Here is a 115343-nt window from a genome sequence, read left to right as displayed (position 1 = left end):
AGTCGCGGCACACGTCATCGGGGATTTAGCGATCGAGCGGTTCGTACAGGTGCTCGAGAAGTATCCTGCGCCAAAAGGGAAACGAGATCGCATCATTCATGCGACGGTCGTCCGACCAGAAACGCTTGCGCGAATTCGGAAGTTACCGGTCTTGATTGACGTCCAACCGGTCTTTTTACTGGATGACGCCGATTTCATCGTCGATCGACTCGGGTTGAACCGCTTAGACTGGAGTTATCGCTTACGTTCGTTAGCTGAGACCGGCGCATTATTGTGCGGCGGAGCAGATGCGCCGATCTCTGACCCCGATGTCCGACGGTCGCTTTATGCAGCAACTGAAGGAACGGCAGGGCGTGTCAATAAAACGAACGAGACGTTATCGATGTTTGAAGCCTTATTGCTCTTTACGAAAAATCCACATCTCGCGACGGAAACACATGGTCGAAAAGGATTGCTCTTACCTGGCTATGATGCCGACTTCGTCATCTTTGAAGAAGACTTCTATCGCCTGCGTGGGGAAGCGATCTTAAATAACCGTTTGGTCGAGACGGTCCAAGCTGGAAAAACCGTTTATCAGGCGGAAGCCGCGTTAGTGTGATGTTTGCGCATAGTGTGAAATAGCTTCCGAATAGAACGTGGATAGTCCAGGGGCATACGCATCGTAATAGGCACGGAATCGTTCGTCAGACACATACATCTGACCGAGTGAGGCAAAGAGAGATAATGCGCATGGGTAATAGTACGTATCGATGAAGTCATGTTGATCTTTGACGACTTGTTGAACGTCTGGATCCGTAGTCATGCGCCCGTCACGGTAAAGGACCGTCAAGCGCTGATCGAGCTGTTTGTGCATGGTGCTCAGTTGTTCTTTCTCATTCGGAGTACGTTGTTGTTGTCTTTTTGCACTGATTCGATAGGCGTCGGTGTCGCCGTAGTGTTTTTGGACTTCATCTGCATGTTGCTTTTCATGCGTAACGATCTCATCATGCCGTAAACCACGGAATAATTGTTCGTCTTTCATGGGGAGTCCTCCTTTTAACGTGAGTAATGTCTGTTCAGCGAGTTGAGCGAGCATTTGATAATGCGAAGCTTTTTCTTGAAGAAGCGCAATCTGCTTTTTCAGTGTCGTATGATGATTGGAATCAGGTTGCGTGAGTAATCTTCGGATTTCTGACAGTGGAAAATCAAGTGAACGATAGAGCAGGATTTGTTGTAAACGTAAAAGATCTTCCTTGCTGTAACTTCGGTGACCGGCATCGGTACGCTTTGGCACGAGGAGACCGATCGTCTCATAATGATAGAGTGTTCGTTTTGTGACGCCGGTCAGTTTGGCAATTTTCTGAGTGGAATACATCAGTTGTGTACCTCCTTTGATTGGAGTATAAGGGGTGACGTAACGGAAGACGCAATAAAAAAATCTGCCCCGAGGAGGCAGATTTTTTTATTGTCATAAGAACGAGCGTTGAATCTTATGCCAAAATGTATTATTCGTCAGTTTGACGGTTTTCAGTTCTTTTTCAGAAAGTTGGATATCGACTGAATCTGTTCGTGTGAGACTGAGTGCTTCGTTATCCATCCCGATGATCGGATAGTCGTTTCCGTCTTCGATGATGCGTAACGAGAGTTTCCGTCCACGGTTCAGTAGGAAAGCAGAACCGAGTGTCCGGTACCGGTTGTTGTTGACCGAAGCAATTTCGCTGACTTGAAGACAGTGGATCAATGGATCGACGATCGCACCAGAGAGTGACTTATTATAAGCCGTAGAGCCCGTCGGTGTTGAGATGACCATTCCATCCCCGCGGAATGTCTCAAACAGGAAGTCATCGATATAGACTTCGATCGCGAGTGATTTGATGATGCTCGACTTCACGGAACATTCGTTCAGACAGAGCATCGGTGGTCCACCGTTGATGGATGCTTCGAGCAGTGGATAACGACGTACTTCGATTTCACCATCCGAGACACGGTTGCCTGTCTCTTTAAAGATCGCTTCGACCGCCGAAAGATCATTGATATCAAAATCACAGTAGAACGAGTTTGGTCCTTCAGCGAATCCAACATAGATGGCATCATCACGGAAACCTGTGAAGCGTGCCGCTTGCAAGAAAGCCCCATCTCCACCAATCGAGACGATGATGTTTGCTTGTCGGTGATCTTGGACGACGTTCAGTCCATATCGTGTACCGACATCAATCAACTTTCGCACCTGCGTCTCGTGTCTTTGTGTATTTCGGTAGTACAGGTAGACATTATTTCGAGCCATGGTCAATTCCCCCTTGAAAGCGTTTCATGAACTCTTTCATTATACCTGTTTTTTGGAAAGACGGGTACTGAAGTCCATCAATTATGGCAGAATGCTTGCCATCTTCGCAGATCATTCCTATAGTTAAATAGAAAATACAGTATATCCAATCAGGGGAAATGGGGAATTCATATGGCAACTTTTAAAGGAAATCCAATCACACTTCAAGGTACAGCAGTTCAAGTCGGACAAACAGCACCTGACTTTCAAGTGTTAGCTAACGACTTATCACCGGTAACACGTGATACATATCAAGGTGTTCGAATCATCAGCGTTGTCCCATCAATCGATACAGGCGTTTGTGATGCGCAGACACGCAAATTCAATGAAGAAGCAGCAACAATCGAAGGTGTGACGGTCATGACGATTTCAAACGACCTTCCGTTCGCACAACGTCGCTGGTGCGCATCAAGCGGTCTCGATCAAGTCGTGACGTTGTCTGATCACCGCGATCTTTCATTCGGTACACAGTATGGCGTAGCCATCGAAGAATTACGCCTGCTTGCACGTTCTGTTTTCGTTCTTGATTCAAACAACGAGATCACGTACGTTGAATATCTTGAAGAATCAACAGACGAAGTTAATTTTGAAGCAGCACTCGCTGCAGCGCGTGAAGCGAAGTAAGAATGGTTTACAAACGCCGCTGAAGCGTTACAATGGAACTAATGATAGAAACGGCTCCCGCTCTACGGGGGGCCGTTTCGTTTTGGAGAGGATGACGTACATGGAGCCGTTAGAAAAGTTATATAAGGAATTAACACGTCAAACAAAACAAATCGAACGTGATCTTGATATGCCCTATTTAGAAGCGTTGACGACGGTGATTGATCGATTGAACGATCGTCATACTGAAAATGTAGATAAAGAGGTCATTCGGAAGGCAGTGTCGCTTGCTATTTTAGAAGGGATGAAACAAGCGCAACCGAACCATTTGCCGACGCCAGACAGTGTCGCTTTGTTTGCTGGTTATCTAATCGGGAAATTGGTAGGTAAGGAGGACATCCGATTACTTGAGTTGGGGAGTGGGACGGGTGGCATGTTACATGCTGTCTTAAGTCAGCTTTCGACAGGTACAGCCGCTGAGGCGGTCGAGGTAGATGAGACATTGATTCGTTTATCAGCAGCGGTAACGGAATTACTCGACTATCCAGTCACGTATACCCATCAAGATGCGTTACGACCATTATTGTTAGATCCAGTTGATCTTGCGATGGCCGATCTTCCTGTCGGTTATTATCCGGATGAAGAGGCTGCCGCGTCTTACATCTTGAAACGAGACGAAGGCATGAGCTATAGTCATTTCTTGTTGATTGAACAGGCGATGCAATACGTCAAACCAGGTGGATTCGGTGTCTTCGTTATCCCGAACGGTCTGTTCCAGCATGATACGGAAGGGAAGTTGAAACAGTACTTCGAATCAAAAGCGCATGTCATCGGTATTTTGCAGTTGCCGCTCACGATGTTCAAACAAGAACAGGCAGCAAAAAGTTATTTGATCGTCCGTAATCATTTAGCCGGTATGAAGATGCCGAAACAAGCATTGCTTGCTGAGTTGCCATCGTTCACAGATGCCCGCGCCTTTGGTGGTATGGTGAAACAGATTGATGAATGGATTAACACAGAATTAAAATGAATTACGCAAAGTGATTGAAATCTGTCGTTAATTTGACTATTCTAGTTGTAGAACAGAAATAGAAGAAAACCTAAACAGATGTGAATGTTCATTGGATTCAAATGGAAAAGGGGAAAAATCATGGCAAAAATTATGGCGGTAAACGCAGGTAGTTCGTCTTTGAAGTTCCAATTGCTCGAAATGCCGAACGAAACGATGATTGCAGTCGGACTCGTTGAACGCGTTGGTAAAGACGATGCAATCTTTACGATTAAATATGGTGAAGGACAAAAGTATACAGATGTCCTCCCACTTGCAACACATAAAGAAGCAGTCGAGTTGTCACTCGAAAAATTGATGGAGTTCGGAATCATCTCGTCTTACGATGAGATTAAAGGTGTTGGACACCGTGTGCTTCATGGTAAAGAAAAATATGCAGACTCTGTATTGATTACAGATGAAGTCATGCACGATATCGAGTCGTACACAGAACTCGGACCACTTCACATTCCACCAAACTTGATCGGAATCCGGGCATTCCAAGCATTGCTTCCGGAAGTACCACAAGTGGCAGTCTTCGATACGGCGTTCCACCAAACGATGCCAGAAGAAAACTTCCTTTACAGCTTGCCGTATGATTACTATACAGAATACGGCATCCGTAAATATGGTTTCCACGGTACGAGCCACAAATACGTTACGGAACGTGCATCTGAATTACTCGGTCGTCCGTTAAAAGACCTCCGTTTGATTTCATGTCACTTAGGTAGCGGAGCATCGATCGCAGCAGTTTCGGGTGGCGAATCAATCGATACGACAATGGGCTTCACACCGCTTGAAGGGATCACAATGGGAACACGTTCTGGTTCGCTTGACCCAGCGTTGATTCCATTCTTGATGGAGAAAACAGGGAAAACAGCAGAGGACGTCTTGAACGTCATGAACAAAGAGTCTGGAATCTACGGTCTTTCAGGTCTCTCAAGTGACTTGCGTGATGTCCAGACAGCTGCTAAAGAAGGAAATCATCGTTCAGAGATGGCACTCCGTATCTTTGCTAACCGTATCCACGGTTACATCGGGCAATACGCTGCTGAGATGAATGGTGTCGATGCGATCATCTTCACAGCGGGCGTCGGAGAAAACTCAGATTCAATCCGTGAGCGTGTCTTACGTGGTCTTGAATTCATGGGCGTGTACTGGGATCCATCACTCAACACTGGAGCTCGTGGAGAAGAACTCTTCATTAACTACCCACACTCACCAGTTAAAGTCATCATCATTCCAACGAATGAGGAATTGATGATTGCACGCGACACGGTTCGTGTTGGTGGATTAGTTGCTCAAAACGCATAATCGTTTCAATCAAAAAGACTGAGTCGTTATTCCAACGATTCAGTCTTTTTTTATAAAATCTAAGAAATAGAATATACGAACATACGATCTATTGTTACGGTGTTTGTCATATAACGAAAAATGAATCGTCATCTTTGTAAAAATAAACCCAAAAATGATCGATTTCTTAAAAAAATGAGTCTTTTGTAACATAAAAGTAATAGTACAGACATATTTTTGTGGTCTATATGTAACGGCACTACTTCGTTTTGTCATGTATATTAATCTCAGTTAACAAACACGAAACAATGATGGAGGAGAAAATACATGATGAAACGGATGCTCGCAAGTGTTTTAACGGTCGTGTTAGCACTCAGTTCGTTCGCAGGTCTTCAAGCAGAGGCTGCAACTAAGAAAAGCGTCAAGTCAACAGTCGATAGCCTAGTCATTCGTCAGAAAGCTACTACTTCTTCGAAAAAGCTCGGTCTTCTATATAAGAACCAAACGTTATCGTACAAAGCAAAAACAGGTAACTGGTATAAAGTAAGTTACAAAGGTAAAACAGCTTACCTTAGCGCAAGCTACTCGAAAGTCGTGACGTCAAGCAGTTCGAAAAAACAATCGACAGGTGGTTGGAAAACAATCACGAACGTAAGCGCAACAGCTTACACGCCGTATGATCCAGGTAGTGGTAATCTGACAGCAATCGGTTGGAACATCAAAAGCTCGAAAAAGAAAGTCGTAGCGGTTGATCCACGTGTCATTCCACTTCGTTCGACAGTGAAAGTGTATTACAAAGGGAAATTAAAAGGAACGTATACAGCCGCTGATACTGGCGGTGCCATCAAAGGCAAGAAGCTGGATATCCTTTACTACTCTCGTTCAGAAGCATTCAACTGGGGTCGTCGTACGGTCACAGTAAAATACAAATGATTTTAAACCATCGGACATTGGTTCGATGGTTTTTTTTGATTAAGTAGGTCGTCAAAAAAGCCTCGCTTCCTTTGAAATGAAGGAAGCGAGGCTTTTTGGTGAAGAGTGGTTCATAAACGGACGATCAAAACGTCACATTTTGCGTAACGCGTAATGCTTTCAGAGACACTACCGATGAAGAAACGCTCAACAGCGTTTAAACCAGTTGCGCCACAGATGATTAAATCGGCATCGTGATTAGGGGCAAGCTTTTTGGCGATCGTTACTTTCGGTGAGCCGTATTCAATCGCTACTTCGACTTCCTGTACACCGCGATCTTGAGCGGTCTTGACGTATTCGTCTAGCAATTCCTTCGCGTAAGATTCGGCACGCTCCGTGATGGTGCGGTCATATGCTTCTACCGTTGCGAATGTCCGTGTATCAATGACGTGTGCGATGATCAATTTTGCATCATTTCGCAATGAAACATCGATTGCCGTCTCGAAGGCACGTTCTGCCTCTTTTGAGCCATCTACTGCTACAAGTACATTATGATAGACGATTGCCATGATGAATCCATCCCTTCGTAATCGATATGATGAGTACACCCTAATTATACCATTCTCTTACTGGGAGCGGATGAAACATTCAGTGAGTTCTAAAAATTGTCCTTCCTTTCCGTTCCGTCGTAAGATGGAGTCAGTGAAAGGGGGCGATGCCAAGATGAGGCACGCGTTAATTACAGCAGGTACAAAAGGACTGGGAGAACGAGTAACGCGCCAGTTACTGGAAGAAGGTTGGAAAGTGACAGCGTTCCATCGTTCCGAACCCGAATTTACACATCCGAACCTCATGACGATTCAAGCGGATGTGACGAATCAAGAAGAATTGGAACGCGCAACCCAACAAGCAATCAACGAGCAAGGTCGGATTGATGCGTTGATACTTAATGCAGGACCTTATATATTTGAACGAAAAGCGTTAGTAGATTACACCGATCAGGAATGGAATGAAGTGATCACCGGGAATCTGACGGCTAGTTTTTGGCTGTTACGTCAAGTGTTACCCGTCATGCGTAAGCAATCTTATGGTCGAATCATTACGTATGGCTTTCCAGAGAGTGCAACAGCGCCGGGATGGGTATGCCGGGCGGCGTTCGCTGCTGCTAAAAGCGGGATGGTGAGTTTGACGAAGAGTGTAGCGCTTGAAGAAGCGGAACATGGCATCACGGTCAACATGGTCAACCCAGGAAACATCGTCGGAGACAATAAGACGAAACAGATTTCAGAAGCGGAGCATGATGAGGCGACGCCTGTCGGAAGAACGGGTGTCGGAGAAGACATCGCTCGCGCGATCTCCTTCTTGCTGGCAGAAGAATCGAGTATGATCACGGGAGCAATTCTCGATGTAACAGGTGGCGTCAATGTCATCCATCAATCCCGTAAGTAAGCAAAAACACCTAATCCAAGCGATGGATTAGGTGTTTTTCTTGAGTTAAGATGAAGGAATGGATTGAAGGTGTTTTGGTGTGCGAGTTAACGCAACTGGACCTTCCGCAGTGAGATGAATATCATCCTCGATGCGGACGCCACCGACACCTGGAACATAAATGCCTGGTTCGAGTGTGTAGACGATACCAGCTTCAGCCGTCAGTAGGTTGTTTGACGCGAGAGACGGGAATTCATGAACCTCGATTCCGAGTCCGTGACCGACACGGTGCGTGAAGTACTGCCCGTAACCAGCTTCTGTGATGACGTCACGAGCTGCCTTATCTAACGAACCGAGTGTCGTGCCGATCTGGCTTGCTTCTGTCGCGGCTTCAAGTGCTTGGCGAACCGTTTCATAGATTTTTTTCTGTTCTTCGTTCGCTTCGCCGTAAACGAAGGTCCGTGTAATATCGGAACAGTAGCCTTTCCAAACGACGCCGAGGTCAAATAAGACGAAGTCGCCTTCTTGGATGACACGGTCGCCGGGTACACCGTGCGGATCAGCACTGTTTGCACCAAATAAAACAAGCGTATCAAATGACATCTCGCGGACGCCTTTTTTCTTCATTTCATATTCGATTTCCGCAATGACTTCGATTTCCGTGATCCCCGGGCGAATCGCTTGTTTACCGATTTTGATTGCTTCGTCCGCAAGTTGTGCTGCTTCTTGAAGAATAGTGATTTCGTCCGGTGTTTTTTTCAAGCGCAGTCCTTGTAGCGACGCACCGATATCGAGAATCGCTGCGTTCTCAAGACGTGAACTTAACTCCTGATAGCGGCTGAACGTCATATGTTCCCCTTCGATACCAATCCGGTTATTCGAGTGTTCGAATGTCGCGAATAATTCTGCTAATCGATCAAACGGGTTTTCGTGATCCTCATACGTCACGACGTCTCCTTCCCAAGGGCTCGCTGCAACGATACTTGCTTCGAGTGCCGGACAGAATAATACATGTTTACCGGTTACATCGACGAGGACCGCCATGACACGTTCGTGTGGTTCAGCGTAGACTCCTGAGAAATAAAAGACGTTTGCCTTCGAAGTGACGACGGCTAAGTCGATTCCTTGTTCTTTCAAGAATTCACTGATTTGGTTCGTACGTTCGCGCATATATGATTCCACCTCTCTACTCATTTTCTACATAAGTATATCATCGTCCGGTTCGAAAAACATTTATCGTAAATCAGACTAGTACACGTTTTCATCTTTAGAGTAGTACAGTATAATGACAGGAGAGTAGAAAAAAGGAAAAGAAGGGATACAGTATGCCTACGAAACACGAACAGATCATTCGACACATCGAAGATCTTGATGTCGGAACAAAGATTTCCGTCCGACAAATCGCGAAGGATTTGACCGTATCCGAGGGGACGGCTTATCGCGCCATCAAGGAAGCAGAAAATTTAGGGTTCGTCTCGACGATCGAGCGAGTCGGAACGATTCGGATTAAAAAGAAACAAAAAGAAAATATCGAGAAGCTGACATTCGCGGAAGTCGTGAACATCGTCGATGGTCAGGTGCTCGGTGGTCGAAATGGATTACACAAGACGTTGACGAAATTCGTCATTGGCGCAATGAAGCTCGAAGCCATGATGCGCTACATCGATGTCGATAGTCTCGTCATCATCGGAAACCGCGAAAAAGCACATGAGCTCGTGCTTGAAGCAGGGGCTGCTGTATTGATTACCGGTGGCTTCGATACGACAGAAGATGCGAAGCGATTGGCGGATGAGATGGAGTTACCGATCATTTCGACGTCATATGATACGTTCACGGTTGCGACGATGATCAACCGTGCGATTTATGATCGATTGATCAAAAAGGAGATTTTACTCGTCTCGGATATTTTAATTCCGTTGCATGACACGTTCTATTTACAGACGACGGATCCCATTTCACGCTGGCATGAGTTAAATGAGCAGACGAAACACAATCGTTATCCCGTCATCGATGAACAAATGAAGGTCGTCGGTGTCGTGACAGCGAAGGACATCATTGACCGTCCACATGACTGGGCTGTTGAAAAAGTCATGACCCGTCACCCGATCACGGTCGGTATTCGAACGAGTGTCACGAATTCCGCGCATCAGATGGTCTGGGAAGGAATCGAGATGCTACCGGTCATCGACCAATACGGTCGATTGCTCGGGATCATTAGTCGGCAAGACGTCCTCAAGGCACTGCAACTCGCGAATCGTCAACCACAAGTCGGAGAGACGTTCGACGATCTAATCACGGGGCAAATCAAGGCGGCGGAGGACGAACGGGGACCGTACTTATCGCTTGAGGTCTCGCCGCAAATGACGAACTTCATGGGGACTGCTTCGAGTGGGGTGTTGACGACGCTTCTAGTCGAAGGAGCGACGCGAATGTTACGCCATATGAAAAAAGGTGACCTTGTCATTGAAAATGTCAGCATCTACTTCATTAAACCTGTTCAAATCGAGAGCACGGTAACGATCCGGGCGAATGTCTTTGACGTCGGTCGAAAATTCGGGAAAGTCGATGTCGAAATGTATCAAGGGACACAAATTGTTGCGAAGGCACTCGTGACATCCCAACTCATCGATCGTTAAATGAATCAAAAAGAACCGAAGTCAACTGACTTCGGTTCCTCTGAATCTAGCTCAGGATTGCTCCATCTCGCGGACGACATACGGATAAATCTTTTTGTAACGGATGAATCCGGCGATGAATGAAGCAACACCGACGATGATTAAAATGGAACAAACGATTTTCCCAACGAGTGTCGTTAATCCGTTCCCGGAAACGAACTGGTTGACGGCGAATAGGATGACGAACAAGCTCAACCAAATGCTCGCTTGCGTATTGAACAAGTATTTTCGGTTCGTGCTTTTCGTATGGAACGCGCGGCGTTTTGCTAACAAATACCCACCAAGCGAGAAAACGATGAGGGCGATGAGGATGAATTGCATGTTAAAAGGACCTCCTTTTTGTCTTCATCTAGTATCATATCAAGATTAGAGGAGCTGTGCACAGTGAAAGAGCAAATCAAACAAATGATTGAAGCGGCAGATACGATCATTATTCATCGTCATGAACGGCCAGATCCCGATGCACTCGGTAGTCAATTCGGTTTACAATTAACATTACAACATCAGTTTCCTGAAAAAACAGTTTTGTCAGCAGGTGAGATGGCGGCATCACTGTCATTCATGGGGGAGCTCGATCAAATCGATGACGTGTTGTATAAAAAGGCGTTAGTCGTGATTCTGGATACGGCGAACCAAGCGCGGATCGATGGAAAAGTTGCGATGACAGGAAAAGATGTCATTAAAATCGACCATCATCCGGATGAAGATCCATACGCGCCCGTGCAGCTCGTCGATACGACGATGAGTTCGACATCGGAACTGCTCGTTCATTTATTGAATGAATGGGGATATGAGATTCCAGCATCAGCTGCCATTCAATTCTACGCTGGGATCGTCGGTGACACGGGACGTTTTCAATTCCGTGGTACGACGAAACGAACATTTGAAGTCGCAGCGCAATTGATTGATGCAGGAATCGATACGGACTGGTTGTATCGCAATATGTACGAAACAGAACTTGCGGCGCTTCACTTACAAGGATACGTCCTACAACATATTCAATTGACGGATCAAGGTGCCGGTTATGTCGTTTTGACACAAGATACATTGAAGCAGTTTGGGGCGACGGTTGAGCAAGCATCGTTACTCGTCAATAGTTTTGCTGGTTTAAAAGGAATGAAGTGTTGGGCGTTATTCCTTGAAACGGACAAGGAAGTCCGTGTCCGGATTCGTTCGAAGGGTCCTGTCATCAATGAAGTAGCAAAAGAATTCAATGGTGGTGGACATCCGATGGCGTCTGGTGCAACGATTGGACAGTTGAGTGAAGTCGAACGTGTCATCCGTCGTCTGGATGAGGTCGCTGCTAACTTCCAGTTTTAAATGGAAAAAGGCTGCTCGGTCTCACTCCTCTCATTGAGGAAGCGAAGCGAACAGCCTTTTTACGCTTATTGCGTCTTTGTTTCGTCTTGCGGAATGAACCAAACGCCACGATCTGTGTGATCTTCAATGACATTCAGTTGAAGTTCAGCGACAGATTTGCGAATCTTCTCAGCGATTTCTTCCGTTTCAGTAAAAGCGGTAACACCGAGCTTTAGTTGTTCGACTTTTTCACGTGCGATTTGACTGCGATTCAAAATCATGAGAAACGCTCCTTCCGTACCCGTCATGATATTTCTATACTTATTGTAGCGAATAATAAATCAGATGGCGAGTACTTGAGTCAGTTAGATATGAATGTTCTGAAAACTTTTAAAAACATCCATCAGAAGAGAAAGGAGAATGGAAGATGCATATAAATGTTCGGACGAAGTTTAGTCCATTGCAGAGTTTAGTTCGAATCGAGCCGTATCTCGATGAACTAGTACGTCGACACATCGGACGAGCCGTCATCTGTGAGACGACATTAACAGGAGTTCCCGCATTCATCGATGCATGTCAGCGTCGAAATATGCAACCGATTGTCGGATGGGAGCAACGAATCGAAGAAGAAGAATTTTGTATCTTATGGTTTGCTTTTTCTTCTGATGGACTGCGTCAACTGTATCGACTAGCCAGTCAACAAGGGGAGACTGAAGTTTCATCACTGATCGCGGTGCTCGTGCCACTGCGTCAAGCCTCTGAAGATGCGACGCGTCTACGTCGTTCCTTCGTTCAATGGATGGGACATGTTCAAGGAGCGCGTACATATATGGGTGTGACCTCAAGTCGCTCAACGGTCGAACGAGAGAGTCGTGCGCGTTACCGCGAAGTCGCAGCAGCGCTTGGTGTTGAGACTGTTCCAGTCGATCCTGTTCGTTACATTCGTCGAGATGAAGCGCCAGCGTATCAAGCGATACGTGCGATTGGTGAAGCGACGACGTTCCAAGACCAAAAGACAGATCGGCTGATGCATTTAAAGACCCGGGAAGAGTTACTCGAAGACTTTACCGAGCGAGAAATTACGATGGTGGAGCAGTTTGCTGCGACATCTGAACGCTTGGAATTACCGTTTCAACAACGTCCACTGCCGCGTGTCGCGGAAGACTCGAATGCGTTATTACGGAAACGTGCTGAGGAAGGGTTACTGGCACATGGTCATGAAAGTAACGAAGCGCGTGAACGTCTCGCTTATGAACTATCAGTCATCCAAAAGACGGGATTTGCCGATTATTTTTTAATCGTTGAAGAACTCGTACGTAGTGCAAAAGCGAAAGGCATCTTCGTTGGACCCGGTCGAGGCTCAGCAGCCGGATCACTTGTCAGCTATGCGCTTGGGATCACGATGGTGGATCCATTGAAATATGGATTACTATTTGAACGATTCTTGAACCCCGAGCGGATTTCGATGCCGGATATCGATATCGATATCGAAGATGAACGACGCGAAGAAGTATTAGAGGATCTCGTGATGCGTTACGGAAAAGATCATGTTGCTCAAATCGGTACATTGTCGACGCTCGGTGCCAAAGCCGCTTTGCGAGACGTCGGACGGACGCTAGAGTTTTCGAAGGATGAGTTAGATGCTGCAGTCAAACAGCTTGGAAAATCAACGACGTTACAAGGGATTGAACAAAACAAACAGACATATCGCTGGTTCTCTGGAAGCGAAAAGCGCCGGCAACTGTTGCAACTAGCGCAAGCGGTCGAGGGTCTCCCGCGACAACGTTCGGTTCACGCGGCTGGCGTCGTCATTGGATCTGAACAGCTCGTCGAGACGACACCTGTTGAAACGGGACCAAATGAACGCTATGTGACGCAGTTTTTGATGCAGGCGTTGGAACGTCAAGGATTGTTGAAAATTGACTTGTTAGGATTACGAAATCTCAGTCGTTTGCGTCGGATGGAAGAATTGATTCGACGAGAACAGCCATCCTTTACGCTCACGCAAATTCCGGAAGAAGACCGCGCGACATTCCAAGTCTTTGCCCGCGCTGAGACGGATGATATCTTCCAATTCGAGTCGACAGGTATGAAACAGACGTTACGCGAAGTCAAACCAAATCGGTTCGAGGATTTGGTAGCAACGATGTCACTCTATCGTCCAGGACCAATGAAATTCATTGATCTGTACGCGAAACGAAAAGCCGGTCAACCTTATCAAATGTTGCATCCCGTTTTAGAAGACGTCCTTTCACCAACGTATGGCATCATCGTCTATCAAGAGCAAGTCATGGAAATCACCCGTCGAGTGGCTGGATTTACACTGGCACAAGCAGATTTATTACGGCGTGCAATTTCTAAGAAAAGTACGGATTCGCTCGAACGGGAACGGGTTCGTTTTCTCGAAGGAGCAAAGTCGAATGGATTCGATGATGCAATCGCACAATCACTCTATGAACAAATCGAGCGATTTGCTGGGTATGGATTCAACCGAAGCCACGCGGTCGCCTATTCAAAAATTAGTTATGCCCTTGGATATATCAAAGCGCATTTTCCGCACATTTTCTTGCTTGTCTCGGTCGAACAACCGGAGCGTCTCGTCCGATTGATGCGTGAACGACGTCTTCCTGTCCTATCGCCGGATGTCTGGATTTCGGATTACCGTTCTTCGTTAGAGGGCAAAGGAATTCGTCTCGGTATCCATGTGATTAAAGGTATTTCTGAGCGAGAATTCGAGCGTGTAAAGGACGCGTCGAAGCATACGGCGACGATTGCTGATCTATTGACCCACGTCGGATGGGGCAAGAAGGAGCGCGCAAAAATCGAATTGTTACTCTACAGTGGTGCGCTAGATCGAGCGACACACGGCGATCGCGGACTCGCTGAACAAGAAGTACTCGAATATTTCACTGAGTCGTCGAATACATTACTTCCAGACGAGTTGGCAATTCTCGGGAAACGCCGGACACAGAAGTCCTCGAAACGAAGTGATTCCGACTGGGCACGATTAGAACGGGAAGCGCTTGGGTTCTGGTTGACGTATTCGCCGTTGACGACAGCAATGAAAGCTCCGGTTGAATCTGCTTATTTCCATGATCTTGGCGTCGGCTCGGAAACACATTATTTAGTCTGTTATATTGATCAGATTCGAGAGTTCAAGACGAAACGTGGTCAAACGATGGCAGTTATTCAGGCAGTCGACGGGTATTCGAATGAAGAGGTCGTCGTCTTCCCGAATCAATATGAACGATTCCGTCGATCGCTTTATTTAGGGAACGTCTTACTGATTGAACTAAAGGTGCAAGATCGCGAAGGGGAGCGTCAGTTCATTTTGGAACGTCTCCGTCCACTTGGACAAGATGTGCTGTTCGTCAAGTTAACATCAAAAAATGAGTTGGCCGCACTCGAACAGTTGCTAGAAGCAGCACCAGGCGATATTCCAGTCGTCGTTCGCTACGCGGATTCACGCGAGACGAAATCGTTACCGCCGCTTTATGCAGTGCAGCATGATGAGGAATTACTAGCTCGGCTACGTATTCGGTTTGGCGAGGATCATGTCGTCCTGAAAAATGTCCCCCGCTCAAACTAGTACTAGGTAATAAGATTTGTTATAATAAGGGGTAATTGGTCTGACCAATGCCACCAATTAAAGCAACCGACTGAAGGGTCAGAAAGGTGGTGCCGTATCGATATGGAGAAGAAACGAAATGCGTTTGAAGCCAATATCGCGGCGATTAAATTGATGATCGAACAAGATGGATTAGTTCCAGGAGACCGTATTCCATCAGAACGGGAACTGGCAGAACGACTATCCATCAGTCGACCGTCCGTACGAGAAGCATTACGGACGCTCGCTTATTTAGGGATCGTCGAGACACGACATGGAGGCGGAAGCTTTCTATTGAATCGTGACGATCATACCTATATTCAAATCATCGCTCAATTCTTAGTGACTGGCGATTCGAAGTTCGAAGACTTGGCAGGAACGCTTCGCTTGCTTGAGCAAGCAGCGCTCGCGCAGCTGGATGACCTTTCGGTGCTTGCACCAGTCGTTTCATCCGATGTTGCGTTTCGTGAAACGTTGATTCAGACAGTCGATAACGATTTGTTTGAACGAATCTGGCGACAAGTCAATGCCTTCCATAAAAGCTTCGGTCAAGGGGAACTCTATACGCAGGCGGAACGGGAACAACTCTTGAACCGCCCCTAGGATGACAAGGGGGAACTGAACGTGCAAGCATTTTTTCGAAAACCTAAAAAGTTCGTCACGCTGACTTCGAAGGAGCAGCGTGTCGATGTGCCAGTTGGCCTAATGACGAAATGTCCGAAATGTAAATTAATCCAATATACGAAACAACTGGAGGCGAACTTACGTGTCTGTTCATGTGGGTATCATCATCCGTTGACCGCGCAAGAACGTTTTACGCAATTATTCGATGAAGGTTCGGTGACGTATTTCGACTTACCGGCAGTTCAAGCGGATCCTCTCGGATTTCAAGATTACCCGGAAAAATTAAAGGGCGACCAAGTCAGAACGGGTCTTGAGGAAGCGATCGTCTGTGGCGTCGGGAATGTGAATGGTCACCCACTCGTCGCTTGTGTCATGGATGCACGATTCCGGATGGGCTCGATGGGGGCAGCGGTTGGTGCTGCGATTTCTGAAGCGGTTCGTTACGCAACGAAACATCGTCTACCTGTCACGATTTTCTCCGCTTCAGGTGGAGCACGGATGCAAGAGGGAATGGTTAGTCTCATGCAGATGGCGAAATCGAGTCTCTTCTTAAAACAGCATTCAGATGCTGGATTACTTTATATTTCTTGTATGACTCATCCGACGACCGGCGGTGTATCAGCAAGTTTTGCGATGCTCGGTGACTTCAACATCGCTGAACCGGGGGCGTTGATCGGGTTTGCAGGTCGACGGATCATCGAACAGACGATACGTGAAAAACTACCGGAAGATTTCCAAACAGCAGAATTCTTATTACAAGCAGGTCAACTGGACGATGTCGTATCACGACATGATCTGAAAACGTACTATACGCGAATCTTAAAGCTACATGCGGAGGGAACGAACCATGCAACCATTTGACCAACCAGTCATCGCGTTACGCGAAAAAATTCTTGAGCTCCATGATATGGCGGAAACACAAGGATTAGACTTCAAGGAAGAACTCCAACTTCTTGAAGAACGCCTTCATCGATTAGAACTCGATATTTACGGGAATATGAAAGCGTGGAATCGTGTTCAATTGGCACGTCATCCAGAACGTCCAACGACACTCGATTACATTGAATCCATTTGTGAAGATTTCATCGAGCTGCATGGCGATCGTCATGGGTATGATGATGCGGCAATCGTTGGTGGAATTGGAACATTGAATGGTCGTCCGGTGACGATCATCGGTCATCAACGCGGAAAAGATACAAAAGAAAACATTCGTCGTAATTTTGGGATGCCACATCCGGAAGGGTACCGAAAAGCACTACGTCTCATGCAACAAGCGGAGAAATTCAACCGACCAATCATCACGTTCATCGACACGAAAGGGGCTTATCCAGGACGTGCGGCAGAAGAACGTGGTCAGAGTGAGGCCATCGCGAAAAATCTGTTTGAGATGGCTGGCATGACAGTTCCAATCATCTCAATCGTCATCGGTGAAGGTGGATCAGGTGGTGCTTTAGGAATCGGAGTGTGTGACCAACTCTTGATGCTCGAGAATTCAACGTATTCCGTTATCTCTCCTGAAGGTGCTGCAGCATTGTTATGGAAAGATGCAAGTCTTGCGGAGAAAGCGGCAGAATCGATGAAGATCACAGCACCTGATTTATTACGACTCGGGATCGCAGATGCCATCATTCCAGAAGTCGTCGGAGGCGCACATCTCGATGTGTCATTACAGGCGGATAAATTAAAAACTGTATTGGTACAGAAACTCGAATCATTGGTTCATTTGACCAAGGAAGAGCTTATCGATCAGCGGACCGAAAAATATCACCAAATTGGCACATAAGCACCATGTAATCGCTATCATGATTGATATTCCTCATTTCCGGAATCGGTGATGAAAAACCAAGTGAAAGTTTATGCAATCTGCCCTGTTGTAAAACAAGAAAACAACGTGCTATTTTAGATTCAGATTAATGGAGAGGTGATTAACGTGAGTTTAAAACGGATTGCTGTCTTAACGAGTGGCGGCGATGCACCAGGTATGAATGCCGCGGTGCGTGCTGTCACGCGTAAAGCGATTTTTCATGGCTTAGAAGTATTTGGTGTCTATAACGGCTATCAAGGATTAATCAACGGGGACATCGTCCAGTTGAACCTTGGATCAGTTGGTGACATTATTCAACGAGGCGGAACGTTCCTACGTTCAGCACGTTGCCCTGAGTTCCGCACAGAAGAAGGACGAGCAAAAGCGGTCGTCAATCTTAAGAAATTTGAAATTGATGCACTCGTCGTCGTAGGCGGAGACGGGTCGTATCGTGGTGCCCAAAAATTGACAGGACTTGGCTTCCCGACAATTGGACTTCCAGGTACGATTGATAACGATATCCCTGGAACAGACTATACGATCGGCTTTGATACAGCGCTCAACACGGCGCTTGAAGCGATCGATAAAATCCGTGATACGGCATCGTCGCATGAGCGGACGTATGTCATTGAAGTCATGGGGCGCGATGCAGGTGATATCGCATTATATGCAGGACTTGCTGGTGGAGCAGAATCGATTCTTGTTCCCGAGCGTCCTGAAGATTTAAAAGAAGTCCTTGATCGCATTCAAAGTGGTGTCAATCGCGGTAAAAAACACTCGATCGTCATCGTCGCTGAAGGGGCAGGTCGTGCTCAGGACGTGGGAGACGCGATCGCAAAAGAAACAGGTCTTGATACACGCGTCACGGTTCTTGGTCACGTTCAACGTGGTGGAGCACCAACGGCAGCGGACCGTGTACTTGCAAGTCGGATGGGTGCACATGCTATCGAAATCCTACTTCAAGGAAAGCAAGGACGTGTCGTAGGTGTACGTGGTGGTAAGATGATCGATCTCGATATCGATGAGGCACTCGACGAAAATAAACACGAGCTGGATCTTGATATTCTCGAGCTTTCAAAACAGCTTTCGATTTAACGAACGTCGATAGGATTGGAATGGACAAGAGAACTTGGCCAAACACCGTAGGAGGTTTATGGAATATGCGTAGAACTAAAATTGTATGTACGATTGGACCGGCGTCAGAAAAACGTCTTCCAGAAATGATCGAAGCAGGTATGAACGTCGCTCGTTTGAACTTCTCACACGGCGATTATGAAGAGCACGGTGCACGAATCACGGATATCCGTCGTGCAGCAGAAGAAGCAAACAAAATCGTTACGATTCTTCTCGATACGAAAGGTCCGGAAATCCGTACACATTCGTTTGAAGAAGGAAAAGCGCTTCTCGAACGTGGACAAGAAGTCATCATCGTCAGTGGTGATGCAAACGAAATCGTCGGAACGAAAGATAAATTTTCTGTCACATACGAAGGACTTTACGATGATGTTGAAGTCGGTTCGATGATCATGCTTGATGACGGTCTCATCGGTCTTCGTGTCACTGAAAAACTTCCGAACCGTGAGCTTCGTTGTTCAATCGAAAACGAAGGCGTCATCAAAACGAAAAAAGGCGTTAACTTGCCAAACGTGAAGGTTAACCTTCCTGCTTTGACAGAAAAAGATATCGCTGATATCGAGTTCGGTATCAAGAGCGATATCGATTTGATCGCGGCATCTTTCGTACGCCGTGCGTCAGACGTCGTTGCGATTCGTCAATTGCTTGAGAAAAACAACGCGAGCCACATCAAGATCTTCCCGAAAATCGAGAACCAAGAAGGTGTCGATAACATCGAAGAAATCCTTGCGATTTCAGACGGTTTAATGGTAGCGCGTGGTGACCTCGGTATCGAGATCCCAACGGAAGAAGTTACGCCAACTCAAAAAGACTTGATCAAGCTTTGTAACGACTTTGGTAAACCAGTCATTACAGCAACACAAATGCTCGACTCGATGCAACGTTTCCCACGTCCAACACGTGCTGAAGCATCAGACGTCGCGAACGCGATTCTTGATGGTACGGATGCAATCATGCTTTCAGGTGAGACAGCAGCAGGGGACTACCCAATCGAATCTGTCCAAATGATGCACTCAATCGCAAAACGTACAGAAAAAATGCTCGACTACAAGCTCTTATTGAAAGATCGTCAGACACGTAGTGAGCACACAGTAACGGATGCGATCGCTCAAGCGGTTACGCACACTGCGATCAACTTGGACGCAAAAGCAATCTTGACACCGACACAATCGGGTTACACGGCTGCACGTATCTCGAAATACCGTCCGGAGCCGAACATCGTTGCGGTTACACCAAGCGCACGTGTCGCACGTCAGTTGAACATCGTATGGGGCGTGTACCCAATCGTCGTTGATCATCTTTCAGACAACACGGATGACATGTTGACACTTGCTGCGGACACAGCAAAAGACGCTGGTTTCGTCACAGATGGTGATCTCGTCGTCATCTCAGCAGGTATCCCTGCTTTGACTGCTGGTACAACGAACATGTTGAAAATCCACATCGTCGGTAAAGAGATCGCAAACGGTCGTGGGATCGGTGAACGTGGAGTCGTTGGCGAAGTCGTCATCGCAAACAACGCTGAGGAAGCAAACTCTAAAGCGAAGCCAGGCATGATTCTCGTTACGAACTCAACAGATCGTGACATGATGCCTGCAATCGAGATGGCTGTAGCGATGATCACAGTTGATGGCGGATTGACAAGCCACGCTGGAATCGTTGGACCATCACTCGGTAAACCGGTTATCGTTGGTGTCGAAGATGCATTGACAGTCTTCAAAGACGGTCAAATGATCTCAATCGATCCATTGACAGGTAAACTGTATAACGCATAAACCATTCATGACGGACGTGACTTAGGTCATGTCCGTCTTTTTTTGTACGAGGAGGACGTATGGAAGCTTATCTTTTTTTGATTGCCCTCGTCTTCATCGGGGTCATCGCACAAAATAAATCATTGATCATCGCTGCAGCCTTCCTATTGATCATCAAGGCAATCGGGCTGGATGGTAGACTGTTTCCTTCCTTACAGGCAAAAGGAATCACGTGGGGCGTCACATTGATCACAGCAGCAATTCTTGTACCGATTGCAACAGGGGATATAGGCTTTAAGGAGTTGCTCCAAAGCATTCGGGGACATATCGGCATCATCTCATTTTTATCAGGAATTTTTGTTGCAATCGTCGCAGCACACGGTGTTGGACTGATGAAAGAAGATCCACTCGTGACGACAGCCTTGCTAGCTGGAACGATTCTCGCCGTCGGGCTCTTCCGGGGAGTACCTGTTGGTCCGCTGATTGGTGCTGGAATCGCGGCGCTCGTCATCGGAATGTGGGATGTCATCGCAAAAGCGTTCACAGGATGAGCCGAATCAGCAAAGTAACTGAATTAATTTTTTGATAATAGTATGCAAGTTCATTCACTTTTTGGGTAATTTTGTTTATACTAAGAACAGAAACAAGATGGTCTATTCAAGAGTACAGCGCTACAAGCATGGGGAACGACTCTTGAGTGGACGTCTTTTTTTCAATACGGAAATGAAAGCGTTTTAAATTTCTGGGGAAAAAAAGGGGGATTATTGTCATGACGCAAACTAAAGGTTTAGAAGGAATCGTCGCGACTTCATCGAAAATCAGTTCGATTATCGATGGTCAATTGACGTATGGCGGTTATACGATTGATGATTTGGCGGAGCACGCCTCATTTGAGGAAGTCGTCTTCTTATTGTGGAACGACCGTCTACCAAAAGAAGAGGAATTGAAGCAACTATCGGAAGCACTCATTTCCGAAGCAACGGTTGCGACTGCCGTTCTTGAAACGATGAAGGCAGCACCGAAGTCGGCGAATGCGATGGCGACGATTCGAACAGCGCTCTCTCAACTCGCGCTTTACGATGAGACATCAGAAGATATGTCGACTGAGGCGAATTACGCTAAAGCCATCAAATTACAGGCACAAATCGCAACACTCGTCACAGCTTACGCCCGTATCAAAAAAGGACAAGAGCCGATTGCACCTAAAGCAGGTCTATCATACGCAGGAAACTTCTTGTTCATGTTGACGGGTGAGGAGCCAACGGAAGTTGCAGAAAAAGCCTTCAACCAAGCGCTCGTTCTTCACGCTGATCACGAGTTGAACGCTTCGACGTTCACGGCACGCGTTTGTGTCGCGACACTCTCTGACGTCTACTCAGGTGTGACGGCAGCGATGGGCGCGTTAAAAGGACCACTTCACGGTGGCGCGAACGAAGCCGTCATGAAGATGTTGTTAGAAATTGATTCGGTTGAAAAGGTTGACGAGTATGTTCATAATAAACTTGAGAACAAGCAAAAAATCATGGGCTTCGGTCACCGTGTCTACAAGGACGGCGACCCACGTGCGAAGCATCTTCAAGAAATGAGCCGTCAGCTGACTGCTCAAATCGGGGAGCCGAAATGGTATGAGATGTCAGTTAAGATCGACGAAATCGTCCAATCGGAAAAAGGATTGAAACCAAATGTTGATTTCTATTCCGCTTCTACGTACCATGCACTTGGACTTGATACAGAACTATTCACTCCAATCTTTGCAGTAAGTCGGATGTCAGGTTGGTTGGCGCACATTTTAGAGCAGTATAGCGATAACCGTCTGATTCGCCCGCGTGCAGACTACACGGGTGAAACGCACCGGACATACGTGTCCATCGAAGAACGTTAAAAGGACGGGGAGGAGCAATCCTCTCCTGATTTTTGATGTAGATTACAATTACTTAAGGGGGATTTTTAGACATGGCTACACTTCAAGGCGAAAACATCACAGTAACTAACGGTACACTTCAAGTTCCAAACGCTCCAATCATTCCGTTCATCATTGGTGACGGAACAGGACCTGACATCTGGAACGCAGCTGTACGTGTGTTTGATGCAGCAGTTGAAAAAGCATACAACGGTGAGAAGAAAATCGAATGGAAAGAAGTCTACGCTGGTGAAAAAGCATTCAACAAAACAGGCAACTGGTTACCAGAAGAGACACTCGATCTCATCCGTGAGCACATCATCGCAATCAAAGGACCACTTACGACACCAGTCGGCGGCGGAATCCGTTCGTTGAACGTTGCTCTACGTCAAGAGCTTGATTTGTACACATGTCTTCGTCCAGTTCGTTACTTCACAGGTGTTCCTTCACCGGTTAAACGCCCAGAAGATACAGACATGGTCATCTTCCGTGAAAATACTGAAGACATCTACGCAGGAATTGAATACGCAGAAGGCAGCGAAGGCGCTGCAAAACTGCTTGAGTTCCTTCAAAACGAAATGGGTGTCAATAAAATCCGCTTCCCTGAGACATCTGGTCTTGGAATCAAACCGATTTCAAAAGAGGGAACAGAACGCCTTGTTCGTGCAGCAATCGAATACGCACTTGAAAACAAACGTGCTTCATTGACGCTCGTTCATAAAGGAAACATCATGAAGTTCACTGAGGGTGCTTTCAAAAACTGGGGCTATGAACTTGCTGAGCGTGAATACGCAGAGCACGTCTTCACTTGGAACCAGTACGATCGCATCAAGGAAGAAGAAGGAACAGATGCTGCCAACAAAGCACAAGCAGACGCAGAAGCTGCTGGTAAGTTGATCGTAAAAGATTCAATCGCTGATATCTTCTTACAACAAATCTTGACTCGTCCAAAAGAGTTTGATGTCGTTGCAACAATGAACTTGAACGGTGACTACATTTCGGATGCACTTGCTGCACAAGTCGGTGGTATCGGAATCGCACCTGGAGCAAACATCAACTACATGACAGGTCACGCAATCTTTGAAGCAACTCACGGTACAGCACCGAAATACGCTGGACTTGATAAAGTAAACCCATCATCTGTCATCTTGTCAGGCGAAATGATGTTCCGTCACCTCGGCTGGAACGAAGCGGCAGATCTCATCATCAAATCGATGGAAACATCGATTGAAACGAAAGTCGTCACATACGACTTCGCGCGTCTCATGGACGGTGCGACTGAAGTGAAGTGTTCTGAATTCGCGGACGAACTCATCAAAAACATGTAATCCGATCAGGAGGAATGAGTCGATGAACAGACGGAAGAAGATCGCAGTCATAGGAAGTGGCTTTACAGGAGCGACGACGGCACTCTATCTTGCCCAGCAAGAGCTAGGTGATGTCGTCCTCGTCGACCGACCAGAGCAAGAGAATCCGACGAAAGGAAAGGCGCTCGATATGCAAGAAGCAGCGCCGATCCTCGGGTTTGATGCTTCAGTAAAAGGGACATCGGATTATGCAGACATTAAAGGTGCAGATATCGTCGTCATCACTGCCGGTATCGCTCGGAAGCCAGGTATGAGCCGCGAAGACCTCGTGAGTACGAATGCTGCCGTCATGACAGCTGTGACGAAGGAAATTGTCGCGCATGCACCAGAATCGATCATCATCGTTTTGACGAATCCTGTCGATGCGATGACTTATACGGTCTATCAAGCATCTGGTTTTCCGAAAGAGCGTGTCATCGGTCAATCCGGTGTCCTCGACACGGCACGTTTCCGGACATTCTTAGCAGAGGAGCTGAACGTTTCTGTGAAGGATGTATCGGGATTCGTGCTCGGAGGACACGGAGATGATATGGTACCGCTACTGCGCTATTCTCAGGCGGGAGGAATCCCAATCGAGAAGCTCGTATCGAAAAAACGACTGGATGCGATCGTTGACCGGACCCGTAAAGGCGGCGGTGAAATCGTTCAGTTACTCGGAAACGGCTCTGCTTATTATGCACCTGCAGCGGCAATCGCTGAGATGGTCGAAGCGATCTTGAAGGACCAGCGACGTATTCTTCCGGCAATCGCTTACCTCGAAGGTGAATACGGATATGACGATATGTATTTCGGCGTACCTGTCATTCTCGGCGGAAACGGTGTCGAGCATATCTATGAACTCGAACTGACGACTGAGGAGCAAGAGGCTTTGAATCGCTCTGCATCTACTGTCCGCTCTGTACTCGACTTATTAAAATCCTGAATTTAAAAAAGACGAACTTGTCACTTTCGACAAGTTCGTCTTTTTTGTCTCGTCATAACCGATGAGGAGAAGCATAGTGCGATAACTTAGCATACCAAGGACAGACTAGTATAAGAAGGAACGTCAGCCAAGGAACCAAATAACCAATCCGGAGGAAGTGACCTTGATGCTCCATATGTAGGTGCTGCGGATTCTGACAGTGTGGACAAGTTACATGGGCAGACCAGATTAATCGATAGATTGTTCGAGCAGACCAATTTTGACGACAAACAGTACAGCGTGCCACGCGAGTGCCTCCTTTCATTCCTGTGCTAATTGTGTAGAATGTCTTATTTCATAGCATAGGATACATGTAGGAGAAAAGTTCCAATTTTAATAAACATGTAGAGAGAATGCTAATATTAGGGTAAGGACAAAGGTACGTCATTCTATTCCACTAAGGGGGATTTTACATGCGCGCCGTAACGTACCAAGGAACAAAAGATGTCCAAGTCAAGCAAGTAAAGGATCCATCGATTGAAAAAAACGATGACATCATCGTAAAAATCACATCGACTGCCATTTGTGGTTCGGATCTACACATCTATCAGGGGAATATGCCGGCTCACAAAGACTATGTCATTGGTCATGAACCGATGGGCATCGTTGAAGAAGTGGGACCAGGTGTGACGAAAGTCAAACGAGGAGACCGCGTCGTGTTACCGTTTAACGTTGCTTGTGGTCACTGTTTCTTTTGTGAACATGACATGGAGAGCCAATGTGATAACTCGAATGGAAATCCCCATGTCGATACAGGTGGGTACTTCGGTTTTACAGAAGAGTTTGGTGGACATCCCGGTGGTCAGGCGGAATATTTAAAAGTTCCGTTCGGAAATTTCATGCCACTTGTGATTCCTGAATCGTGTGAACTGGAAGATGAGGCATTATTGTTCTTATCTGACGTTTTACCTACGGCGTATTGGAGCGTCTTGCATGCGGGTGTGAAAAAAGGAGATACGGTCGTCGTACTCGGATCAGGACCAGTTGGACTAATGACACAAAAATTTGCATGGATGCAAGGGGCAAAGCGAGTCATTGCGGTGGATGATCAAGTGTATCGATTAAATCATGCCAAAGTCACGAATAAAGTCGAGACAGTGAATTTCTCAGATCACGCAGAAAGTGGTGCGTATATTAAAGAGCTGACACAGGGTGGGGCAGACGTCGTCATTGATTGTGTCGGTTTTGATGGGAAGATGTCCCCTGTAGAAAAAATTGAACAAAAGATTGGTCTGCAAGGTGGAACGTTGAGTGCCATTGATATTGCAAAGGATGCTGTCCGGAAATTTGGTACTGTACAGTTGACGGGCGTCTATGCTAAGAAATATAATCAGTTCCCGCTTGGCGATTTCTTTACCCGAAATATTACGCTGAAAATGGGACAAGCACCAGTCGTCCATTTAATGCCGGAACTGTTCCAGAAAATCATCAACAAGGAATTTGATCCAACAGATATCGTAACGCACCAAGTCGCACTAGATGATGCTGCGTCTGCCTATCAGACATTTAATGATCGGACAGATGGATGTATCAAGGTCGTCTTGAAACCATAAGCTATCTCATACTCAAACAGCCCATCCGATTTTTGGATGGGCTGTTGTACATCATAGGATTAAAAAAAGAAGACGGGCCATAGAAGACCGACGGCTAGTCCGAGCAGGAGACCAACGAACACTTGAAACTCGGTATGACCAACGAGCTCATTCAGGAGAGGAGTCTCATGGCGAATCCCTTTGAAATAATCATTGAGTAGTTTTGCCTGAACACCGACAGCTTGCCGGACACCTGTCGCATCATACATGATGATCGTCGCAAAGATGACGGCCAGTGCGAAAATCGATGATGAGAACCCCTCCTGAAAACCGATGACAACGGCTAGAGCGACGACAGTCGAACTATGTGAACTAGGCATACCACCAGAAGCAAACATGATTTCCAGGTCGAACTTTCGTGTCCGTACCAAACTTGTGACAAGCTTCGCTGCTTGAGCGATAAACCATGCCGTAATGGCTGCAAAAAGGGGATGATTCCATTCCATACATTCTACCTCCTACAATTAACGATATGTATTGATTCCCCGTTTTATTAGCTTTTACACGAACGATCTAGTTGGATTCGGCATCTCCTTTAAAGATTATGTAAAGAAACAGCAGAAAGATTTGTGATTTTCCTGTGAAAGTCGGTAAGATGAAGACAGACGAAGCGGATTCCACGGAATTCCTTATTCGAAAGAACGAAACTTGAGGGGGATGCAAGGTTTGAAAGATAAAATTATCGTGGTAGATGATGAATTGTCGATCGCAACACTATTGAAGTTTAATCTAGAACAAGCTGGTTTCGTCGTCGAAACGGCACATGATGGGATGTCAGGTTTAAAATTAGCGGAGAAGCAAGATGCCGCATTGATTGTACTAGATCTCATGTTGCCGGAACTCGATGGTCTGGAAGTATGTAAACGGCTACGCCAACAGAAAATCAATACGCCGATCTTGATGTTGACAGCAAAGGATGATGAGTTCGATAAAGTCCTTGGTCTTGAACTCGGTGCGGACGATTATCTGACAAAACCATTTAGCCCACGTGAAGTCGTCGCCCGTGTGAAAGCAATTTTACGACGAATGAGTCATCAGACAACACCTTCGGAAGAAGTGACGGATGGGACGATTCTGATTGGTGATGTCAAAATCGTTCCAGATAACTATGAAGCTTTCAAAGCAGAAGAGCGTCTTGAACTAACACCTAAAGAATTCGAACTGCTCGTATACCTTGCTAAAAATAAGGGACGTGTCCTGACACGAGATCAACTGTTATCCGCAATCTGGAACTATGATTTCGTCGGCGATACACGAATCGTGGATGTGCATATTAGTCATGTCCGTGAAAAAATCGAGCCGAATACGAAAAAACCGATTTACATCAAAACAATTCGTGGTCTCGGGTATAAGATGGAGGAGCCGAAATCGGAATGAGTAAGTATCGCAAGCGATTTATCTTTAAAATGTTTTCGTTCATCAGTCTCGTGCTGATTGCACTCGGTTTCTTACTTGGACAATCCTTCAAGGAGTTCTATGTCCAAAATGAAAAAGAAAAATTGATGGATGAGACTTCTCTTGTTGAGACGATCTTACAAGGGCGCGATGTTTCTGAAATGGCCCAGTACGTGAATCAATTGTACGCTGAATCGAACTTCGACATGATTTTATTTAATGGTCGGGGTGAGATCATTGCCGGTACACCGGTTGATGTCACGAAACTGAAAGTCGCGACCCTCAATTTTTCAGCGATTCCTGATGAGGGAACGTTTGAATCGAAAACAGATGATAGTGTCGTTCAATTCACGAAGCCTGTTCCGACAGCGGACGGTGGTGAGGTGTATGTCAGTTTTATTCGTTATGCAAAAGACTTGAACGTCATTTATTCACGGATTTGGACGGTCATCATCCTTTCTCTCGTTGCGTCGTTATTGGTTATCTTCTTGACGATTTATCGTTCGACAAAACGATTCCTGCGACCGATCGCGGAGGCAACCGATGTCTTGCACGAACTATCACATGGAAATTACAAGTCCCGTGTCTATGAGTTATCGGCACCTGACGAATCACGCGATTTAGGGCGCTCCATCAATCTATTAGCGCGCAATCTCGAGAACGCATCGTCTGGTGAAGCGATGCAACGGGCACGTCTCGAATCCTTGATCGAGTACATGGGAGCTGGTCTCATGCTGATTGATGAGAAGGGCTACGTCCTACTCGTCAACCGAACGTACCGAGAAATGTTCAACATTCATGAACCGTCTAGCGGGAAGCTGTACTATCGTGTACTTCCAAACGAAAAGATGAGCCAGGTAATTGAAGATGTCTATCTGACGGAAAAACCGAACCGGAAACAATCGAGTGTCCGATTTGGCATCAACAGTCGGACGTTCATGGTCAGTGCTGCTCCGATTTTTGATAAGAACGGTCGAGTGCAGGGAACGACTGTCGTCTTTAACGACATCACGGAAATCAAAAAGCTGGAACAGATGCGTAAAGATTTCGTTGCGAATGTCAGCCACGAATTAAAGACACCATTGACGTCCATTAAAGGATTTGCGGAAACGTTACTCGATGGTGCACAAGATGTTCCGGAAATCCGAGAGCAGTTCTTACGGATCATCCACGATGAATCGGAACGGATGCAAACATTGGTGGAAGACTTGCTCGAGCTTTCTCGTTTAGAACAAGATAACTATCAGCTCGAGACCGCAATCGTTGATGTGACGAGTCTCGTTCGGGAAACTGCAGCACTCCTGCACCGACGAGCAACAGAACAAGAGATGACGATTCATATCGAAACGGAAGAAGAAGTCTTCATTCGGGCAGATCTGAATCGATTAAAACAGGTCGTCGTCAACTTGGTTGCGAATGCGCTGAATTATACGCCGAACGGTGGCAACGTCTGGATTCAGCTTGAGGATGGAGAAGAGTCTGTCCAGCTCATCATCAAAGATGACGGAATTGGCATTCATCCGAAAGAAACCCAACGGATCTTCGAACGTTTCTATCGCGTCGATAAGGCACGAAGCCGTAATTCCGGGGGAACGGGTCTCGGACTAGCCATCGTCAAACATATCGTCGACCTACACCACGGTGAAATCGAAGTCGCTTCAGAAGAACAGAAAGGAACGACGTTTACGATTCGTTTACCAAAACATGGCTGAATTTCACAGTGGATTCACATTTCCTTAATAGACGTATCTTATGATGAAAGTACCTTCTTCATCATCTGTATGGCGACTGGATCAGCTCCCATGTCGTCATGCCCTTGGCGGTTGACTCTCCGTGAGTCAATCGTCTTTTTTTGGTCATTTTTAGCGAACAAATGTGTGTAGAGTGATACAATAGGAACAGAAAATCGATTAAAGGGGCGTAGATGATGGAAAATAAATTGCTATTGATTGATGGGAACTCGTTGACCTATCGGGCGTTTTTCGCCTTACCACCAATGACGGATGCGCAAGGACGAAATACGAACGCAGCTTATGGCTTTACGATGATGTTATTGAAGTTGCTCGAGGAAGAACAACCGACCCATATGCTCGTTGCCTTTGATGCTTCGAGTGAAACGTTCCGTCACGATGTCTATCAGGAGTATAAAGGAAGTCGCGAAAAGACACCGTCCGAACTACGTGAACAATTCCCGATCGTCCGGGACATCTGCGAAGCGCTCGGTATTCAAATGATGGAACTTCATCGCTATGAGGCGGATGATTTGATCGGTACGCTCGCACGAACGATGCCGACGGATCGGACGCGGATCGTCACTGGAGATAAAGATTTACTTCAACTTGTCACGGATAAGATCGAAGTCTTGATCACGAAGCGTGGGATTACGGACGTCCAGTGCATGACTGAGGAACTGTTCGCTGAGACGTATGGTGGTCTAAAGCCGATTCAAATGATTGATCTGAAAGGATTAATGGGGGATAAGTCGGATAATATTCCAGGGATTCCTGGGATTGGTGAAAAGACGGCGGTTAAATTGATTTCGGCATATGGTTCTGTCGAAGGACTGTATGAGCACGTCGAGGACTTAAAAGGGAAGCAGAAGGAAAAAGTCATCGCGAACGAAGAGCTAGCACGATTATCGAAAGAACTCGCGACAATTAAAGTCGATGTCCCGCTCGAGACGACGCTAGAGGATTTGCAAATTCGCGACATTGATACCCAAGTTCCTTATTCGTTGTTCCAGTCGCTCGGCTTCAAGTCGTTGACGAATCGATTCGCCCCTGTCGTCAAAGAAGAGGATAAAGAGCAGTTGAACGTCGTGACGATTACGTCACTTCCTGAAGACGTCACCGATGCGGTGTTGCTTGCTGAACAGCTGCGAGAGGATTACATGGAAGAAGACATCATCGGGTTTGCGATCGCGACGCCTGACACGATCTATGTTGCTGCTCCAACGCTCGTCGAGGATCCGGCATTCCGCCAATGGATCGAGTCAGAACATCGGAAGATTTGTCTCGATGCCAAACAAGTCGCATTCGCATTGCGTAAGCATGGCTTAACCTTAAACGGTTATGAGGATTTGTTATTAGCTGGTTACTTATTGAATTTAAGTGGCGGCACGACGCTCGCTTCAATTGCTGGTCATTATGCATTGATGGCACCGAACGAAGAAGCGGTCCTCGGCAAGGGAGCAAAACGTCTAGCCCCAGCGGATGACGTATTACACCCTTATCTTGCAGAGAAGGCACGGATGATCGAATTATTGTTTCCGAAAGTCCGGGAAGAGTTGAAGGCGAATCAGCAATATGAGCTGTATGAAACACTGGAACGTCCGCTATCAGGTGTCCTTGCTGAGATGGAGTGGACTGGGATTCGTGTCGACGTCGCGACGCTCCAATCGATGCAAGCGGATCTTGCCGGGCGTCTTACAGAACTTGAAACGTTGGTCTTTGAAGCTGCAGGTGAGTCGTTCAATATCAATTCACCGAAACAACTCGGTGTGATTCTGTTTGAAAAACTCGAACTACCAGCCTTCAAAAAAACAAAGACCGGCTATTCGACTGCCGCAGACGTTCTTGAAAAACTGCGTCCGTTGCATCCGGTCATTGATCACATCATGTTGTACCGGGAGCTCCAAAAATTACAGTCGACGTATGTCGAAGGCTTACAAAAAGTCATCAAGGAAGACGGAAAGATTCATACCCGTTTTGCTCAGACGATTGCCCAGACAGGCCGTTTAAGTTCGGTCAATCCGAACCTTCAGAATATCCCGATTCGGATTGAAGAAGGACGGAAGATTCGAAAAGCCTTCGTTCCAAGTGAAGCAGGCTGGTCACTGTATGCTGCTGATTATTCACAAATCGAACTACGTGTCATGGCCGATATGTCGCAGGATCAGACGCTTGTCGATGCATTCTTACATGATGAGGATATCCATACTCAAACCGCAAGTAGTGTCTTTGGTGTTGAACCGGAGGATGTCACAGGAAACATGCGGCGTCAGGCGAAAGCCGTCAACTTCGGCATCATTTATGGAATCAGCGATTATGGACTGTCACAAAACTTGAACATCACGCGGAAGGAAGCACAATCGTTCATCGATCGTTATTTCGAGCTGTTCCCGCAAATCAAACAGTTCATGGATACGGCGATCGAGACGGCACGAGCGAATGGATTCGTCGAAACGTTGATGAACCGGCGCCGCAACATCCCGGATATCAATTCGAAAAACTTCAATTTACGTGGTTTTGCGGAACGTACGGCAATCAATACGCCGATTCAAGGTTCGGCTGCGGATATCATTAAAAAAGCGATGCTTGATGTGCATGCTGCCTTACAAGCATCAGATTTAAAAGCACGTTTGTTACTACAAGTACACGATGAATTGATTTTTGAAGCACCGGACGAAGAACTTGAAGCCTTACAAGCGCTTGTCAAACAAGCGATGGAGCAGACCGTCGAACTATCCGTACCGTTACGCGTCGATGGGGGCGCAGGACATACGTGGTACGAAACGAAGTAAGCAAGGAGGAATAGACGTGCCTGAATTACCTGAAGTCGAGACCGTTCGCCGCAGTTTAGAACGTTCGGTCTCTGGAAAAACAGTCTCTTCCGTCAAAGTCTACCACCCGAAAATGATTCGGGGGATGGAAGTGGCACCATTTGCAGATGCCTTACATCAAGAACGGATCGAACGCGTCGAACGTCGCGGTAAGTTCCTACTCTTTGATTTTGATCGTTTTTATCTCGTCAGTCATTTGCGGATGGAAGGGAAGTACTTCCCGTATCCGCAACCGGTCGAGCGGGATAAACATACCCATGTCGTCTTCCGATTCACGGATGGTTCGGAGCTGCATTACAATGATGTCCGGAAGTTCGGAACGATGGAATTGCGTGATAAGGAAACAGCAATGCAGACTGCTCCACTGGCACAGCTGGAGCGCGAACCGTTTGATCCGGAGTTCACAGCAGAAGTGTTAGCAGAGAATTTAATTCGTAAAAAAAGAAGTCCAATCAAAACGGCATTGCTGGATCAGTCCATCTTCCTTGGTCTCGGTAACATCTATGTCGATGAGACCCTTCATGCGGCACGCGTCCATCCATTGACGAAGGCTGGTGCCTTGACGCTTGATGATATCTCACGTATTCATCAAGCCGGTGTCGACGTCTTACGACAAGCGGTAGAAGCAGGGGGAAGTACGATCCGAAGTTATGTCTCACCTTCCGGAAAAGGTGAGTTTCAGCTTCAACTCGCGGTATACGGTCAAAAGGGCGAACCGTGTTCCCGTTGCGGTACTGCCATTGAAAAAATTAAAGTCGGCGGACGAGGAACGCACTTCTGTCCGACATGCCAACAGGTCGCCTTATGAGGGTTGGTCTGACGGGCAGTATCGCTACCGGTAAAAGTACGGTTTCTAGCTATCTGAAGCAAAAAGGAATAGCGGTCATCGATGCGGATCTCGTTGCGCGAGAAGTCGTTGAGCCAGGAGGGCGAGCATATGAGGCGGTCAAGTTGGCTTTCCCGGAAGCATTCGAGGAGGAACGTCTCGTCCGTCCGAAACTCGGACAAATCATTTTTCAGGATAGCGAAAAACGACAACAGCTGAATCAGTTGATGCATCCGAGTATTCGACGACAGATGCTTAATGAAGCAGATGCCTATGAACGTTCAGGACATTCGCTCGTCGTATTTGATATTCCGTTATTACTTGAAGGCGATTGGCGGACGCTGTTCGACCGTGTCGTAGTCGTTTATTGCCCAGAAGATATGCAGTTAAGACGATTGATGCAACGTAATGATCTATCGGAAGCAGAAGCATATGCACGTATTCATTCGCAACTTAGCATTGAACAGAAAAAAGAGCTCGCGGATGATGTGTTCTTCAATGATGGGAGTCTTGATTCGTTATATCAGCAAATCGATAAATGGTTAGCGTTATATGACACCGGCAATCATGAGAGTGACACATAAAAAGTGTGAAGTGAGAGAAGTTTCCATCTTCTCTCACTTTTTTTAGAGAACATAATGAAATCGCTTACATTTCATGATATAGTTCTATCTGTAAACGGAGCTACATCCGTCACATTGAAGGGGGATCCGCACATGGGAGTCAAGGTGGCAGTCAATGGTTTTGGTCGAATTGGTCGAATGGTCTTTCGACGTCTGATCGCTGAGGGGAAAAGCGAAGTCGTAGCAATCAATGCAAGTTATCCAGTCGAAACACTTGCACATTTAATCAAGTACGACACGGTACATGGGAAATTCAATTATCCGGTCGACATCATCGATGGGGCGTTGATGGTTGACGGAAGACAAATTCAAATCGTCAGTGAACGCAATCCTGAGCTATTGCCGTGGGGGGAACTCGGCATCGATATCGTCGTCGAAGCGACAGGAAAGTTCAACTCAGATACGGGTGCTGCGAAGCATTTAGTGGCAGGCGCAAAAAAGGTCGTCATCACGGCACCTGCTAAAGGGGATGTCCGAACGATCGTCATGGGTGTCAATGACGACATGTATGATCATGAAACAGATGCTATCGTCTCGAACGCATCGTGTACGACGAACTGTCTCGCACCTGTCGTGCAAGTCATCGACCGGGCATTCGGAATCGAATCCGGTCTCGTGACGACGGTTCATGCGTTTACGAATGATCAAAATAATATTGACAATCCGCATAAGGATTTACGACGCGCCCGCGCATGTGGATCATCCATCATTCCAACATCGACAGGTGCAGCAAAGGCAATCGCACTCGTCTTGCCACACTTGGAAGGGAAATTGAATGGACTCGCGCTTCGTGTTCCGACACCGAACGTCTCACTCGTCGATCTCGTCGTCGAAGTTAGTCGCGATACGACGGTTGCTGAAGTGAACGAAGCGTTCACGAAAGCAGCGGACGGTGCGCTTGACGGTATTCTCGGAATGACGATGGAACCGCTCGTCTCGATCGACTTCAACGGAGAAGAGCGTTCGACGGTCGTCGATGGACTCTCGACGATGGTCATGGGTGGTCGTCAAGTGAAGGTCCTCGCTTGGTACGATAATGAGTGGGGTTACTCCTGCCGCGTCGTCGACCTCGTACACCTTGTTTCGGCGCACTTAGAGGCGATGGGAACGGTTGAAAAAGAACTTGAATTGAATTAATGACAACGGGCAGATCCCAGTAACGACGGGACCTGTCCCGTTTTTTTTCTAGAAATGTATTAATTTTTGAAATTTATCCTTGTGTATCTTTTTGATACTCGCTATAATTCAAATCGTGAACTTCAATCGGTCTGGCAATCGCAGCTTAAAGGGTTAGGACCTCTCTGGACTAACTTTCCCCCGTGGGTGCGAACGACTCAGGCGCAAAGTAAGTGATCAACTACTTTGAAGACCATTGAATGTAGGGGGGATCCACAAATGGATACTATGGGAAGACACATTATTGCAGAACTTTGGGATTGTAATCCTGAAAAATTGAACGACATGGAATTCGTTGAACGACTTTTCGTTGACGCAGCACTTCAAGCAGGTGCAGAAGTACGAGAAGTAGCATTCCACAAGTTTGCACCACACGGCGTCAGTGGCGTCGTCATTATCTCTGAATCGCACTTGACGATTCACAGTTTCCCAGAGCACGGGTATGCATCGGTTGATGTCTTTACTTGTGGGGATCGGATCGATCCAGCCATCGCAGCGAACTACATTGCTGAAAAGCTCGATGCGAAAATCCGTGAAAATGTCGAAATTCCACGTGGTATGGGACCAGTTCAAGTTCCAGCGGCTACTGTCCAGCACGTCAACTGACAACACACACGAATTCGTCAAGCCCTCGTCGTTCAGACGAGGGCTTTTTAATATGTCTGACGTCTGTTATTCTTAATAGTAGAAGAAACAAAGAAAAGAGGATGACCATGGGACTGAAGGAACGCTTACAAAAACAGCTAGAGACATCCGATACACATAAAAACGAAAATCTACGCACACACTATTACGCAGCAACGGTCGAGATGTTGTTTGCTGGTTTAGAAAATATCTTAAAGCAAGAGGGTGGGACGGTGCGTCGTGTTGACGCGGAACGTGGAGAACTCGCTTTTACATTAAAAGAAGTCGACGGACTCGCGACCGTCATCATGGTGGCGGGCGGACGTACGGCCGTCGATCTATTCTTACATCGTGAGAGTCTTCTCGGACCTGATCTCGAAAAACACATCGAGCGAATCTATGCCTCACTTGATGCGGGATACCGATTAAAAATGATTGGAACAAAAGAAATCACGTGAACGGAGGTACGGCATGCGCTGTCCAGCCTGTAATTTTAACGGAACAAAAGTACTGGACTCAAGACCGGTCCAGGATTTCGGTTCGATTCGGAGGAGACGTGAATGTGAGTCTTGCGGCTATCGCTTTACGACTTTCGAAATGGTCGAACAGACCCCTTTAATCATCGTAAAGAAAGACGGAACGCGCGACGAGTTCAATCGTGATAAAATTTTGCGGGGACTAGTGCGTGCCTGTGAAAAACGACCGATTTCAATTGAACAGTTAGAAACAGTCGTCAGTCGAGTCGAAAAGGCATTACGAGCGACAGCTCAGCATGAGATTCCAAGTGAGCAGGTCGGGCGTCTCGTGTTAAATGAACTAGCTTCCGTCGATGAAGTGGCATACGTTCGCTTTGCGAGTGTCTATAAACAATTCAAGGACATCAATGTCTTCTTCCAAGAGCTTTCTGAGCTGATGGAGCGACATCAAGAAAATGACCGTGAAAATTGAACGTGATATAAGAGAGGTCGTCTGTCCGGTCAGCGTACCTCTCTTTTTCTCCCTAAGGAAAGGACGAGTCAGATGGTAGAACGTGAACTTTCCGGTACCGATCTTTGCTTAGTGATGAGCAATGGTGTCGTCGACCGTGAAGCCTATCAATCTTTATATTATTTGTACCAGCCGATCATCGGCGTCAAAGCACTTGGACTTTATCAAACGTTTTGGAGCGAGATGATTCCAGGAAAAACAAAATCCCAATACATCTCCCATGCGGAACTCGGAACACTACTCGGTTTTTCCGTCGATGAATTCAAGGAAGAGTTATTCAAGCTAGAAGGCATCGGTTTGATCCGGACGTTCGAAGCGCGCCAAGCCGCGTATCGCTACATCTATCAAATCCGGGTGCCGCTCGCGCCGAACACTTTCTTGAATGACGGGGTGTTATCGAGTCTGCTATTTTACCGCGTCGGTGAAATTCGTTTCCGCTCCCTCCAGCATCGTTTCCGGACAGAACCGCTTCCGAAGAACATCGTTGATCGGACGGTCAGGTTTGATCAAGTGTTCGATGTGAAAGCTGGTCTTGCTTCCGCGCATCAGCCGAAAGCCTATGCCAAACAGGAACGAGCAGTATATGAATTTGATTATTCGTTTGACCTAGAAGAGATGAAGCGACAGACGGATCGTTTCTTGCCACGAACATTTTACTCAAAGGCAATCGATCATCTGCTCGTGAAGCTTGCTTACGTCACGCAGTCGAATGAAGCGCTGATGGCGGAACTATTGAATGCCCGTTTCCGCCACGAAGCGTACTTGCCGATGACCGATGCTGAGAAACAAGAACGTTGCAAACAGATGATGTTGTCAGCGAAACAAAAGCTCAGCCGAGAGAAAAAAGCGAAGGTCGCCTCACTCGACACGATTGAGGTCGGAGACGTTGAAGCGACGGAAACGATGGAAAGTACCCATCCGAAGCATTATGTCGCGAAGTTGCGAAAAGTCAAAGCATTGTCTGAACGGGATGAAGAATTGATCCAGCAATTGATCATCGATTATGAAATGTCATCCGGGATTGTCAATGCCGCCTACTACTATGCGCTTGTCGTCAAAAAAGACAATCGCTTCAGTAAGAACTTCCTCTTATCAATTGTTGATGATTGGAAACAGAAGGGATACGTGACAGCATCCGAGGCGCTGGCGAAGACACAGGAGCAGGATGACTTAATTGCGAAGAAGCAGGAGCAAAAACAAGAACGTGCGCGTCAGACTGTCGGTGGACGTCGGGGACGGACGAGCAATACGAACGGCGGTCCGAATCCGAAGTGGTTGCAAGAAGAGAAGGCGAAGCAGCAACAGTATGAAGCCTCTAAAAAAGCGAGTTTCGAAGCAGATGTTCCAGACGATGAAGAGATGGAACGAATCTTACGAGAACTGAAGGGGAACTAAAGGAGTCGGGACATGGAACATATCCAATCATCTATCGAAAAAATATTAAGTCGACCGGACGTCGCAGAATCGGTTCGAGCGATTCAACAACGGGTGTTGTCTCATCCGGGGGTCGTCATGTTCTTACGGACCCATCCAGAGATTGATCAACGGATGATCGAGCGGGGTATGCTCAAACTGAACGAATACGCGGAACAGATGGATGGGAATCGACTGATTGAAAGTAAAGCCGTCATCGAAGGCTATCAGCCGATCCTGCACGTCGAAAAAGGACAAATCGTCGTTTCATATGAAAAGTCGCAAGCACTCAAAGACCGAGAAGATGAACGTGCACTTGAGAAAAAGTTCAAGAGTCTGTTCCTGCCGGACGAAGTGCGCGATGCGAACTTCAGTGATTTTGACTTGTCGACGACGGACCGGAAGCTCGCTTTACGTGCGGCGTCGCAGTTCCTCAATCATCTGCGCTCAAAAGAGCATGTAAAGGGACTGTACCTGCACGGTAGCTTTGGTGTCGGGAAAACGTATCTCTTGGCTGCGATCGGGAATGCACTAAAGAAAGAACGGATTGCAACGATTCTTGTCCATGCTCCTGGGTTCGTCGCTGAAGCGAAACGGCGGATTCGGTCTGACTCGTTCGATACGTTTCTTGAAGGATTCCAAACGATTCCGGTCTTATTGATTGATGATATCGGCGCAGAATCGATCAGTCCGTGGGTACGAGATGAGTTGTTCGGAATCATTTTGCAATATCGGATGATGCATCGTCTGCCGACATTGTTCAGCTCGAACTTATCTTACGATGAACTCGAACTCCATTTTGGGATTACGAACGATCAAGGCGATAAGTTAAAGGCCGCACGATTGATGGAACGGATTCGGACGACGACACAACCGATCGAGTTCCTCGGTGAAAATCGACGTCGCTACTAATTTTCCTTGTCAAGGAAGCGACGGATTCGTTATACTAATGACACGTCAATAGACGATGCAACGATTGAGGATATGAAGTATGAAATGAACCAAACTAGCGAGAGAAGAGCGGTGGAAGCTTCTCATGGCATCATTCATGTCTTTACTCCCTCATAGCACGAACGGGGCTAATCCGTTTGCGCTTCACGCCCGTTAACGCGTGTTCGAGCCGAACCAGTATATGGTCCGGGAACGAGGGTGGTACCACGAGATTAAGACTCGTCCCTTTTTAGGGATGAGTCTTTTTTATTTTGTTAAAGGGGGAAACAGTCATGTCAAACATCGCACTTACATTTCCAGACGGCGCCGTAAAGGAATTCGCAGTCGGTACGACAGCAGAAGAAGTCGCTGCTTCAATCAGCCCAGGACTTCGTAAAAAAGCATTTGCTGCAAAACTAAACGGGCACGCAATCGATTACCGTCGTCCAATCGAAGAGGACGGTACAATCGAATTGATTATGCCGGATTCAGAAGAAGGGCTCGACTTGATTCGTCACTCATCGGCTCACTTGATGGCACAAGCCATCAAACGTCTATATCCGGATGAAACGATTCATCTTGGAATCGGACCGACAATCGAGAATGGTTTCTACTATGATATCGATATGGAACGTCGCCTGACAGAAGAGGATCTTCCGGAAATCGAGAAGATGATGAATAAAATCGCGGGTGAAAACTTGCCGATCGAACGCGAAGTCGTCTCTCGTGACGAAGCACTCGCGATCTATAAAGAGCTCAATGATCCGTTGAAAGTCGAATTGATCGAGTCGATTCCTGCTGATCAGGATTTGACAATTTACCGTCAAGGCGAATTCTTCGATCTCTGCCGTGGACCACACGTTCCAGCGACAGCGAAGCTACAAGTCTTCAAATTGATGAGCATTGCTGGTGCTTACTGGCGTGGCGATTCAAAAAACAAGATGTTACAACGGATTTACGGTACAGCATGGGCGACAAAAGATCAGTTGAAACAACATCTCCACTTCCTTGCTGAAGCAAAAGAGCGGGATCACCGTAAGCTCGGGAAAGAACTTGGCTTGTTCTTCACTTCTCAAGAAGTCGGTCAAGGACTTCCGATGTGGCTACCAAAAGGAGCAGCGATCCGTCGGACGGTCGAGCGTTATATCGTCGATAAAGAACTCGAACTTGGATATGAGCACGTCTATACACCGGTCCTCGGTTCAGTCGATCTATACAAGACATCGGGTCACTGGGATCACTATCAAGACGACATGTTCCCGAAAATGGAGATGGACAATGAAGAACTCGTTCTTCGTCCAATGAACTGTCCACACCACATGATGGTTTACAAGAATGAACCACGTTCGTACCGTGATTTACCGCTTCGTGTTGCGGAGCTTGGTGGCATGCACCGTTACGAAATGTCTGGTGCCTTGACTGGTCTTCAACGCGTTCGTTACATGGTCCTTAACGATGGACATACGTTTGTCCGTCCTGATCAAATGAAGGATGAGTTCAAAGCCATCGTTCATCTCATTCAAGAAGTCTATGCGGACTTCGGGATTACAGATTACAAATTCCGTCTTTCGTATCGTGACCCAGCGGATAAAGAGAAGTACTTCGATAACGATGCGATCTGGGAAATGGCGCAACGTGAGTTGAAAGAAACGATGGATGAGCTCGAACTCGAATACTTCGAGGCAGAAGGCGAAGCTGCATTCTACGGACCGAAGCTTGACGTTCAAGTTCGGACAGCACTTGGTAAAGATGAGACGCTTTCGACAGTCCAACTCGACTTCCTCTTACCAGAGCGATTCGAATTGACATACAAAGGAAATGACGGACAAGATCATCGTCCGGTCGTCTTACACCGAGGTGTTGTTTCGACGATGGAACGATTCGTCGCATACTTGATCGAAGAATACAAAGGCGCGTTCCCAACATGGCTCGCACCGGTTCAGGTGAAATTGATTCCGGTTTCTAAAGTTCATGAAGACTATGCCCGTGAAATCAAAGCGATCCTACTGAAGAAGGGAATTCGTGTTGAAACAGATTTCCGTGACGAAAAACTCGGATACCGGATTCGTGAAGCACAAGTCAACAAAGTACCAGTCATGCTTGTTTTAGGTGACAAAGAAGTCGAATCGCGCGAAGTCAATATTCGTCGCTACGGTTCAAAAGATTCAAGTAATGCATCACTTGAACAATTCGTCGCCGACTTAGAACAAGAAATCGCGAATCGTTCAAAATAATGATAGTCTCACGAAAGAGTTCGTCCTGCTGATGTAGGGCGGACTTTTTTTGTGATGTGATAATCAAAAGAAAGAAGCAGCATGCCGATGAAAAAGAGAGATCATTCAGCTAAATCTATCCAATATAACCGAAAAATTTTTTTCCTTTAATTGGATAAATGCTATAATAAACCTTTAGTAGATGTAATGTTTTGATATAAGGGAAAGGAAGTTACAAAAAATGAAGCAGACGACTCTTGCTGTGTTCATCGCATCTTCACTTTTGATTGGTATTCATCCGGGTGAAGTGAGTGCGGCGACGACAAAAAAGACGTACCGGATCACACCAAAAACAGAAGCAATTGACCCGACGATCCGTAAATATACGACCTATAACGCAAAGACGCGTAATCACTATACGATGCGCTCCTATTTGGAGCGTCTTGAAAAAGAGGGTGGCGGGACACTCGTCTTGACGAAAGGAACGTACCTATCTCCACTACGTGTCGGTATTCCGTCCAATACGACGGTGATCTTGGAAGATGGCGTCATCATCAAGAAGACGACGGAAACGGGAACGACGAAGATTAGTTCGACGACTAGTGTATTTGATCTTGTTGCTCCATCCGTGTTGCGTTTGAACAAAAAGGTCGGAAAGTATGATGGCTCACAGAACGTTAAAATCATCGGGAAAGGGAATGCGCAAATCGACTTGAATCGATATACGCGTGGTTCAGCATTCGCCATTGCCCATAATCAAAACTTGTATATCGGCGGCATCACAGTACGGAATCAAAAAGGTTCACATGCGATGGAACTTGATGCGACGAAGAAGGCAGTCATCGAAAACATGAAATTCGTCGACGCCGTCATGATCCCGAATACCGGTCCGAATGAATCGATTAATCTCGATACACCAGACCCGATCACAAAGGGCTTCAACTGGAAGTGGTCGAAACAAGACGGAACGCCGAACGCAGATATCATGATTCGCAATAACCTGTTCCGTAATATCAACGTGGCAATTGGCACACATCAATACACAGAAAATAGATTACACACGAATGTCCGGATCGAAAAAAATACGATTGACGGAACAAAGGATTACGCGATTTCGATGATGAACTGGAAGAATCCGACGGTTCGTTACAATACGATTCGAAATGTGCACCGGGCGGATGGAAAAGCGATGACGATTCTCGGTAGAGGAGTTGTCGGAGGGACGATTCGCTACAATCGATTTGAAGATGCGGATCGGGCGATTCAAATGCAACCGTTCCAAAGCAATGGTTATGCTCCCATCTATAATACGTTTACGTCAGAACAAAAACGTTACATGCAACAAAATACGGTCAAGCAGGTCGGTCTCAATCAAATCGTCTTGTTCAAGAAACTCAATGAGTTCACGTACAAGACGGCAGAACGCTACGATTTCATCCCATATTAAGACATAAAAAAAAGCACCCAAGACGTAAGTCAAGGGTGCTTGTGTCATATTACGAACGCATTTGTTGCAAGAACGGTTCGATATCGACTTGAAGCGCTTCTGATAATTTCTGACCGAGTGAAGCATCAGCACGGTAGAAGTTACAGATTGCGAGCAAGACTGTGTTCTCATGACGTACTTGTTCGAGATCATTGACGAGGTTCTTCAGAAGAGCTGCTTGCTCGTCTTCTGTCAAACGACGGTATACTTCGCCGGCTTGACCGAAGTTGTTCGTTTTCTCGATTTCGAGACGACCATGTTTATCATCAAGTAACGGCTGGTTTTCTTCCGTAAACTCTGGTGTTTCTTTTGGTTCTTCTTGATAACGGTTCGGTTCGTAGTTCACCGGACTCGTTTGCTGACCAACTGGCATTGCACCATCACGTTGGTAGTTATTCACTTGTGCGAACGGACAGTTAATCGGAAGTTGTTGATAGTTCGTTCCGATACGGTAGCGTTGTGTGTCCGAGTAAGAGAACAGACGACCTTGTAACAACTTATCTTCAGATGGCAGCATCCCTGGAATCAAGACACCTGGGTTGAACCCGACAGATTCCGTTTCAGCGAAATAGTTGTCGACGTTTTTGTTCAGTGTCATCGTACCGACGTGTTGGAACGGGATGACATCTTCAAACCAATCTTTTGTTGCGTCGAGCGGATCGAAATCGAACTGATCGACGTCAGCCGGATCGAGCACCTGTACGAACAGATCCCATTCCGGATAATCTCCGTCTTCAATCGCTTGGAACGTATCGTTTGAAGCATGGTTGAAATCTTTTCCTTGAATCTCTGTTGCTTCTTCAGCTGAGAGATTATGAACGCCAGCTTTTGGTACCCAGCGTAGTTTAACATAGACCGTGTTGCCGTGAGCATTCACCCATTTAAATGAGTGGACGGAAGAACCACGCATTTTACGGTAGCTTGCAGGAATACCTTCATCCGTGAAAAGGTGCATGAGCATGTTCGTCGATTCTGGACGAAGTGTCATGAAGTCCCAGTAACGATCGGGATCTTGAATATTCGTGCGTGGATCTGGTTTAAGTGAATGGACCATATCCGGGAACTTCATAGCGTCGCGAATGAAGAAGACAGGAAGGTTGTTCCCGACGAAATCCCAGTTTCCTTCTTCTGTATAGAACTTGACAGAGAATCCACGTGGATCGCGGAGTGTCTCTGGAGAATGCGTGCCGTGAATAACAGTCGAGAAACGGGCGAAGACAGGAACTTCTGTCCCTTCTTCTTGTAAAAACGCAGCTTTCGTGTACTTTTTCATCGAGTTTTTCACAGTGAAGACACCGTGAGCACCGAATCCACGAGCATGTACAACACGCTCAGGTACACGTTCCCGGTCGAAATGGGCCATCTTTTCGATTAATTGATAGTCTTCTAATAATGTAGGTCCACGACGTCCAGCCGTGCGTGAATTTTGATTGTCTCCGATTGGTACACCTTGATTGGTCGTTAATCGTTTTTCAGTCATCTGTTATTCTCCCCTTTATGTAAGATTACATTGATTATAAAACAATAATCATTCTAAATAAACAATTTTGCTTGCGAATGTTCTGAATCTTTTTGACATGTAGTGAATGTACCCGTGAAAAACAGGTTAGAAACTTCTTGCTTATCCGTTAAAGGATTGCTATTATAATCAAGTATGTGAGCAACGTTCTGTAAGAACATAGAAAGCGGCTTGACATCACGGGAAAACAAGTGCTATGATAGCAAAGTGAAATGACAACAAAGCAGAAGCATCCCGCTTCTCACCATGTATGACGACTCGTACTGGTTCATCATGAAGATACGCAATGTATAGCGATTGCTATGCTTTGACGTTCCTTATGAGTGTGGGCGGGAAGAACTGCCGACGCTTTTTTTATAGCGTTTTCTATCATTCATTTTTCGTGCATTGCACGATGGAGGTGCTAACCATTAGCAAAGATCTGTTAATCAATGAAAGCATCCGTGCCCGGGAAGTTCGTCTTATCGGAGCGGATGGTGCTCAACTAGGTGTCCAATCACGCAACGAAGCGCTACGTCTCGCAGAGGAAGCGGAACTTGACCTCGTCATGGTCGCTCCACAAGCGACGCCGCCAGTTTGTAAGATCATGGACTACGGTAAATACCGTTTCGAGATGCAAAAGAAGGACAAAGAAACTCGGAAGAATCAGAAAGTGATTCAGATGAAAGAAGTTCGTCTTAGCCCGACGATCGAGGAGAACGACTTCCAAACGAAATTCCGTAATGCGAAGAAATTCTTGGAGAATGGTAACAAAGTGAAAGCGAGTATTCGTTTCCGCGGTCGTGCCATCACTCACTCGGAAATCGGTAAACGCGTTCTCGAACGCCTCGCAACGGATTTAAGTGAGTTCGGTGTTGTGGAACAGAGACCGAAGATGGAAGGACGCAGCATGTTCCTCGTGCTTGCTCCTAAGAAAGAAGACTAATCGAATCGAAGTAGGAGGGAATCTCTCATGCCTAAAATGAAATCGCACCGCGGTGCTTCTAAACGTTTCAAACGTACTGCTTCTGGCAAATTGAAACGTGGTCGTGCTTACACAAGCCACTTGTTCGGTAACAAATCAACAAAAGCGAAACGTAAATTACGTAAAGCTAGCATGGTATCTACGGGTGACTTCAAACGCATCCGTCACATGATCGCGAAGTAATTTATCCAATCGTATACAGATTTAGGAGGGAATTTATATGCCACGCGTAAAAGGCGGATATACGACTCGTCAACGTCGTAAAAAACAACTCAAATTAGCTAAGGGCTACTACGGCTCGAAACATACACTCTTCAAGGTTGCGAAACAGCAAGTCATGAAATCTCTCATGTACGCTTACCGTGACCGTCGTCAAAAGAAACGTGACTTCCGTCGCCTCTGGATCACTCGGATCAATGCGGCAGCACGTATCAACGGTCTTTCTTACAGCCGCATGATGCATGGTCTTAAATTAGCAGGTATCGACGTTAACCGTAAGATGCTCGCTGACCTCGCAGTTACAGATGCAACTGCATTTGCTTCACTTGCTGACACAGCAAAAGCAAAATTGAACGCTTAAGTTCTACAATTCGTCGGGGAATTTAATTCTCCGACGTTTTTTTCGATTTAATGATAAAATAAGAAGGCACGTCGATGAGACGGTCATATGATTTTTTTAGATAGAAGGAGAATTAAAGATGGATTGGTTGACACTTTTTGAGATGCAAGAACAGTTGGATAAACGGATTCAGTCAGAACATCAATTGACAGGCAATCAATTCGACGAGCGTTTACTCGCCTTATTGGTCGAACTCGGTGAACTTGCGAACGAGACACGTTGCTTTAAGTTCTGGTCGAAGAAGGGACCATCCGCTCAAGTCACAATTCTTGAGGAATATGTCGATGGCGTCCATTTTCTACTCTCACTAGGTCTAGCGCTTGAATACAAGAAAAGTCATTTTACAGAAGGTGACTTCTATTTGACAGCAACGGATGCTTTTTTAGATGTCTATAACAAAACGAACGTCTTTGCGATTTCGCGGACGGAACAAAGTTATGACGTTCTGATTGGTGCATACCTTGCATTAGGTGCTACACTAGGCTTTACACAGGATATGATTTTCAAGGCTTACATTTCTAAAAATGAAGCAAACCATGTGCGACAAGACAACGGTTACTAAGGAGGAAATCAGATGAACGAACAATTACATATGCTAAAACGTCTCACGGACGCAACAGGTGTACCGGGAAACGAAAAAGAAGTCAGGAGCCTCATGCGTGAATATTTAGAACCTCATGCAGAAGCATTCCACCAAGATGGTCTCGGTAGTCTGTTTGCTGAACATAAAGGCGCAGGTGAAGATGCACCACGTGTGTTGATTGCTGGTCACATGGATGAAGTCGGATTCATGGTCACGAAGATCGATGAAAAAGGATTCCTTCGTTTCCAACCACTCGGCGGTTGGTGGGGGCAGGTCCTCTTGGCACAGCGTATGAACATTGTGACGTCATCTGGTGAAGTCATTCCAGGTGTAATCGGTGCAAAACCACCTCATGTTTTACCACCGGAAGCGCGCAATAAGCCGGTCGACATTAAGGACATGTTCATCGATATCGGTGCTTCATCAAAAGAAGAAGTCGACGGTTGGGGAATTCGTCCGGGCGATACGGTCGTACCACATTGCGAATTTACTGTGATGAAAAATGAGAACTTCTTGATGGCAAAAGCGTGGGACAACCGGATTGGTTGTGCCATCGCAATTGAAGCAATCAAACGCTTAAAAGCAGACGGACATCCGAACACGATTTTCGCGGGTGCGACTGTTCAGGAAGAAGTCGGGTTACGTGGGGCTCAAACTGTCGCACACTTGCTCAAACCATCAATCGCCTTTGCTGTCGATACAGGTATCCCGGGTGACACGCCAGGGATGACCGATCGTGAAGCATTGTCGAAATTAGGTGAAGGCGTTCAAGTCATCATGTTCGATGCAACGATGATCGCACATCGCGGATTGATTGATTTCGTGACGAAAGTTGCAACAGAAGAAAATATCAAGTATCAACTGGACTTAACACCAGGTGGCGGAACGGATGCAGCGAAGTTCCACTTATCGAATACAGGTGTTCCATCACTTGCATTGACTGTACCGATCCGTTACCTGCACACGAACGTCTCAATCATGCATAAAGCCGATTTCGAAGCAGCCGTCGATTTAGTCGTTGCTGTGACAAAACGTTTAGATGCGGAGACTGTCCAAGCGATCTACGAGGGGTAATAAAACAATGAAGCACATCGCATCAGCAAAGAACGAAATCGTTAAACAATGGAAAAAACTCTTAACGAAAAAAGGACGTCTGCAGACGAACCGTTTCTTGATTGAAGGAGAACATCTGATTGAAGAAGCTGTTCGCGCCGGAATCGTCAAGGAATTAATCGTGCGTGAATCGTACCAAGTACCCGGTTCTTGGAAACGAAATGCCGATGTCTTTACGATCGATGATGCCGTCATCAAAGTATTGGCTGAGACGGAAACGTCGCAAGGCATTTTCGCTGTCTGTGAGATGAAACAAGCTTCGGCACAATTAGAGCGAGGACGCTATCTGCTCCTCGATCGTCTGCAAGATCCAGGGAACGTCGGAACGATGATTCGGACAGCTGACGCAGCTGGATTCGATGGTGTCGTCGTCGGACCGGGAACAGTTGACGTCTATAACGGAAAAGTCATCCGTGCGACGCAAGGATCGCTGTTCCACCTACCTGTTATCTCCATGCCGCTCGAAGAGGCAGTCAATGCCTTGCACGAGCAAGGCATTGCGGTAATCGGAACGGCGTTAGAAGGGGCGACGTCTTATCAAGGAATCGCACCGATGGACGCAATCGGTTTAATCATCGGGAATGAAGCACAAGGCGTTTCGCCAGAGTTGCTCTCGTACTGTGATGAGCGTGCCTACATCCCGATTCGTGGTAAAGCAGAGTCGTTGAATGCGGCAGTAGCGGCTGGTATTTTGCTCTATCATTTTGCAAGCGTGGATTGAAACCGACAGGCGTTCATGCTAAAGTGAACATCAGGAATACATCATGGACGTTGATGGAACAGAGTACGTTAGGGAACGATTCAATCAGGGAGAAGCGGTCGTAGACTGAAAACTGCTTCGTGAATCTGCTAACCGAATTCACTCCGGAGTCGCACGAGAGATCGTGACGGGATGCGCCCGTTATCGCGCAATTGGAGGACTTTTCGATTGAAAAGTCAAACAAGGGTGGTACCACGGTGTTTACATCGTCCCTTCGGCATTTGCCGGAGGGACGTTTTTTTATATCTTCAACTAAAGGAGTGGGAAAGATGCGCGAGCAATTAGAAGCATTACGCGATGAAGCGTTGACATTAGTCGATCAGGCAACGACACAAAAAGATCTTAATGACGTCCGGGTCAAGTATCTCGGGAAAAAGGGACCAATCACAGAAGTATTACGAGGAATGGGAAAGTTATCAGCGGAAGAACGACCAGTCGTCGGTGAGATCGCAAATACGGTCCGTCAAGCGATCCAAGAGCAATTGGAACAACGTCTGACAGCTGTCAAACAACAAGAAATGGATGCGAAACTGGCAGCGGAAGCAATTGACGTCACGTTACCAGGACGACCGAAAAAGGTCGGTCATGCGCACCTCTTGCAACAAGTGACGGATGAGATCGAAGACATCTTCGTCGGACTCGGTTACACGATTGCCGAAGGACCAGAAGTCGAGCAAGATCTCTTCAACTTCGAGATGTTGAATTTACCGAAGGATCACCCAGCACGCGATATGCAAGATTCATTCTACATCACGGAAGAAATTTTGATGCGAACGCATACGTCACCGGTCCAAGCACGGACGATGCTCGCTTCTAAAGGTGAACCGATCCGCATTCTCTGCCCAGGTAAAGTCTATCGTCGAGACGAAGATGATGCGACGCACTCGCACCAATTCATGCAAGTCGAAGGACTCGTCGTCGGAGAATCGATTTCGATGGCAGACTTAAAAGGAACGCTTGAAGCCTTCGCGAAGCAGATGTTCGGTGAAGCACGTGAAGTCCGCTTACGCCCAAGTTTCTTCCCATTCACAGAGCCGTCCGTCGAAGTCGACGTCTCGTGTTTCAAATGTGGCGGTAAAGGATGCAATATCTGTAAACAGACGGGTTGGATTGAAATTCTGGGTGCGGGAATGGTCCATCCTCACGTTCTTGAAATGGCTGAATATGATAGCACGAAAATGTCAGGATTCGCATTCGGAATGGGTATCGAACGGATCGCCATGTTGAAATACGGTGTCGATGATATTCGCCACTTCTATACGAATGACGTTCGCTTCAGCGAACAGTTTTAAGGGGGAACGCAGATGTTAGTCTCAAAACAATGGTTGAACGAATATGTGGATGTCAGTCACACGTCAGGACAAGATTTGGCTGATTTGATTACAAAGAGCGGGATCGAAGTCGAAGGCGTCGATGTCCGGGATGAAGCGTTGAACAATATCGTCGTCGGACGTGTGTTAACGAAAGAAAAACATCCAGAAGCAGATAAATTGAACGTCACGACGGTCGACATCGGACAAGACGAACCGGTTCAAATCGTGTGTGGTGCACCGAACGTCGAAGCTGGACAAGATGTCATCGTCGCACGTGTCGGAGCTCGCTTACCAGGTATTAAAATTAAACGTGCCAAATTGCGCGGTGTCGTCTCAGAAGGGATGATCTGTTCACTCGAAGAACTCGGATTCGAAAAGAAATATATCCGAGAAGATGAGCAGGACGGGATTCATACGTTCCGTGAACCAGTCACACCAGGACAAGACGTCTTGGAGTTACTCGGTCTACGCGATGAAATCCTCGAACTTGGGTTAACGCCGAACCGTTCGGACTGCCTCAGTATGTATGGTGTCGCACACGAAGTGGCGGCGCTTTATGATACGACACCGACTTTCCCGGTCGTTGAAGTCAAAGAAGCAGAAACTGCGACGGCAGTCGACGTGACGCTTGATTCAGAGGACTGCCCGTTCTACGCGGCACGAGAAATTCAAGGCGTGACGATTCAAGAATCACCGACTTGGTTAAAAAACCGTTTGATCGCGAACGGCATTCGTCCGATCAACAACGTCGTCGACGTTACGAACTTCGTTTTACTCGAGACAGGTCAACCGCTTCATTCATTTGATGCCGAAAAACTCGGAAAACGGATCGTCGTGCGTCAAGCGCGCGCAGGGGAGTCGTTCACGACGCTAGACGAAGTCGAACGGACGCTCGATTCTTCGATGCTCGTCATCACAGACGGGGAACGCCCGGTCGCACTTGCTGGTGTCATGGGTGGAGCGAATACCGAAGTTGACGGGAACACGACATCGATCATTTTAGAATCAGCTTACTTCGCACCGATTTCCGTTCGGAAGACGAGCCGTGTTCTTGGACTTCGTTCTGACTCAAGTGCCCGTTTCGAAAAAGGTGTTGATCCACGTCGTGTCTTGTTAGCACTCGATCGGGCAGCAGCTTTGATTGCTGAACTCTCGGGTGGAACGGTTCAAGCGGGTGTCGCTCAAGCCGGAACGCTCGAGCTTGACGATCATTTGATTGAAGCAAGTGTCTCATACATCAATCATCGTCTTGGTATGGAAATCGAAGGAACGGTCATGCAAACGTTACTCGAACGTCTTGGTCTCGGTGTTGAATTGTCGGGTGATGCCTTGACGGTCAGCGTACCGACTCGCCGCCAAGACTTGAAAATCCCAGCAGATTTAGCAGAAGAAGTCGCACGTCTTTATGGATATGATGCCCTGACTTCAAGCTTACCGTCTGAAGCGAGCCGTGGTTTTTTACCGAAACGGAACATCCACCGTCGTCATTTACGCCGGACATTGCAGGGAGCGGGTCTTTCACAAGCGATCACGTATTCATTGACGAGCGAACAACGCGCGATGCAATTTAATGAACGGGAAGATTTGCATCCGGTCAAACTGGCGATGCCAATCAGTGAAGCCCGTTCGACACTGCGGACGTCACTCATTCCGGGACTCCTTGAAGTCGCGCAGCATAACGTCGCACGACAGCATGCCGACGTTGCGTTTTATGAACTCGGCAGTGTTTATCTGCAACGGGATGCGTCACTTGAAACACTCCCGATCGAACAAGAAATGATCGGTGGTGTCGCAGTCGGTGTGTCAGAACAACACCGGGCGCACGGAACACTTGTCAAAACGGATTTCTTCGTCATGAAAGGAATCGTCGAGACACTCGGATCTGCAGCCGGTGTCACGTTGACGTTCGAGGCAGCGAACATTCCATCGATGCACCCAGGACGGACGGCACGCATTCTGCTTGACGGAGAAGCGATCGGATTCGTCGGTCAAGTCCATCCTGGTCTGTCAAAAGAACAGTATGGTCTAAAAGAAGTGTACGTCTTCGAGTTAGAGGCGATGGTACTGCGTTCGAAGGAAGAGCAGGTCTATTCGGAAATTTCACGTTTCCCATCGATGACACGAGACTTAGCAATCGTCGTCGAACGTTCAGTGCCAGCACAAGCAATCGTTGATGTCATGACGGAAGCAGCCGGTCCACTTCTACAGACGATCGAATTGTTCGATGTCTATACGGGTGAGAACGTCGGAGAGAATGAAATATCATTTGCTTTCTCCCTCCGTTATCAAAACAAAGAACGGACGTTAGTTGATGAAGAAATCACGACAGCGCAACAGCGAGTCGTTGATGCAGTGAAAGAAACGTTCAATGCGGAACTTCGCGCATAATCAGGATAAACAAACAGCCGCTTTCCTTTCAAAGGAAGGCGGCTGTTTTCGTTTGATGGGATAGATTTAAGAAGCAAGTTCTTCTGTTTCAGATGACGCAGCTTTTCGTTTCGTAAAGGTGAAATACAGTAGACCACTTACGAGAACGATCATACTACAGGATAAGAACATATTAGAATAGCCGATGCCGCTTGCGACTGTGGCGAGAATCAAGGCACCGATTCCAAAGCCTGTGTCGTAAGCAAGGAAAAAGGTCGAGATGGCTTTCCCTTTCTGTGCGGGCGGCGCGAAGTTCAAGAGGACAGTTTGAAGTCCCGGGAAGATGGAAGCGGAACCGATACCAATGATGATGGCAGCAGTCAATAAACCAGCAAACGAAGGATACATGCCGAGAATGACAAAGCCAATCATATAAAGGGCATACGACGGCAACAGCACGAATGCAGCACCTCGCTGATCAAACAATTTTCCGGCAATTGGTCGAATCCCGACCATTCCGAGAGCGACTAACGCATAAAAATAAGAAGCATATGCGATATGTCCAATCGAGTCCGTATACAGTGAGATGAAGGCGGATGTACTAGAAATCGCAACGCCTGCCAAAAGAGTCGCTACCAACAAAAGCGGACGTGATAAGAAGAGAGATTGGCTTAGACGAAACGCGGAAGTACTTGGAACATGTTGGCTCGTCAGCGGTAGACGCATCATGAACAACAAGGCGATGACTGCTAGGGCAGCAACTGTCACGAAGTACAGAACGAATGCTTTTTCTTGAATAAAGGCAAGACCGATGACAGGACCAAGGACGGATGCCAAGTTCATCGACAGGACGAAATACCCCATCCCTTCACCTTGACGTGTTTTTGGAATCAATGTCGTGACGGCGAGGCTGATCGAAGAAGATAACATCCCGAAACTAAACCCGTGGATGATACGGATGATGATTAGATAGAAAAATGATTCCAAAGGTAGGACAAGCATGTAGCAGATACTCATGACTGTAAAGAGACTTGCAGAGATCATCAAGATGCGCTTTAAGTCGTAACGATCCAACCAGTGACCAATCAATGGACGAGAACAGACGGTTGCTAGAATGAAGCTCGTCACGATCCACCCGAGTGCTGAAGCGGAGACTGGAAACTGTTTAGCAGCGAGTAAAGGAAGTGACGCATTTAATAAATAAAACGTGATGAAGAGCAATAGATTAATGATCAGCGTCATGACGTAATGACGCGAGAATAACCGAGCAGTCATAAGGATTCCTCCTGTCGATGTAGAGTAAGTAAGTGCGTCATCCATTCACCGAGCTGTTGCTGATCGGTAAGGGAGAAGGAGGTAAGTAATCGTTGGTGTGTTTCTTGAACCGCAGCGTCGATTTGGTCGAACCGTTCGATGGCTAAAGGTGTCAATGAGACAAAGTGTGTTCGTCCTTCTTTTATCCGAGTGATGAAACCAAGCGTCTCAAGACGTGAGACGGTTTTTGTCACAGCTGGTTTTTCAATGATTAGATAATCTGCCAATTGGACTTGTGAAACAGGTTGTAGTAATGCAACTGCTTTTATTAGTGCCCATTGACCCGTGTGTAAAGAGTATGGAAGCAAAGTAGCATCAATCTCTCGTTTGACGAGACGTGAGACTTTTGATAATTGTCCGAGAACATCTTCTTGTGTGTAGAGCATTTTATTTCTCCTTTTAGTTAACTAGTTAACTTTAAGAGTGTATCAAAGCTGATTAAGAGGTGCAAGGGAAGAAACGCTCATTTCATGCATTGAAGTGAATTATTTTCTAGCACGATAAAAGATTAAGCAGGTATTAAAGCGGGTATGTTCCGTAAAAGAGTATTTGATTTACTTGAAACCATGGATACGACTGCTTATGTGATCGGTTGACTAAATCATCTTGACATAGAGAAGAGACAAGAAGGGAAGAGTACATCATGAATCGACTAGCGAAGCTTCTGACTGAACTATTACCAATCACTATAAATGAAGCAATCAATCCACTCATCACGAATATCGCAACAGATTCGAGACAAATCACACCTGGCGGATTATTCATCTGTATCAACGGCTACACTGTTGATGGTCACGATTATATCAATCAGGCAATCAAAAACGGAGCTGCGGCGATTTTAGCTGAACGATCGTTTCCGGATTGTCCGGTTCCCGTCATTACTGTGCCGGATACGAAACGACTTGCAGGTCAAGTCGCGAATCGCTTTTACGATCAACCGAGTCAAAAGATGCGTGTCTACGGTGTAACCGGAACGAATGGAAAAACGACGACGACGAAATTGGCGTATGATCTCTTTCGAGCAGCAGGTATAAAAGCCGGCATGATCAGCACGGTCGGTGCACGAATTGATGAGGAACTCATTGAGACGCCGAATACGACGCCTGAAGCCATCATCTTACATCGACTGTTGTATGAAATGGTTGAACAAGGCGTGACGGATTGCATCATTGAAGTGTCTTCTCATGCATTAGCTGAAGGTCGAGTCGAGGGAGTCTCCTTCCACTCGGCAGCATTTACGAACCTGACACATGATCATTTGGATTACCATCATTCAATGGAGGATTACGCCAAGACGAAAGCCTTATTGTTTCAACAAGTCGCTGCGTCAAATGGTCGGGCCATCGTCTTAAATCGAGAAGATGGTTGGAGTCGCGTCATGCGAGAAGCTGCGCCTTTGCAACCCGTCATCTGGTATACGACGCAACCGCACCGAACATCACAAATCGCAGTCGAATGGCTGACGGATACTGTTAACGTGCGCATCGATGAGACGACGACGCGTGTGCCGACAGCTTTACTAGGTGAATTCAATGCAGCGAATTTAGCGGCGGCGATGGGATTATTGCGGGCAGGCGATGCCAATCTCTATACGTTGATTCGTCATATTCCAGAACTGGAATTGCCGAAAGGACGACTTGAACGATTGGACTGGGCACCTTGTGAGATTTATATCGATTATGCCCATACACCGGATGGTCTAGAAAAATGTTTACAGGCACTCACTTCTTCCGGAGAGTCGCTATCGGTCGTTTTAAGCGCAGCTGGAGAGCGTGATCGAACGAAACGAGCAGAGATGGGGCGAATCGCAAGCAAATATTGTGAACACATCATCGCAACGGTCCATGATGCGAGGACAGAGAATCCGGATCAAATCATCGAAGAGCTAATCGTCGATATTCCACGTGAACATTTAGTAGGGTGCCATACATCCCGTCACGAAGCGCTCGTACAAGCAGCGCATCTGGCGCACGAAGGAAAACGCATCGTCATCGTCGGGAAAGGTCATGATGAGGTAGAACGAATCGGTACAAAAACGATTCCTTTTAATGAAAAACACATACTTCTTGCGGAATTAGAACGACTGTCTGAAGGGGAGTCCGTCGTTTAAAAAAACCGACCATTCCGTTAAGGTCATGGTCGGTTTCGTTTCGCAGCTAGTTGTTGTGCCTTTTTCGTATTCGCAAAATGGGCTTTCGTCCAGTCACGAAGTTGATCAGCTCCATAACGTAAGATCAGTGAAGCAGCGACTTGATCCACTTTAGCACCAGCACCTTTGGGAATGACGACACCTGTTGTTTCACTCAATTTGTCCATCTCCTTCAAAAAGATGGCGCGAGCGATGATCGAGGAAGCAGCGACGGCGACATGGAGTTGTTCCGCCTTGGTCGAGAAGTAGACATTTTCTCGAACAGGATTGACGACACCAGACAAATGTTTGTAGTAAACAGTCTTTTCAGCGAACTGATCAATCAATATCGCTTCTGGTTTCGTCTCCAGTTGGTCAAGAAGTCGCTCGAGTACATCATTATGCATCAGGGCAGTCATCTTTCCTTGTGTCATCGTCCGTTGCATCTGATTGTATTCTGGATTGTGTAGGATACGATATGTGTACGGAATGACCGCATGGAGATCGCGAGCAATCCGACGAATCTCGGTATCGTTCAGATGTTTGGAGTCCCGAACACCGAGTTCCTGAAGAAGTGCAATCTGCTTTCGATCAACGAAGGAAGCGACGACGACGAGTGGACCGAAGAAATCGCCTTTTCCGACTTCGTCACTTCCAGCGACGGACCATTCTGCAAAACCAGCTGGTAACGTGGATACAAGTGGTTCCTTCGATTTAGTTGGTGTAGCCGTGCCAAAGCGTGAAGCGATGGTTTCAGCTTCGGTTCCTTGAAACATCACTTTTCCAGAATTGTAAATTGTGATGACACATCCAGGTACTTTAGCGGCGAAGCGGGCATACGGTGGACTCTTCGTCTGTCCTTGCTTAAACTCTTGTATGACGAGGTCTTGCTTTTCTTTAGATAAGCGTAAAACGGTAGTTCCCACGAGATAACCTCCCTTTCCGGGATTAAGCATACCATCCTTAAGACCGATGGGGGACTTCTTTTCCTAAAACGAAAATGATGGTACTATATGAAAGAAGCAAAGTATGAGGAGGACAGAAAAATGGCTGATTCAGAAGGGTTGAACCGGACGACGATTCATATCGCAGGCAATGATTATACGATTGTCGGAACGGAGTCGCCAGAACACGTACGCGAAGTGGGTCTCCTCGTGGATACGAAAATTCGAGAAATCCGAGAACAAGCACCACAACTCGACGTTCGTCAAATCGCCGTCCTAGCGGCGCTTAATATTGGTAGTGATTACGTAAAAATAAAAAAGAATTTGGGTGAACTATAAACTATGATTTCTCTCGTTATCTTATTACTTCTCGCCTTAGGCGTCATGACGGGTGTCCGACGGGGAGTCGTATTGCAGGCCGGGCATTTGCTCAGCCTGATCATTTCCTTCATCGTCGCCTTGTCGTTCTATGAGGAACTGGCGACGAAATTCCGTTTGTGGGTTCCATATCCGTCTACACTGGATGATGCGGGAATCGACTTGACGATGTTCGCAATTCCAAGTTCAGCACGACTTGATGAGGTATTCTACAAAGCCTTTTGGTTCGTCGTCCTGTTCTTCGGTACAAAGATCATCTTAGCAATTTTGTTGTCGATGTTTGATTCGTTGACGAACATTCCGATTTTAAAACAAGTCAAAGGATTATTAGGTGGTGTCTTCGGCTTCATCGAGATGTACATCTTCATTTTCTTACTCTTGTTCCTCGCAGCATTCGTTCCGATCCAGTCGATACAGGATGCGATCGCAGACTCGAGTTTGGCAAGTTTCATCATCCAACATACACCGCTCCTTGCGAATTGGCTGATGGATCAAGTTGGATTGATAAAATAAACATGCTCCCGTTAAATGGGAGCTTTTTTTGAGGGGAGAATTGCACATGCGTACGATTCAAGATGCAATGCGTCACTTGGAACGAATCTCAGTTTACCTAGAGGTTAAAGGGGAAAATCCGTTTAAGATCAATGCTTTTCGAAAAGCAGCAAGTATCCTCGAGGCATCGGATGCTGACTTCATGGCAATCGACGATTTTACGGCGATGAAGGGGATTGGTAAAGGAACGGCTGCTGTTCTTGAAGAGTACCGGGAAACGGGAACGAGTACGGCACTGACGGAACTCGAACAAGAAGTACCGGAAGGACTGATCGCTTTACTAAAGATTCCAGGTCTTGGTGGGAAGAAACTTGCTAAATTACATGAAGTCGGCGTTATTGATGCGGATTCCTTTGCAGAGAAATTAGCGGATGGTACAGTCGAAGCGATGCCTGGATTCGGTAAGAAGACGGTCGAAAAGTACGTCAAAGCGCTCGAAACGTTTGAAACACGACCGGAACGATTACCGTATGGTGTCATGCGAAAGGTCGTTGCGGAATTAAATCAGACCCTTGCGTCGTTCGATGAAATCATTCGCTTCGAAGTTGGTGGAAGCTTCCGCCGAGCAGAAGAGACGTGCAAGGACCTTGATTTCATCCTCTCGACGAACGAACCGGAACGGATCAAGGAGCAACTCTTGGAACTGTCGCTGATCGATGAAGTCATCGCTGCCGGCAGCACGAAAGTATCACTCGTCTTAAAACGAGACGTTCATTATATCGCGGTTGATTTCCGAATCGTCGATGACGCGGCGTACGCATCCACATTACATCACTTCACGGGTTCGAAGGATCACAATGTTCGGATGCGTCAACTCGCGAAAGAACGAGGAGAGAGCATTTCTGAATATGGCGTTGAGACCGAACAAGGATTAGTCCAACCGAAGACGGAAGAAGAATTGTTTGCGCGGTACGACTTACCGTTCATCGCACCTGAATTACGAGCAGGGCGGCACGAGTTTGAACAGGATTTGTCACGCCTTTTGACGGAACAGGACATCCAAGCGGATGTACACATGCATACGACATGGTCAGATGGAACATTATCCGTTGAAGAACTAGTCGATGCGTGTGCTGCACGAGGGTATACATGGATGGCGATCACCGACCATAGTAAGTATATGAAGTTCGTCAATGGATTGACGGAAGAACGCTTACGTGCGCAACGTGTCGAAATTGAAGCAGCACGTAAGAAACATCCCGAGATGACGATTTTATGTGGCGTCGAGATGGATATCTTGCCTGATGGATCGCTCGATTATGAAGATGATTTCTTAAAAGAGATGGATTACGTCATTGCTTCGATTCACTCGAAATTCGATCAGACGGAAGAAGAGATCATGCAACGGCTTGAGAATGCGTGTCGTAATCCTTACGTTTCTCTGATTGCCCATCCGACAGGACGGATCATCGGTAGACGAGAGGGTTATGCCGTCAACGTCGATCGCTTGATCGAACTGGCAGCCGAGACAGGAACAGCGCTTGAGATGAATGCAAACCCGGCACGATTCGATTTGACGGCGAATTCCCTAGCAAAAGCAAAGGCTGCTGGTGTGAAAATTTTGATCAATACGGATACACACCGACCAGAAATGTTAGAAGATATGAAACTTGGAGTCCTCCATGCACGTAAAGCCTATTTGGAGGCGTCTGATGTCATCAATACGTGGGGTGCCGAAGAGGCACTTGCCTTCTTCGGTCGAAAACGTTTAGGAGTGGATTAAATGAATGCCAACGCATTACGCGTCTTAGAATATGAGAAGTTAAAAGAAAACATGTTATCGTTCACGGCAAGCTCACTGGGTGCACAGTTCGTTCGAGCGATGCGTCCAGCGGAAGAGTTTGAGCAGGTCAAGGAATTATTGGCTGTCACGACGGAAGCAACGACGGTCTACCGGTTGCGTGACCGTTATCCGTTCGGTGGATTGACAGATGTCCGCAGTGAAGTCAAACGAGCAGAGATTGGTTCGGTCCTCTCGACGAGTGAACTCTTATCCGTCGCAGACGTCGTTTATTCAGGACGTCAAGTAAAGGCGTTCCAGGAACGATTGCATGAGGATCACGCGGATCTACGATTACCACGACTCGATAGTCGCATCGAACAGATCACGAAGCTTGTTGAGATCGAACAAGGGATCCGTCATGCCATCGACGATCAGGGAACTGTCCAAGATTCGGCAAGTGATAAACTACGAGCGTTACGTAGTCAGTTACGCTCGCTCGAAGGACAAGTTCGTTCAAAAATCGATAGTGTCTTACGCAGTAAAGCGAAGATGCTGTCTGACGCCATCGTGACGATGCGAAATGATCGCTATTGTGTTCCGGTCAAACAAGAATACCGTCAAGCGTTCGGCGGAATCGTCCACGATCAGTCGGCGTCCGGTGCGACGTTGTTCATCGAACCACAAGCTGTCGTCTCTGCAAACAACGAGATCCAAGAAGCGCGTTTGAAAGAACGAGCTGAAATCGAACGAATCCTTGCCCAACTGTCGGCACTTGTCGGGAGTGTCGGTGATTCGCTGCGCATCAATCTCGATGTACTAGCAGAACTCGATTTCATCATGGCGAAAGCATTATACGGTCATCAGATTGGTGCTGTCGAACCACGCTTGAATGAAAATCGCCATATCATTCTGAAGGAAGCACGACATCCCTTCATTCCAAAAGAAGAGGTCGTACCGATCACTGTCTCGCTGGGTGGCGATTTTACATCCCTCGTCATCACTGGTCCGAACACCGGTGGTAAGACGGTTACCTTAAAGACGATCGGTCTTCTGCAATTGATGGTGCAATCAGGTCTATACGTACCGGCCGCAGATGAGACGGAGCTCAGTGTCTTCGATGCGATTTATGCTGATATCGGGGATGAACAGTCGATTGAACAAAACTTATCGACGTTTAGTTCGCACATGACGAACATCGTCTCGATGATGGAAAAAATCGATTTCATGAGTTTAGTGCTGTTTGATGAATTAGGGGCAGGAACGGATCCGACAGAAGGAGCTGCCTTGGCGATCGCGATTCTTGATGAAGTAAAACGCCGCGGAGCGCGCGTTGCAGCGACGACACACTATTCGGAATTAAAAGCATATGGCTATAACCGAGAAGGGGTCGTCAATGCATCGATGGAATTCGATGTCGAATCACTCAGTCCGACGTATCGCTTACTCATCGGTGTACCCGGACGCTCGAACGCATTCGAGATTTCAAAACGTCTTGGACTCGAAGATCGGATCATCGATGCGGCACGTGGTCAAATCGGTAGCGACGCACAGTCCGTCGAAACGATGATTGAACGACTGGAAGAAGCAAAACAACGTGCTGAAACGTTAGAAGCGCAGTTGCTTGAAGAGAAGAAGCGACTTGTTGCGGAGCGTGAGCAATTCGAGCAAGAACAAGCCGAGATTCAAGAAGAGAAAAACGAGATTTTGGCAAAAGCAGAAGAAAAAGCAGCACGTGCAGTCGAACGTGCTCAAAAAGAAGCAGAAGGCGTCATTAAACGTTTGAAAGAATTACGTGATGCTGGTGCCGTCAAAGAGCACGAACTGATCGAAGCACGTAAAAAACTTGAAGATGCGAAGCCAAGTCTGCAAGAAAAGCGGATCGCTAAAGTGAAAGCAAAATACGATCAAACGCCACGTTTTGATAAAGGCGAAGAAGTCAAAGTCACAACCTTCAATCAAAAAGGCTATATCATCAACCAACAGGCGAACGGCGAGTACACCGTTCAAGTCGGCATCATGAAGGTGAACGTCAAACCGGAAGATCTTGCGAAGATCGGCAGTACTCCAAAACGTCCGCAAACAAAAGGGCGTTCTGGTGGCACGAGTGTGACGAAACAATCGGCGCCTTCAGCTGAACTGGATTTACGTGGCGTCCGTGTTGAAGAAGGATTATCGAAGCTCGAACGCTTCATGGACCAAGCTTTGTTATCGAACTACGACCATATTCGCGTCATTCATGGTCTAGGCACGGGAGCGATGCGTCAAGGTGTCCAAGAATTCTTAAAAGGTCATCGTCACGTCAAAGGTCACCGCTTAGGTGGCCAAGGTGAAGGCGGACACGGTGTGACGATCATCGAACTGAAATGAGGAAAGTAAGATGAACATTTTTGAGAACGTCTATGTCTATACGACAGCGCTCTATTCGGTCGCGGGATTACTGATCATTTTAGGACTTGCACTTTTTGAGTTGACAACCCGGTATAAAAACTGGGAACATATCAAGAGTGGCAACATCGCCGTTGCGTTAGCAACAGGTGGAAAAATCATCGGACTCGCCAATATCGTTCATTTCGCTGTTCAAGGGGAAGAACGGGTCGGGTCGATATTTCTTGAAAGTGCTTTTGGCTTCTTACTGTTAATATCGACATACTGGATCTTTGAATTCCTGACACCGAATTTGCCGGTAGACCGTGAAATCGAGAATGGCAACATTGCTGTCGGTATCATTTCATGTGCCTTATCGATCGGCATGTCCTACGTCATCGGATCAGCGTTAGTGGGGTGAATTCGTGTTAGAACGTTTAGCGAAAATCATGTTCGGGGTTTCGATCGCCTTTTTGGTCGTCGGTATCCTTTGGATTGTATTTAATTAAAAGAACCGGTCTTACCGTGTGATCATTCCGTACTGACATCGTTTCAGTACGGAATTTTTATTGAGCCACGCCTAATCAAAAAAGGAGGAACGCATATGAACGTACGAAAAACATCAACAACGACAGAAACGAGACGCCGTGCTTTTGAGGCGATGCAATTGATTTCTTGGAAGGACATCTTCTGGGTCATCATCGGGTCGGCGATTCTCGCCTTTGGAATCAACTACTTTACGATTCCGAACGATCTTTCAGAAGGCGGATTAATCGGGATCACGGTCATCTTCTACTATCTCTATGGCTGGGATACGGGACTTGTTTCCCTGATTGCGAACGCCTTGCTGTTCATCGTCGGTTATCGATTCCTCAGTCGGAAGACGATGCTTTACTCCGTCATCTCGGTCGCCGTCACATCATTTGTCCTCTCCTCGACTGCTAGTCTTGCGACATCATCTGACAGCCGTTTAATCGGTACGGTCTATGCGGGAATTCTGATTGGCGTCGGAATCGGACTTGTCATTCGTGCTGGAGGAACGACGGGCGGCGGAGTGATCATCGCTCGACTGATGAATAAGTACTTGAATCTCAGTATCGCGGTCTCGATGTTCATCATCGATGTCGCGGTCGTCGGTGCATCAGGATTTCTGTTCGGAGAAGAAACGATGCTGTACACGTTGATTGCGATCATCATCGGCTCGTATTTGATTGATCTCGTCAGCGAAGGATTGAATGTCCGCGAAGCGGTCACGATCATCAGTCATCGCCAAGAGGAAATCGCGACGATCCTGACAGAGACGCTCGGTCGTAGCGCGACGGTCATTCACAGTCACGGTCATTTCACGAAACAAAAAAATGATATGTTGTATATGATTGTCGATAAACGACAACTGGCACCGTTGAAACAGATCGTCGAAGCAGCAGATCCCCGCGCCTTCGTCGTCATTCATAAAGTGCGCGAAGTCATTGGTGAAGGATTCACGTATCCATCTCGGTAATGCCTATTAAAAAGCAGTACTTCTTCTTTTTCGGAAACGAGAAAGGGAGGTGCTGCTTTTTTGTATGATGATTCCGATTGAAAGAATCGAAAAAAAACAAGCAGATTCGATTTCTTTTTTTGGATTTTACTGGCATGTCGAATTCGATTCAACGTATAATAAAAATGAATAGTAATTCATTATCAGGGAGGGAAATGTATGGAATCCGTTTGGTTATCTGATTATCCCGAGCAAGTACCCGCATCGATTGATTATCGAGAATTACCTCTTTATCAGGCACTCGATGAGGCAGCGACCGATTTTCCAGAACAACGTGCCTTGAGTTTCTTAGGAAAACGTATGACGTTTCGTGAAGTACGTGACGAAGCTCGCGCACTTGGGAGCCTATTACAAGAGCACGGACTAAAAAAAGGGGATCGCGTCGGACTGATGTTACCGAACTGTCCCCAGTATATGATCAGTTATTATGCTGTCCTCTATGCAGGTGGTATCGTCGTCCAAGTGAACCCACTCTATACAGACCGTGAACTTGAACAGATTCTCGTCGATTCAGGAGCACACATGCTCGTGACGCTCGATCTACTTTATCCAAAAGCGTCTCGTGTCAAGGCGGCGACGACACTCAAGACCGTCGTGACGACAAGTATCGCGGATTACCTTCCCTTCCCTAAAAATAAACTGTACCCGATTAAAGCACGGAAAGATAACAACATCATCATTGATACGACGGGTTCGATTCCGTTTTTATCTTTGCGAGGTTATGAGCCGATTACACCAGTCGCGATTCAACCGAAGGAGGACGTCGCGGTTCTCCAATATACGGGTGGAACGACAGGCGCTCCAAAAGGTGTCATGTTGACACACTTCAACTTGAGTGCAAACGTCGAACAGATCGACAACTGGTTCTATAAATACAATCGAGGAGATGGACGGAAGCTGTTAGCGGTCGTTCCTTATTTCCATGTCTATGGCATGACATGTAACCTCAATTTCGGCATATTTAATGCCTATGAACAAATCATCGTTCCGAAATTCGATATCGAACAGGTTCTCAAGACGATTCATAAGGAAAAACCGAATCTGTTCCCAGGTGCTCCGACGATGTATGTCGGTCTATTGAATCATCCGAAACTGAAGAAGTATGATCTCTCTTCGATTGAAGCCTGTATTTCTGGTTCTGCTCCACTACCAGTCGAAGTGCAGGAAAAATTCGAAGCGCTGACGGGTGGGCGGATTGTTGAAGGATACGGTCTGTCTGAAACGAGCCCGGTGACGCATACGAACTGTATCTGGGATCGTCGCATTCCTGGAACGGTCGGTATTCCGGTACCCGATACGCAAGCGAAAATCGTCCAAGCGGACGGAGAGACACCAGCTGCTCCGGGTGAGATTGGCGAGATTATCGTCACAGGTCCGCAAGTCATGAAAGGATACTGGAAACGACCAGAAGATACGCAAGCGGTACTTCGAAACGGTTGGTTGCATACAGGAGACCTTGGATATATCGGTGAGGATCATTACTTCCGAATCGTCGATCGGAAAAAAGATTTAATCATTGCTTCCGGATTCAACATTTATCCACGTGAAGTCGAAGAAATCCTATATGAACACCCAGCTGTCAAAGAAGCGGTCGTCATCGGTGTTCCAGATGTCTACCGAGGCGAGACCGTCAAGGCGTTCATCGTCGTCAAGGATGAGATGACGGTCACGGAAGAAGAGCTCGATCAATTCTGTCGTAAACAGTTAGCATCGTTCAAAGTGCCAAAGCAGTATGAATTCCGGCAAGAGTTACCGAAGACGTTCGTTGGTAAGATCCTCCGCCGTGTTCTCGTTGAAGAAGAACGTGCTAAACAACTCGAAGAAAGCAGTTGACAGGATAAAATGACATGATAGAATAAATATGAATGAACCATCATTCATTTTATGCGTTAGGAGATAGTGGAATGAAACGAACAATGTCAAAGAGTGACCGCATCATTGATGCCGCCGTAAAAGTCATCGCCAAGAACGGCTACCATGGAGCGAAAGTGACTGCCATCGCAAAGGAAGCCGGGGTTGCGGATGGAACAATCTATCTATACTTCAAGAATAAAGAACATCTCTTGATTTCGCTATTCCAAGCGAAAATGGGAAGCTTCATCGAATATTCCGAAGGACAAATCGCGAGCCATACATCAGCGACGGAACAATTGGCAGCATTGATCGAGGCACACCTCGAGCAATTATCCGTCGACTATGATTTAGCGGTCGTCACGCAGATCGAGTTGCGTCAATCGAACCAAGACATGCGTCAAAACATCGCTGCTGTCTTGAAACCGTACTTGCATCTGATTGACCGGGTCGTCAAGCACGGGATGACGACAGGTGAGTTTTCAAACGAACTCGATTATCGATTGGCACGTCAGATGATTTTCGGAACGATCGATGAGGTCGTGACGAGCTGGATGGCAAGTGGATTCAAATATGAGTTGCTTGAGACACGCGACGGGATTCATCGGATGTTGATCAAAGGGCTGAGTTAAGCCCTTTTCATGACAACAATCATGTAAGCGGATACAAAGAATGATGGTGAATAGACGACAAGGGGGAGCATGAGATGGAAATCTATGTACTGTTGAAACGCACATTCGATACGGAAGAAGCAATCCAACTCGAGAATGGTCAAATCGATGAGGATGGCGCTGAGTTCATCATTAACCCATACGATGAGTATGCGGTAGAAGAAGCGATTCGTGTCCGTGATGCACAAGGGGGAACGGTGACGGTCGTGACGGTCGGACCGGAAGATGCGGATAAGGAATTACGAACAGCACTCGCAATGGGAGCGGATCAAGCCGTTCGTATCTCGATTGAAGATGACATCGAAGAGGCAGATCATTTCACGATTTCTGAAGTGCTCGCTGGTTATTTGAAGGAACAGACAGTCGATCTCGTCATCGCTGGGAACGTCGCAGTCGATGGCGGAAGTGGTCAAGTGGCACCGCGCGTCGCAGAATTACTCGATATTCCTTACGTGACGACGATCACGAAACTAGAGCTCGACGGTACGAAAGCTATCGTGACACGCGACGCTGAAGGGGATACAGAGACGATTGAAACGACGCTTCCGTTACTTGTAACTGCGCAACAAGGGTTGAACGAGCCACGTTATCCAAGTCTTCCGGGGATCATGAAAGCGAAGAAGAAGCCGCTAGAAGAACTCGAACTCGATGATCTCGAACTTGATGAAGACGAACTCGCACCACGTCTAGAAACGATTGAGCGTTTCTTACCACCGAACAAAGCAGCCGGTAAGATCCTTGAAGGTGAACTAAACGAGCAAGTCGCGCAACTCGCATCATTATTACGCAACGAAGCAAAAGTGGTCTAAGGGGGAGAAACGAATGACAAAAGCATTAGTACTCGCAGAATCACGAGATGGCAGTTTACGGAATGTGTCGTTTGAGGCAATCGCAGCAGCACGACGTGTCGCTGACGAAGTTATCGCAGTCCTGATTGGGCACGATGTCGCAAAGGATGCTGATGCTTTAGCATCGCGCGGAGCGGACCAGGTGCTTGTCGTCGAGGATGAGCGTCTTCTACACTACACGCCAGATGGTTACGGACAAGTCTTCCTCGAGTTGATGAACCGGACGTCACCAGACGTGCTCGTCTTCGGACATACGTCGCTCGGTAAAGATTTATCACCGAAGATCGCGGCAAAACTACAAGCTGGTTTGATCAGTGATGTGACGGCGATTGAAGGGGAAGGCGCGGATGCGTCATTCATTCGCCCGATCTACTCGGGGAAAGCATTTGAAAAAGTCAAAGTCTCAGAGGGCAAGACGCTCTTTACGGTCCGTCCGAACAACATCGATCCGCTTGAAGCAGGTAGTTCACAAGGAACTGTCGAGTCGGTCACGGTCGAACTGAAGGATTTACGAACGATCGTCGCAGACATCGTACGCAAAGCAACTGGCGGCGTTGATTTATCAGAGGCAAAAGTTATCGTCGCAGGTGGACGCGGTGTCAAGAGCTCGGATGGCTTCGCACCGTTACAAGAACTAGCAGATGTCCTCGGAGGAGCAGTGGGTGCTTCACGTGGTGCTTGTGATGCGGATTACTGCGACTATGCCCTTCAAATCGGTCAGACGGGGAAAGTCGTTACACCGGACCTTTATATTGCATGCGGGATCTCAGGTGCGATCCAACACTTAGCAGGGATGTCGAATGCCAAAGTGATCGTTGCAATCAACAAGGACCCGGAAGCGAACATCTTCTCTGTCGCGGACTATGGTATCGTCGGAGATTTGTTCGACGTCGTGCCACTATTGACAGCTGAATTCAAAAAAATGCTCGTTCACGGATAAGTTTGAAGACCGGTACCATTATCATGGTGCCGGTTATTTTTGCGGATTTTTCGCGTGAGCAGTTTCGTTTGTTGGAAGAGACTGCTATGATATACTCGAATCAATAAAGAGATCACCTATTTTTTTTACCGGGTCGATCTACTCATTAGGAGGTTATGATCAATGGCAATCGTACACGCAACTAGCCAATCATTTAAAGAAGAAACACAAGAAGGACTCGTCCTTGTTGATTTTTGGGCAACATGGTGTGGACCATGTCGTATGCTCGCACCTGTTCTTGAAGAACTCGATGCTGACATGCAAGATGTAAAAATCGTCAAAGTCGACGTAGATGCAAACCCAGAAGTAGCTGGAGCATTCCAAGTTCAAAGTATCCCGACACTCGTTCTCTTCAAAGATGGACAACCTGTCAACAAAACAATGGGCTTCATGCCAAAAGACGCACTTAAAGAATTCGTTGAAACATCTAACTAATTCTTTCCTGCATATCAAAACAGACCGTTCTGCACAGGCAGAACGGTCTGTTTTTTTAGATTACATTGGCGTACAAAGTTCAATCAGGTGACCATCGGGGTCGAGAACATAGGCGACGACTTGCCCCCATGGTTTTTGTGCAGGCGCGAGGACGGTCTCATATCCTGCCTCCACCACCTTCTGAAATAGAGTAGGGACGTCATCCGTAATAAAACCAATCTCTAACGTCTGTTGTGTTTTTCCACTCGGTATCGTGTAATCCGGAATCAACTGTTGCACGTCTTCACGCGTATTGAAGGCGAGTGTCGTCTGACCGGTCTCGAACTCGATGTAGCTCCCGTGCTCCGCCTTGACGGATAGTCCAAGAACGTCTCGATAGAATGTCAGCGTCTGCGCAGTGTCTTCAACGTATAAAATCGTATAGCCGTATTGAATCATCAAAAAGCCTCCTGTCAATCCTCGAATAACGAAGCGATATCTGAAGCCGGTGTCGGGTAAGCGAATCCAGTCTGTTGCATCGAAGTACTTGGAATCCGGTGTTGCATCGCAAACGAGAAATAGTTTGCTAGTTCCGCTGCATTGACACCGATGAAGTGTGCGCCGAGTACTTGATCATCTTCTCCAACGAGCACTTTCGCCCGAGCAAAACTGTCCTTGATCCGTGCGTTCGTTTGCCAGGAGGACGTATCGATCAAGCGACCACGGTAAGGAATACCTGCTTTTTTCAAAGCAGCTTCCGTTTCACCGACGAGGGCGAGGTTCGGAGCAGTGAATACGACGCTTGGTACAGGGAGCAGCTCCAGTTTCCGGTTGTTCCCTTCGAGCATGTTATCGGCAGCGAGTCGTCCTTCGGTTCCAGCAAACGGCGTCAATGCGGGATTCCCGCTGACAGCGACATCTCCTGCGGCATAGATATGTTCGACGGAAGACTGAAGGTACGCATTGACATGGATTCCTTTTTCGTTATGGGCAACGCCAATGGCTTCGAGACCAAGCTGGTCGATACTCGCGACACGTCCAGTCGCATTCAAGACGACGTCGGTCTTCAATACGTCGCCGTTCGATAAATGAAGTGATTCCTCTTCGTAAGCGACGACCTCTGCTTCTTTGATGATCGAGATACCAAGTGCCCGTGTGGCTTCTAACAACACATCGACCAATTCGCTCTCGAATTGTTTTAAGGGGTTAGAACGTAATACTATCGTGACGTCTGCGCCAGCAATACGAGCGAGATGGGCGAACTCGAACGAGATATAACCGCCGCCGATGCAGACGAGTCGTCGTGGAAGTTCTTTCAGTTCAAGAAACTCATTACTTGTTATGAAACGCTCACTACCGGGTACAGTTAATTCGCGAGGTCTTAGACCGGTTGCGATTAAAAACTGTTTCCCTTCGATTTCGTCTTCACCAATTCGAAGGCGATGTGAAGACACGAAATGCGGTTCTCCATGGAAATAGTCGATGTCCGTTTCCGCGTACCGCTTTCGTGTTTGCTCCGGGATGGCGCGTGTGTATTCATTCTTTCGCTCCATCAATTGGCGCCAATCAATCGAAATCAGACCCTTTACGCCGTATCCGAGCAATCGCTCGACAGCGTCTTTCGTCTCACTACCCGTCAGTAAGATTTTTTTTGCGTCACATCCACGTTGTGCGCATGTGCCACCTGGAGTGAAGTTCTCCACGATGGCAACACGTAGTCCTTTTTCAGCGAATTTATAAGCCGCTTGATTTCCAGCGGAACCTGTTCCGATCACAATGCAATCATATGTACGCATTTTTCATCCTCCGTATGTCATAATCAATGTATGGTATTTACCCGAACGAGTAAAACTAAAAACGGTGAAAGGAGACATTTATTTGGGACATCAAGAACATATCAAAGCGAAACTATCCCTTTTGCCTGATGAGCCAGGATGTTATCTGCACAAAAATGAATTCGGCGAAGTCATCTATGTCGGAAAAGCAAAAAATCTCAAGAATCGTGTCCGTTCCTATTTCACGGGAGCACATGATATTAAGACGGAACGTCTCGTCGCGGAAGTCCGTGACTTCGAATACATCATCACAGCTAGTGAACTAGAAGCGTTGTTGCTTGAGATGACGCTTATTAAGAAACATGATCCGAAGTACAATATCATGTTGAAGGATGATAAGTCGTATCCGTACTTGAAAATTACGAATGAGACATATCCTCGCCTGATCACGACGCGTAAGTTGAAAAAAGATGGTGGTCATTATTTTGGTCCTTATCCGAATGCGTATGCGGCAAACGAGACGAAACGTCTGCTAGATCGTTTATATCCGCTACGTAAATGCCAGCCGATGCCGAAAAAACTTTGTCTGTATTACCACATCGGTCAGTGTCTTGGTCCATGCGAAATCCCGAATCTCGAGTCGGAACAAAAGGCGCTCGTTTCGGAAATCCGACGTTTCTTATCGGGCGATACGAAGGAGCTTGTCGAAGACTTGAAACAGAAGATGGCGGACGCGGCCGAAACGATGGAATTCGAACGTGCGGGAGAATTGCGCGATCAAGTAAGGGCGATCGAGTCAATCATGAACAAACAAAACATGATCACAGCGGATCTGACGTCACGTGACGTATTCGGGATCCATGTCGATAAAGGCTGGATGTGTGTCCAAGTCTTCTTCCTTCGCGGCGGAAAGATGATCGAACGTGATGTCTCGCTTTTCCCGATCTATGGTACGCCGGCAGAAGAGCTCGAGAGTTTCATCGTCCAGTTCTACGAAAAGAACATCAAACCAAGTGAAGTATATGTACCGCCACTCGTCAATCAGTTGCTGCTCAAAGAGGCGCTATCGATTAAAATTCACGTTCCGGTCCGAGGATCAAAACGGAAATTACTTGATCTAGCGACGAAGAATGCTGAAAATGCGATCTCGGAACGCTTCGAGTTGTTAGCAAAAGATGAGAAACGGACCGTTCAAGCAGTCGAAGAACTCGCCGATGCGATCGACGTTCATCCACTGTCACGGATCGAAATCATCGATAACGCGAACATTCAAGGTGCGGATGCCGTCTCGGCCCTCGTCGTCTTTGAAGACGGTAAACCGCTTAAGAAGGAATACCGGAAGTTCAAAATCCGGACGGTGCAAGGACCCGATGACTATGAATCGATGCGGGAAATCGTGCGCCGTCGGTATCGTCGGTTGTTACTTGAAGGAGCGCGCCTTCCAGATCTCGTCCTGATTGACGGAGGAGTTGGACAGTTGAATGCTGCTTTAGAAGTCATTCAAGATGAACTCGGTTTATCCCTGCCAGTCGGGTCATTAAAAAAGGATGACAAACACCGGACAAGTCAGTTGTTGTTCGGAGAAGGTGCACGGTTAATTGAACTAAGTCCGCGTTCAAGTGCGTTTTATCTACTTCAACGCATGCAAGATGAAGTCCACCGGTTTGCGATCACGTTCCACCGCTCGCTCCGTTCAAAAGGGATGACCCGTTCCTTGCTCGACGAGATTCCAGGAGTCGGACCGAAACGACGCCAACAGTTGATTCGTCATTTCGGATCGATGCGTAGCTTGCGACGCGCAACGATCGAACAGTTGGCGGAAGCAGGATTACCTGTCAAGTTAGCGGAAACCGTCGCTGAATATTTAAGTCAAGCGAATGAAGAATGAAAAAAAGCCGTCCTCTTGAAGAGGGCGGCTTTTTTAGTGATTAGTTGTTGATGTACTTTTCGTAGTATGAACCAAAGTCACGCTGGTTCCACTGATGGTAGTGACCTTGTAGCCACTCGAAGGATTGTTCGGACAACTCCTTGAATGTTTGCGGCACGTTCATGTCACCTTGACGAAGTCCGCCGAGAATCGTGACCGAATGATTCAATGAGCTGTTTGCGAACTCGAGCATCTTTTGTCCTTCATACTGTTTTTCAGCAATGGCAAGAAGTGTTTTATAAAGATCTTTCACATGTTCAAGTTGTTTTTTATCGACGTCGATCGAATAATGTTTACCACCGATCTCGAATTTGATCTCGACATCAAGATCGACTGTTCCCGCCGTTTCGAACATGACGTGGCGAATCGGATAGTGTGCGTACGGATAGCGATACAAGACGCGTTTTGAACTGACGGCACTCTCACCATCTAGGTGAACTAAAGCCAAGTTCGTAAAGCAATACTCATCAGATTTGGATTTGATCAAGAAGTAGATTTTCTCACCGTCTTCATGCAAGACATAATCGTCAGCGGCTGCCTTGTCGAAATCATCAGGATGAATGACTTGTCCGATATCACTGAATCCCGTTAAATCTGCTGCTAGTTTTTTGAACATGTGAAGTTCCTCCTCGCGATTTGTGTACGAATGATTTTACGAGCACTTACTGCAAAAGGTTTCATGAATCTATTTCGATGTTGAAAATTAAGATTCCTGTCACGTTCTATGTAAATTTTACTTGAGCGGTTCAAGTGGATCTTTAGGGTCGATTTGGACCGTGATTTGAACGAGCTCTTTACTTGTCTCAGCATATCCTTCCGCGACACACCCATTAAAACGGGAGAACTGTTCAGCGAGGAAACCGGCTTCGAGTTGGAAGTAGCCTTGTGGTCGTTCATCTCTCGTTGTATCAGGAGGAGACAGCACGAATGAGATAGCAGTTCCTTTGCGTTTCTTGATTTCGAGCGTTCCCCAACCTGCTTGTTCAAAAAATGAGGCTAATTCAGATTCATCTACGACAGGGAATTGACGCGCTAAACGTTTACCTGCCCAATAGATGACTTGCCGATAATCCGATCCAAGAAGATCGGTCAGCACATAATCTCGGATCAATTCGATACCGAAAAGTGGTGTTTGATTTGGTGTAGCATCCATCATGATTCACTCCTATCTGTGAACCATTATACCGAGATGATTCTTGTCGGTCATTGTTTTCCTAAAAAAATTTGCAGTTAAATGCAACGGCTCGGGTTGTCTTCTAAAAAGGACAGGAGTAGAATAAGTGATGAAAAGACGAATTTCCTTATGAAAGCGCTTTTCTACCAAAATGCGCCAACGGTTGATTGGCAAACAAAAGGGGGGATTTGGATGGCGAATCATCGTGATTTCGTGAGTCGTAAAATACACTCACTGCTCGGCGTCATTCCAATCGGGTTATTTTTACTTTCGCACTTAACGACGAACTACTTCATCGTACGTGGTGAGGAAGACTTCAATAAGGCCGCGGAATTCGTGGGGAACGTTCCGTATCGATTGTTCTTAGAGATCTTTGTCATCTTCATTCCGATCATCTTGCATGGCGTCTACGGTGTGTACATCGCATTCACTGGTTCTGCGAACACAGGACGTTATACATACTTCCGGAACTGGATGTATGTACTGCAACGGTTTAGCGGTGTATTCCTTGTCGTGTTCATCACGTGGCACGTTTGGGAAACACGGATTGCCGCTGCGATGGGAACTCCAGTCGATGCAAGCATGATGCAGAACATCGTCGATAACGGATTCATGCTCGCGTTCTATATCGTCGGGATCTTGGCGACGACATTCCACCTTGCGAACGGACTTTGGACGTTCTGCATCACATGGGGAATCACACAGTCACCAGCATCTCAACGGGCGATGTCTTACGTGGCAGCACTCGTATTCATCGGTTTATCGTTTGTAGGCGTACGCTCGATCTTAACGTTTGCAGGCGTGTTGTAAGGAAAGGGGAACTGACAACATGGCGAACAAGAATCTTGTCATCATCGGCGGAGGGCTTGCCGGTCTGATGGCTACGATAAAAGCAGCGGAGCAAGGCGTACCAGTTAAGTTATTCTCACTCGTACCCGTCAAACGCTCACACTCTGTTTGTGCACAAGGTGGTATCAACGGAGCGGTCAATACAAAAGGGGAAGGGGATTCACCATACCAGCATTTCGATGACACGGTATACGGTGGGGACTTCCTCGCAAATCAACCACCTGTTCAAAAAATGGCGGAAGCAGCGCCGAAGATCATTCATATGTTCGACCGGATGGGTGTTATGTTCAACCGGACACCGGAAGGCTTACTCGACTTCCGACGTTTCGGAGGAACGTTGCATCACCGGACGGCATATGCTGGGGCAACGACAGGGCAACAACTGTTGTACGCATTAGATGAACAGGTTCGTAAGTTCGAAGCGCAAGGTTTGGTAGAAAAATATGAAGGATGGGAATTCCTTCGTGCCATTATCGATGACAATGGCATCTGTCGTGGAGCGGTTTGTCAAAACCTCCGGACGATGGAAATCGAGGCATTTGCCGCGGATTCTGTCATCCTCGCGACAGGTGGTCCTGGGGTCATCTTTGGAAAATCGACGAACTCGGTCATCAACACAGGACAAGCAGCAGCAGCTGTCTATCGTCAAGGTGCGATCTATGCGAACGGTGAGTTCATCCAGATTCACCCGACAGCGATTCCTGGAGACGATAAGTTACGTCTTATGAGTGAATCAGCACGAGGTGAAGGTGGTCGCGTCTGGACTTATAAAGACGGTAAGCCTTGGTACTTCCTCGAAGAGAAGTATCCGGCATACGGAAACCTTGTTCCACGAGATATCGCAACACGTGAGATCTTCGACGTCTGTGTCAATCAAAAACTCGGCGTCAACGGGGAGAACATGGTCTATCTGGATCTATCGCATAAAGACGCAAAAGAACTCGACGTCAAACTCGGTGGGATCCTTGAAATCTACGAGAAGTTCGTCGGTGATGATCCACGAAAAGTACCGATGAAGATCTTCCCGGCCGTTCACTATTCAATGGGTGGACTATGGGTCGACTATGATCAGATGACGAACATCCCTGGATTGTTCGCAGCTGGTGAATGTGATTATTCGATGCACGGTGGTAACCGTCTCGGAGCGAACTCCCTTCTCTCTGCGGTATACGGCGGAATGGTCGCTGGACCATCAGCAATCGCGTATATGAACGAACTCGAGACATCAGTTCATGAGATGAGTGAAGACGTCGTCGAAGCGCATAAAATCGAAGAGATCAACCGCTTCAACGATATCCTATCGATGGAAGGTACGGAAAACGCGTATCAAATCCACCGTGAGCTTGGAGAAATCATGACGGACAACGTCACGGTCGTCCGTTATAACGATAAGCTCGAAGAGACACTGACGAAAATCAAGGAACTTCGCGATCGGTTCACGCGCATCTCGGCAACGGATACAGCACGTTGGAGTAACCAAGGGGCATCGTTCATCCGTCAGCTCGATCACATGCTCGATCTAGCCGAAGCAATCACGCTCGGTGCCTTAAAACGTGACGAGAGTCGCGGAGCACACTATAAACCGGACTTCCCGGAACGTAATGATGAACAGTTCTTGAAGACGACGATGGCACGTTATACGAATGGTCATCCGGAAATCTTCTATGAAGACGTCGACACGTCGTTGATTCCACCACGGAAACGCGACTACAGCAAGAAGTCGAAGAAAGAGGTGAAAGCATAATGGCGACACCACTCGAATCATCTACTACGCAAAAATCGGTTCAATTCATCGTTCAACGTCAAGATGGACCAGATGGTAAACCGTATGATGAAGCGTTTGAAATTCCGTACCGTCCGAACATGAACGTCATCTCTGCTTTAATGGAGATTCGCCGAAACCCTGTGAATGCAGCCGGTGAAAAAACGACACCAATCAACTGGGACATGGGTTGCCTAGAAGAAGTATGTGGCGCTTGTTCGATGGTCATCAACGGTACACCACGTCAGTCGTGTACAGCACTCGTTGATAAACTCGAACAGCCAATCCGCCTGCAACCGATGCAGACGTTCCCGATCGTTCGTGACCTTCAAGTTGACCGTCAACGCATGTTCGATGCGTTGAAAAAAGTCAAAGCATGGGTTCCAATCGATGGAACGTACGACTTAGGTCCAGGACCACGGATGCCAGAGAACAAACGTCAATGGGCATATGAGTTATCGAAATGTATGACGTGTGGCGTGTGTCTCGAGGCATGTCCGAACGTCAACGATCGTTCGACATTCATCGGACCAGCATCGATTTCACAAGTTCGTCTATTCAACTCGCATCCGACAGGTGCTTTCCACAAGGAAGAACGCCTTGAAGCGTTGATGGAAGATGGCGGGATCATGCAGTGCGGTAACGCTCAAAACTGTGTCGAGGTTTGTCCGAAAGGGATTCCGCTGACAACTTCGATCGCAGCGATGAACCGTCAGACGACACTTCATTCATTCAAGAAGTTCTTTGGTAGTGACGAAGGACGGACAGGTGAAGCAGTTAGTTCATGACTTATCAAAGAAGGAGCTTGCTCCTTCTTTTTTCATTCAGACAGGAGGAACTCATTGTGCGCGTACCAGCTTATATTCCAGAACTTGAAACATGGCTTGAACAGATGAAACATGGCACACGACTCGACGTCGCGGTTCGTTTTGCGGAGACGGATGCCTATGGTCATATGAATAACCGGGTACCGTTCGTCTATTTTGAGGACGTTCGGACATTGATGTTAGAGGAAACAGGATATTCGCTTGCAGAAGACGGCATTATCGTCGTTGCGGATGCCCAGTGTAATTACATTCGCCAAGTTTATCCACGTACGCGTCTTGCCGTCTATGCCTATCCCGTACATGTCGGAAGTGCGTCGTGTGACGTCCATTATGCGGCATTTGATGAGCAAGGTGAACTGATGTTCACAGGACGGACATCGATGGTACAAATTGATCGTGCCGGGAAAGCATTCCCGTGGAGTGAAGCGTATAAAAATTCCTTGCAGAATCGATTCGAATCCGTTATCATTTGATAATGAGTTCACATATTCGAAAACGACTCACTAGTACGTTATTAGTGAAGGGAGATTTCTTAATCATGGAAAAAACATTCAAAGTCATCGCGGATTCAGGCATTCACGCTCGTCCGGCTACTCAGCTCGTCAACACAGCTTCTAAATTCCAATCAGACATCAACTTGGAATACAACGGGAAGACTGTCAACTTGAAGTCAATCATGGGTGTTCTTTCACTCGGAATCGCGAAAGATTCAGATATCAAAATCGTTGCAAACGGTGACGATGCTTCTGAAGCAATCACGACTCTTTCAGATATGCTGACTAGCGAAGGTCTTGCTCAGTAATCCTGTAATCGTACATTCTCGGACGCCGGTCTTGCACCGTCGTCCTTTTTTGTTACCATAGGAAAGAGAGAAAGAGGTGGAGAAGAGTGAATCGAGCGATTGGAGTACTAGATTCCGGAGTCGGTGGGTTGACGGTCGCACGTGAATTGATGCGACAGTTGCCCCATGAGCGAATCATTTATGTCGGGGATACATTGCGGTGTCCGTACGGTCCTCGTCCAGAAGAGGAGATTCGTGAGTTTACGTGGGAGATGATTGATTATCTCGTACAACAAGATGTGAAATTGATCGTAATCGCCTGTAACACAGCAACGGCTGTTGTTTTAAAAGAAGCGCGAGAACGTTTAAATATACCTGTCATTGGTGTCATTGATCCTGGAGCCCGTGCGGCAGTCAAAGTGACGCGGACGAAACGAATCGGTGTCATCGGAACGAAGATGACGATTACAAGTAATTCCTACGAGAAGGCGTTACGACATGTCGAAGGACAAGTCGTCGTCGAATCGTTAGCCTGCCCACCGTTCGTTCCGCTCGTCGAGTCGATGCAGACGGACGGTACTTATGTCGAACGTGTCGTTGCGAATACATTACGACCTTTAATGAATTATGATATGGACACATTGATCCTTGGGTGCACACATTATCCACTCTTAGCAGATGTCATTGGACGGGTCATCGGACCAGGCGTCCAACTCATCTCTTCAGGGGACGAGACAGCACTTGAGGTAGCAGCACTACTTGACTACAATACGATTTCAGCAGATGTGACACAAATACCGGAACATCGTTATTATGCGACAGGCGATATTCGCTCATTTGATCAGATTGCAACGGATTGGCTCGATCAGCCAATCCACGCAGAACGCATCGTGCTTGGAACGGAGGAAGACTAAATGCGAATAGACCAACGAACAGCGGAGAATCTCCGTCCCATTCACTTATCGGTTGATATCAATAAACATGCAGAAGGTTCGGTTTTAATTGAACTGGGCGATACGAAAGTCCTCTGTACGGCGACCGTCGAGGAGAAAGTACCACCATTCCTTCGTGGTAAACGCCAGGGCTGGATCAATGCTGAATATTCGATGTTACCACGAGCGACGGCTCAGCGGACGGCACGAGAAGCCGTCCGCGGCAAGCAGACGGGACGGACGATGGAAATCCAACGTCTCATCAGTCGCTCGCTTCGGGCAGTCGTTGATTTAGAGAAGCTTGGGGAACGAACAATCTGGATCGACTGTGACGTCATTCAAGCAGACGGCGGTACACGAACAGCATCGATCACCGGTGGATTTCTAGCGCTCGTCCGTGCAATCGATCAATTGATTCAAGCGGGAAAACTGACGGATACACCAATCAAAGAGGGTATCGCAGCTATTTCGGTTGGAATCGTCGAGTCGAATGTCTTGCTCGATTTATGCTACGAAGAGGATGCTGCGGCGGAAGTCGACTTCAATCTCGTCATGACCTCATCGGGTAAAATCGTCGAGATGCAAGCAACAGGAGAAGAGTCGACATTTTCCCGTCAAGAGATGCTCGAAATGCTCGAACTTGGGGAAAAAGGAATTAAGGAGCTGATTAATGCTGGCCGTGAGGCACTCGGTGTCTCTTGGTGGTATGTAGGAGAAGAAGTGGGGGAACATAGATGAAGGTCATCGTCGCAACACACAATGCAGGTAAAGTGAAGGAACTTGAAAGCATGCTGGGTCGTCTCGGTTATACGGTCGAATCGTTACTCGATCACGCCGATGCTCCGGAAACGGATGAAACAGGTGAAACATTCGAGGAAAATGCACTCTTGAAAGCAACAGAGGCAGCAGCCTACTTTGGTCACGCGGTACTTGCTGATGATTCAGGACTTGAAGTTGACGCTTTAGATGGCGCTCCCGGCGTCTACTCAGCACGCTTCGCGGGTCTTGAAAAGTCGGATGCGGCGAACAATGCTCTACTACTTGAAAAGTTAGAAGGTATTCCGGAAGAGGAGCGGACGGCGCGCTTCGTTTGTGTACTCGCGCTAGCAAAACCAACTGGTGAGACATTGACGGTTCGTGGAACGATGGAAGGGCGAATCGGTTTTGAAGCGGCGGGTTCGAACGGTTTCGGTTATGATCCATTGTTCGTCACGGCAAGTGGACAAACGGCTGCTGAGTTGACGAAAGAAGAAAAAGCGATGATTAGTCATCGTGGCAATGCATTGCGTAAGCTCGAACAGGACTTAACTACTTTCTTAGGAGTGTGATGAAGATGAGAGCGTTGATCGTTAGTGATAGCCATGGACTAGAACAAGAACTGCTTACGATATTCGAACGTCACCAAGACGTGGATTTGGCATTTCATTGTGGGGACTCCCAATTGACGCGCGACATCGAATCATTATATCCATATCGTGTTGTGCGAGGGAATTGCGATTACGGACACGATTTTCCGGAAGAAGTCATGTCGGAAATGGATGGTCATACCATCCTTTGTGTCCACGGACATCGTCAGGACGTCAAATACAGTCTAGATGTCTTGCAACATCATGCGAAGGAAAAGCAAGCGGACATCGTCTTATATGGTCATTCCCATGTTGCGAAGGCTGAATATCGGGACGGCGTATTATTCATCAATCCAGGTTCAATCCGGATGCCACGCCATCGACCAGACAAGACGTATGCGATTCTTGAAGTGGATCAAAACCGTTATTCTATCGATTTTCTCGATGTGAACGGCGATCGAGTGAATGCCCTGCATCTGGACGGAACATTTTTGTAATAAAATAAATGCAATGTTTGTAATGTGATTGACACGAAAGAATTGTTCTAGTATAGTTTATTCGTGTTGACACGTCCCAATAGCTCAGCAGGATAGAGCAACGGCCTTCTAAGCCGTCGGTCGGGGGTTCGAATCCCTCTTGGGACGCTATAATTAAAATAGAGACTGCCCTTACGAGGGTGGTCTCTTTTTTTTATTCCGATTTTCGATTATAATTAAGGTATCATGAACTCGAAAGGGATGAATGCAATGTGGAAGAAAGTTGGAGCAGTCCTCGTACTAAGTACGTTTCTTGCTGGATGTAGTGAGATTTCAAATACAGTCGACGATGCAAAACAACAAGTCAACGATGTAAAAAATAGTGTCGATTACGCTGGAGAACTTCAAGGCATTGCGAAAGATACGGCACAAGTCACGTCAGATTTGTCGGCTTCCTTGAATGAGGCTGCTACGACAGCGCGTGAATCCGCGACCCCTGAACAAGCACTTGATCAACAAATCGAAAAGTTGAAGGAAAACGGAACGATTGATCAGTTCAATCAAGAACTGGATCAAATCGATCAACGATTAGCGGGACTTGAAAATCCACCGCAAGAATTGCAGAATTTAAGTGCAAAACTCGAGCAGTACGTGAATCAGTCGGAAGACATCGCTCGATTACTTGAAGCTGACGTCTCATTAGATACGTTGAATCGATTAGGAATCGAGCAGGCGGGACAACTTCAAGAAGCGATCACGAACTGGACGTCTTTACTCGATCCATTTACGAAATAAGAAGTTGAACATGAAGGAGTGCCGGAATATGGGGACATCGCGCTGGATGGAACATGAACTAGAAGTAGAACGAGCACGGATTCTTCGTTTGCCCGCTTCTAAACAAGAACAATTGATTATGGAATTAGAGACTGACCAATTGACAGGAGAAGATGTATTACACCGGCTCTATGTCATTCAACCACTCTTAATGCATGACCGTGAACGATTTGAAACAGTGGCAGAACGATTTCTTGAAGTCGAGGGTGTCGAGCAAGTGCTCGCACTCTTTCTTTATGAACTCGGAGAACGGTATCCGATGAAACTCGCTTTGCGCTCAGCGTCACCGTATCTGCCTTATGGGCTCGCGCTTCGATTAGATGAAGTCAAACAACAGATGCGTGTTCGAGAACAAAAGCCGGCAGTTCAAAACAACCCTGTTGCACAGCGTGAAGTAACATCAGCAACGGAATTGATGCATGTGTTGCGACATGGCAGTTGGGTCGAACAAATGCGTCATTTGACCGGTATGGAATTTGAACGGACAACTGAGCTCATTGCATACATCACGCAGAAATATCTTCAGGCGCAAGAGACAGAACATCAAAGTCTACTCGTCATTGATCAGTTATTAGGAAATGTGCTTCATCACGTGTCATATCCGATAAGCATTCATGTGCCACACTTAGGTGTAGACTGGACGATTTCGTCACGCGAAGATTTAGAAGAAATCCTGGTGGTACATCAACAGGAGCAACAAGCGTTACTCGCATCGATGCATACGTTAGAGCGAATGGATCCGTTCCGAGCATTGCTCGTCTTGCGATCGGATCAACTGATTCATTTTGAAGAACGAGAACGAATCGGATCAGACATGGAGAAGTGGCTCACAGCATGCGAAGAACTCGCAGGTCTAACATTTGAACGTGAAGAACCGGAACGTATCCTCAGTCCGCTGGCGAAGCGGTTATATCGAGCGGCACATATCCTTTATCCAGAAGTCATCGCATTCGAGCAGATTTACTTCGATTGAGACATCTGGAAACGATTCGTTCAACAGTGGTAATCGTCAGAACGATTGTGCTATAATGTGACTTGTTGTACACACATGTACGCTAATTGACAATTTTGGAGGGACTCAGCATGACTGCAAAATGGGAAAAACAATCAGGTAGCCTCGGCGTCCTCACGTATGAAGCGCCTGCTGAAGCATTTGATAAAGCGGTAGACCAAGCGTTCAAGAAAGTCGTTAAGACTTTGAACACACCTGGTTTCCGTAAAGGAAAAATGCCACGCGCAATGTTCAACAAAATGTACGGTGAAGAAGCACTGTACCAAGATGCACTCGATATCCTTTACAAGGACACAATAGAAGGTGCAGTCGTCGAATCAGGAATCGAGCCAATCGCGCTTGAGAACATCGACGTTGAAACACTCGAAAAAGGCAAGCCAGTCGAATTCAAAATCACGTTCGTCATCGAGCCAGAAGCTACACTCGGTGAGTACAAAGGTCTTGAGTACACAGCAGTTGAAACGAACGTTACTGACGAAGACGTCGACGCTGAACTCAAAACATTGCAAGAACGCGGTGCAGAACTCGTCGTTAAAGAAGATGGCGTCATCGAGAATGGCGATACAGTCGTATTCGACTTCGCAGGTTTCGATGGGGAAAACCAATTCGACGGCGGAACTGCTGAGAACTACTCACTCGTCATCGGTTCTGGAAACTTCATTCCTGGATTCGAAGAGCAAATGGTCGGTTTAAAAACTGGCGAGCAAAAAGATCTTGAAGTGACATTCCCAGAGGAATATCACGAAGCATCACTCGCTGGAAAACCAGTTACATTCAAAGTAACGATCCACGAAGTTAAAGCACAAGAGCTCCCTGAATTGACAGATGAGTTCGCAAAAGAAATGGATGAAGAAGTTTCTTCACTCGACGAGTTGAAAACAAAAATCCGTACGCGTCTCGAAAATACACGCAAACAAGAAGCTGATGCTTCAATGCGCGATGAGTTAGTCGAAGCGGCTACGAAAAATGCGACAGTTGATCTTCCAGAAGTCATGGTCGAAAACGAAGTCGAGCGTATGGTTCAAGAGTTCACACAACGTATTCAATCACAAGGCATCGACCTCAACATGTACTTCCAGTTGACTGGAACGACAGAAGAGGCAATGCGTTCTGAAATGAAAGAGCAAGCGGAAGAGCGCGTTAAAGCACGTCTCGTCCTCAAGCAAATCGTTGCTGACGAAAAAATCGAAGTAACAGATGAGGAAACTCAAGCTGAACTTCAATCAATGTCAGAACTCTACAACATCCCTGCAGATCAACTTGAAACGATGCTTGCACCACAAGGTGGTCTTGAAACGCTTAAAGGCGATCTTCAATTCCGTAAAGCTATCGATGTTCTCGTCGACAACGCAAAAGCAAAATAAGCCATTTCATGGTTTTCGATCGACTTCAAGCCCAATTTCTGGTCTTGGAGTCGATTTTTTTGTACGATAGGTCAAACAAGGACAAACAATCCTTGGTTCAGAACATCAAACTGTAAATCGTTCGTCCAGGATTTGAAAGACTTTCCTTGTTCATGCTACAATCATAAATAGTAAAACGTGAGACGGGATGCTACAGGCATCCATACAATTTCCACGTTAAAGGGGTGGACCTTTATGTTTAAATTTAACGAAGAAAAAGGTCAGCTAAAATGTTCTTTCTGTGGAAAGACACAAGAACAAGTACGCAAACTTGTTGCTGGACCTGGCGTTTACATTTGCGACGAGTGTATCGAACTCTGCAATGAAATCGTAGAGGAAGAACTCGGTACTGAAGAAGAAGTCGAGCTGAAGAATGTTCCAAAACCGCATGAAATTCGTACGACACTTGATGATTACGTCATCGGTCAAGAGAAAGCGAAGAAATCGTTGTCTGTAGCGATGTACAATCACTACAAACGAATCAATGCTGGTGGTCGTGCAGATGATGTCGAGCTCTCAAAATCGAACATCGTCATGATTGGACCAACAGGTAGCGGTAAGACACTTCTTGCCCAAACGATGGCACGGATCTTGAACGTACCGTTTGCGATTGCCGATGCAACAAGTTTGACGGAAGCCGGTTATGTCGGTGAAGACGTCGAGAACATCCTGTTGAAACTCATCCAAGCAGCGGATTACGATGTCGAGAAGGCTGAAAAAGGCATCATCTACATTGATGAAATCGATAAGATCGCTCGTAAATCAGAAAATCCGTCGATTACACGTGACGTTTCTGGTGAAGGTGTCCAACAAGCCTTGCTTAAAATTTTGGAAGGAACTGTTGCGAGTGTACCGCCACAAGGTGGACGGAAACACCCACATCAAGAATTCATCCAAATCGATACGACGAACATCTTATTCATCGTCGGTGGCGCATTCGATGGTATCGATCAGTCGATCAAACGTCGTCTTGGTAAAAAAGTCATCGGATTCGGAAACGATTCAGAGAACCGTAACCTTACGCAAAAAGAAATTCTCGCAGCTGCATTGCCAGAAGATCTTCAAAAGTTCGGTTTGATTCCAGAGTTCATCGGTCGTTTGCCGGTCATGGCGACGCTCGAGCCACTTGATGAAGAGGCACTCGTTCAAATCTTGACGAAACCGAAAAACGCCCTCGTGAAACAATATAAGAAAATGCTTCAACTTGATGATGTCGAACTCGACTTCACGGAAGATGCACTTCTTGAGATTGCAAAACTTGCAATCGAACGTAAAACAGGTGCGCGTGGTCTTCGTTCAATCATCGAAGAAACTATGCTTGATATCATGTTCGAAATCCCATCGCGTGAAGACATCGCGAAAGTCATCATTACAGCAGAAACGTTGACTGGTAAACGCGGTCCAACGCTCGAGTTGAAAGATGGTACAATTGAACATGGGAAAGAAAAAGAAACGGCGTAACACCGTGACAAATCGGCTCGGAGGCTACTTGTACGCCTTTCCGAGTCTTTTTGTTTAGGAGGAATTCGAATGAAGAAAAAACAATATCCACTTTTACCGTTACGCGGTGTCGTCGCATATCCGTTGATCGGATTGACGATTGATGTTGGGCGTCCGGTATCCTTAAAAGCCTTACTTGCATCAAAGGAACACGAGATCGATCTCGTCGTCGTCACGCAACGTGACCCAGAAGCGGAGCCGTCTGTCGACGGGCTGCATCAGGTTGGGACACTTGTTCAAATCGCGAAGATGAGTGAACTCGGGAATGATACGGTCCGTGTCCGCGTCATCGGGAAGGAACGCGTCCGGATTGAAAACGTCGAGGAGACGGACGAGGGCTATCAAGCCGTCATCGAACCAATCGAGAAGATGGACATCAAAGGAGCGAAACAAGAAGCGCTCGTTCGTCTCATCAAAGAACAGTTTGGTCAACTCGTCTCTCGGATCAAAGGAATCGGAACGGATGAACGTCGCCGGTTCGAAACATACGAACGCCTCGATTCATTGACGGACTATATCACGTCGAAGCTACCAATCGATATCTCGAAGAAACAGGAGTTTCTCGAACAACAGGATCCGGTCGAACGAGGATTGATGTTGCTAGACGTCATGAAACACGAATATGAAGTCGTCGAACTCGAACGTGAGATGCGTGAACGGACGAAGAAGACGATTGAACAATCGCAACGCGAGTATTACTTGCGGGAACAATTGAAGACGATTCAACAAGAACTCGGTGGCGAATCAGCTTCTGTTGAAAGCGATGCGACGAAATACCGGGAGCAGCTTGCGATGCTTGATTTACCAGAAACGACGGTTGCGAACGTCGAGAAGGAAATCAGTCGTTTAGCGGTCGTACCGGCGACGAGTCCCGAACATGGGGTCATTCGCAACTATCTCGAATGGTTCTTCTCGTTGCCATGGAATGAAGCAACGGACGATTTTTTGAACGTCTCTGCTGCTTCAGAACAGCTTGAAAAGGACCATTACGGTCTAGAGAAGGTCAAAGAACGAATCCTTGAGTATCTTGCCGTTCGTCAATTGACGGACTCATTACGTGGACCGATTCTCTGTCTTTCTGGTCCTCCAGGAGTCGGGAAAACGTCGCTTGCCCGTTCGATTGCCACAGCACTTGAGCGGAAGTTCGTCCGTGTCTCACTTGGTGGCGTGCGCGACGAAGCGGAGATCCGTGGACATCGCCGGACGTATATCGGTGCGATGCCAGGACGGATCATTCGTGGTTTAAAACAAGCAGGAACGAACAACCCGGTCTTCCTGCTCGATGAGATCGATAAGATGTCAAATGACTTCCGTGGTGACCCGTCGTCCGCGATGCTCGAAGTTCTTGATCCGGAACAAAACAACAGCTTTTCTGATCACTATATCGAAGAACCATTCGATTTATCGAATGTCCTGTTCATCGCGACAGCGAACGATGTCTCGAACATTCCCGGACCGTTGCTCGATCGGATGGAACTGATTCAAATCGGTGGCTATACGGAACAAGAGAAGACGGAAATTGCTGTTCGTCATCTCTTATCGAAGCAACTGGCTGAACACGGTCTGAAAAAGAGTCAATTGACAGTCAAAGCAGACGCGCTGGAAGAAGTCGTCCGTCGTTATACACGAGAAGCCGGTGTCCGGAATCTCGAACGTGTCCTCGGCTCTCTTTGCCGGAAAGCAGCGAAACAAATTGCGATGGGTGAGAAGAAGCGCGTGACGGTGACAAAACGTAATCTGGATGATTTCTTAGGTAAACCGATCTACCGCTATGGTCAAGGCGAACTGGAAGATATGATTGGCGCGGTGACTGGTTTAGCGTATACTGCTTTTGGGGGCGATACGTTGACGATCGAAGTCAGCCTTGCTCCGGGTAAAGGGAAATTACAATTAACCGGGAAACTCGGTGACGTCATGCAAGAGTCGGCTCAGACCGCGTACAGCTTCGTCCGAGCGAACGCGACGTCCCTTGGCATCGAACCGAACTTCTACGAAACGCAAGACATCCACATCCACGTTCCTGAAGGTGCCGTACCAAAAGACGGACCATCTGCTGGGATTACACTCGCGACAGCACTGATTTCTGCCTTGACGAAGCGTCCGGTGCGCCGGGACGTCGGGATGACGGGTGAAATTACGTTGCGTGGACGTGTCTTACCAATTGGTGGATTAAAAGAGAAGTCGCTCGCAGCGCATCGTGCGGGTTTGACGACCGTTCTTTTACCGCAAGATAATACGCGGGACATCGATGATATCCCGGAAAGCGTCCGCGCAGGAATGGAATTCATTCCAGTCGCGACGATGGAGCAAGTGCTCGAACATGCATTAAAAGGAGAGTAACATGAAAATTTATAAAGCTGATTTTATTACGAGTGGCGTCAATCCGGAACATTATCCGGAGCCATTATTGCCAGAAGTGGCACTCGCAGGGCGATCGAATGTCGGAAAGTCCTCATTCATCAACAAATTGGTCCAGCGTAAAGCACTCGCGCGGACGTCTTCAAAACCAGGTAAAACGCAAACCTTGAACTTCTTCAACATCAATGATGAAGTCATGTTCGTCGATGTACCCGGTTACGGCTATGCAAAAGTCTCGAAGACGGAACGCGAAGCGTGGGGCAAGATGATGGAAAAGTATTTCACACAACGTGAAATCCTCAAAGGTGTCGTACAGCTCGTCGACATCCGACACGATCCGTCTGCGGATGATGTGACGATGTATGATTTCTTGAAGTATTATGATCTACCAGTCATCGTCGTTGCGACAAAACTCGATAAAATCAAAAAGAGTCAACGTGATAAACATATCGCGGCAATCAAACGTAAATTGCAATTTGACGGTCAAGATACCTTGATTCCTTTCTCATCTGAGACAGGAGAAGGCGTCGATGCGGCATGGGAAGCGATTTATCGTCTTCTGTAAAAAACGAAACGTTCTGTTCTCCGACAAAAGAGAACGGAACGTTTTTTTTTGTTAGGGGTAAAGTAATCTAAAATTAGCATCTTATCATTTCCTTCCATCAATTTTGATTTCCATTATATGAACATCATTTGATTCACGTTACAATGATAGGAACAAATTGTTCTAGTGGGAGGCTATGCCAATATGAGGCGTTATAAATGGACGTTCGCAATCGTCGTCTTACTCATTCTGACACCATTTGCCATTTGGTTCTTGAAACAGGAAAAGACATTAAACATTGCGCTATTTGACTACACGAACGGAACGGAGGAGCGAGAGCATGCCGGAACGACGTGGTTATTGAATCACTTAAAGATCCGAAATGCGCAAGGGCAGGATTATGCGTATTCGGACTACATCAACCGTTATGACGGAACACAAGGTGAAAAAATGTTACAACAAGCCTCTAAAGCAGATGTGCTGTTGTTTACGGATACGTATGGAAAGTCATATGACGTCAACGGAAAAAAAGAACATCGTGGTGGCTTGACGACGGAAGACGTCGAGCTTGCGACCGAAGCGATTTCGCAAGGGAAAACGGTCGTGGCGGAGTTTAATACGGCGGCAAGTCCGACGTCAGTCGAACGGTCCAATGCGTTCCGCCAATTATTCGGAACGGCTTGGACAGGATGGATTGGTCGGTTTTTCCCGGATTTAACAAAACTGCAAGGTCTTGAGAAGAACGTCGTAGCTCAATTAAAAGCGCAGGCGAAAGAAAAAGAATTCAAACTATCTGGTCCAGGTTATGTCTTTATCAATGACTCAACAGAAAAAGCATTCTTTGTTAATGATGACACGCCGCTTCTCTATAAATGGGATAAAAACAAGGGCAATGCAAAAGATGAGGTCCGTTATAACTACTGGTTTGAGATTTTAGAGCTAGACGGTGGCGAGCAACAAGCGCATTTTTCTTGGAAACCGTCAAAACAAACCCAAGCGATGCTTCGGAAATATCAGTTGCCGCTTGAATTCCCAGCGTATGTCACGCAAGGAAGTGGACACTATTTTGCTGGGGACTACACTGATGTCGCGGATATCCCGCGCTACTATCGATATAGTGGGCTCGATTGGTTCCGCAAACAGTTCATTCTCGATAGTGCAGAGAGTGAATCAGCATTCTTTTGGAAGATTTATGCCCCGACACTGACACGAATTCTAGAAGATACAAAACGTGTCTCGACGCAGGCTGCGAAAGTTAAGCCACTCTCTCAAACGAAAGTCGGTAATCAAGAACTACGAACTCGAGCACGTGAAGGACAAGACACACTTGAAATGTATCAAGATGGCGAATGGAAGCCGTATTTCGTCAAAGGCGTCAACGTCGGACTCGGTCGACCCGGTGCATTTCCCGGGGAACATGCGATCAGTCGTAATGAATACGATCGTTGGCTAAAGGAAATTGGTGAGTTGGGCGTCAATACAATTCGAATATATACGCTTCATCCACCGGCTTTCTATGATGCACTAAAAGCCTATAATGAACGTGCAAAACAACCGATTTATCTGATGCAAGGTATGTGGGTCGAGGAAAAACCATTCGAAGAGTTGAAGAACGCTTTTGAGCCAGACTTCTTGAAGATGACCGATACGGAAGCAAAACGAATGGTCGATGTCATTCATGGCAACGCCGTCGTCAAGGAAGTCGTTGGTCATGCTTCTGGAACATATACATCGGACGTTTCGCAATACGTTTCAGCATTCGTCTTTGGAATCGAATGGTTACCGGAAGCCGTCGTTGAGACGAATAAAAAGAACAAAGGCACACGATTTGAAGGGAAGTACGTGACGACGACAAAAGAGGCGTCACCGTTTGAATCGTGGCTTGCCGGTCGGATGGATACAGCGACAGCACATGAAATTAAAGAGTACGGAACGACTCGACCAATTGGTTCGACGAACTGGCCGACGACGGATCCGTTGAAACACCCGAAAGAAGTTGAAGAAGAGCAAGATCTCGTCTCGATCGACTTCAATCATTTGAAAGCAACGAAGGATTTCCCTGGTGGCTTGTTTGCGTCTTATCACATCTATCCGTATTATCCTTCGTTCATCAAGGAAGAATACAGCCAAAAAGCAGACAAGGGCTCTGAATCATATGCTCGTTATTTGAAAGAAATGAAAGACTATCATGAGATGCCGTTACTCGTATCAGAATTCGGCATTCCAAGCTCACGCGGTAAGACACACCTTGGACCGAATGGTTTTGATCAAGGACATGTCAGTGAAAAGAAACAAGGTGAACTCGTCGCGCAGCTTTATCAGGACATCAAGGACGTCAAGACGGCCGGTGGACTTGTCTTCATCTGGCAAGATGAATGGTTCAAACGGACGTGGAACACGATGGATTATGATGATGCGGATACTCGTCCACGCTGGTCGAATGTCCAGACGAGTGAACAACATTTCGGGATGCTTGGTTTCCTTCGTTCGGACATCGTCATTGACGGAAAACTGGATGACTGGAAAGGGTATGCTCCAGTTGCTGAAAATAAGGATCAAGCGATTTACATGACTTCTGACGAGGCATATCTCTACTTGCGCATCGATCGGAAGAAAGCAGAGCCGACGACACTTGCACTATCGACGAAACCGAATGATGGGAATACGAAAGTCGGTCCGTTGACGCTTGACGAAGGAGCCGAATATCGCCTGACGATTGATCAGACGGCGCGTATCGATGTCGATGCTCGCTATGACATCTTCCGTTATCATTACGGTTTGAAGATGCCGTTTGAGATGGTGAAACCGCCATCTGATCAAAAAGATAGCGGTAAGTTCGTTCCAATCTATCAAATGCTCGATTATGCAAGACGAGATCCGGTGACGAAAAAAATCGTCAAACCAGCCGTTAAATGGGACACAGGTGTTTTACACGAAGGAGAACCGGATGACATCTTGACGGATATCTCAGATGTGACGAAACCAACCGTCGAACTCCGTATTCCATGGATGGTCTTGAATATGCGTGACCCTAGTAAACACGAAATCATCGGCGACTTCTGGAAAGATGGGCTCGAAGCGAAGATGATCACAGAAGGAATCGAAGTCACAGGTCAAGTCGGTGAGACACGCATTCCAGAGAAGGATCGTGGTTTCTACAACTGGGCGGAATGGACGAATCCGCAGCAACGTGAAGAATTGAAGCCGGTCTATCATACGATGAAAAAAGCATTCACTGAGGGAGGGAACTAAATGCGGCGTGAAGAGATGTGGAAGTTAATCAATCAGTCGTTTGAGTCAACAAGTCAAGATCGTGAGGTCAGTTCAACGATTGAATGGACGGAAGAGGTTGTCCGACAATCGTCGACGAATACCTTGTTCGTGCACACGGTCGGACAAATGCCGGAGACGGTCAATGGTCTGATCGAGGAAGGATGGTGCGTGCGGACAGACATCTCGTATGCCGATGTCGTCCTCGCGAGTGAACCCGTCATCGAGGAACGAATCCCCGTCGTGTATTTTAATACGGAATCCTCTTTCTATGGGTTAGAAAATGCACGCGAAATTTTACCGGCGACGCTGTCGCGCGAGCTTGTTCTCGATCGCCTTGCACGCTATAAAAAAATCCAGCATATCGCGGAGGTCGTCGTCGTAACGGAAGATCCACATATCCGCCGGATGATGGAACGGGAACTGATGGAACGATTCGAACGGTTCGTAACGTTTGAACGAGCAGAGACGTTCCTTGATGAGTATGTGGCCTCCCGTCCGTACTTGCTCGTGTTCACGTCCGCATTACCGCGAGCAGATGGACTGGAATTGTTGTTGCGGGCAAAACAACAAAGTATCGCGCCATTCCAATCGATGATGATCTCGATGTATAATCGCGAACGAGATCACGTCCTAGCGGTTGATCGTGGTGTTGATTACATCATGACGCTCCCGCTGAAAATCGAAGAGTTCCGCGCATGGATCCGAAAAGTCGAGGACGGCCGATGATGCAGGCGATTCTAGTATTCATCGTCGTACTCGTTCTCTTACAAGGTGGGGCACTGATCTATCTCGTCGTCCAAAAACGACAACGTGCCAACCGCGAGCATGCACGGCGCGATTGGCAACTCGCCTTTCGAGATGACATCTATGACTATGCGACAGGGGAACGACAGGACATGCCGACGATTCAAAAAGGAAACGAGGATTTAGCGGAGCTTGAACTGTTCGCCCTGTCCAATTTAACGGCAACACCGGCACATCTCGAACGAGTGCAAGCATTCGTCGCTGCCAATATGCAAGCGTATTATGAACAACAATTGAAGCATCGCCGGATTGACCGCCGCTTGAACGCCTATGAAGCGGTGTCTCAATTCCGTTTGGTCGCAGTCGCACCAATGATTCATGCGCGTTGGGGAAAGGCAATTGAAAAAGAGGAGAGCGATGTCATCGTCCGCACACTCGTGTCACTATCCGAACAAGATGCAATCGCGATCGCTAAACAAGAAAATGACATTAGCTTCTTTGGTGCGATTCTTGCGGTCGGGCGTAGCCAAGACTTGGCGGAATGGGTGACTGCGTTTGAAGAATTAACGTTGTCCTTTAGGTTAGCGATTCTTCAGCTGATCTTTGACCGCGATGAAACACGTTATATCGCGCTCGTTCGTGACAAGACAACAGATGAAAATCCAGAAATTCGAAAACGTGCCCTTCGTGCACTCACGCGAATCGGACTTGAGGAAGACTGGAAATTGTATGTCCCATACTTGGAAGAAGAATCGAGTTGGGTCGAGCAAATGCTTGCCCTTCGTTTCTTAGAACATGTCGTTCCAGACGATGCGATACCAGCGATCTTGCCGTTTGTCGGTAGTCGATCGTGGTGGGTTCGGACGGCAGCCTTCGATGCGTTACTTTCTTGTGGTGGGATCGAACAGTTGGCGAAGGTATCAAGTACACACCCCGACCGCTATGCGCGTCAAAAAGCAACAGAACGGTTGGCAAAGGAGATGAAACATCATGTCGTCTGAGACAATCCAAGCCATTATTGAAGTCCTTTCCTGGACAGTATTGATTTATATGCTACTCGTCATCGTGTTCTATTCGACGCTGTACCTGATTTCAGCTCAGATGGTGCGACGACAACGTTTCCGCCGGAAAGAGAGCTCCTACTTGCCGCTGATGCGGTCACTCTATACACGACCGGTCAGTATCCTTGTTCCAGCCTATAATGAAGAATATACGATCGTGTCAAGTGTTCAAGCATTACTAGCGCTTGACTACCCGGAGCATGAAGTCATCGTCATCAACGATGGTTCAAAGGACGGAACGATGGATGAACTATTCCGTTCGTATGAGTTAGAGAAGGAAATCCGCTATCCGCGAATCCTGATCGGTTCGAAGCCAGTTAAACAAGTCTATCGTTCGCGGATTGATAGTCGCTTGATCGTCATCGATAAAGAGAATGGTGGAAAGGCAGATGCCTTGAATGCCGGTATCGATCACTCGAGTTATCCGTATTTCTGTTCGCTTGACGCGGATTCGATTTTAGAGCGTGATGCGTTATTGAAAGTCATGAAGCCGATCGTTGAGTCAGATGAAGAAGTCGTCGCGACATGTGGTTCGATCTTCCTCGTTAACGGTTGTACGATCGAAGGCGGCGAAATCGTCGAGATTCGGACACCAAAACAACGGATCGTCCTGATGCAGATGATCGAATATTTCCGAGCGTTCCTGTTTGGTCGCCTTGGTCTTAGCCGTTTCAATATCTTATTGATCGTCTCCGGTGCCTTCGGATTGTTCCAAAAGAACATCGTCGTACAGGCAGGTGGGTATAAGGAAGGGCTTGTCGGTGAGGACATGGAGCTTGTCGTTCGTTTGCACCGGTACATGAAGGAAAATAAGCTCGATAAACGCATCGAGTACGTTCCGGCACCGGTTTGTTGGACACAAGCTCCTGAGTCGATGGAAGTGTTACGTTCACAGCGAACACGTTGGCATCGTGGTCTTGCTGAGACGTTGTGGACACATAAACGGATGATTGGCAATCCCAAATATGGCTCTGTTGGTAGTGTCTCGATGTTATATTTCTTTTTGATTGAACTGCTCGGACCCATCGTCGAACTGATTGGTTATTTCATCATTCCGCTCAATCTACTCGTCGGTACACTCAACTTTGAATTTGGGATCGTCTTATTAGTCGTCGCTTTACTCTACGGTTCCTTATTATCAGCAGGTGCCGTATTATTGGAAGAGTGGACGATGCACCGATTCAAGAACGTCAAGGAATTGATTCGGTTGTATCTATGGTCTTTGACCGAGTCGTTCTGGTACCGTCCGATTCTCGTTTTCTTCAAATTAGGAGGATTGATTCAATTCTTGACGGGTCGAGGAAACTGGGGACAGATGGAACGCCAACGTCTCGAAGACGTCACCGAGGAAAAAGTCGGCTGACGAATAGGTATGAGGGGGATAAGTTAGGTGGAGTTGTTACGAAACAAATGGTTCAAAGCATTAATCTGGGTATTGATGATTTTTCTCGTCATCTGGGTTGGAACGAAGATTTCATTCTTATTCCAGCCAATTCGAGTCATGTTGGCCTTGATTTTCCCGCCATTGATCATCGCAGGGATCTTCTATTACTTTACGCTCGGTATCGTGGATGCGTTGCAGAAGCGGGTCAAGAAGCGTGGTCTTGCCGTGCTGATCGTCTTGCTTGGTTTCATTACAATCCTGACGATTGCGGTTGCATCCATCGGACCAATCTTAGTCGAGCAGGTGACGGATTTTGCGACGAGCATCCCGACGCTTGTCGTTGAATTGCGCGATCAGACGTTAAATTTACGCGATCAATTGATGAACAACCGATTCATCTCGACATGGGTTCATGAGAATACGGACTTATTTGACAAATGGACGAATGAAGCAACGTCGTATATCGGCACAGTCTTTAAGTCTGTCTCGACGTCTGTCGGAACGATTTTCGGTGTCATCTCTTCGACGGTCTTAATCATCGTCTTAGTACCGTTCATCTTAGTCTACATGTTGCTTGACGGCTATAAGTTTCCGGATTCTGTCGTGAAGCTGTTGCCGAAAAGCTATGAAACAGAAACGCGTAAAATCTTGCACGACATGCACGTGACAGTGAAGCATTACGTCAATGGACAGGTCATCGTCTCGATTTGTGTCGGTCTGATGTCATTGATTGGCTTCTTCATCGCTGATATTCAATATGCGTTACTGCTTGCTTTATTCTGTACGGTCACAAATATCATTCCGTATCTTGGTCCCTACATCGGTGCCGTACCGGCGGTAATCGTCGGGTTCATCGATGATCCGATCAAAGCCGTCTATGCGATCATCACGATCGTCGTCGCGCAGCAAATCGAGTCGAACTTGATTTCGCCTTATGTCCAAGGAAAGACACTCAAGGTTCACCCGTTGACGATTATCATCGTCTTGCTCGTTGCCGGGAAAATCGGTGGAATCATTGGTGTCATCCTAGCGGTTCCGACCTATGCGGTTACAAAAGTCGTCGTTCAAAATATCGCTCGGATCTATCGTTTACGTCAGCAACGTCTCGACGTACCGGACGTGACGGTATCACCCGAATCCTTGAAGTGAAGTGTAGCCCTCTGCTCTTTTTAGGAGCAGAGGGTTTGTGATTTTCATGAGAGAGGGATAAGGTAGAAGAAGAGAAAAAAATGAAGAAGATTTCACAACTTCGACTCATTTTAGTTTATAAATTGATTGGAATCTTTTTTATAATGGTTATAATGTAGGATAGAGAACGAAAAGATAGATCGGAACGAAATCTTTGGACGTAAGGGGTAGAGCGCATGCATATCGTAGTGGTCGGCTTGAATAACAAAACAGCGCCTGTATCAATACGCGAACAAGTCTCATTTGGGGAGCATGAGATGAAGGGAGCGGTCGTCGCATTGCGCGATGAAAAAAGTATTTTTGAAAGTGTCATCGTCTCGACATGTAACCGGACGGAACTTTACGTCGTGACGGATCAGCCACATACAGGACGGTATTATACAAAACGTTTCCTTGCAAACTGGTTCGGTTTGACGATGGAGGAACTGGAGCCGTATCTCTTCATTCATGAAGGATTCGATGCGATGAAGCATCTGTTCCGCGTGACAAGTGGACTTGATTCGATGATCGTCGGTGAAACGCAGATCCTTGGTCAAGTCAAGACAAGCTTCTTCATGGCGCAGAAGCTTGAAACGACAGGAACGGTCTTCAATAAACTCTTTAAAGAAGCGGTCACGCTCGCCAAACGGGCTCACGCAGAAACTGGAATCGGTGAAAATGCCGTTTCTGTCAGTGCTGCTGCTGTCACGCTTGCCGAACAGTTACTCGGATCGCTTGAAGATAAATCAATCGTTGTCATCGGTGCGGGAGAAACCGGCGAATTGACGACGCTTAACTTATATGAAGCAGGGGCACGCGATATCACGGTCTTTAACCGGACATTAGCTAAAGCAGAAGAGGTCGCGAATCGGTTCGAAGGATCGGCACATTCGATTAACGAGATGCAGTGCGGTTTGCTTCGGGCAGACATCGTCATCTCTTCAACCGGTGCAAAACGTGCCATCATCAAACGCGAAGACATCGCGGCAGCACAGCTGTTCCGGCACGATCGTCCATTCCTCTTGATCGATATCGCCGTACCACGCGACATCGAACCGACCGTCGGTGACTTGCCAGGTGTTCATTTGTACGATGTCGATGATCTGACATCGATCGTCCAACAAAACATGGCGGAACGGATGAAGGAAGCAGCGAAGATCGAACAACGGATTGAAGCGGCGATTGCTGAGTTCGAAGGTTGGATGACGACACTGGGTGTCGTACCAATCATCACGGAATTACGAGACCAGGCGTTACGCATTCAACAAGAAACGATGCAAAGCTTGGAACGGAAATTACCGGAGATGTCGAAACGTGAAAAAACCGTCATTGGCAAACATATGAAATCAATCATCAACCAGTTGTTACGTGAACCGTTGTCTTATATTAAAGATGCGGCAGCGAAACCAGATGCCGATGAGCGGATTGCGCAGTTCATGGATACGTTTGCATTAAACGAAGACTTGTTCGAAGGGCTCGAAGATGACGTCATGACATCAGAAGAGACGACACCTTCTGCAAAAGCTGTGAACCGGTGAACAAAGCACGATTTGTGTTACAATAGAAAATGCATGGGGCGGACTTGTGCCGCCCCTTTATCATTGTACAGGGGGATTTTAGCATGCGAAAAATCATTGTTGGATCGCGAAGCTCGAAGCTTGCGATGACACAGACGAAATGGGTCATTGACCAGTTGAAACAAGCCGGCGCGCCGTATGAGTTCGAAATCAAGAACATCATCACAAAAGGGGACCGCATTTTGGATGTGACGCTCTCGAAAGTCGGCGGTAAAGGATTATTCGTAAAAGAGATCGAGCAGCAGATGATTGACGAAGAAATCGATTTTGCCGTTCACAGCATGAAGGATCTACCTTCTGAATTACCGGACGGTCTCATCATCGGTGCAACACCAGCGCGTGTCGATGCGCGTGATGCTTTGATCACGAAAACAGGCGAAGGTCTTGCTTCCTTGCCAGAAGGCGCAGTTGTCGGCACGAGCAGTTTACGTCGTGGGTCGCAATTGCTAAAACTCCGCCCTGATTTAAAAATCGAATCGATTCGCGGAAACATCGACACACGACTCGATAAATTAAAGAACGGTTCGTTTGACGGGATTTTGCTTGCAGCAGCTGGTCTACAACGGATGGGTTGGTCTGAAGACGTCGTTTCGGAATATCTCTCGACAGACGACATGATTCCAGCCGTTGGTCAAGGAATCCTCGGCATCGAATGTCGCGCACATGACCAAGAAGTACGTGACCTCCTTCATCTGATCCATGATCAGATGACAGAAAAAGTAGCTTATGCCGAGCGCGCTTTCCTAGCAGCGATCGAAGGTAGCTGTCACGTTCCGGTCGGTGGATTTGCAACGATCAACGAAGATCTGTCAACGACACTCGTCGGATTCATTGGATCCGTCGATGGAGAGCAAATCCTACTCGAGCGCGAATCAGGTCTTGACCCGATGCAACTCGGTCAAGATGTTGCCGAACGTCTGCTTGCTTCGGGCGGTCGTGAGATTCTCGCGACACTTCCGGATGACTTGTAAGCAGGTACTCTTCACGGGCAGCCGACCACCGACGACCGAGCAGATGGCGCGACTGCGCGCCGTCGCGATCGAGTCAGTGCATTATCCTGTCATTGAAACGCGACCGGTTTCGTTTACGTTACCGAAGGGAATTGATTGGCTCATCGTGACGAGTCCGAATGGTGTCCACCGGATTGCTGATGCGTTGCCTGAATTAGCAGCAACGCGTATCGCGGTCGTCGGACGAAAGACGGCAGATGCACTTGCGAAGTACGGTCGAACAGCCGACTTCTGTCCGTCGACCTTTACAGGAGACGCACTCGTCGCAGAACTGGGACCACACTTGTCTAACGGCGATCATATCGTTTTTGCGCGAGGGAACCGATCGCGGAAAGCGCCGGTCGATCAGTTACGAAAACTGAATCGATATACGATCGAAGATATCATCACGTATGAAACTGTCACCCGTCGGCTACCTGAAGCACTTGTCAGAACTGCCACCTATATTGGACTGCAGAGTCCTTCCGCTGTCGAAGCGATTGCTCCACTATTCCCGCAGACGACGTTCATCGTCATTGGGACAATCACGGAGCAAGCAGCAAAAGCAGCCGGACTTCAACCGATCCATGTCGCCCGTGAATTCACGGTAGACGGCATGATTGATCGTATCATTGAGGAGGAATCAGCATGAACACATTAGAATACGCACGTCACCGTCGTTTGCGCCATACCGCATCACTCCGGTCACTCGTCCGCGAGAACCAGTTGCATAAATCAGATTTGATTTATCCGATTTTCGTCGCTGAAGGCGAAGATATTAAACGCGAAGTCAGCTCGATGCCTGGCGTCTTCAACTTATCACTTGATCATCTGACGGCTGAGATTGAAGAAGTCGTCGCACTCGGAATCGAATCTGTTATCTTATTCGGTGTTCCGCATGACCACTTGAAAGACGAGCAAGGATCAGGTGCGTTTCACGATCACGGGATCGTTCAAGAAGCGACACGTCTCGTCAAGAAGGTTGCCCCGCAGCTAACGGTCATCGCTGACACATGCTTATGTGAATATACGTCGACAGGTCACTGTGGGATTGTCGCCGACGGTACGGTCGATAATGATGCGTCATTACCGCTTCACGTCAAGACAGCGATCTCACAAGCTCGAGCGGGTGCCGACGTCATCGCGCCATCATCGATGATGGACGGATTCGTCGCAGCGATTCGTCAAGGATTAGACGAGAATGGCTTCAGCCATATTCCGGTCATGAGCTATGGTGTTAAATATGCGTCTGCTTATTACGGTCCATTCCGTGATGCAGCGAATTCGGCACCGGGAGAAGGCGACCGGAAAGGTTATCAAATGGATCCAGCAAACCGTCGCGAAGCGTTCCGCGAAGCAACAGCGGACGTCGATCAAGGAGCTGACTTCATGATCGTCAAACCTGCACTTGCGTTCATGGATATCATTCGTGATGTGCGCGAGCGAATCGATCTACCAATTGTCGCGTATAACGTATCAGGTGAGTATGCAATGGTCAAAGCCGCTGCCTTGAACGGCTGGATCGACGAAGAACGAATCGTCCTTGAGACGATGCTTGGCTTTAAACGAGCAGGTGCTGATTTAATCATCACCTATTTCGCAAAAGACATTTGTCGTTACCTGGAGGGGTCGAAATGAGCTTAATTAACCAGAACTCAAAATCAAAAGAAGCATTCGAGCGGGCACTCCCGCTCATGCCGGGTGGTGTCAACAGTCCGGTCCGTGCTTATAAATCGGTCGGGATGACACCGATTTTCGCAGATCATGCGAAAGGATCAAAGCTCTATGATATCGACGGAAAAGAGTATATCGATTACGTCTTGTCATGGGGACCAATGATTCTCGGTCATGCCGATCCAATCGTCACGTCAGCGATCCAAGAACAAGCAACACGTGGCTGGAGCTACGGGACACCAACGGAAATCGAATCAGCGATGGCGGAAGTCGTCATCAGTCGGGTACCGTCAGTCGAAGTCGTTCGGATGGTCAACTCAGGGACAGAAGCGACGATGGCTGCCCTTCGTCTCGCACGCGGCTATACAGGTCGGACGAAAATCCTCAAGTTCGAAGGCTGTTACCATGGTCACGGTGACTCGCTCTTGATCAAAGCGGGTTCAGGTGTCGCGACACTCGGACTACCAGATTCACCAGGAGTTCCTGCGCAAATCGCGAGCATGACGCTGACGGTTCCGTACAACGATTTGGACGCTGTCCGGATCGCGTTTGAAAAACACGGCGACGATATCGCTGGTGTCATCGTCGAACCGGCTGCTGGGAACATGGGCTTCGTACCACCAGAGCCAGGATTCCTCGAAGGCTTACGGGAGATCACGGCGGAAAACGGTGCCTTATTGATCTTTGACGAAGTCATGACCGGTTTCCGAGTTGGATTCCACTGTGCACAAGGGCACTTCGGTGTTACACCAGACATCACGTGTCTCGGTAAAGTCATCGGCGGCGGAATGCCAGTCGGTGCTTACGGCGGACGTCGGGACATCATGGAACAGATCGCACCACAAGGTCCAATCTATCAAGCAGGTACGTTATCCGGGAACCCACTCGCGATGGCAGCGGGTCTAGCAACATTGACACAATTGAAACCAGAACACTATGCAGAGTTCGACCGGAAAGCGAGCCGTTTGTCAGAAGGCTACCTGAACGCTGCATCGAAATACAACATTCCGCTGACGACGAACCGTGCAGGCGCGATGTTCGGTGTCTTCTTCACGGATGAACGTGTTACGAACTTCGAAAAAGCGAAAACGTCGAACCTTGAGATGTTCCGTTCGTATTATCAAAAGATGGCGGCGCGTGGTGTCTTCTTACCACCGTCACAATTCGAAGGTCTCTTCCTGTCGATCGCCCATACGGACGAAGACATCGAGCAGACGATCGAAGCCGTCGAATTGACATTCCAAGAACTCCAAGTTGAATTTGGTCGTTAAGCAGTTCTTGACGATTACTTGAACTCTCGGCTAAAATGAGTAAAGAAGAAAATGGCAACAGCGATGACGGGAAGAGTAGTCCTGTATTCGTACCGGTGTAGAGAACACATCCTTGGCTGAAAGATGTGACGGGCGAACAGGAGGAAGGTCACCCCACGAGCTGATATCGTGAGTCTTACGAGCGATATCCGTCCTCCACACGTTACGTGGCTCGAGGGCATCCGATTTTGGATGAACTAAGGTGGTACCGCGGAAAAAAGCAACGGCTTTCTTTCGTCCTTAGCATAGGACGAGAGAAGCCGTTTTTATTATGGACAAAAAGGGAGCGATCAGGATGCAGGAATTATCAATGCCAACGAAGTATGATCCACAGGCAACGGAAGAAAAATGGTACGACTTTTGGGTGAAAGGTGACTATTTCAAAGCCGATCAGGATCCAGAAAAAGAGCCGTACACGATCGTCATTCCACCACCGAACGTCACAGGTAAATTGCACCTTGGTCACGCGTGGGACACGACGTTACAAGACATGCTAACACGGATGAAGCGGATGCAAGGGTTTGACGTCCTTTACTTACCGGGAATGGACCATGCCGGTATCGCAACACAAGCAAAAGTCGAACAAAAACTGCGGGCAGAAGGACAATCACGTCTTGAAATGGGGCGCGAGAAATTCCTCGAGCAATCATGGGCATGGAAAGAAGAGTACGCATCAACGATTCGTGCACAATGGGCAAAACTCGGTCTTGGACTCGATTACTCACGTGAGCGTTTCACGCTTGACGAAGGATTGTCGGAAGCGGTTCAAGAAGTCTTCGTGAAACTTTACGAAAAAGGCTTGATCTACCGCGGCGAATACATCGTTAACTGGGATCCAGCGACGAAAACAGCGATCTCGGATATCGAAGTCATCTACAAGGATATCGAAGGTGCGTTCTATCACTTCAGCTATCCACTAACGGACGGTTCAGGTCACGTTGAACTAGCGACGACACGTCCGGAGACGATGCTCGGTGATACAGCGATTGCCGTGAACCCGAAGGATGAGCGTTATGCTCACCTCGTCGGAAAAACGATCACGTTACCAATCGTTGGTCGCGAGATTCCGATCGTTGCCGATGACTATGTCGATATGGAGTTCGGTACAGGTGTCGTTAAGATTACACCAGCCCACGACCCGAACGACTTTGAAGTCGGTAACCGTCACGAGTTACCACGTGTCCTCGTCATGAACGAAGATGGAACGATGAACGAGAACGCCGGTAAATACGAAGGCATGGATCGTTTCGAATGCCGGAAACAAATCGTTGAAGATTTAAAAGCAGCAGGTGTTCTGATCAAAATCGAGCCACATTTACACTCTGTCGGTCATTCGGAACGTTCAGATGCGATCGTTGAGCCGTATCTTTCACTCCAATGGTTCGTCAAGATGGAACCACTTGCGCAAAAAGCACTCGAGGAGCAACAAGGACCAGACAAGGTCAATTTCGTTCCACAACGCTTTGAAAACACGTACGTGCGCTGGATGGAAAACATCCGTGACTGGTGTGTCAGCCGTCAACTCTGGTGGGGACACCGGATTCCAGCTTGGTACCATAAAGAAACAGGAGAAGTTTATGTTGGTAAGGAAGCACCAGCCGATATCGAGAACTGGGAGCAAGACAACGATGTTCTCGATACATGGTTCTCGTCAGCGCTTTGGCCGTTCTCAACAATGGGCTGGCCGAACACGGACGCAGCGGATTATCAAAAATACTTCCCTACGTCGACACTCGTTACGGGTTATGACATCATCGCTTTCTGGGTATCACGGATGATCTTCCAATCGTACGAATTCACAGGACAACGTCCATTCCAAGACGTCTTGATCCACGGATTGATTCGTGATTCGGAAGGACGCAAGATGTCGAAATCCCTCGGGAACGGAATCGACCCGATGGATGTCATTGAGAAGTATGGTGCCGATTCACTTCGTTGGTTCCTAACGACAGGATCGACGCCAGGGAACGACCTCCGCTTCTACTGGGAAAAAATCGAAGCAACATGGAACTTCTCGAACAAACTGTGGAACGCAAGCCGTTTTGCCTTGATGAACATGGATGGTCTAACGTTTGATCAGATCGATTTGACAGGCGAGAAGTCACTCGCAGATAAGTGGATTCTGACACGCTTACAGACGACGATCGACGATGTGACACGTCTGTCGGATAAATATGAGTTTGGTGAAGCAGGACGCATTCTCTATCACTTCATCTGGGAAGACTTCTGTAACTGGTACATCGAGATGGCGAAATTACCGCTCAACGGGGAAGATGAAGCAGCGAAGCAGACGACGCGTTCGGTTCTTGCCTATACGCTCGACCGGATCATGCGTCTGATGCATCCATTCATGCCGTTCATCACGGAAGAGATCTGGCAACACTTACCGCATGAAGGCGAGACGATCACACGTGCTGCATGGCCAACACGCGAGGCATCACTCGACTTCCCGGAAGCTGTTCCAGCATTCGAAGCAGTTCAGAACGTCATCCGTTCGGTTCGTAACATCCGCGCGGAAGTGAACGCACCGATGTCGAAACAGATCCAACTGTTTATCTCGACGAATGACGCACGTGTTCAAGACGACTTGTCGTCAAACAGCTCGTACTTGCAAAAGTTCACGAACGCGTCTGAACTCCGGATCGAAGAACAGATGCCGGCGCCAGAAAAAGCGATGAGTGCGATCGTAACGGGAGCAGAATTGTTCATCCCACTCGCGGACTTGATCAACATCGAGGAAGAAATCGCGCGCTTGAATAAAGAACTCGTCAAGTATACGAAAGAAGTCGAACGGGTCGAGAAAAAACTCAACAACCCTGGCTTCGTCGGCAAAGCACCAGCACATGTCATTGATGAAGAAAAAGCGAAGGCACTTGATTATACGGAAAAACGTCAAGCTGTCGAAGCACGCATCAACGAACTCTCACACTAATTACAGCAGTGGCTCAAGTCTCCTTGAGCCACTTTTTTTAAAGGAGCGAACAGCATGAGGACGCGAGAAGATGTATTGGATTGGTTATCGAGCTTACTAGCATTCGGCGTCAAACCAGGTCTTGAACGGATGCAGGCGATGTTACTGGAATTACAGATTGACCCGGATGCGATTCCAACGATTCATGTCGCCGGTACGAACGGAAAAGGATCGACGGTCGCGTTCTTACGTGAGATGGGGATTGCAGAAGGGTTACGAATCGGAACGTTCACGTCGCCATATATCATTCAGTTCGAGGAGCGGATCATGTTGAACGGAGTCCCGATTGCAGAAGATGATCTCGTCACAGCTGCGATTGCCGTTCAAGCGGCCATCGGGCACATCGATCCAGCACTTGGTACAGTCACTGAGTTCGAGGCATTGACGGGACTTGCCTTCTATTATTTTGATCAGATTCGTCCCGATTTCGTCATCTATGAAGTCGGACTCGGTGGGTTGTATGATTCGACGAACGTCTTCAAGAAGCCGGTCGCAGCGATCATCACGTCGATCGGGCACGATCACCAAGCGATTCTCGGAGATACGCTCCAAGAGATCGCTTTACAGAAGTTCGGCATCATCAAACAAGGGACGCCGGTCATTGCCGGGAAACTGCAGGAAGAGTTGACGGTGCCGTTAATGGCGTATTGCGGGGATCGAAATGCGACGTTGAAATGGAGTCAGGAAGCGATCATTCGTTACCGCTTAAAAGAGACGGGGACCTGGGCGACATATGATGGGATTCCGGAGACCCGCTTAGGTCTCGAAGGTCATCATCAAGTCCATAATGCGGCAAATGCCGTCATCTGTGCGCGACGACTCGGATGGTCGAAAGCGGCGATCCGAAAAGGATTACGGGAAGCAAAACATCCGGGACGGTTTGAGATCATCTCGCGCAAACCACGAATCATTCTCGATGGTGCACATAATCCGGAAGGCATCACGGCACTTGTTGAACGGTTAAAGGAAGAATCAAAACCCGTGACGTTGCTCTGTTCGATTTTGCGTGACAAAGACCGGACGGCGATGCTTACGCAGTTACGTAGCATTACACCGGATATTTATGAAACGACATTTGATTTTCCACGAGCGCGGACACTCGATGAGTTAAAGCAAGAAGGCGCCAATGTAACGACGGTCGAAGCGTTCTTCGATCAATTAGAGATAGACCGGACATACGTCGTGACGGGATCACTCTATTTCATTAGTGAAGTACGTCATTATTACGCTTCTATTTTTACAAAATAGGGAAAATTCGTATTCTCTCGTTATAATGAAATGGGGGAGTATAGTCCCATATTTCAATGATACGATGAGGAGACGATAAATGATGAAACAGTGGGTCCGTCTAGCCTTAGCCATCTTACTGATTTTTTCGAGTTTTACGTATATACATGAGCCACATTCCAAAGCGGCAACCGGTGAAAAGTTTAAGGTTTTAGAGATTCGTGATGAATGGTCGACAATAAATCGAATTAATCCGAAAACGAATATCACTTCGCTATTGACTGGACTTGATTCAGTGCGTTTTGACGTTAAAAAGATGACAGTCAAGGAACTTAACGCCTCGCGTTTCCCGTTAGATGGAGCGTTTGATGCGATTGTTTTTGATCCATCAATCAATAGTAATGATCAAGAGAAATATTCAATTAAATTATCTGAGTTTGATAAAAAAAATCATAATACAAGTAAAATCGAAAATGATATTACACGACTAAAAAGTAATGAAATCCTAAATGCGTATGTCCGAAAAGGGTTACCAGTGTATTTGCATAAAGATGTTTTCACGCATGACCAAAGTAATTTCTCGAAGGTCTTGAAAAACTACGTATCGACGCAAGCAACTGTTTCTTACGAAAATATTAATGATGTCATTAACTCATTGAAGCAAAAAATTAATATCCGCCCCCGTATTTCGAGTGTGACAGTAAAACAAGATGGAAGCACATTGGCGACCATCAGCTCAATCGCTGTACCGAATCGACCAATTGAGTTTAGTTATGTACTTGATCAGTCTACGATTGATACAACAGCAACGCTTTATATCGATTTTGACAGTAACGATCAGTTTGATGAATCAGAAAAAGTCGATGAATTATCAGCAGTAGCTAATGGAAAACTTACCTATACATTTGACGTTCCGAGTTACACTGGACCAAGACAATGGATGGTTCGAGTCACCAAAAGTAATGGATTGACGGATTACAAGACAGGTAGCTTTTTAATGAAAGACCAGTTAGCTGAAGCGAAAGTACTACAAGTTCTTGGAACGAGTTTGAAAGGTTCTCTTTTGACGGATTTAACTGGAGAGAATCTAAGTAAAAGTGATTTTTATAATTTCAAATTAGATGTTATAGATTCAGCAAAATTTTCGAGCGAAGCGATTTTGAAAGATTTAAATACTTCATATGACATGTTGATCTTTGGATTTCAAGATACGTATGGCACAGCTAGTCTTACTAGTTCGGCTTTCGATAAAATTAAATCATTTACGAATACTGGCCAAGGTTTAATGTTGACACACGATACTATCTTTAGATCGAAAGTAACGAATTCTCCAACACGTTGGGAATCAGACTATGCTGCAACGTCAGGTCAAACCTACTATACGAACATGGGATTTGGCGCACCTAAAAGATCCACAAAAGCTATTCGTCAAAATGAAGGACAAATGACATCGTATCCATTTGCTTTAGACAATGAGATTTCGATTGCACAAACACATAATCAGTACTTTGCTCTTGACTTAGAGCAACCAGATCTAATCCCTTGGTATAACATTAAAGAAACAGAAACAAGTACAGATACTGGTAGAACGGTAGGAGATGCTCGAAATCACTACTACATGTACACTAAAGGAAATATAACTTATTCAGGTGCTGGACATACTTCTTCTTTTCCTGATGTAGGGGAGCGGAACTTATTTACGAATACAATGTATCGTGCCTTCACCGGTGCTAATCATAAACCTTTAATCAAAAACGTTCTACCATCTGATAAATCAAGTTATCTTGAAAATGAGCCTCTGGCAATCTCATATCAAGTAAACGACTATGATCTTCAAGATCGTGAGCTGAAAACAAGAATCTATATCGATGATGAAAAAGTCTTTGAAAACAATAAGTTGAAAAATAATTCTTTTGTCAGCCAATCTTTTGAATCGAAGCTCACAGGAAAAACGAGCGTAACGATTCGAATTGAAGCAGAAGATCAACGTGGTGCGAAGACGATTGAGACTAGGACTGTTCAAGTCGTTCGTCCAGCTGCCTCCGCCCCATTCGTCTTGTCACGCTCGATTGATCCGGCAACAATTCCGAAAGGGGAAACAGCGGACATCACGTATACGGTTAAGACTTCTCCAATGATGCAAAAAGATGCAATCGGGAATAATGGATATATCATGGGACAATTTTCAGTGACGATGGAAAACATCCTGTTCAATGAACAATTTCCTAGTAACCTTGAGATACTCTCAACGACGGGGCTGACAGGAACGAATATAACTGGTCAGACGATAAAAGGGAGACTACCGGATATCGAATACGATGAGGCGGTCTCAGGTGTTCATAAGGGGGAATGGATTGCGAATCAATCGGAAGTCACGTTTACTGTCAAAGTACGTGCGAAAGATGCCGCAGGAGTCCATTTACTCGATAAAAAAGACAACACGTTGACATCAATAAAAAATATTTATCGTGATAAAAAGAATGGGAAAGATAAATCGACAACCGTCACAAATGATCCACAAGCTTTTCCGACGATTGGTTATGCACTGACACCATCCTTTGCGACCAGTGCGAAGATTCCGTCCGTTAAGATGGATATCACGACACCATCTTATAAAGTCTTGCCAGAAATTAATCCTTCAGGCAGTCAATATGGCACGTTAAAATGGTCGATTGTGGATTCGGAAATCGCATCGATTGATGAGGCTGGTGTCATCAAACCGAAAAAAGTCGGAACGACACAGATTAAACTCGTTGTTCCAGTCGGAAACGGTAAAGAGTTGACAGCGACTTCAGAACTCGTCATCAATGATGTATTTGGAGGACTAACCGTTCAAAATATACCGGAGACATTATATGTTGGAGAGACAAAATCAATGTTAGGAATTGCTTCGATGGTATCAGGACGAAACACACCGATTCAATGGATTATAACGAACGATTCTCGTGTGACGACGAATGGCTTAACTAAAAATACGTTGGAGCTGACAGGAAAGACGCCAGGAACGGTCACGGTCAAAGCGGTCGTCCCTGCGACAGCTGGAAGCTCTACTTATCTTGCACAGTCGCCAGAGTACACGATTCAAGTCAAGTTGCCAGAATTATCCGTCTCGCCAAGTAATCTTGAACTGTGGGTCGGATCGAACCAAGATGTGACAGCGATATTTAAACCGAACTATCCATTACCATTTACGACTTCGACTGTTAGTAATGCAATTGAATTGAAACAGACGGCATCGGGTTATACGATCACAGGTAAATCCGGCACACCAAACGGACCGGTCGAAGCGCTACTTACATTGACAGATTTCCCAGATACAGTAGCGAAGACGCTCGTACGGGTACGTGAGAATCCACTTAATCTGACAGCCGATGATATCGCGATGACGATGAAAGATGATAAGAAATCACCGATTCTGCGCTGGTTCCCAGTGACGACGACGGAACGCTTCTATCGGTTGGAAGTGCTTCAGGGTAAGGAATACGTCAAAATTGATCCAACAGGACAAGCGCTACAACCACTTCGTCCAGGTGTGGCACGTATCAAGGTAACGGCATTAAAAGAAAACAAAGATGTGCTCGAAGTCATGAAAGACAATCAAAAAACACCACTAACGACGACATTCAAGGTGACGATCGGTTCTGAATCAGGTACGTCAGACTTGGATGGAGATGTTTATTAAGAAGTGGGGATGCTATATATGAAACGCAGACGAATCATTGTCGTACTCTTGATTTTAATCATTATTGGAATCGGGGGAGCGGCGTACGTTATAAAAGCGAATCAACAAGCAGCATTGGAACAAGGACTGCGTTCAGAAAAACCAGGACGACTTGCGAACGCATTAAAAGACGCTTCTTTATCAACAAAGGAGAAAAATCGTTACATTCGTCAATTCCAGGAAACACTCGCTTTTGACAAAGCAAAACTCCTTCTTGATGAGCAGACCGTAAAAAATAAAGCGAACTGGTTTTATGCGGCGCAATTTGCGCCGCGGAGTACAGTCTCAGCATGGTTGGCGAAAGGTGCAAAAATTAGTCGACTGAATGCACAAGGTCAGTCAGTTCTTCATGTTGCGACGAGTGTAAATCGATCGATTGATGCGTATGCTCTTTTGATAAAAGAAGCGTCTAAAAAAGAGCTCAATCGGATGGATGACTTTGGGCATACACCACTCTTTTATGCGACACTGGATCAAAATGAGGCAGCGATTGAACTGTTGTTAGAAGCAGGAGCTGATTCGAATCGTGGGAAAGAGAAACCGGTCTATGAAACGGTCAAACAAAATCGAAAAGATTTGTACGCCATGTTAGAACAGAGCGGAGCAACGGTAGAAAGCAAAAAGGTGAAAAAGCTCGCTAAGGAATACCGAGCAACAAAATTCTAGAAAAAAGAGTCATTCGCCTGAGACGAATGACTCTTTTTTATGTGTGTTACGGTTGAACGCGCTTTGGTGTTTCGACATACAATTGAACTGCTCGATTGAGTGGAAGTAATGCGGTTGGATTTTTTAATACCGTCGCATCATACGCCATGCGTAGACGGGATGCTTCAAAGTCAGATGATTTGTTAGCGACCATCAGTTTTTCGAGTTCTCTTACGTTTGCAGGAAACGCATTTTCTGGTAAATCCAATTTTCCACGATAGGCGTTGACTTCTAGATTACCCTTCGTAAAAATGCCACCGCGTACATTCATCGTCGAACCTACAGAGTAAATCGTATTTTTTTGATTGTCATCACTATATAGAAAGGCATTTAAATCAGGTGTAGTCGTTTGAGGCGTCGAAAATTTATTGACGCGGTTAATAACGAGATTTCCTTTACTGAGTAAAATCAATGTATTTTGTTTAGCTGTTGAAGTCAGCCCTTGAATGTTTGCGTCATCCAGGCGACTCGTCCCGGTCGCATAAATCGTCGTTGCAAACCCAACATTTCCTCGAATCAGTAAGTTGCCAAGAACGATGAGAGGACGCTTGATTTCAAGCGGTTGGGTCAAAGGGTTCAAAGAAGAAATCGTTAAATTCCCGTTAATGATTAAAGGTTCGAGTGTTTCCTGAACAAGATCATCTGTCAACGTCACGGTATTACCTGTGTTTAATGCTGGACTAATCATTTGTCGCTTCGTATCAAGTTCTGTTAAAAAAGGTCCTGTTAGTATAGACTGCGGAATCGAGGAATTTTTTAATGTAGACGCGACTTGTGTAAGAGGCGTATTCACCGGTAGTTTCAGAAAATCGTTCAACGCATAATCGAAATCGAACGGAACGAGTGTTTCTTTCGTTGATACTAATTCTGTCTCACCTTTAGGATCAAAAATCGTTTTATCACACACAAGGTAATCTCCGCACTTCAGTAATGGCTGATTCTTCTCTTGAAAAACGCGTACCTGACCTGCGATATAAGGAAGTGCTTTTGTATTAGTGAAGATTCCATCCTCGTCGTTGTATTTAAATATCGGGGTCGCAGTTGCTTGCAGAGCGTTGCGGGAAAAAATATTACCTTCGATCAAGGGAGCGCCATTTAAGATGACTTGATCATCTGAACCTAACGTATAGTACAAAAAACTAGGAATCGCAGACAAATAAACACGTTGTCGATACGTTTTTTTGATTGCCGGCTGATCGCCTTTTTGTTTTGAAACTGTCGCTGTTAAATCAAGCGCTTTGACACGAACGTTCGATGCGGCTTCATTTAGCTTGACGGTCACGTTCGGAACGATTGTTTTTAAAGGTAAGACGATAGAACTGTCGAGATTCTCAAACAATGCTTGAGAAGAAGTCGTTGGTGAAGTCCCGGTCGTCTTTGAAACAATGTTTTGGAGGGAGGCGACTGCTAAATCAAGATCATTTTGTGTCGTCGTCTCGACATCGATATCCGTCTCGCGGATTTCGGTTAGGCGAGTTGACTGTAAACTGATGCCAATCGTCGCAACAGCGAGAACGGACAGGACGGTTAAAGTCACAAGAACGAAAAGTAATGTATAGCCTTGTTCGGATTTACGCATACCGTGTTCCTTTCTGAGTTAAAATCCAATCGTACTCGTGAAGGTCTGGACTTCTTCTTGATCTGTCGATTGAATCGTAGTTGTAATCGTTAAAATCCCGTGAATGACATAGCGCCCCGGATATGTTCCTGATGTAATGGTTTGATACTCGGGACTCGATAACTTAAAAGTTTGAAGTAATTCCGTTTGGTCGTCGATCGACTGTGGTGTCGATTCGTACGTTAGTTCGGTGCTGTCTAAAGTTTGTTCTGCGAACGTATAACGAACTGGTGTCACTTCCTTCTCTGAAGAAGATGCTTCTTCTGTTGCGTTAAAAGGTTCAAATCCACTGGCGCGTTCAAGTAGACCGGTGTCGGCGTTTAAGACAGGAAGTGTTCTTTTATAAAACGATAGCTGTTTTGCTTCATCGATTCGGATTGCATCAAATCCACCGATTTCATTTAATATGATACCGACGCGGCTATCAGCTTCACTACGCAGTTCACTGATGATTCCTGTTGCCCGAAAGCTTTTCGTACCAGAGATGAATACCGTCAGGATGACAGCACTGAAAATCGAGGCGATGACGATGGCGACGAGTAGTTCGACGAGCGAGAAGCCGTCATTTTGTTGTCGGAAAACTTTGATTGAGCGTCGCATTCGTAATCGATCCTTTCAATGATGTAATCGGTTCAGTTGTTCCTTCTATGTAAACGAATACATGGAGGTCCAGAAGATTCGGATTAACGACTCCTTCGAGTTTCCGAGGAGTCACACTGTATTTGACTTCAAAGGCAATATTATTGATTTCAGGATTAGTAAAGATTGATGAGCAAATAGCCGATAGTTCACAAGAAGGAGACGTAGGCTCTGGAATGACATATTTTCCATTCAGATAAGTAGCTTTGTCTGCCTGTGTAGATAGAGAACTGAAGGCGAAGGGTTCATCACTTGTCGCTTCTAAAGCTTCTCGCTTGATATAAGAGGTTGCGTTTTTTGCCAAATAATTCGCAAACGTCAACTCTGTACTGTCGCGTGAGGCAGCTAGTGACTGAGAAAAAATGCTGATCAGAGAGACCGATATGATAGATAAGATCGTAATACTGACTAATACTTCGATTAGCGAAAAACCGCCTTGCTCGCGTTGCATGGATTCACCTCTACTTCATGATAGATGAGGATGAAAGATCCTAAATGATTTTCTAGAAAATCAAAAACAGCACCTATTCACAGATCATGAAAGGATTTGTCAGGATAGGACTTATGTTTCATCATAATATTCATTATAATGGAAATACTAGGCACCTGAAATGATTAAATTCATACAGAAAGGAAACAGATGATGATTAATCCGAAGCGTTTTGTTATACATACACTTTTACTCCTTGTACTAATAGCTCTGATTTACGTACCATCGTTTGCCTTGATTTCCTTTACCGGTAAAGCAACGGCACCGACGACGTTTTCTGAGACGGCACGGATTGGATCGGTTCCAGTCAGTGGCATGGATCGAAAGGAAGCACAATCGAAAGTTGAGAAAGCGATTACGGAGTGGACGAAGAAAGCGCCGCTGACGACTGGAACGGGAGAAGAGACGACACCGATTCCAACAGAAGTCGTGACGATCAACGCCGCTGATTCTGTCAAAAAAGCTTCTTTGAAAAAAGGCGGAGACTTGATGGTGACGGTAGATGAAGCGTCGCTTGAGAATTTTCTAGCGACGCAGCCAATCAGTTACTCGGATGAGCAACTCGTTACCTTTAAGACATGGTTAATCGATACGAGCAAAACGTTACAGGAAGGAAACTTTGATCCTGCTCAATCGGATGCTGCAGTCGATCCAACAGGTGAGGTCGTTTCAACGGTTTCGTTCTCGACGCGTTCTGCTGCTGAAGAACAGATGATCACAGCAATGATGAATGTGGAAATCAAGCCGGGACAATTGATGAATGTCAAGACGTACGGTATGGATGCAGTCGCGGGATCGTATGTCGGTAGCAAGTTATACGAATTGTTTGCAAAAACGCCATTTGAAATCGTCGAACGGATGCCGCATGCGGCATTACCAGACGGCGTCACACTGGGATACGATGTCAAAATTGACGAAAAAACAGATTTTGCCGTTCGTAATACACAAGCATCCATCTATCGTGTCATTGCGACCCAAAACGGAAGCGATGTCACGCTTGAATTGCGAGGCACACCGTTCAAAGAAACGGTCACGACCGTCCTTGAAGGCGAAAAAACGATTCCATTCCGGACGATCACACGTTATTCTGCAACGCTCACGGCAGGAACGACGAGTGATACACAAGCGGGAGAAGAAGGGAAATCGATTGAAGTCTATCGCGTGACGAAGACGGCTCAAGGGGAGAAGAAGCAGTTATTGTCTCTTGATTTCTACAGCGCCATCCCGGCAATCGTCACAAAGAGTAGTCAAGAAGAACAAGCACCTGTCGTCGTACCTGAACCGGAAGACGACACGAACTCCGATGATTCGACAGATACGAATGATTCCAATGATTCAACGGATACAAATAATGACCAAACAACGGATGAGCCGCAGACAGATGGCGTCGAGACGCCAGATACACCAACGTCTCCGACAAGTCCGACGACACCCGACACACCAGATAGTAATGAAACGGGTGATCCTGCTTCACCAGTAGAAGGTGAAACAACAGGGGAACCTGTTGGATAAGAAGGAGGAAAAAAGATGAACTGGACGACGATAGCAATTGAACTCGGTATCATTATCGGTCTAGCGACGATCATCTGTGGTCTGATGTTTGCGGTGACGATTCCTTACGTGACGACCGTGACGACGAAAGCGATTTTATCCGTTGCGGCAATTTTGATCGTAACGTTGATCTACTTCAGCATCCAGCTCGACTGGATTACGAACCCACTCGTCCTCTTCGGAATTGTCGTCCTATGTCTGTTGACGGCAGCAGTGACGAGTGTAATGGATGAAAAACATCAAAAACCGGATGTGTTAGAGGAAGAAGAAACATGGCACGCGGAAGGATGACACGTTAAATGGCAATGAAACGAAAACGTTTAGGGGAAATGTTGATCGAAGAAAGCCTCGTGACGGAGCAACAAGTCGAAGAGGCGTTGACGGTTAAACGATCGACCGAAAAACTCGGGGATGCACTCCTTCGACTTGGTCACTTGACGGAACAACAATTACTAGAGGCGCTACATCACCAATTGAAGATTCCGATCATCCAGCTGTACAACTATCCAGTTGACGTCGCCGTCACGAAACTGATTTCAAAAGACCTCGCACAGCGACATACGCTCGTCCCGGTCTACCGGGAAGGAAATCGTCTATTCATCGCCATGGCGGATCCGATGGATTTGATCGCGATCGATGATTTGCGGATGCAGACCGGTCTATCAATCGATGTCGGAATCGCGACGCGTGACGAAATCAGACGAACGATTCTGAAATACTACGACATTGATTCGTCGTTACGGGAGCTACTCGAATCCGATGACATGATGGAGTCGGATCAATCCCGTGATGTCGTGACACGCGAAGATGCACCCATCATCCGGCTCGTCAATCAAATTTTAGAGAACGCGATTGCCCAGCGTGCATCAGATATTCATATGGATCCACAGGAAACGTCGATGACGATCCGAATCCGGATTGATGGAGAATTACGAACGGAGAACAACTATCCGAAACAGATCCAAAGCATTCTGACGACCCGGATCAAAGTCATGAGTGAACTAGATATCACCGAGTCACGCTTGCCACAGGATGGACGGATTAAATATGTCTTTAACGGATTACCATATGATTTCCGTGTCTCGACCTTGCCGACCGTTTACGGTGAAAAGGTCGTTATCCGGATTCTTGACAGCTCGAACTCGAACATCTCGATTTCAAAAATCGGTTTTAGTTCGCGGAATGAAGCACAGTTCCGGGAGATGTTGAAGCGTCCGAACGGGATTATCTTGATTACTGGTCCGACCGGTTCCGGGAAATCGTCGACGTTGTATGCCGCCTTAAATGAGTTGAATGACGAGTCGCGCAACATCATCACTGTCGAAGATCCGGTCGAGTACCAGGTCGATGGGATCAACCAGGTTCAAGTCAATGCGAAGATTGGTTTGACGTTTGCGAGTGGTCTTCGCTCGATCCTTCGTCAGGATCCGAACGTCGTCATGGTCGGGGAGATTCGAGATATTGAGACGGCTGAGATTTCGATTCGTGCCTCGCTGACAGGACACTTGGTTCTTTCGACTTTGCACACGAACTCTGCCGTTAGTTCGATTACGCGATTGATCGACATGGGAGTGGAACCGTTCCTCGTAGCTGCTTCTGTCAGTGGATTGATTGCACAACGACTCGTTCGCCGTGTTTGTCGTGATTGTGGCGAAGTCCATCCGATTTCAAAACGAGAGCAAGAGTTATTTGATCAAGAGAGAATTGAAGCGACAACGGTCATGCGTGGACGTGGTTGCTCGTCTTGTAATATGACGGGGTACCGCGGACGGGTTGCGATTCAAGAGGTCATCATGGTCGACGAAGTGTTACGTCGGATGATCATGAACCAATCGACGGAAAGTGATATCACAGCGTATGTCAAGGAACAAGGTCAACGGTTCCTGCTTGCAGATGGTCTAACCAAAGTCGCAGATGGGATTACGACGACAGAAGAGATTTTACGGACGGTGATTTCAGAATGAACAGTACGATCGAACGGGCACAAATCGAAGATATTTTACGTTCGTCGAAAGAGCGAGGCGCATCCGATGTTCACTTGACGGCGGGATCACCGCCCGTCTTTCGGATCAACGGAACGTTGACACCGTTTGGAACAGAAAAGATGAAACCGATCATCATTGATGGATTTGTTCAGTCGTTGATCACGGAAGAAATGTATCAACAGCTGAAGCAGGACCGGGATATCGATTTTTCGTTCGGTGTGACCGGTGTCGCCCGGTACCGGGTCAACTGTTTTTACCAACGGGGCGCTTTGTCGA

General features: G+C 46.9%; 104 protein-coding genes, 1 tRNA gene and 1 other annotated feature (2 of these 106 only partly in view). Of the genes, 87 read left to right on the top strand and 18 right to left on the bottom strand.

Going from position 1 to position 115343, the window contains the following annotated elements; all coding sequences use genetic code 11:
* A protein-coding gene (locus tag L985_RS12500; protein ID WP_029342348.1) for an amidohydrolase crosses the window boundary here: on the top strand, positions 1-598 show its final stretch. The gene continues 962 nt to the left of window position 1, outside the view; the window shows 598 of its 1560 coding nt (coding positions 963-1560); the start codon falls outside the window, past its left edge; its stop codon occupies positions 596-598.
* On the opposite strand, the gene L985_RS12495 is transcribed toward L985_RS12500, so the two are convergent.
* Complete coding sequence (locus L985_RS12495) at positions 590-1354, bottom strand: MerR family transcriptional regulator (protein ID WP_047393524.1); 765 nt, start codon at positions 1352-1354, stop codon at positions 590-592. The genes L985_RS12500 and L985_RS12495 overlap by 9 nt on opposite strands.
* Before the next feature lie 93 nt (positions 1355-1447).
* Entirely contained in the window at positions 1448-2263 is an 816-nt protein-coding gene (locus L985_RS12490; protein ID WP_023469054.1) for an NAD kinase, read from the bottom strand.
* A gap of 165 nt (positions 2264-2428) precedes the next feature.
* Between L985_RS12490 and tpx the strand changes: the two genes are divergently transcribed.
* From tpx to L985_RS12470, 4 genes are all read left to right on the top strand, one after another.
* Complete coding sequence (tpx, locus tag L985_RS12485; protein ID WP_148662037.1) at positions 2429-2926, top strand: thiol peroxidase; 498 nt, start codon at positions 2429-2431, stop codon at positions 2924-2926.
* 100 nt (positions 2927-3026) lie between these two features.
* Positions 3027-3935 carry a class I SAM-dependent methyltransferase gene (locus L985_RS12480; RefSeq protein ID WP_047393526.1) on the top strand — a complete coding sequence of 303 codons (909 nt, stop codon included), beginning with the start codon at positions 3027-3029 and terminating at the stop codon, positions 3933-3935.
* Between the two features lie 120 nt (positions 3936-4055).
* Positions 4056-5267: an acetate kinase gene (locus L985_RS12475; protein WP_047393528.1), complete on the top strand. Its 1212-nt coding sequence runs from the start codon at positions 4056-4058 to the stop codon at positions 5265-5267.
* Between the two features lie 306 nt (positions 5268-5573).
* Positions 5574-6179, top strand: coding sequence for a 3D domain-containing protein (locus L985_RS12470; RefSeq protein WP_029342343.1), 606 nt, complete (start codon positions 5574-5576; stop codon positions 6177-6179).
* Between the two features lie 110 nt (positions 6180-6289).
* Here L985_RS12470 and L985_RS12465 read toward each other — a convergent pair whose 3' ends face one another.
* On the bottom strand, positions 6290-6727 hold the full coding sequence (locus tag L985_RS12465; protein WP_029342342.1) for a universal stress protein: 438 nt from the start codon (positions 6725-6727) through the stop codon (positions 6290-6292).
* 154 nt (positions 6728-6881) lie between these two features.
* Between L985_RS12465 and L985_RS12460 the strand changes: the two genes are divergently transcribed.
* The gene (locus L985_RS12460) at positions 6882-7607 is read left to right on the top strand and encodes an SDR family oxidoreductase (RefSeq protein ID WP_047393531.1); all 726 of its coding nucleotides are present in this window, start codon (positions 6882-6884) and stop codon (positions 7605-7607) included.
* A 45-nt stretch (positions 7608-7652) separates the two neighbouring features.
* On the opposite strand, the gene L985_RS12455 is transcribed toward L985_RS12460, so the two are convergent.
* On the bottom strand, positions 7653-8756 hold the full coding sequence (locus L985_RS12455) for a M24 family metallopeptidase (RefSeq protein WP_047393533.1): 1104 nt from the start codon (positions 8754-8756) through the stop codon (positions 7653-7655).
* Positions 8757-8911: 155 nt separating this feature from the next.
* Here L985_RS12455 and L985_RS12450 point away from each other — a divergent pair, with 155 nt between their 5' ends.
* Complete coding sequence (locus L985_RS12450; protein WP_023469046.1) at positions 8912-10222, top strand: DRTGG domain-containing protein; 1311 nt, start codon at positions 8912-8914, stop codon at positions 10220-10222.
* Between the two features lie 51 nt (positions 10223-10273).
* Here the strand turns inward: L985_RS12450 and L985_RS12445 are convergent, their stop codons facing one another.
* The gene (locus L985_RS12445; RefSeq protein ID WP_023469045.1) at positions 10274-10582 is read right to left on the bottom strand and encodes a YtpI family protein; all 309 of its coding nucleotides are present in this window, start codon (positions 10580-10582) and stop codon (positions 10274-10276) included.
* A gap of 63 nt (positions 10583-10645) precedes the next feature.
* Here L985_RS12445 and L985_RS12440 point away from each other — a divergent pair, with 63 nt between their 5' ends.
* A complete protein-coding gene (locus L985_RS12440; protein WP_047393535.1) occupies positions 10646-11581 on the top strand; it encodes a DHH family phosphoesterase in 936 nt (311 codons plus the stop codon).
* Between the two features lie 65 nt (positions 11582-11646).
* Here the strand turns inward: L985_RS12440 and L985_RS12435 are convergent, their stop codons facing one another.
* On the bottom strand, positions 11647-11841 hold the full coding sequence (locus tag L985_RS12435) for a YtzJ family protein (RefSeq protein WP_023469043.1): 195 nt from the start codon (positions 11839-11841) through the stop codon (positions 11647-11649).
* 146 nt (positions 11842-11987) lie between these two features.
* Between L985_RS12435 and dnaE the strand changes: the two genes are divergently transcribed.
* The 11 genes from dnaE to L985_RS12380 all read left to right on the top strand — a co-directional run bounded on the left by dnaE (position 11988) and on the right by L985_RS12380 (position 26264).
* Positions 11988-15149 carry a DNA polymerase III subunit alpha gene (gene dnaE, locus L985_RS12430; protein ID WP_047393538.1) on the top strand — a complete coding sequence of 1054 codons (3162 nt, stop codon included), beginning with the start codon at positions 11988-11990 and terminating at the stop codon, positions 15147-15149.
* A gap of 102 nt (positions 15150-15251) precedes the next feature.
* Positions 15252-15770 carry a FadR/GntR family transcriptional regulator gene (locus L985_RS12425; RefSeq protein ID WP_029342337.1) on the top strand — a complete coding sequence of 173 codons (519 nt, stop codon included), beginning with the start codon at positions 15252-15254 and terminating at the stop codon, positions 15768-15770.
* Between the two features lie 21 nt (positions 15771-15791).
* Positions 15792-16652 carry an acetyl-CoA carboxylase, carboxyltransferase subunit beta gene (gene accD, locus L985_RS12420; protein ID WP_023469040.1) on the top strand — a complete coding sequence of 287 codons (861 nt, stop codon included), beginning with the start codon at positions 15792-15794 and terminating at the stop codon, positions 16650-16652.
* A complete protein-coding gene (gene accA, locus L985_RS12415) occupies positions 16639-17574 on the top strand; it encodes an acetyl-CoA carboxylase carboxyl transferase subunit alpha (RefSeq protein WP_023469039.1) in 936 nt (311 codons plus the stop codon). Before accD ends, accA begins: the two co-directional genes overlap by 14 nt.
* Before the next feature lie 147 nt (positions 17575-17721).
* The gene (gene pfkA / locus L985_RS12410; RefSeq protein WP_029342336.1) at positions 17722-18690 is read left to right on the top strand and encodes a 6-phosphofructokinase; all 969 of its coding nucleotides are present in this window, start codon (positions 17722-17724) and stop codon (positions 18688-18690) included.
* 65 nt (positions 18691-18755) lie between these two features.
* Positions 18756-20504, top strand: coding sequence for a pyruvate kinase (gene pyk, locus L985_RS12405; protein ID WP_047393542.1), 1749 nt, complete (start codon positions 18756-18758; stop codon positions 20502-20504).
* 59 nt (positions 20505-20563) lie between these two features.
* Positions 20564-21034: a DUF441 domain-containing protein gene (locus L985_RS12400; protein ID WP_047393544.1), complete on the top strand. Its 471-nt coding sequence runs from the start codon at positions 20564-20566 to the stop codon at positions 21032-21034.
* A 218-nt stretch (positions 21035-21252) separates the two neighbouring features.
* Positions 21253-22365 (top strand): citrate synthase, encoded by a 1113-nt coding sequence (citZ, locus tag L985_RS12395; RefSeq protein WP_047393546.1) that lies wholly within the window; start codon positions 21253-21255, stop codon positions 22363-22365.
* 71 nt (positions 22366-22436) lie between these two features.
* On the top strand, positions 22437-23711 hold the full coding sequence (gene icd, locus L985_RS12390; RefSeq protein WP_029342333.1) for an NADP-dependent isocitrate dehydrogenase: 1275 nt from the start codon (positions 22437-22439) through the stop codon (positions 23709-23711).
* Positions 23712-23733: 22 nt separating this feature from the next.
* On the top strand, positions 23734-24672 hold the full coding sequence (gene mdh / locus L985_RS12385; RefSeq protein ID WP_047393548.1) for a malate dehydrogenase: 939 nt from the start codon (positions 23734-23736) through the stop codon (positions 24670-24672).
* 452 nt (positions 24673-25124) lie between these two features.
* Complete coding sequence (locus tag L985_RS12380) at positions 25125-26264, top strand: zinc-dependent alcohol dehydrogenase (RefSeq protein ID WP_047393550.1); 1140 nt, start codon at positions 25125-25127, stop codon at positions 26262-26264.
* Positions 26265-26323: 59 nt separating this feature from the next.
* Here L985_RS12380 and L985_RS12375 read toward each other — a convergent pair whose 3' ends face one another.
* Entirely contained in the window at positions 26324-26749 is a 426-nt protein-coding gene (locus tag L985_RS12375) for a divergent PAP2 family protein (protein WP_047393552.1), read from the bottom strand.
* Between the two features lie 211 nt (positions 26750-26960).
* On the opposite strand from L985_RS12375, the gene L985_RS12370 reads away from it, so the two are divergent.
* The 13 genes from L985_RS12370 (at position 26961) to L985_RS12310 (ending at position 42498) form a co-directional block, all read left to right on the top strand.
* Positions 26961-27680: a response regulator transcription factor gene (locus L985_RS12370; RefSeq protein ID WP_029342329.1), complete on the top strand. Its 720-nt coding sequence runs from the start codon at positions 26961-26963 to the stop codon at positions 27678-27680.
* Positions 27677-29410 carry a two-component system histidine kinase PnpS gene (gene pnpS, locus L985_RS12365; RefSeq protein ID WP_047393555.1) on the top strand — a complete coding sequence of 578 codons (1734 nt, stop codon included), beginning with the start codon at positions 27677-27679 and terminating at the stop codon, positions 29408-29410. The genes L985_RS12370 and pnpS overlap by 4 nt, the downstream gene beginning before the upstream one ends.
* A 212-nt stretch (positions 29411-29622) precedes the next feature.
* Complete coding sequence (gene polA, locus L985_RS12360; RefSeq protein WP_047393557.1) at positions 29623-32220, top strand: DNA polymerase I; 2598 nt, start codon at positions 29623-29625, stop codon at positions 32218-32220.
* Positions 32221-32236: 16 nt separating this feature from the next.
* The gene (mutM, locus tag L985_RS12355; protein WP_029342326.1) at positions 32237-33067 is read left to right on the top strand and encodes a DNA-formamidopyrimidine glycosylase; all 831 of its coding nucleotides are present in this window, start codon (positions 32237-32239) and stop codon (positions 33065-33067) included.
* Entirely contained in the window at positions 33064-33669 is a 606-nt protein-coding gene (gene coaE / locus L985_RS12350; protein ID WP_029342325.1) for a dephospho-CoA kinase, read from the top strand. Before mutM ends, coaE begins: the two co-directional genes overlap by 4 nt.
* Positions 33670-33801: 132 nt before the next feature.
* Positions 33802-34845, top strand: coding sequence for a glyceraldehyde-3-phosphate dehydrogenase (locus L985_RS12345; protein WP_029342324.1), 1044 nt, complete (start codon positions 33802-33804; stop codon positions 34843-34845).
* 258 nt (positions 34846-35103) lie between these two features.
* On the top strand, positions 35104-35490 hold the full coding sequence (gene speD / locus L985_RS12340; protein WP_023469024.1) for an adenosylmethionine decarboxylase: 387 nt from the start codon (positions 35104-35106) through the stop codon (positions 35488-35490).
* 107 nt (positions 35491-35597) lie between these two features.
* Positions 35598-35966: a hypothetical protein gene (locus L985_RS12335; RefSeq protein ID WP_023469023.1), complete on the top strand. Its 369-nt coding sequence runs from the start codon at positions 35598-35600 to the stop codon at positions 35964-35966.
* A 13-nt stretch (positions 35967-35979) separates the two neighbouring features.
* The gene (gene nrdR / locus L985_RS12330; protein ID WP_023469022.1) at positions 35980-36456 is read left to right on the top strand and encodes a transcriptional regulator NrdR; all 477 of its coding nucleotides are present in this window, start codon (positions 35980-35982) and stop codon (positions 36454-36456) included.
* A 72-nt stretch (positions 36457-36528) separates the two neighbouring features.
* Complete coding sequence (locus L985_RS12325; protein WP_023469021.1) at positions 36529-37890, top strand: replication initiation and membrane attachment family protein; 1362 nt, start codon at positions 36529-36531, stop codon at positions 37888-37890.
* Positions 37891-37902: 12 nt separating this feature from the next.
* Positions 37903-38820, top strand: a complete 918-nt coding sequence (dnaI, locus tag L985_RS12320; RefSeq protein ID WP_023469020.1) for a primosomal protein DnaI — start codon at positions 37903-37905, stop codon at positions 38818-38820.
* 311 nt (positions 38821-39131) lie between these two features.
* Entirely contained in the window at positions 39132-41072 is a 1941-nt protein-coding gene (gene thrS, locus L985_RS12315) for a threonine--tRNA ligase (protein ID WP_029342321.1), read from the top strand.
* Between the two features lie 220 nt (positions 41073-41292).
* Entirely contained in the window at positions 41293-42498 is a 1206-nt protein-coding gene (locus L985_RS12310; protein ID WP_231925645.1) for a glycoside hydrolase family protein, read from the top strand.
* A 49-nt stretch (positions 42499-42547) separates the two neighbouring features.
* Here the strand turns inward: L985_RS12310 and L985_RS12305 are convergent, their stop codons facing one another.
* The gene (locus L985_RS12305; protein WP_047393564.1) at positions 42548-44017 is read right to left on the bottom strand and encodes a catalase; all 1470 of its coding nucleotides are present in this window, start codon (positions 44015-44017) and stop codon (positions 42548-42550) included.
* Between the two features lie 433 nt (positions 44018-44450).
* On the opposite strand from L985_RS12305, the gene infC reads away from it, so the two are divergent.
* The 8 genes from infC to pheT all read left to right on the top strand — a co-directional run bounded on the left by infC (position 44451) and on the right by pheT (position 51796).
* The gene (infC, locus tag L985_RS12300) at positions 44451-44981 is read left to right on the top strand and encodes a translation initiation factor IF-3 (protein WP_029342318.1); all 531 of its coding nucleotides are present in this window, start codon (positions 44451-44453) and stop codon (positions 44979-44981) included.
* A gap of 27 nt (positions 44982-45008) precedes the next feature.
* Positions 45009-45203, top strand: coding sequence for a 50S ribosomal protein L35 (rpmI, locus tag L985_RS12295; protein ID WP_023469015.1), 195 nt, complete (start codon positions 45009-45011; stop codon positions 45201-45203).
* Positions 45204-45240: 37 nt separating this feature from the next.
* Positions 45241-45600, top strand: coding sequence for a 50S ribosomal protein L20 (gene rplT / locus L985_RS12290; protein ID WP_012371057.1), 360 nt, complete (start codon positions 45241-45243; stop codon positions 45598-45600).
* Between the two features lie 118 nt (positions 45601-45718).
* On the top strand, positions 45719-46201 hold the full coding sequence (locus L985_RS12285; protein WP_029342317.1) for a dUTP diphosphatase: 483 nt from the start codon (positions 45719-45721) through the stop codon (positions 46199-46201).
* 12 nt (positions 46202-46213) lie between these two features.
* On the top strand, positions 46214-47296 hold the full coding sequence (locus L985_RS12280) for a M42 family metallopeptidase (protein WP_029342316.1): 1083 nt from the start codon (positions 46214-46216) through the stop codon (positions 47294-47296).
* Entirely contained in the window at positions 47271-48056 is a 786-nt protein-coding gene (locus L985_RS12275; protein ID WP_442856723.1) for a TrmH family RNA methyltransferase, read from the top strand. The genes L985_RS12280 and L985_RS12275 overlap by 26 nt, the downstream gene beginning before the upstream one ends.
* Positions 48057-48364: 308 nt before the next feature.
* Positions 48365-49387, top strand: a complete 1023-nt coding sequence (gene pheS, locus L985_RS12270) for a phenylalanine--tRNA ligase subunit alpha (RefSeq protein ID WP_035396564.1) — start codon at positions 48365-48367, stop codon at positions 49385-49387.
* Between the two features lie 12 nt (positions 49388-49399).
* On the top strand, positions 49400-51796 hold the full coding sequence (gene pheT, locus L985_RS12265) for a phenylalanine--tRNA ligase subunit beta (protein ID WP_047393577.1): 2397 nt from the start codon (positions 49400-49402) through the stop codon (positions 51794-51796).
* A gap of 66 nt (positions 51797-51862) precedes the next feature.
* On the opposite strand, the gene L985_RS12260 is transcribed toward pheT, so the two are convergent.
* Both L985_RS12260 and L985_RS12255 read right to left on the bottom strand, forming a co-directional pair.
* Positions 51863-53050, bottom strand: a complete 1188-nt coding sequence (locus tag L985_RS12260) for an MFS transporter (protein WP_047393579.1) — start codon at positions 53048-53050, stop codon at positions 51863-51865.
* Complete coding sequence (locus tag L985_RS12255; protein WP_029342311.1) at positions 53047-53475, bottom strand: MarR family winged helix-turn-helix transcriptional regulator; 429 nt, start codon at positions 53473-53475, stop codon at positions 53047-53049. The genes L985_RS12260 and L985_RS12255 overlap by 4 nt, the downstream gene beginning before the upstream one ends.
* A gap of 257 nt (positions 53476-53732) precedes the next feature.
* Here L985_RS12255 and L985_RS12250 point away from each other — a divergent pair, with 257 nt between their 5' ends.
* Positions 53733-55199, top strand: coding sequence for a UDP-N-acetylmuramoyl-L-alanyl-D-glutamate--2,6-diaminopimelate ligase (locus L985_RS12250; protein ID WP_047393582.1), 1467 nt, complete (start codon positions 53733-53735; stop codon positions 55197-55199).
* A 23-nt stretch (positions 55200-55222) separates the two neighbouring features.
* Here L985_RS12250 and rnhC read toward each other — a convergent pair whose 3' ends face one another.
* A complete protein-coding gene (gene rnhC, locus L985_RS12245) occupies positions 55223-56143 on the bottom strand; it encodes a ribonuclease HIII (protein WP_029342309.1) in 921 nt (306 codons plus the stop codon).
* A 120-nt stretch (positions 56144-56263) separates the two neighbouring features.
* Here rnhC and zapA point away from each other — a divergent pair, with 120 nt between their 5' ends.
* The 11 genes from zapA (at position 56264) to trxA (ending at position 67502) form a co-directional block, all read left to right on the top strand.
* The gene (gene zapA, locus L985_RS12240) at positions 56264-56500 is read left to right on the top strand and encodes a cell division protein ZapA (protein ID WP_029342308.1); all 237 of its coding nucleotides are present in this window, start codon (positions 56264-56266) and stop codon (positions 56498-56500) included.
* Positions 56501-56503: 3 nt separating this feature from the next.
* Positions 56504-57052, top strand: coding sequence for a CvpA family protein (locus tag L985_RS12235; RefSeq protein ID WP_029342307.1), 549 nt, complete (start codon positions 56504-56506; stop codon positions 57050-57052).
* A gap of 46 nt (positions 57053-57098) precedes the next feature.
* Complete coding sequence (polX, locus tag L985_RS12230) at positions 57099-58814, top strand: DNA polymerase/3'-5' exonuclease PolX (protein WP_047393585.1); 1716 nt, start codon at positions 57099-57101, stop codon at positions 58812-58814.
* Positions 58815-61181 (top strand): endonuclease MutS2, encoded by a 2367-nt coding sequence (locus tag L985_RS12225; RefSeq protein ID WP_029342305.1) that lies wholly within the window; start codon positions 58815-58817, stop codon positions 61179-61181. It begins immediately after the preceding gene.
* Between the two features lie 10 nt (positions 61182-61191).
* Positions 61192-61599 (top strand): DUF350 domain-containing protein, encoded by a 408-nt coding sequence (locus L985_RS12220; RefSeq protein WP_023469001.1) that lies wholly within the window; start codon positions 61192-61194, stop codon positions 61597-61599.
* Positions 61600-61782: 183 nt separating this feature from the next.
* Complete coding sequence (locus L985_RS12215) at positions 61783-62679, top strand: YitT family protein (protein ID WP_034786074.1); 897 nt, start codon at positions 61783-61785, stop codon at positions 62677-62679.
* 198 nt (positions 62680-62877) lie between these two features.
* The gene (locus L985_RS12210; RefSeq protein ID WP_047393589.1) at positions 62878-64551 is read left to right on the top strand and encodes an AMP-binding protein; all 1674 of its coding nucleotides are present in this window, start codon (positions 62878-62880) and stop codon (positions 64549-64551) included.
* 71 nt (positions 64552-64622) lie between these two features.
* The gene (locus tag L985_RS12205; protein WP_023468997.1) at positions 64623-65201 is read left to right on the top strand and encodes a fatty acid metabolism transcriptional regulator FadR; all 579 of its coding nucleotides are present in this window, start codon (positions 64623-64625) and stop codon (positions 65199-65201) included.
* Positions 65202-65275: 74 nt separating this feature from the next.
* A complete protein-coding gene (locus tag L985_RS12200; protein WP_029342301.1) occupies positions 65276-66049 on the top strand; it encodes an electron transfer flavoprotein subunit beta/FixA family protein in 774 nt (257 codons plus the stop codon).
* A gap of 13 nt (positions 66050-66062) precedes the next feature.
* A complete protein-coding gene (locus L985_RS12195) occupies positions 66063-67028 on the top strand; it encodes an electron transfer flavoprotein subunit alpha/FixB family protein (RefSeq protein ID WP_047393592.1) in 966 nt (321 codons plus the stop codon).
* Between the two features lie 162 nt (positions 67029-67190).
* Positions 67191-67502: a thioredoxin gene (gene trxA / locus L985_RS12190; RefSeq protein ID WP_023468994.1), complete on the top strand. Its 312-nt coding sequence runs from the start codon at positions 67191-67193 to the stop codon at positions 67500-67502.
* A 60-nt stretch (positions 67503-67562) separates the two neighbouring features.
* Here the strand turns inward: trxA and L985_RS12185 are convergent, their stop codons facing one another.
* Both L985_RS12185 and L985_RS12180 read right to left on the bottom strand, forming a co-directional pair.
* Positions 67563-67940, bottom strand: coding sequence for a VOC family protein (locus tag L985_RS12185; RefSeq protein WP_050677629.1), 378 nt, complete (start codon positions 67938-67940; stop codon positions 67563-67565).
* A gap of 14 nt (positions 67941-67954) precedes the next feature.
* Positions 67955-69277: a dihydrolipoyl dehydrogenase family protein gene (locus tag L985_RS12180; protein ID WP_047393596.1), complete on the bottom strand. Its 1323-nt coding sequence runs from the start codon at positions 69275-69277 to the stop codon at positions 67955-67957.
* A gap of 82 nt (positions 69278-69359) precedes the next feature.
* On the opposite strand from L985_RS12180, the gene uvrC reads away from it, so the two are divergent.
* The gene (gene uvrC / locus L985_RS12175; RefSeq protein ID WP_047393598.1) at positions 69360-71144 is read left to right on the top strand and encodes an excinuclease ABC subunit UvrC; all 1785 of its coding nucleotides are present in this window, start codon (positions 69360-69362) and stop codon (positions 71142-71144) included.
* 40 nt (positions 71145-71184) lie between these two features.
* Here the strand turns inward: uvrC and L985_RS12170 are convergent, their stop codons facing one another.
* Both L985_RS12170 and L985_RS12165 read right to left on the bottom strand, forming a co-directional pair.
* A complete protein-coding gene (locus L985_RS12170; RefSeq protein WP_047393600.1) occupies positions 71185-71799 on the bottom strand; it encodes a PH domain-containing protein in 615 nt (204 codons plus the stop codon).
* Between the two features lie 117 nt (positions 71800-71916).
* Positions 71917-72336 (bottom strand): YslB family protein, encoded by a 420-nt coding sequence (locus L985_RS12165; RefSeq protein ID WP_047393602.1) that lies wholly within the window; start codon positions 72334-72336, stop codon positions 71917-71919.
* A gap of 213 nt (positions 72337-72549) precedes the next feature.
* Between L985_RS12165 and L985_RS12160 the strand changes: the two genes are divergently transcribed.
* The 30 genes from L985_RS12160 to L985_RS12015 all read left to right on the top strand — a co-directional run bounded on the left by L985_RS12160 (position 72550) and on the right by L985_RS12015 (position 108745).
* The gene (locus L985_RS12160; protein WP_029342294.1) at positions 72550-73167 is read left to right on the top strand and encodes a succinate dehydrogenase cytochrome b558 subunit; all 618 of its coding nucleotides are present in this window, start codon (positions 72550-72552) and stop codon (positions 73165-73167) included.
* A gap of 19 nt (positions 73168-73186) precedes the next feature.
* Positions 73187-74950 (top strand): succinate dehydrogenase flavoprotein subunit, encoded by a 1764-nt coding sequence (gene sdhA, locus L985_RS12155; RefSeq protein WP_023468987.1) that lies wholly within the window; start codon positions 73187-73189, stop codon positions 74948-74950.
* Positions 74950-75756 (top strand): succinate dehydrogenase iron-sulfur subunit, encoded by an 807-nt coding sequence (gene sdhB / locus L985_RS12150; protein ID WP_023468986.1) that lies wholly within the window; start codon positions 74950-74952, stop codon positions 75754-75756. The genes sdhA and sdhB overlap by 1 nt, the downstream gene beginning before the upstream one ends.
* Before the next feature lie 56 nt (positions 75757-75812).
* Positions 75813-76268, top strand: coding sequence for an acyl-CoA thioesterase (locus L985_RS12145; protein ID WP_029342293.1), 456 nt, complete (start codon positions 75813-75815; stop codon positions 76266-76268).
* A 65-nt stretch (positions 76269-76333) separates the two neighbouring features.
* Positions 76334-76597, top strand: coding sequence for a phosphocarrier protein HPr (locus L985_RS12140; protein WP_012371023.1), 264 nt, complete (start codon positions 76334-76336; stop codon positions 76595-76597).
* 86 nt (positions 76598-76683) lie between these two features.
* A complete protein-coding gene (gene racE / locus L985_RS12135) occupies positions 76684-77490 on the top strand; it encodes a glutamate racemase (protein WP_029342292.1) in 807 nt (268 codons plus the stop codon).
* Entirely contained in the window at positions 77491-78246 is a 756-nt protein-coding gene (rph, locus tag L985_RS12130) for a ribonuclease PH (RefSeq protein WP_029342291.1), read from the top strand.
* Positions 78243-78836 carry an XTP/dITP diphosphatase gene (locus tag L985_RS12125; protein WP_029342290.1) on the top strand — a complete coding sequence of 198 codons (594 nt, stop codon included), beginning with the start codon at positions 78243-78245 and terminating at the stop codon, positions 78834-78836. The genes rph and L985_RS12125 overlap by 4 nt, the downstream gene beginning before the upstream one ends.
* Before the next feature lie 5 nt (positions 78837-78841).
* Entirely contained in the window at positions 78842-79351 is a 510-nt protein-coding gene (locus L985_RS12120; RefSeq protein ID WP_029342289.1) for a metallophosphoesterase family protein, read from the top strand.
* Positions 79352-79424: 73 nt separating this feature from the next.
* Positions 79425-79498: transfer RNA gene (locus L985_RS12115), tRNA-Arg, on the top strand.
* Positions 79499-79600: 102 nt separating this feature from the next.
* Positions 79601-80125: a hypothetical protein gene (locus tag L985_RS12110; RefSeq protein ID WP_231925643.1), complete on the top strand. Its 525-nt coding sequence runs from the start codon at positions 79601-79603 to the stop codon at positions 80123-80125.
* A 28-nt stretch (positions 80126-80153) separates the two neighbouring features.
* Positions 80154-81137 carry a hypothetical protein gene (locus L985_RS12105; RefSeq protein WP_029342287.1) on the top strand — a complete coding sequence of 328 codons (984 nt, stop codon included), beginning with the start codon at positions 80154-80156 and terminating at the stop codon, positions 81135-81137.
* A gap of 110 nt (positions 81138-81247) precedes the next feature.
* The gene (gene tig / locus L985_RS12100; RefSeq protein ID WP_029342286.1) at positions 81248-82540 is read left to right on the top strand and encodes a trigger factor; all 1293 of its coding nucleotides are present in this window, start codon (positions 81248-81250) and stop codon (positions 82538-82540) included.
* Between the two features lie 234 nt (positions 82541-82774).
* Positions 82775-84040, top strand: a complete 1266-nt coding sequence (gene clpX / locus L985_RS12095) for an ATP-dependent protease ATP-binding subunit ClpX (protein ID WP_023468977.1) — start codon at positions 82775-82777, stop codon at positions 84038-84040.
* 69 nt (positions 84041-84109) lie between these two features.
* Complete coding sequence (gene lon / locus L985_RS12090) at positions 84110-86419, top strand: endopeptidase La (RefSeq protein WP_023468976.1); 2310 nt, start codon at positions 84110-84112, stop codon at positions 86417-86419.
* Between the two features lies 1 nt (position 86420).
* The gene (gene yihA, locus L985_RS12085; protein WP_023468975.1) at positions 86421-87002 is read left to right on the top strand and encodes a ribosome biogenesis GTP-binding protein YihA/YsxC; all 582 of its coding nucleotides are present in this window, start codon (positions 86421-86423) and stop codon (positions 87000-87002) included.
* Positions 87003-87185: 183 nt separating this feature from the next.
* Positions 87186-90233: a hypothetical protein gene (locus L985_RS12080; protein WP_029342284.1), complete on the top strand. Its 3048-nt coding sequence runs from the start codon at positions 87186-87188 to the stop codon at positions 90231-90233.
* Positions 90234-90980: a response regulator gene (locus tag L985_RS12075; RefSeq protein WP_029342283.1), complete on the top strand. Its 747-nt coding sequence runs from the start codon at positions 90234-90236 to the stop codon at positions 90978-90980.
* Entirely contained in the window at positions 90950-91999 is a 1050-nt protein-coding gene (locus tag L985_RS12070) for a HEAT repeat domain-containing protein (RefSeq protein ID WP_148662035.1), read from the top strand. The genes L985_RS12075 and L985_RS12070 overlap by 31 nt, the downstream gene beginning before the upstream one ends.
* Entirely contained in the window at positions 91989-93422 is a 1434-nt protein-coding gene (locus L985_RS12065) for a glycosyltransferase family 2 protein (protein ID WP_029342281.1), read from the top strand. The genes L985_RS12070 and L985_RS12065 overlap by 11 nt, the downstream gene beginning before the upstream one ends.
* Before the next feature lie 27 nt (positions 93423-93449).
* Positions 93450-94592, top strand: a complete 1143-nt coding sequence (locus L985_RS12060; RefSeq protein WP_081834730.1) for an AI-2E family transporter — start codon at positions 93450-93452, stop codon at positions 94590-94592.
* Between the two features lie 215 nt (positions 94593-94807).
* Positions 94808-96148: a glutamyl-tRNA reductase gene (gene hemA, locus L985_RS12055; RefSeq protein ID WP_029342279.1), complete on the top strand. Its 1341-nt coding sequence runs from the start codon at positions 94808-94810 to the stop codon at positions 96146-96148.
* 83 nt (positions 96149-96231) lie between these two features.
* Positions 96232-97158: a hydroxymethylbilane synthase gene (gene hemC / locus L985_RS12050; protein WP_029342278.1), complete on the top strand. Its 927-nt coding sequence runs from the start codon at positions 96232-96234 to the stop codon at positions 97156-97158.
* Positions 97148-97828 carry a uroporphyrinogen-III synthase gene (locus L985_RS12045; RefSeq protein ID WP_029342277.1) on the top strand — a complete coding sequence of 227 codons (681 nt, stop codon included), beginning with the start codon at positions 97148-97150 and terminating at the stop codon, positions 97826-97828. The genes hemC and L985_RS12045 overlap by 11 nt, the downstream gene beginning before the upstream one ends.
* The gene (gene hemB, locus L985_RS12040) at positions 97825-98814 is read left to right on the top strand and encodes a porphobilinogen synthase (protein WP_023468970.1); all 990 of its coding nucleotides are present in this window, start codon (positions 97825-97827) and stop codon (positions 98812-98814) included. Before L985_RS12045 ends, hemB begins: the two co-directional genes overlap by 4 nt.
* A complete protein-coding gene (gene hemL / locus L985_RS12035; protein WP_029342276.1) occupies positions 98811-100121 on the top strand; it encodes a glutamate-1-semialdehyde 2,1-aminomutase in 1311 nt (436 codons plus the stop codon). The genes hemB and hemL overlap by 4 nt, the downstream gene beginning before the upstream one ends.
* Positions 100122-100175: 54 nt before the next feature.
* Positions 100176-100405 (top strand) — a binding site (T-box leader).
* A 50-nt stretch (positions 100406-100455) separates the two neighbouring features.
* A complete protein-coding gene (locus L985_RS12030; RefSeq protein WP_047393606.1) occupies positions 100456-103092 on the top strand; it encodes a valine--tRNA ligase in 2637 nt (878 codons plus the stop codon).
* Between the two features lie 54 nt (positions 103093-103146).
* On the top strand, positions 103147-104379 hold the full coding sequence (locus L985_RS12025) for a bifunctional folylpolyglutamate synthase/dihydrofolate synthase (protein WP_029342274.1): 1233 nt from the start codon (positions 103147-103149) through the stop codon (positions 104377-104379).
* A 79-nt stretch (positions 104380-104458) separates the two neighbouring features.
* Positions 104459-108040 carry a GEVED domain-containing protein gene (locus L985_RS12020; protein ID WP_235609832.1) on the top strand — a complete coding sequence of 1194 codons (3582 nt, stop codon included), beginning with the start codon at positions 104459-104461 and terminating at the stop codon, positions 108038-108040.
* An 18-nt stretch (positions 108041-108058) separates the two neighbouring features.
* The gene (locus tag L985_RS12015) at positions 108059-108745 is read left to right on the top strand and encodes an ankyrin repeat domain-containing protein (protein ID WP_029342273.1); all 687 of its coding nucleotides are present in this window, start codon (positions 108059-108061) and stop codon (positions 108743-108745) included.
* A gap of 46 nt (positions 108746-108791) precedes the next feature.
* Here L985_RS12015 and L985_RS12010 read toward each other — a convergent pair whose 3' ends face one another.
* Genes L985_RS12010 through L985_RS12000 form a run of 3 tightly spaced genes read right to left on the bottom strand, consistent with a single transcriptional unit; the run spans position 108792 to position 111492 of the window.
* On the bottom strand, positions 108792-110363 hold the full coding sequence (locus L985_RS12010; RefSeq protein WP_029342272.1) for a type IV pilus modification PilV family protein: 1572 nt from the start codon (positions 110361-110363) through the stop codon (positions 108792-108794).
* Between the two features lie 18 nt (positions 110364-110381).
* A complete protein-coding gene (locus L985_RS12005; protein ID WP_029342271.1) occupies positions 110382-111002 on the bottom strand; it encodes a prepilin-type N-terminal cleavage/methylation domain-containing protein in 621 nt (206 codons plus the stop codon).
* On the bottom strand, positions 110965-111492 hold the full coding sequence (locus L985_RS12000) for a prepilin-type N-terminal cleavage/methylation domain-containing protein (protein ID WP_029342270.1): 528 nt from the start codon (positions 111490-111492) through the stop codon (positions 110965-110967). The genes L985_RS12005 and L985_RS12000 overlap by 38 nt, the downstream gene beginning before the upstream one ends.
* Before the next feature lie 189 nt (positions 111493-111681).
* On the opposite strand from L985_RS12000, the gene L985_RS11995 reads away from it, so the two are divergent.
* The 4 genes in view from L985_RS11995 to L985_RS11980 are tightly spaced (at most 15 nt apart) and all read left to right on the top strand, a layout consistent with a single transcriptional unit that may run on beyond the window.
* A complete protein-coding gene (locus L985_RS11995; RefSeq protein ID WP_047393609.1) occupies positions 111682-113043 on the top strand; it encodes a G5 domain-containing protein in 1362 nt (453 codons plus the stop codon).
* A 15-nt stretch (positions 113044-113058) separates the two neighbouring features.
* Positions 113059-113373, top strand: a complete 315-nt coding sequence (locus L985_RS11990; RefSeq protein ID WP_047393612.1) for a hypothetical protein — start codon at positions 113059-113061, stop codon at positions 113371-113373.
* Positions 113374-113381: 8 nt separating this feature from the next.
* Positions 113382-115046 carry a GspE/PulE family protein gene (locus tag L985_RS11985; RefSeq protein WP_047393614.1) on the top strand — a complete coding sequence of 555 codons (1665 nt, stop codon included), beginning with the start codon at positions 113382-113384 and terminating at the stop codon, positions 115044-115046.
* Positions 115043-115343 carry the 5' end (the start) of a type IV pilus twitching motility protein PilT gene (locus L985_RS11980; RefSeq protein WP_029342266.1) on the top strand. 746 nt of this gene lie beyond the right edge of the window, so the window shows 301 of its 1047 coding nt (coding positions 1-301); the start codon lies at positions 115043-115045; its stop codon lies beyond the right edge, outside the window. The genes L985_RS11985 and L985_RS11980 overlap by 4 nt, the downstream gene beginning before the upstream one ends.

This window comes from Exiguobacterium sp. ZWU0009 (assembly GCF_000798935.2).
Lineage (GTDB): Bacteria > Bacillota > Bacilli > Exiguobacteriales > Exiguobacteriaceae > Exiguobacterium_A > Exiguobacterium_A acetylicum.
The sequence above is the reverse complement of the archived record's forward strand: the minus strand, read 5'-3'. Positions and strand labels throughout refer to the sequence as shown.

Bases quoted from the DNA above. Each gene is read 5' to 3' on its own strand.
- L985_RS12455 (WP_047393533.1), bottom strand. From the start codon at position 8,756: ATGCGCGAACGTACGAACCAAATCAGTGAATTCTTGAAAGAACAAGGA.
- L985_RS12435 (WP_023469043.1), bottom strand. From the start codon at position 11,841: ATGATTTTGAATCGCAGTCAAATCGCACGTGAAAAAGTCGAACAACTA.
- L985_RS12380 (WP_047393550.1), top strand. From the start codon at position 25,125: ATGCGCGCCGTAACGTACCAAGGAACAAAAGATGTCCAAGTCAAGCAA.
- L985_RS12425 (WP_029342337.1), top strand. From the start codon at position 15,252: ATGGAGAAGAAACGAAATGCGTTTGAAGCCAATATCGCGGCGATTAAA.
- L985_RS11985 (WP_047393614.1), top strand. From the start codon at position 113,382: ATGGCAATGAAACGAAAACGTTTAGGGGAAATGTTGATCGAAGAAAGC.
- L985_RS12370 (WP_029342329.1), top strand. From the start codon at position 26,961: ATGCAAGGTTTGAAAGATAAAATTATCGTGGTAGATGATGAATTGTCG.
- L985_RS12480 (WP_047393526.1), top strand. From the start codon at position 3,027: ATGGAGCCGTTAGAAAAGTTATATAAGGAATTAACACGTCAAACAAAA.
- tig (WP_029342286.1), top strand. From the start codon at position 81,248: ATGACTGCAAAATGGGAAAAACAATCAGGTAGCCTCGGCGTCCTCACG.
- L985_RS12065 (WP_029342281.1), top strand. From the start codon at position 91,989: ATGTCGTCTGAGACAATCCAAGCCATTATTGAAGTCCTTTCCTGGACA.
- L985_RS12200 (WP_029342301.1), top strand. From the start codon at position 65,276: ATGGAAATCTATGTACTGTTGAAACGCACATTCGATACGGAAGAAGCA.
- L985_RS12205 (WP_023468997.1), top strand. From the start codon at position 64,623: ATGAAACGAACAATGTCAAAGAGTGACCGCATCATTGATGCCGCCGTA.
- L985_RS12235 (WP_029342307.1), top strand. From the start codon at position 56,504: ATGATTTCTCTCGTTATCTTATTACTTCTCGCCTTAGGCGTCATGACG.
- rplT (WP_012371057.1), top strand. From the start codon at position 45,241: ATGCCACGCGTAAAAGGCGGATATACGACTCGTCAACGTCGTAAAAAA.
- rph (WP_029342291.1), top strand. From the start codon at position 77,491: ATGCGAATAGACCAACGAACAGCGGAGAATCTCCGTCCCATTCACTTA.
- L985_RS12140 (WP_012371023.1), top strand. From the start codon at position 76,334: ATGGAAAAAACATTCAAAGTCATCGCGGATTCAGGCATTCACGCTCGT.
- L985_RS12450 (WP_023469046.1), top strand. From the start codon at position 8,912: ATGCCTACGAAACACGAACAGATCATTCGACACATCGAAGATCTTGAT.
- L985_RS12475 (WP_047393528.1), top strand. From the start codon at position 4,056: ATGGCAAAAATTATGGCGGTAAACGCAGGTAGTTCGTCTTTGAAGTTC.
- L985_RS12120 (WP_029342289.1), top strand. From the start codon at position 78,842: ATGAGAGCGTTGATCGTTAGTGATAGCCATGGACTAGAACAAGAACTG.
- L985_RS12110 (WP_231925643.1), top strand. From the start codon at position 79,601: ATGTGGAAGAAAGTTGGAGCAGTCCTCGTACTAAGTACGTTTCTTGCT.
- nrdR (WP_023469022.1), top strand. From the start codon at position 35,980: ATGCGCTGTCCAGCCTGTAATTTTAACGGAACAAAAGTACTGGACTCA.
- L985_RS12030 (WP_047393606.1), top strand. From the start codon at position 100,456: ATGCAGGAATTATCAATGCCAACGAAGTATGATCCACAGGCAACGGAA.
- L985_RS12310 (WP_231925645.1), top strand. From the start codon at position 41,293: ATGAAGCAGACGACTCTTGCTGTGTTCATCGCATCTTCACTTTTGATT.
- L985_RS12470 (WP_029342343.1), top strand. From the start codon at position 5,574: ATGATGAAACGGATGCTCGCAAGTGTTTTAACGGTCGTGTTAGCACTC.
- speD (WP_023469024.1), top strand. From the start codon at position 35,104: ATGGATACTATGGGAAGACACATTATTGCAGAACTTTGGGATTGTAAT.
- L985_RS12070 (WP_148662035.1), top strand. From the start codon at position 90,950: ATGGATCCGAAAAGTCGAGGACGGCCGATGATGCAGGCGATTCTAGTA.
- hemL (WP_029342276.1), top strand. From the start codon at position 98,811: ATGAGCTTAATTAACCAGAACTCAAAATCAAAAGAAGCATTCGAGCGG.
- zapA (WP_029342308.1), top strand. From the start codon at position 56,264: ATGGCTGATTCAGAAGGGTTGAACCGGACGACGATTCATATCGCAGGC.
- L985_RS12075 (WP_029342283.1), top strand. From the start codon at position 90,234: ATGCGGCGTGAAGAGATGTGGAAGTTAATCAATCAGTCGTTTGAGTCA.
- L985_RS12490 (WP_023469054.1), bottom strand. From the start codon at position 2,263: ATGGCTCGAAATAATGTCTACCTGTACTACCGAAATACACAAAGACAC.
- clpX (WP_023468977.1), top strand. From the start codon at position 82,775: ATGTTTAAATTTAACGAAGAAAAAGGTCAGCTAAAATGTTCTTTCTGT.
- L985_RS11995 (WP_047393609.1), top strand. From the start codon at position 111,682: ATGATGATTAATCCGAAGCGTTTTGTTATACATACACTTTTACTCCTT.
- pheS (WP_035396564.1), top strand. From the start codon at position 48,365: ATGCGCGAGCAATTAGAAGCATTACGCGATGAAGCGTTGACATTAGTC.
- L985_RS12105 (WP_029342287.1), top strand. From the start codon at position 80,154: ATGGGGACATCGCGCTGGATGGAACATGAACTAGAAGTAGAACGAGCA.
- L985_RS12375 (WP_047393552.1), bottom strand. From the start codon at position 26,749: ATGGAATGGAATCATCCCCTTTTTGCAGCCATTACGGCATGGTTTATC.
- thrS (WP_029342321.1), top strand. From the start codon at position 39,132: ATGTCAAACATCGCACTTACATTTCCAGACGGCGCCGTAAAGGAATTC.
- polA (WP_047393557.1), top strand. From the start codon at position 29,623: ATGATGGAAAATAAATTGCTATTGATTGATGGGAACTCGTTGACCTAT.
- L985_RS12460 (WP_047393531.1), top strand. From the start codon at position 6,882: ATGAGGCACGCGTTAATTACAGCAGGTACAAAAGGACTGGGAGAACGA.
- accA (WP_023469039.1), top strand. From the start codon at position 16,639: ATGCAACCATTTGACCAACCAGTCATCGCGTTACGCGAAAAAATTCTT.
- L985_RS12165 (WP_047393602.1), bottom strand. From the start codon at position 72,336: ATGGATGCTACACCAAATCAAACACCACTTTTCGGTATCGAATTGATC.
- lon (WP_023468976.1), top strand. From the start codon at position 84,110: ATGAAGAAAAAACAATATCCACTTTTACCGTTACGCGGTGTCGTCGCA.
- L985_RS12445 (WP_023469045.1), bottom strand. From the start codon at position 10,582: ATGCAATTCATCCTCATCGCCCTCATCGTTTTCTCGCTTGGTGGGTAT.
- polX (WP_047393585.1), top strand. From the start codon at position 57,099: ATGCGTACGATTCAAGATGCAATGCGTCACTTGGAACGAATCTCAGTT.
- L985_RS12005 (WP_029342271.1), bottom strand. From the start codon at position 111,002: ATGCGACGCTCAATCAAAGTTTTCCGACAACAAAATGACGGCTTCTCG.
- L985_RS12025 (WP_029342274.1), top strand. From the start codon at position 103,147: ATGAGGACGCGAGAAGATGTATTGGATTGGTTATCGAGCTTACTAGCA.
- L985_RS12080 (WP_029342284.1), top strand. From the start codon at position 87,186: ATGAGGCGTTATAAATGGACGTTCGCAATCGTCGTCTTACTCATTCTG.
- L985_RS12170 (WP_047393600.1), bottom strand. From the start codon at position 71,799: ATGTTCAAAAAACTAGCAGCAGATTTAACGGGATTCAGTGATATCGGA.
- L985_RS12210 (WP_047393589.1), top strand. From the start codon at position 62,878: ATGGAATCCGTTTGGTTATCTGATTATCCCGAGCAAGTACCCGCATCG.
- L985_RS12260 (WP_047393579.1), bottom strand. From the start codon at position 53,050: ATGACTGCTCGGTTATTCTCGCGTCATTACGTCATGACGCTGATCATT.
- L985_RS12325 (WP_023469021.1), top strand. From the start codon at position 36,529: ATGGTAGAACGTGAACTTTCCGGTACCGATCTTTGCTTAGTGATGAGC.
- infC (WP_029342318.1), top strand. From the start codon at position 44,451: ATGGAGGTGCTAACCATTAGCAAAGATCTGTTAATCAATGAAAGCATC.
- trxA (WP_023468994.1), top strand. From the start codon at position 67,191: ATGGCAATCGTACACGCAACTAGCCAATCATTTAAAGAAGAAACACAA.
- L985_RS12000 (WP_029342270.1), bottom strand. From the start codon at position 111,492: ATGCAACGCGAGCAAGGCGGTTTTTCGCTAATCGAAGTATTAGTCAGT.
- rpmI (WP_023469015.1), top strand. From the start codon at position 45,009: ATGCCTAAAATGAAATCGCACCGCGGTGCTTCTAAACGTTTCAAACGT.
- L985_RS12280 (WP_029342316.1), top strand. From the start codon at position 46,214: ATGAACGAACAATTACATATGCTAAAACGTCTCACGGACGCAACAGGT.
- L985_RS12125 (WP_029342290.1), top strand. From the start codon at position 78,243: ATGAAGGTCATCGTCGCAACACACAATGCAGGTAAAGTGAAGGAACTT.
- mdh (WP_047393548.1), top strand. From the start codon at position 23,734: ATGAACAGACGGAAGAAGATCGCAGTCATAGGAAGTGGCTTTACAGGA.
- coaE (WP_029342325.1), top strand. From the start codon at position 33,064: ATGAGGGTTGGTCTGACGGGCAGTATCGCTACCGGTAAAAGTACGGTT.
- L985_RS12285 (WP_029342317.1), top strand. From the start codon at position 45,719: ATGGATTGGTTGACACTTTTTGAGATGCAAGAACAGTTGGATAAACGG.
- L985_RS12215 (WP_034786074.1), top strand. From the start codon at position 61,783: ATGAACGTACGAAAAACATCAACAACGACAGAAACGAGACGCCGTGCT.
- L985_RS12045 (WP_029342277.1), top strand. From the start codon at position 97,148: ATGACTTGTAAGCAGGTACTCTTCACGGGCAGCCGACCACCGACGACC.
- pyk (WP_047393542.1), top strand. From the start codon at position 18,756: ATGCGTAGAACTAAAATTGTATGTACGATTGGACCGGCGTCAGAAAAA.
- L985_RS12020 (WP_235609832.1), top strand. From the start codon at position 104,459: ATGATGAAACAGTGGGTCCGTCTAGCCTTAGCCATCTTACTGATTTTT.
- pheT (WP_047393577.1), top strand. From the start codon at position 49,400: ATGTTAGTCTCAAAACAATGGTTGAACGAATATGTGGATGTCAGTCAC.
- dnaI (WP_023469020.1), top strand. From the start codon at position 37,903: ATGGAACATATCCAATCATCTATCGAAAAAATATTAAGTCGACCGGAC.
- hemA (WP_029342279.1), top strand. From the start codon at position 94,808: ATGCATATCGTAGTGGTCGGCTTGAATAACAAAACAGCGCCTGTATCA.
- yihA (WP_023468975.1), top strand. From the start codon at position 86,421: ATGAAAATTTATAAAGCTGATTTTATTACGAGTGGCGTCAATCCGGAA.
- L985_RS12010 (WP_029342272.1), bottom strand. From the start codon at position 110,363: ATGCGTAAATCCGAACAAGGCTATACATTACTTTTCGTTCTTGTGACT.
- L985_RS11990 (WP_047393612.1), top strand. From the start codon at position 113,059: ATGAACTGGACGACGATAGCAATTGAACTCGGTATCATTATCGGTCTA.
- L985_RS12255 (WP_029342311.1), bottom strand. From the start codon at position 53,475: ATGCTCTACACACAAGAAGATGTTCTCGGACAATTATCAAAAGTCTCA.
- L985_RS12335 (WP_023469023.1), top strand. From the start codon at position 35,598: ATGGGACTGAAGGAACGCTTACAAAAACAGCTAGAGACATCCGATACA.
- L985_RS12225 (WP_029342305.1), top strand. From the start codon at position 58,815: ATGAATGCCAACGCATTACGCGTCTTAGAATATGAGAAGTTAAAAGAA.
- pnpS (WP_047393555.1), top strand. From the start codon at position 27,677: ATGAGTAAGTATCGCAAGCGATTTATCTTTAAAATGTTTTCGTTCATC.
- sdhA (WP_023468987.1), top strand. From the start codon at position 73,187: ATGGCGAACAAGAATCTTGTCATCATCGGCGGAGGGCTTGCCGGTCTG.
- L985_RS12345 (WP_029342324.1), top strand. From the start codon at position 33,802: ATGGGAGTCAAGGTGGCAGTCAATGGTTTTGGTCGAATTGGTCGAATG.
- L985_RS12305 (WP_047393564.1), bottom strand. From the start codon at position 44,017: ATGACTGAAAAACGATTAACGACCAATCAAGGTGTACCAATCGGAGAC.
- L985_RS12160 (WP_029342294.1), top strand. From the start codon at position 72,550: ATGGCGAATCATCGTGATTTCGTGAGTCGTAAAATACACTCACTGCTC.
- citZ (WP_047393546.1), top strand. From the start codon at position 21,253: ATGACGCAAACTAAAGGTTTAGAAGGAATCGTCGCGACTTCATCGAAA.
- L985_RS12180 (WP_047393596.1), bottom strand. From the start codon at position 69,277: ATGCGTACATATGATTGCATTGTGATCGGAACAGGTTCCGCTGGAAAT.
- icd (WP_029342333.1), top strand. From the start codon at position 22,437: ATGGCTACACTTCAAGGCGAAAACATCACAGTAACTAACGGTACACTT.
- L985_RS12015 (WP_029342273.1), top strand. From the start codon at position 108,059: ATGAAACGCAGACGAATCATTGTCGTACTCTTGATTTTAATCATTATT.
- L985_RS12495 (WP_047393524.1), bottom strand. From the start codon at position 1,354: ATGTATTCCACTCAGAAAATTGCCAAACTGACCGGCGTCACAAAACGA.
- hemC (WP_029342278.1), top strand. From the start codon at position 96,232: ATGCGAAAAATCATTGTTGGATCGCGAAGCTCGAAGCTTGCGATGACA.
- L985_RS12195 (WP_047393592.1), top strand. From the start codon at position 66,063: ATGACAAAAGCATTAGTACTCGCAGAATCACGAGATGGCAGTTTACGG.
- hemB (WP_023468970.1), top strand. From the start codon at position 97,825: ATGAACACATTAGAATACGCACGTCACCGTCGTTTGCGCCATACCGCA.
- L985_RS12185 (WP_050677629.1), bottom strand. From the start codon at position 67,940: ATGATTCAATACGGCTATACGATTTTATACGTTGAAGACACTGCGCAG.
- L985_RS12220 (WP_023469001.1), top strand. From the start codon at position 61,192: ATGAACATTTTTGAGAACGTCTATGTCTATACGACAGCGCTCTATTCG.
- dnaE (WP_047393538.1), top strand. From the start codon at position 11,988: ATGCATATAAATGTTCGGACGAAGTTTAGTCCATTGCAGAGTTTAGTT.
- L985_RS12250 (WP_047393582.1), top strand. From the start codon at position 53,733: ATGAATCGACTAGCGAAGCTTCTGACTGAACTATTACCAATCACTATA.
- sdhB (WP_023468986.1), top strand. From the start codon at position 74,950: ATGGCGACACCACTCGAATCATCTACTACGCAAAAATCGGTTCAATTC.
- L985_RS12465 (WP_029342342.1), bottom strand. From the start codon at position 6,727: ATGGCAATCGTCTATCATAATGTACTTGTAGCAGTAGATGGCTCAAAA.
- L985_RS12400 (WP_047393544.1), top strand. From the start codon at position 20,564: ATGGAAGCTTATCTTTTTTTGATTGCCCTCGTCTTCATCGGGGTCATC.